This is a genomic window from Bifidobacterium tsurumiense (assembly GCF_000741765.1).
Taxonomy (GTDB): Bacteria; Actinomycetota; Actinomycetes; order Actinomycetales; family Bifidobacteriaceae; genus Bifidobacterium; species Bifidobacterium tsurumiense.
The window spans coordinates 57,672-173,014 of sequence record NZ_JGZU01000004.1 but is presented as its reverse complement, the minus strand read 5'-3'; the positions used below and the strand labels follow the sequence as shown (position 1 = coordinate 173,014).

Annotated in this window: 70 protein-coding genes, 1 tRNA gene, 3 rRNA genes and 6 pseudogenes (1 of these 80 only partly in view); 48 read left to right on the top strand and 32 right to left on the bottom strand. The window is 50.7% G+C overall.

The annotated features are described in order from the left end of the window. The 9 genes and pseudogenes from BITS_RS09670 to miaB all read right to left on the bottom strand — a co-directional run. Window positions 1-349 carry the 5' portion of a regulatory protein RecX gene (locus BITS_RS09670; RefSeq protein WP_238556531.1) on the bottom strand. 647 nt of this gene lie to the left of the window's left edge, so only the first 349 of its 996 coding nucleotides appear in the window; it begins with the start codon at window positions 347-349; its stop codon lies off the left edge, out of view. 9 nt (window positions 350-358) lie between these two features. Next, entirely contained in the window at window positions 359-1,498 is a 1,140-nt protein-coding gene (gene recA / locus BITS_RS02875) for a recombinase RecA (protein ID WP_026642567.1), read from the bottom strand. A 308-nt stretch (window positions 1,499-1,806) separates the two neighbouring features. Next, window positions 1,807-2,040 carry a DUF3046 domain-containing protein gene (locus BITS_RS02870; protein WP_026642566.1) on the bottom strand — a complete coding sequence of 78 codons (234 nt, stop codon included), beginning with the start codon at window positions 2,038-2,040 and terminating at the stop codon, window positions 1,807-1,809. A gap of 138 nt (window positions 2,041-2,178) precedes the next feature. Next, window positions 2,179-2,691, bottom strand: a complete 513-nt coding sequence (locus tag BITS_RS02865) for a helix-turn-helix domain-containing protein (protein WP_026642565.1) — start codon at window positions 2,689-2,691, stop codon at window positions 2,179-2,181. Window positions 2,692-2,760: 69 nt separating this feature from the next. After that, window positions 2,761-3,294 carry a CinA family protein gene (locus BITS_RS02860; protein ID WP_026642564.1) on the bottom strand — a complete coding sequence of 178 codons (534 nt, stop codon included), beginning with the start codon at window positions 3,292-3,294 and terminating at the stop codon, window positions 2,761-2,763. A 415-nt stretch (window positions 3,295-3,709) separates the two neighbouring features. After that, window positions 3,710-4,381 (bottom strand): annotated as a pseudogene (gene pgsA / locus BITS_RS09450) (CDP-diacylglycerol--glycerol-3-phosphate 3-phosphatidyltransferase); the annotation flags it as partial. 38 nt (window positions 4,382-4,419) lie between these two features. Then, window positions 4,420-7,158 carry an FtsK/SpoIIIE family DNA translocase gene (locus BITS_RS02850; protein ID WP_026642562.1) on the bottom strand — a complete coding sequence of 913 codons (2,739 nt, stop codon included), beginning with the start codon at window positions 7,156-7,158 and terminating at the stop codon, window positions 4,420-4,422. 105 nt (window positions 7,159-7,263) lie between these two features. After that, window positions 7,264-8,262, bottom strand: coding sequence for a tRNA (adenosine(37)-N6)-dimethylallyltransferase MiaA (miaA, locus tag BITS_RS02845; RefSeq protein WP_026642561.1), 999 nt, complete (start codon window positions 8,260-8,262; stop codon window positions 7,264-7,266). Further along, window positions 8,246-9,718: a tRNA (N6-isopentenyl adenosine(37)-C2)-methylthiotransferase MiaB gene (miaB, locus tag BITS_RS02840; protein WP_026642560.1), complete on the bottom strand. Its 1,473-nt coding sequence runs from the start codon at window positions 9,716-9,718 to the stop codon at window positions 8,246-8,248. The genes miaA and miaB overlap by 17 nt, the downstream gene beginning before the upstream one ends. 347 nt (window positions 9,719-10,065) lie before the next feature. Between miaB and BITS_RS02835 the strand changes: the two genes are divergently transcribed. The 3 genes from BITS_RS02835 to BITS_RS09065 all read left to right on the top strand — a co-directional run bounded on the left by BITS_RS02835 (window position 10,066) and on the right by BITS_RS09065 (window position 12,542). Beyond that, window positions 10,066-11,250 (top strand): IS256 family transposase, encoded by a 1,185-nt coding sequence (locus BITS_RS02835; RefSeq protein WP_026642425.1) that lies wholly within the window; start codon window positions 10,066-10,068, stop codon window positions 11,248-11,250. Window positions 11,251-11,959: 709 nt separating this feature from the next. After that, a complete protein-coding gene (locus BITS_RS02830; RefSeq protein ID WP_026642638.1) occupies window positions 11,960-12,310 on the top strand; it encodes a hypothetical protein in 351 nt (116 codons plus the stop codon). A gap of 85 nt (window positions 12,311-12,395) precedes the next feature. Next, the gene (locus tag BITS_RS09065; RefSeq protein ID WP_154568862.1) at window positions 12,396-12,542 is read left to right on the top strand and encodes a hypothetical protein; all 147 of its coding nucleotides are present in this window, start codon (window positions 12,396-12,398) and stop codon (window positions 12,540-12,542) included. Window positions 12,543-12,705: 163 nt separating this feature from the next. Here BITS_RS09065 and BITS_RS02825 read toward each other — a convergent pair whose 3' ends face one another. Beyond that, window positions 12,706-13,074, bottom strand: a complete 369-nt coding sequence (locus BITS_RS02825; protein WP_026642639.1) for a hypothetical protein — start codon at window positions 13,072-13,074, stop codon at window positions 12,706-12,708. Between the two features lie 203 nt (window positions 13,075-13,277). Between BITS_RS02825 and BITS_RS02820 the strand changes: the two genes are divergently transcribed. Then, window positions 13,278-14,192, top strand: a complete 915-nt coding sequence (locus BITS_RS02820) for an ROK family protein (protein WP_238556530.1) — start codon at window positions 13,278-13,280, stop codon at window positions 14,190-14,192. 239 nt (window positions 14,193-14,431) lie between these two features. Here the strand turns inward: BITS_RS02820 and BITS_RS02815 are convergent, their stop codons facing one another. The 5 genes from BITS_RS02815 to BITS_RS02795 all read right to left on the bottom strand — a co-directional run bounded on the left by BITS_RS02815 (window position 14,432) and on the right by BITS_RS02795 (window position 21,310). Beyond that, window positions 14,432-15,037 carry an AlbA family DNA-binding domain-containing protein gene (locus BITS_RS02815; RefSeq protein ID WP_026642641.1) on the bottom strand — a complete coding sequence of 202 codons (606 nt, stop codon included), beginning with the start codon at window positions 15,035-15,037 and terminating at the stop codon, window positions 14,432-14,434. Between the two features lie 66 nt (window positions 15,038-15,103). After that, a complete protein-coding gene (locus tag BITS_RS02810) occupies window positions 15,104-15,901 on the bottom strand; it encodes a TetR/AcrR family transcriptional regulator (RefSeq protein ID WP_026642642.1) in 798 nt (265 codons plus the stop codon). Window positions 15,902-15,983: 82 nt separating this feature from the next. Further along, window positions 15,984-16,805, bottom strand: coding sequence for an alpha/beta hydrolase (locus BITS_RS02805; RefSeq protein WP_026642643.1), 822 nt, complete (start codon window positions 16,803-16,805; stop codon window positions 15,984-15,986). Window positions 16,806-16,986: 181 nt separating this feature from the next. Continuing rightward, the gene (locus BITS_RS02800; protein ID WP_026642644.1) at window positions 16,987-19,503 is read right to left on the bottom strand and encodes a glycoside hydrolase family 94 protein; all 2,517 of its coding nucleotides are present in this window, start codon (window positions 19,501-19,503) and stop codon (window positions 16,987-16,989) included. 253 nt (window positions 19,504-19,756) lie between these two features. After that, complete coding sequence (locus tag BITS_RS02795; RefSeq protein WP_026642645.1) at window positions 19,757-21,310, bottom strand: dolichyl-phosphate-mannose--protein mannosyltransferase; 1,554 nt, start codon at window positions 21,308-21,310, stop codon at window positions 19,757-19,759. A gap of 428 nt (window positions 21,311-21,738) precedes the next feature. Between BITS_RS02795 and rsmI the strand changes: the two genes are divergently transcribed. Beyond that, window positions 21,739-22,674 carry a 16S rRNA (cytidine(1402)-2'-O)-methyltransferase gene (gene rsmI / locus BITS_RS02790; RefSeq protein ID WP_044259307.1) on the top strand — a complete coding sequence of 312 codons (936 nt, stop codon included), beginning with the start codon at window positions 21,739-21,741 and terminating at the stop codon, window positions 22,672-22,674. A gap of 321 nt (window positions 22,675-22,995) precedes the next feature. On the opposite strand, the gene BITS_RS09795 is transcribed toward rsmI, so the two are convergent. Together BITS_RS09795 and BITS_RS02780 are read right to left on the bottom strand one after the other, a co-directional pair. Then, window positions 22,996-23,418 (bottom strand): variant leucine-rich repeat-containing protein, encoded by a 423-nt coding sequence (locus BITS_RS09795; RefSeq protein WP_239646735.1) that lies wholly within the window; start codon window positions 23,416-23,418, stop codon window positions 22,996-22,998. 223 nt (window positions 23,419-23,641) lie between these two features. Continuing rightward, window positions 23,642-24,151: a hypothetical protein gene (locus BITS_RS02780; RefSeq protein WP_044259304.1), complete on the bottom strand. Its 510-nt coding sequence runs from the start codon at window positions 24,149-24,151 to the stop codon at window positions 23,642-23,644. On the opposite strand from BITS_RS02780, the gene BITS_RS09595 reads away from it, so the two are divergent. The 3 genes from BITS_RS09595 (at window position 24,150) to metG (ending at window position 26,548) form a co-directional block, all read left to right on the top strand. Beyond that, window positions 24,150-24,281, top strand: coding sequence for a hypothetical protein (locus tag BITS_RS09595; protein WP_268234398.1), 132 nt, complete (start codon window positions 24,150-24,152; stop codon window positions 24,279-24,281). The two genes, BITS_RS02780 and BITS_RS09595, sit on opposite strands and share 2 nt — an antisense overlap. A 74-nt stretch (window positions 24,282-24,355) precedes the next feature. Next, on the top strand, window positions 24,356-24,514 hold the full coding sequence (locus BITS_RS02775; protein ID WP_155804637.1) for a hypothetical protein: 159 nt from the start codon (window positions 24,356-24,358) through the stop codon (window positions 24,512-24,514). Window positions 24,515-24,688: 174 nt separating this feature from the next. Beyond that, complete coding sequence (gene metG / locus BITS_RS02770; RefSeq protein WP_026642649.1) at window positions 24,689-26,548, top strand: methionine--tRNA ligase; 1,860 nt, start codon at window positions 24,689-24,691, stop codon at window positions 26,546-26,548. A gap of 219 nt (window positions 26,549-26,767) precedes the next feature. On the opposite strand, the gene BITS_RS02765 is transcribed toward metG, so the two are convergent. Beyond that, the gene (locus tag BITS_RS02765) at window positions 26,768-27,019 is read right to left on the bottom strand and encodes a HigA family addiction module antitoxin (protein ID WP_044259302.1); all 252 of its coding nucleotides are present in this window, start codon (window positions 27,017-27,019) and stop codon (window positions 26,768-26,770) included. A gap of 96 nt (window positions 27,020-27,115) precedes the next feature. Here BITS_RS02765 and BITS_RS02760 point away from each other — a divergent pair, with 96 nt between their 5' ends. Beyond that, window positions 27,116-29,269 (top strand): glycoside hydrolase family 31 protein, encoded by a 2,154-nt coding sequence (locus tag BITS_RS02760; RefSeq protein WP_229774950.1) that lies wholly within the window; start codon window positions 27,116-27,118, stop codon window positions 29,267-29,269. Between the two features lie 804 nt (window positions 29,270-30,073). Here BITS_RS02760 and BITS_RS02755 read toward each other — a convergent pair. Next, complete coding sequence (locus BITS_RS02755; RefSeq protein WP_407712210.1) at window positions 30,074-31,069, bottom strand: alpha/beta hydrolase; 996 nt, start codon at window positions 31,067-31,069, stop codon at window positions 30,074-30,076. A 543-nt stretch (window positions 31,070-31,612) separates the two neighbouring features. Between BITS_RS02755 and BITS_RS02750 the strand changes: the two genes are divergently transcribed. The 4 genes from BITS_RS02750 (at window position 31,613) to BITS_RS02735 (ending at window position 37,702) form a co-directional block, all read left to right on the top strand. Then, window positions 31,613-32,590: an aldo/keto reductase family protein gene (locus BITS_RS02750; RefSeq protein ID WP_026642653.1), complete on the top strand. Its 978-nt coding sequence runs from the start codon at window positions 31,613-31,615 to the stop codon at window positions 32,588-32,590. Window positions 32,591-33,090: 500 nt separating this feature from the next. Continuing rightward, on the top strand, window positions 33,091-34,938 hold the full coding sequence (locus tag BITS_RS02745; protein WP_026642654.1) for an ABC transporter ATP-binding protein: 1,848 nt from the start codon (window positions 33,091-33,093) through the stop codon (window positions 34,936-34,938). Window positions 34,939-35,044: 106 nt separating this feature from the next. Then, entirely contained in the window at window positions 35,045-36,826 is a 1,782-nt protein-coding gene (locus tag BITS_RS02740; protein ID WP_026642655.1) for an ABC transporter ATP-binding protein, read from the top strand. A gap of 168 nt (window positions 36,827-36,994) precedes the next feature. Then, on the top strand, window positions 36,995-37,702 hold the full coding sequence (locus BITS_RS02735; protein WP_026642656.1) for a YesL family protein: 708 nt from the start codon (window positions 36,995-36,997) through the stop codon (window positions 37,700-37,702). A 141-nt stretch (window positions 37,703-37,843) separates the two neighbouring features. Here BITS_RS02735 and BITS_RS02730 read toward each other — a convergent pair whose 3' ends face one another. Next, window positions 37,844-38,911, bottom strand: coding sequence for a LacI family DNA-binding transcriptional regulator (locus BITS_RS02730; protein ID WP_026642657.1), 1,068 nt, complete (start codon window positions 38,909-38,911; stop codon window positions 37,844-37,846). A 335-nt stretch (window positions 38,912-39,246) separates the two neighbouring features. Here BITS_RS02730 and BITS_RS02725 point away from each other — a divergent pair, with 335 nt between their 5' ends. The 9 genes and pseudogenes from BITS_RS02725 (at window position 39,247) to BITS_RS02685 (ending at window position 51,790) form a co-directional block, all read left to right on the top strand. Further along, entirely contained in the window at window positions 39,247-40,866 is a 1,620-nt protein-coding gene (locus BITS_RS02725) for an extracellular solute-binding protein (protein WP_156097478.1), read from the top strand. Between the two features lie 83 nt (window positions 40,867-40,949). After that, window positions 40,950-41,921, top strand: a complete 972-nt coding sequence (locus BITS_RS02720) for an ABC transporter permease (protein ID WP_152571266.1) — start codon at window positions 40,950-40,952, stop codon at window positions 41,919-41,921. Between the two features lie 37 nt (window positions 41,922-41,958). Further along, entirely contained in the window at window positions 41,959-42,912 is a 954-nt protein-coding gene (locus BITS_RS02715; RefSeq protein WP_026642660.1) for a carbohydrate ABC transporter permease, read from the top strand. A 196-nt stretch (window positions 42,913-43,108) separates the two neighbouring features. Continuing rightward, window positions 43,109-44,230, top strand: a complete 1,122-nt coding sequence (locus tag BITS_RS02710; protein ID WP_044259300.1) for a family 43 glycosylhydrolase — start codon at window positions 43,109-43,111, stop codon at window positions 44,228-44,230. Between the two features lie 218 nt (window positions 44,231-44,448). Further along, window positions 44,449-45,816, top strand: coding sequence for a glycoside hydrolase family 27 protein (locus BITS_RS02705; protein WP_026642663.1), 1,368 nt, complete (start codon window positions 44,449-44,451; stop codon window positions 45,814-45,816). A 286-nt stretch (window positions 45,817-46,102) separates the two neighbouring features. Continuing rightward, the gene (locus tag BITS_RS02700) at window positions 46,103-47,056 is read left to right on the top strand and encodes a TatD family hydrolase (protein ID WP_026642664.1); all 954 of its coding nucleotides are present in this window, start codon (window positions 46,103-46,105) and stop codon (window positions 47,054-47,056) included. Between the two features lie 434 nt (window positions 47,057-47,490). Further along, window positions 47,491-49,648, top strand: a pseudogene (locus BITS_RS02695) (KUP/HAK/KT family potassium transporter); the annotation flags it as partial. A 533-nt stretch (window positions 49,649-50,181) separates the two neighbouring features. Then, window positions 50,182-51,032: pseudogene (locus BITS_RS02690) on the top strand (class II glutamine amidotransferase). A gap of 81 nt (window positions 51,033-51,113) precedes the next feature. Then, window positions 51,114-51,790: pseudogene (locus BITS_RS02685) on the top strand (HD domain-containing protein). Between the two features lie 159 nt (window positions 51,791-51,949). Here BITS_RS02685 and BITS_RS02680 read toward each other — a convergent pair. Together BITS_RS02680 and BITS_RS02675 are read right to left on the bottom strand one after the other, a co-directional pair. Then, window positions 51,950-53,239 carry an ATP-binding cassette domain-containing protein gene (locus tag BITS_RS02680; protein WP_026642667.1) on the bottom strand — a complete coding sequence of 430 codons (1,290 nt, stop codon included), beginning with the start codon at window positions 53,237-53,239 and terminating at the stop codon, window positions 51,950-51,952. A 1-nt stretch (window position 53,240) separates the two neighbouring features. Continuing rightward, complete coding sequence (locus BITS_RS02675) at window positions 53,241-54,725, bottom strand: ABC transporter permease (protein ID WP_044259296.1); 1,485 nt, start codon at window positions 54,723-54,725, stop codon at window positions 53,241-53,243. 268 nt (window positions 54,726-54,993) lie between these two features. On the opposite strand from BITS_RS02675, the gene BITS_RS08665 reads away from it, so the two are divergent. From BITS_RS08665 to rrf, 5 genes are all read left to right on the top strand, one after another. Then, a complete protein-coding gene (locus tag BITS_RS08665; protein ID WP_156097477.1) occupies window positions 54,994-57,273 on the top strand; it encodes a DUF6541 family protein in 2,280 nt (759 codons plus the stop codon). Between the two features lie 596 nt (window positions 57,274-57,869). Continuing rightward, window positions 57,870-59,400, top strand: a 16S ribosomal RNA gene (locus tag BITS_RS02665). A 38-nt stretch (window positions 59,401-59,438) separates the two neighbouring features. Continuing rightward, window positions 59,439-59,669: a hypothetical protein gene (locus BITS_RS09060; protein WP_152571273.1), complete on the top strand. Its 231-nt coding sequence runs from the start codon at window positions 59,439-59,441 to the stop codon at window positions 59,667-59,669. A gap of 201 nt (window positions 59,670-59,870) precedes the next feature. After that, window positions 59,871-62,941: ribosomal RNA gene (locus BITS_RS02655) — 23S ribosomal RNA — on the top strand. Between the two features lie 177 nt (window positions 62,942-63,118). Next, window positions 63,119-63,235, top strand: a 5S ribosomal RNA gene (rrf, locus tag BITS_RS02650). The 16S, 23S and 5S rRNA genes sit together here, the layout of an rRNA operon. Window positions 63,236-64,077: 842 nt before the next feature. Here the strand turns inward: rrf and brnQ are convergent. The 3 genes from brnQ to BITS_RS02630 all read right to left on the bottom strand — a co-directional run bounded on the left by brnQ (window position 64,078) and on the right by BITS_RS02630 (window position 69,752). After that, window positions 64,078-65,415: a branched-chain amino acid transport system II carrier protein gene (gene brnQ, locus BITS_RS02640; RefSeq protein WP_274518350.1), complete on the bottom strand. Its 1,338-nt coding sequence runs from the start codon at window positions 65,413-65,415 to the stop codon at window positions 64,078-64,080. A gap of 502 nt (window positions 65,416-65,917) precedes the next feature. Beyond that, window positions 65,918-69,247 (bottom strand): DUF3427 domain-containing protein, encoded by a 3,330-nt coding sequence (locus BITS_RS02635; protein WP_081693541.1) that lies wholly within the window; start codon window positions 69,245-69,247, stop codon window positions 65,918-65,920. A gap of 70 nt (window positions 69,248-69,317) precedes the next feature. Continuing rightward, window positions 69,318-69,752 (bottom strand): (deoxy)nucleoside triphosphate pyrophosphohydrolase, encoded by a 435-nt coding sequence (locus BITS_RS02630; RefSeq protein WP_152571235.1) that lies wholly within the window; start codon window positions 69,750-69,752, stop codon window positions 69,318-69,320. Window positions 69,753-70,264: 512 nt separating this feature from the next. Between BITS_RS02630 and BITS_RS02625 the strand changes: the two genes are divergently transcribed. From BITS_RS02625 to BITS_RS02590, 9 genes and pseudogenes are all read left to right on the top strand, one after another. Next, window positions 70,265-71,269 (top strand): LacI family DNA-binding transcriptional regulator, encoded by a 1,005-nt coding sequence (locus tag BITS_RS02625; RefSeq protein WP_026642257.1) that lies wholly within the window; start codon window positions 70,265-70,267, stop codon window positions 71,267-71,269. Window positions 71,270-71,427: 158 nt separating this feature from the next. Beyond that, on the top strand, window positions 71,428-72,933 hold the full coding sequence (locus tag BITS_RS02620) for a sugar ABC transporter ATP-binding protein (RefSeq protein WP_026642258.1): 1,506 nt from the start codon (window positions 71,428-71,430) through the stop codon (window positions 72,931-72,933). Between the two features lie 18 nt (window positions 72,934-72,951). Continuing rightward, a complete protein-coding gene (locus tag BITS_RS02615; RefSeq protein WP_026642259.1) occupies window positions 72,952-73,941 on the top strand; it encodes an ABC transporter permease in 990 nt (329 codons plus the stop codon). A 178-nt stretch (window positions 73,942-74,119) separates the two neighbouring features. After that, window positions 74,120-75,067, top strand: a complete 948-nt coding sequence (locus BITS_RS02610) for a D-ribose ABC transporter substrate-binding protein (protein ID WP_026642260.1) — start codon at window positions 74,120-74,122, stop codon at window positions 75,065-75,067. A 98-nt stretch (window positions 75,068-75,165) separates the two neighbouring features. Continuing rightward, window positions 75,166-75,561, top strand: a complete 396-nt coding sequence (gene rbsD, locus BITS_RS02605) for a D-ribose pyranase (RefSeq protein WP_026642261.1) — start codon at window positions 75,166-75,168, stop codon at window positions 75,559-75,561. Between the two features lie 436 nt (window positions 75,562-75,997). Then, on the top strand, window positions 75,998-78,598 hold the full coding sequence (locus BITS_RS08660) for an HlyD family secretion protein (RefSeq protein ID WP_152571236.1): 2,601 nt from the start codon (window positions 75,998-76,000) through the stop codon (window positions 78,596-78,598). A 164-nt stretch (window positions 78,599-78,762) separates the two neighbouring features. Then, window positions 78,763-78,837, top strand: a pseudogene (locus BITS_RS09665) (zinc-ribbon domain-containing protein); the annotation flags it as partial. 153 nt (window positions 78,838-78,990) lie between these two features. Beyond that, window positions 78,991-79,743, top strand: a complete 753-nt coding sequence (locus BITS_RS02595; protein ID WP_044259293.1) for a hypothetical protein — start codon at window positions 78,991-78,993, stop codon at window positions 79,741-79,743. A 459-nt stretch (window positions 79,744-80,202) separates the two neighbouring features. Then, entirely contained in the window at window positions 80,203-81,222 is a 1,020-nt protein-coding gene (locus tag BITS_RS02590) for a LacI family DNA-binding transcriptional regulator (RefSeq protein ID WP_026642264.1), read from the top strand. A 485-nt stretch (window positions 81,223-81,707) separates the two neighbouring features. On the opposite strand, the gene lacZ is transcribed toward BITS_RS02590, so the two are convergent. Next, window positions 81,708-84,797: a beta-galactosidase, LacZ type gene (gene lacZ, locus BITS_RS02585; protein WP_026642265.1), complete on the bottom strand. Its 3,090-nt coding sequence runs from the start codon at window positions 84,795-84,797 to the stop codon at window positions 81,708-81,710. Between the two features lie 313 nt (window positions 84,798-85,110). Between lacZ and BITS_RS02580 the strand changes: the two genes are divergently transcribed. Together BITS_RS02580 and BITS_RS02575 are read left to right on the top strand one after the other, a co-directional pair. Further along, window positions 85,111-86,748, top strand: coding sequence for a glycoside-pentoside-hexuronide (GPH):cation symporter (locus tag BITS_RS02580; RefSeq protein ID WP_081693542.1), 1,638 nt, complete (start codon window positions 85,111-85,113; stop codon window positions 86,746-86,748). 511 nt (window positions 86,749-87,259) lie between these two features. Then, window positions 87,260-88,654: a hypothetical protein gene (locus tag BITS_RS02575; RefSeq protein WP_026642266.1), complete on the top strand. Its 1,395-nt coding sequence runs from the start codon at window positions 87,260-87,262 to the stop codon at window positions 88,652-88,654. A gap of 384 nt (window positions 88,655-89,038) precedes the next feature. Here BITS_RS02575 and BITS_RS09445 read toward each other — a convergent pair. The 4 genes and pseudogenes from BITS_RS09445 to BITS_RS02560 all read right to left on the bottom strand — a co-directional run. Further along, window positions 89,039-89,236, bottom strand: a pseudogene (locus BITS_RS09445) (IS256 family transposase); the annotation flags it as partial. Window positions 89,237-89,578: 342 nt separating this feature from the next. After that, window positions 89,579-91,318: a DUF262 domain-containing protein gene (locus BITS_RS02570; protein WP_026642267.1), complete on the bottom strand. Its 1,740-nt coding sequence runs from the start codon at window positions 91,316-91,318 to the stop codon at window positions 89,579-89,581. A gap of 250 nt (window positions 91,319-91,568) precedes the next feature. Continuing rightward, window positions 91,569-91,653, bottom strand: a tRNA-Ser gene (locus BITS_RS02565). A 329-nt stretch (window positions 91,654-91,982) separates the two neighbouring features. Further along, a complete protein-coding gene (locus tag BITS_RS02560) occupies window positions 91,983-94,295 on the bottom strand; it encodes an LTA synthase family protein (RefSeq protein ID WP_026642268.1) in 2,313 nt (770 codons plus the stop codon). Window positions 94,296-94,618: 323 nt separating this feature from the next. Between BITS_RS02560 and BITS_RS02555 the strand changes: the two genes are divergently transcribed. After that, complete coding sequence (locus BITS_RS02555) at window positions 94,619-97,294, top strand: RICIN domain-containing protein (RefSeq protein WP_026642269.1); 2,676 nt, start codon at window positions 94,619-94,621, stop codon at window positions 97,292-97,294. A 117-nt stretch (window positions 97,295-97,411) separates the two neighbouring features. On the opposite strand, the gene BITS_RS02550 is transcribed toward BITS_RS02555, so the two are convergent. Beyond that, window positions 97,412-98,362, bottom strand: coding sequence for a glycosyltransferase family 2 protein (locus BITS_RS02550; protein WP_026642270.1), 951 nt, complete (start codon window positions 98,360-98,362; stop codon window positions 97,412-97,414). 152 nt (window positions 98,363-98,514) lie between these two features. Between BITS_RS02550 and BITS_RS02545 the strand changes: the two genes are divergently transcribed. From BITS_RS02545 to BITS_RS02535, 3 genes are all read left to right on the top strand, one after another. Further along, on the top strand, window positions 98,515-100,032 hold the full coding sequence (locus BITS_RS02545; RefSeq protein WP_160249607.1) for a DUF2142 domain-containing protein: 1,518 nt from the start codon (window positions 98,515-98,517) through the stop codon (window positions 100,030-100,032). Between the two features lie 109 nt (window positions 100,033-100,141). After that, entirely contained in the window at window positions 100,142-102,343 is a 2,202-nt protein-coding gene (locus BITS_RS02540) for a DUF7657 domain-containing protein (RefSeq protein WP_051264357.1), read from the top strand. 199 nt (window positions 102,344-102,542) lie between these two features. Beyond that, window positions 102,543-104,483: a rhamnan synthesis F family protein gene (locus tag BITS_RS02535; protein ID WP_026642272.1), complete on the top strand. Its 1,941-nt coding sequence runs from the start codon at window positions 102,543-102,545 to the stop codon at window positions 104,481-104,483. Window positions 104,484-104,527: 44 nt separating this feature from the next. Here BITS_RS02535 and BITS_RS02530 read toward each other — a convergent pair whose 3' ends face one another. Next, window positions 104,528-107,878, bottom strand: a complete 3,351-nt coding sequence (locus tag BITS_RS02530; protein ID WP_238556529.1) for a DUF4422 domain-containing protein — start codon at window positions 107,876-107,878, stop codon at window positions 104,528-104,530. A gap of 124 nt (window positions 107,879-108,002) precedes the next feature. On the opposite strand from BITS_RS02530, the gene rfbB reads away from it, so the two are divergent. From rfbB to BITS_RS02500, 6 genes are all read left to right on the top strand, one after another. Then, the gene (gene rfbB, locus BITS_RS02525; protein ID WP_034533999.1) at window positions 108,003-109,022 is read left to right on the top strand and encodes a dTDP-glucose 4,6-dehydratase; all 1,020 of its coding nucleotides are present in this window, start codon (window positions 108,003-108,005) and stop codon (window positions 109,020-109,022) included. 107 nt (window positions 109,023-109,129) lie between these two features. Next, window positions 109,130-110,581 (top strand): sugar nucleotide-binding protein, encoded by a 1,452-nt coding sequence (locus tag BITS_RS02520; protein ID WP_026642275.1) that lies wholly within the window; start codon window positions 109,130-109,132, stop codon window positions 110,579-110,581. Window positions 110,582-110,729: 148 nt separating this feature from the next. After that, on the top strand, window positions 110,730-111,632 hold the full coding sequence (gene rfbA, locus BITS_RS02515; RefSeq protein WP_026642276.1) for a glucose-1-phosphate thymidylyltransferase RfbA: 903 nt from the start codon (window positions 110,730-110,732) through the stop codon (window positions 111,630-111,632). Between the two features lie 3 nt (window positions 111,633-111,635). Further along, window positions 111,636-112,988, top strand: a complete 1,353-nt coding sequence (locus BITS_RS02510) for a glycosyltransferase family 2 protein (RefSeq protein WP_026642277.1) — start codon at window positions 111,636-111,638, stop codon at window positions 112,986-112,988. A 170-nt stretch (window positions 112,989-113,158) separates the two neighbouring features. Beyond that, window positions 113,159-113,989 carry an ABC transporter permease gene (locus BITS_RS02505; protein ID WP_026642278.1) on the top strand — a complete coding sequence of 277 codons (831 nt, stop codon included), beginning with the start codon at window positions 113,159-113,161 and terminating at the stop codon, window positions 113,987-113,989. 6 nt (window positions 113,990-113,995) lie between these two features. Continuing rightward, entirely contained in the window at window positions 113,996-115,252 is a 1,257-nt protein-coding gene (locus BITS_RS02500) for an ABC transporter ATP-binding protein (RefSeq protein ID WP_026642279.1), read from the top strand. Window positions 115,253-115,343 lie beyond the last annotated feature (91 nt).

Genomic DNA, 115,343 nt, shown 5'->3' with positions numbered 1-115,343 from the left:
TCCGCTGATGCTGTTTACGCTTTCCGAATCCCGTGCCTCGTTTTCCACCCCAACGCGAGGTGGATGCTCGCTCATTCCATTGCTTGCGCCGCGTTTCCCCTTCGTGGTCGACGCTGCCAAACGAGCCAAAAGACAGCGAATGCACTCCCGATTCGTCTCTGTGCATAGCATCGGTGTCAAAACCCTCAGGAATGCCGGTACTGTGACCTTCGATACCGGGTTCTGGGTCTTCTGAGCCATGAGACGGGTCCACTCGTGCGATGCTGGCATTATGGGAATCCGCATCATCGTCACGAGTGATCTCAATCCTAGGCTTGTTGTGCTGGAGAAATTCCTCCGCTTGAATCATGCTTCAAGCCTATTTCGCATCCGCTTTTGCCCGCTCCGAAGCCGACTTTGACGAAGAGTCTGCTACCTCGTCTTGATCAACTCCTTCGGCAAACTGGTCCTCAGTGTCCATGAAACCGAGAGCTCCCTTGACCTTATTACTGATTTCATCAGTTATGGCAGGATTGTCCTTCAAGAATTGACGCACATTCTCACGTCCCTGGCCGAGCTGATCGCCTTCGTAGGTGAACCATGAGCCGGACTTCTTGACAACATTGCATTGCAATGCCATGTCCAGTACGGAGCCTTCCTTGGAGATGCCCTCACCATACAGCACGTCAAATTCAGCGATCTTGAATGGCGGAGCCATTTTGTTTTTCACCACTTTGACCTTGGTCCTGTTGCCCACAGCCTCATCGCCGTTCTTGATGGTCTGCGTACGGCGGATATCCATACGCACTGAAGCGTAGAACTTCAAAGCCTTTCCGCCGGTTGTGGTTTCAGGATTACCGAAGAACACGCCGATCTTCTCACGCAACTGGTTGATGAAAATGGCAGTGGTTCCGGCTTGGGCCAATGCACCAGTCATCTTGCGCAGGGCTTGGCTCATCAATCGAGCCTGCAAACCGACGTGGCTATCACCCATTTCGCCTTCGATTTCGGCCTTTGGAACCAAGGCCGCAACAGAATCGATGACGATAACGTCCAAAGCCCCTGAGCGAATCAGCATATCGGCGATTTCCAAAGCCTGTTCGCCATTGTCGGGCTGGGAGACGATCAAGGAATCCGTGTCAACACCCAGATGCCGTGCATACACAGGATCCAAGGCGTGTTCGGCATCGATGAATGCAGCCACTCCACCATTACGCTGTGCATTCGCAACCACATGAAGGGCCAAAGTAGTTTTTCCAGAGGATTCCGGACCATAGATTTCCACGATTCGTCCTCGTGGAAGACCACCTATTCCCAGTGCCATATCCAATGCGAGGGAACCAGTTGGAATAACTTCTACATCCTGCTCGGGCTTGTCTCCCAATCGCATTGCAGAACCTTTGCCGAAGCTTTTCTCCACTTGGGCAAGCGCTGACTCCAGTGCAGCCTGCCTGCGAGGATCGACACCGTTCTCTGCGTTGGCCTGAGCTGCAGCCTTCGTGGTCTTCTGCTGTGCCATGTGTTCTCCTTGTATTACCTATATCGTCACCTTCACCGTAGCCCTATGCGCACCATTCCAGCCATATTTCTTGGCCTTGTGGTCGGAGGCTCACGCCGCACGCCATCAGCCGTTGGCATTCTGCATGAACACGCCATTTCAAAGCGTAACGATTTCATCTGAACTTGACTATACATCAATATGCGAACATTTGTTCGAATCTGTCGTGCAGCGTTGCAAGGTCGAATTGAACCGCATCGACACGAACCGGCGCCTTGGGCACAACGTCTAATTTCAATGACCCGCAAACCTCCGAATACCGAACCCTCTCATTTCGCCGGCATAGGAGGAGCATTATGATCCTTGCCCCATCGTTTGGAATCTGGAATGTCCATTTGATCACACAGCACATTCCACACCACTCGAGGTTCGATGCCCTGTGCCAGGGCTTCGACAACATTCAACCCGCCCAACGCGGTCAAACCCTGATCTCTTGACAGGCTACGGCCGTAACTACGACCGAATACTTCTTCAAGCAATTGCCAAAACTCGCGTTCACGCATGGCGCCTCAGTCTACCTTTCACGCGGGAACCCGCCACTGCATGCCCACCACAAAACCTTCCACACACATAAGAAAACCCGCCACCAACAAGGGTGGCGGGTTCTTCATCCACGGCTTCGACGTTGCCGCAAATGGGTATCAGATTTCCGCTGACTCAAGATAATCGGCGACCATACGCAGCATCTGAGCCGTGCTCAAGCCCAAAGATTGGGCAATTGAGCTGAGCAATTCAGAGCTTGCTTCCTTCTGTCCGCGCTCAACCTCGGACAGGTAGCCGAGCGAGACTCCTGCTTTCTCGCTCACTTCCCGCAATGTTTTGTGATCACGGGTGCGTAGGTCACGCAGTACGTGCCCAATGGCTTCACGCAAGGAAACATCCTTGCCTTCGCCTGCCACTTCCTGCCGTCGCACGGAGGCCCTTGGCCTACTGAGCTCGGCATCTTCTTCCTGCCACATGCGATGCAGGGCTGACTGGCGCTCATCCTTAGCCTTCTTGGCGGCGCGAGCCTTGAGTATCTGCTGCTGGGCAAACATTACCGCACGCCGTTGCGCTGGCGTCAAATCGCGCGTACGCGCTGCGCCGGTCCGTACGCCACGGGTCACTACCGAGGTCAATTCCTTCTGCTCGTCAGTGCGGGTCGTCGTTTCCATGTGCACCATCCCCTTTCGGCTTCGTGTCGTTGCATTGGTCACGTTATAGACAACCCGTATTCGCGCAATTTATTCCTGATTACCTACTGTGAAGTAGCTCACGTTTTGCAGAGCATGCCATACGGCCAACGCCCTCACCATCTCTCGGGAGCCTTGCAAATGCAAGACAAATGCTTCGTTGACCCCCATTCCAGCACTCGAAAGTCGCTTGGGAATATGCAATCCCACATAGACTAATCCGGCAGGCTTATCCCCATCCGGGCCGGGGCCGGCAACCCCCGTTGTGGATATTCCAATAACCGAATTCCCATATTCAGGCTGCGCATACAATTGCGCACATCCAAGAGCCATGGAACGAGCGACTTCAGGATGCACTGCACCCTGGCTTTTCAGCAAATCCGCATCAACACCCAATACCGACGCTTTCGCCTTGATATCGTAGGTCACCGCAGAACCCAGGAAAACTGCCGATGCTCCGGGAATACGAACGAACGAATCAGCCAGCAGCCCGCCGGTAAGCGATTCCGCAGTGGCTATGCGCACGCCGTGCCGCTCACACCACGACAGTACCTGCGCAGCGGTCACATCGCATGAGGCTTGCACTTCGTTGATATTGCGCAAGAGCGCGCTGGGATCTGCATGGCTTTCCCTAGCGCGCTCTTGATATTCCGCATTCATTATGCCGTCAGTTGTTTGCTGACTCATGGGATTCGGCATTCTCTGCGGCTTTCCTTCGTCCCAACGCGAATAAGTCTTCCGGCTCTTCGTCATCTGCGTTGTCACCAATGTTTGCGGCATCAAGGCTTTCAGGAATGTCGCCCATCTGCTCGCTATCCACGACCTCGCTTGGCGATTCGTCATCGCCGGTGCTTTCGGCTCCCAGATCTTCTTCCGCGTGACTTTCGACATCGAGCTCATCCACTGGCTGAGGTTCAACGAAGAACTGCTCTCCTTCAGCGACGTTCTCATCATGCTTGAGCTCCACGGCTTCCTTCACTGAATTCTCTTCAGCCGTGCCCTTCTTGCCAAATGCACCGGATGCCATCGCCGTGGTGACATAGAGGAATCCGGAATACAGGCACAGCACCAAAGCGATGTAAATCAATGCGTATGCGATGGTGAAGTATGTCACCAATCCCCAGGAATCCTGGGTCGATGGCGCAGCCGCATCATCAATGCCCCATATATCCAAAGCCCATACAGGCAGCAGCAACATTGCAAGGCCAACGCTTTGCGTCAAGGTCTTGTACTTGCCGGTCTTGGATGCCGCGATAACATTGCCGCCCTTGTCGATTACGAAGAATCGCATCACAGTAATGCCGATCTCACGAATCAGGAACAATGCGGTCACCCACCATGACAGCTCCGAGAATATGGATGCCACAATCAGGGTCGAGCAAATCAACAGCTTATCGGCGATGGGATCCATAAGTTTGCCAAGTTCAGTGACCTGGTTGTATTTACGGGCCATCCAGCCATCAAGCTTATCCGCGCTGGCCGCAATGATGAAAAGCACTGCCGCAGCCCAACGCAGATTGATATTATTGCCGCCCCAAGCGCCGCCCATGGCGTACAGCACGACGAAAACCACCATGAGTACGATACGCGCATAGGTCACCAGATTCGGCGCACTATTCCATCCATCCAGCAGGGATGAAGATTTTTGTTCGTTTTGCATAAGCTTCACCATACCTCGCTATGCCGATAGCGTCTTCATATTTAACATGGTCAATCTGCCGTATTTTCTGCCGCTTCCTGCCCTGAGGAAGCATGCAGAGACTTGGTCTCGCCGCGAATGAAAGCCAACACTTGTGGCAAATCCTGAGGCTGCACCAGTACTTCACGAGCCTTGGAACCTTCAGAAGGACCGACGACTCCACGGGATTCCAGCAAATCCATCAGACGGCCGGCCTTGGCAAAGCCGACGCGAAGCTTGCGCTGCAGCATAGAAGTCGACCCGAACTGGGAACCCACAACCAATTCGGCAGCCTGAAGCAAGGCATCCATATCGTTTCCGATATCCTCGTCCGGCTCGACCTCACGTTGCTCTGCCTCCTTGGCCATCTGCTCAATATCTTCGCGGTACTTGGGTTTGCGCTGAGTGCGCACATATTCCACCGCTTTGCGAATTTCCGATTCGTTGACCCACGCGCCCTGAACACGCATCGGCTTGGCCTGTCCCATCGGCAGGAACAGCGCGTCGCCCTGTCCTATCAAGGTTTCAGCACCGACCGTATCGAGAATGACTCGCGAATCCGTTGCAGAAGAAGTCGCGAATGCCAAACGTGAAGGGATATTAGCCTTAATCAAACCGGTCACCACGTCAACCGATGGCCTTTGGGTGGCCAGTACCAAATGGACACCTGCTGCTCGTGCCAGCTGGGTTATGCGTTGAATCGAGCTTTCCACGTCATTCTTCGCAACCATCATCAGATCCGCCATCTCGTCGACGACAACCAGCAGATAGGGATATGGGGCTACCTTGCGTTTGGAACCTTCGGGTGCATGGACTTTGCCGGCTCGGACGGCTTCATTGAAATCATTGACATGCCTGAATCCGAAGAACTGCAGGTCGTCATATCTGGCGTCCATTTCCTTGACCACCCATTCCAATGCCTGTGCGGCTTTCTTGGGATCGGTGATAATCGGAGTCAGCAGATGCGGAATGCCCGCATATGCAGACAATTCCACACGTTTGGGATCGACCATGATCATGCGCACCTGTTCAGGAGTGGCTCGCATGATGATCGAAGTAAGCATGGAATTGACGAAACTGGATTTACCGGAGCCAGTCGCACCGGCAACCAGCAGATGCGGCATCTTGGTCAGATCCGCAGTGACAAAATGCCCCTCCACATCCTTGCCGACGCCGGTAATCATGGGACTTGTGGCCTTGCGTGCTTCTTCGGAACGCAGCACATCTCCCAAATGCACAATTTCCCTATCGACATTAGGTATTTCGATGCCGATTGCCGACTTGCCCGGTATTGGAGAAAGAATACGCACATCCGAACTGGCCACTGCATAGGCGATATTTCGCTGCAGATTGGTGACCTTTTCCACCTTGACACCAGGACCGAGCTCGACTTCATATTGAGTGACCGATGGTCCTCTCAGGAATCCAATGACCTTGGCATCCACATTGAATTGCTGGAATGTGGAGGTCAGTGCACGTATGACATTGTCGTTGGCAGGTGTCCTTGCAGCATGCGGTTGTCCCTTGGCCAACAAGTTCAGATCCGGCAATTGATATGGCTTATCGGCGTCATCGCCATAGCCGCTTGAATCTTCAGAATCTTGGTTATGAGCACCCTCTGAATCATGCCCAGCGCCCTCATCGCCTGCATCGTGCACTCGACCGGCGGCATCGAATTTCGCCCAAGGATCGTCACCGGAGTCCGCAACGGTATCATAACCATTCGCTGCACTAGATGTCGGCAAGGCCGTTGTGGCATGCTGGTCCATTTCGGGCACCGCCATGGTACGTTCCCCATCAGTGCCTGAAATGGGCGGCAACGCACTGGTCTGATCCACGGTTGTCTGATTGACCTCACCATGCTGGCTTGCCGCTTTGACGAATGGATCGTCACCCTCGTATTTATCCAGAGATCTGTCCTCAGATGATGATTTGCCTCGAGAAAACAGTCGCGACAGAAATGCGAATGGCGAAGGCTTGGCTTGGGCGTCACCCTCATCACTGCCGTCATGAGCTGGAACGCCCTGTGCGAAGGCAAGGGTGCCATCCCCTACCGAAACCTCATTGGGGAACTGGTCTTGGCCATCATCCGGAGCATTTCCTCGCACCTCACCGGTGAGCTGGGCAAAACGCTCGGGTATTTCCGAAACATGGGTTCTGGTGATCATCAACAGCGCAAAGGCTGCAACGACAATAAATACGATTATGGCGAATGGACTTGAAAGGCCCCATGCAAGAGGAGAACCCAAGAAATATCCAAAAAGCCCACCGGCACCCTGAACGCGTTCGAAATCAAACCGCCGCATATCGGATAGCATTGCCACATCAATGATCGAACAAATCGACCACATAAGCAGCACCCAACCGCTGACCACACGCGGATTATCGGATCCGACACCCGCATTGCGCATCAATCGAATGGCCACATACACCAGCAATACGGGCAAAACAACACTCATGACGCCAAACAATCCAGCGCCCAATGCGTGCAACAGCAGCCCTAACGCCCCTTGAACGCGGAACCATTCAGAAGCGCAAAACAGCACGGCCAACACGAGTAGCAAGAAACACAGGCCATCGCGCCTGTACATCGGGTCGTACTCCCCCACACCACTCACAGAGCGCACCAATTGACCCAAACCACGTGGGATGGCCAATACGATCTTTTTCCACATAGGCTCTGCTGGTGTGGCGTCATTACTGCTCCGATGTGCAGACCCCGAACCGGAACGACGCGACGAAGTATTTCCTGAAGATGCTGAACGTGCCATAACCCAACCGATTCTACCTAGTGGCGTTCCCATCAACGCTCACGCAATGCTGAATCTCAACCTTTTCACACAAAATGATGAGTCATGACTCACAACCGGCTCAAGCTAGTGGATATCTCCGAGATGATGCTGGACATACTCATCAGCCTTGGCATCAATGGCATCATATTCACCAGCATCTGCCGCATCGATGACACCCATCGCATTGGATACCAGATCAGGATTCAGCGCCTGCAGCCAGTGGATACGTGGATCTCGCCCGAACCACCCCATTTGCTTGCGTGCAAGGCGCTTCGTTTTCTGGGCAATCTCTGCAAACGCCTCATCTTCGTCATGCAAACCGTCCAACATATCGATGATCTGCTGATATCCCAACGCACGCGCAGCCGTTGCACCAAGTTTGCTGCGTATCCGACGCACTTCATCCACGAATCCCTGTTCTCGCATTGCGGCAGTTCGTTTGTCGATGAGCTGATCGAGCTCTTCCCGTGGCAGATCCAACCCGATCTGCACACTGGGAATCACATAACGATATCTCGGCAAACTTGCCGAATATGGTTGGCCGGTAAGTTCAATGACCTCGAGAGCACGGATTGTGCGTCGTGGATTGCGTGGATCCATGCGCGCAGCAGCCACTGGGTCTTTCTCACGCAACTCATCGAATAACGCTCCGGCACCCTCCTGCCGTTCACGCTCTTCCAACCGCGAGCGCACTTCGGGATCCGTCCCGGGAAAACTGATGTCGTCGATTGCCGCCCGGGCATACAAACCTGAACCGCCGACCAAGATGGGGCGAATGCCCTGAGCAAGCAAATCGTGAATGCATGCACGGGCCATGTCCTGGAAGCGAGCCACGCTCATTGTTTCTTCGGGTTCGATGATATCGATGAGGTGGTGAGGCACTTCCTCACGCTCGGCAGGAGTGGCTTTGGCGGTTCCAATATCCATGCCACGATACATCTGATACGCATCGGCATTGATTATGTGTGCCTCCACACCACGTCGCGCGAATTCTTTGGCCACGGCAATACCCAGTCCTGTTTTGCCGGAAGCCGTCGGACCAACGATGGATATGACTTTGCTGTGTTCAACGCCTAATGACATAAGTCTGTCCCATCTTGAGATCGGGATCCGCAATCAGATTATGCTTGCCGGCATGAGTGACCGTAGCAGTGACAAAATCGCCAATCTGCGGCATTTCCTGCCCTTCGGGAACGCCGACATGCACCAATACTCCGGTGCGCTCACGCCCTGTGACACGATGTGTATCCGCGTCTTTGCGACCTTGCGTTCCGGTAATCATGACCTCCACATCACGTCCTTCGAAACGTCGCATTTCTTCATCCGTGATCCTCTCCTGCAATTCAACCAAACGTTCGAATCGGCGCTGAACGACGTCTTTTGGCAACTGCTCCATTGATGCAGCCGGTGTTCCTGGGCGTGGAGAGTATTCAAAGGTGAATGCAGAGGAGAATCGGGCTTCCTCGACCACTCGCATGGTCTGTTCGAAATCCTCTTCTGTTTCGCCGGGGAAACCAACGATGATATCGGTGGATATTTGCGCATCAGGCATGGCTTCGCGCACCTTGTGCAAGATATCCATGAAGCGCGATGAACGGTAGGACCTGCGCATTGCCCTGAGAATTCGGTCCGAACCCGATTGCAAGGGCATATGCAATTGATGCATCACATTGGGTGTCTCGGCCATCGCTTCGATAACGTCATCGGTAAACGCTGCAGGGTGCGGGGATGTGAAGCGCACACGCTCCAGCCCATCGATATTGCCGCATGCTCGCAGCAGCTTGGAGAAGGCATACCGATCCCCCATGGAATATCCATAGGAATTCACATTCTGTCCAAGCAATGTGACTTCTTTGGCACCATCGTCAACACAACGCTTGATTTCAGCGAGGATATCCCCCGGACGCCTGTCCTTCTCCTTGCCGCGCGTGGTTGGCACAATGCAGAAAGTGCATGTGTTATTGCATCCCACCGATATAGAAACCCAAGAAGAAACCTTGGAAGCACGGGCAGTTGGCAATTCACTGGGGAAATATGCCAGATCATCGACCACTTTGACTTGCGAAGTGCCTGCGATACGCGCCTGATCCAGAAGACGGGGAAGCGTGCCGATATTCTTGGTACCAAATACGGCATCAACCCAGGGCGCCTTATTTGCTATGCGCTCGCGGTCAAGCTGTGCCATGCATCCGCCCACGGCTATTTGCATATTGGGACGCTGCCTCTTGAGTTTGGCCCACAAACCTATGGTTCCGTACATACGCTCGGCGGCATTTTCCCGAACCGCACAGGTATTGAGCACAATGAGATCGACATCTTTGTCGATCACCTGATGCTCGCTCGCGGGCACGTACCCCTCTTCTTCCAGCACTCCTGCGATGCGTTCGGAGTCATGCACATTCATCTGGCAACCCAGAGTATGCACATAGAACACGCCCCGCCCACGCGAACTTGGTGCAAGGCTTCCGTCAGGGAGTACTGCAGCGTTTTCGCCGCGTCGTGAGGCACGCTCCGCCTCGGTCATCATCGCTTCATCCATAAGCCACGAGTGTATCGGTGAGCCTTGCCATACTCACCGCGCTGTGTTGTGCGTGGGCTCATATGCTTCTTCGCGCTTTCAATCTTCCAGAAATACATATTTTCAACTCACGGCAGTACTCATGCGACACCGCTCCCTAACCGTCAAAACACTACATGATTGATATTCGGGGATACAATGGAAGGGAGAGTTAAGCCGCATAAACCGTCAATGAAGACGATTTCGCGATAACGTCCGAAATCTTGCGCACTTTGTGATTTGAGTTCCTGAATGTGAACATGGCCCGCGTCGTGTACGATTTTCAGTCGCCAAACATTGAAAACCGCGATTGGAAAGAGGCACGGGCCATGTCCAAGGAAATGATACAGTTCGATGACGTCATGTTCGAGTCCAGACTCGACGCGATGGTGCGCGAGAAGGTCGAGCAGATCGTCAACGCGATGCTCGACGCGGAGGCCGACGAGATAGCCAATGCCGTCAGATACGAGAGAAACGACGCAAGGAAGGCGTACCGGGCGGGCCATTACGAACGCAAGCTGACGGCCAGGGCGGGCAGGCTCGAATTGAAGGTGCCCAAGCTCAAGGGCGCGATCTTCCAGTCCGCTGTGATCGAACGCTACCGGCGCCGCGAGCAGAGCGTCGAGGAATCCCTGATCGACATGTACCTGGCCGGGGTCTCCACCCGCCGCGTGGACGACATCAGCCAATTGCTGTGGGGAGAGCGGATGCCCTCCCAGACCCTGTCCGACAGGCTCAAGCGCGTGTACGCGGGAATCGAGACCTGGCGCAACAGGCCTTTGGAAGCGGAGTACCCGTACGTGTTCATGGACGGCGTATGGCACAAGCGCTCATGGGGAGGCTCGGTGGAAAACGTGAGCGTCCTGGTGGCCATAGGCGTCAACGCCGAGGGCCACCGCGAGGTGATCGGCGTGGCCGAGGGCATGAAGGAGGATGCCGCCAGCTGGCGGCAGTTCGTCAGGGGCATGATCGAACGCGGGTTGAAAGGCGTGCGCCTGGTGGTCGGCGACCGGTGCGCCGGACTCGTCTCCACCGTCAACGAGATGCTCCCGAAGGCGGGATACCAGCGTTGCACGGTGCATTTCATGCGCAACGTGCTCTCCAAGGTGCCGCCCAGCCATCGCAAATGGGCGTCGGCGGCCCTCAAGGCCGTGTTCGCCATGGAAAGCCGGCATGCCGCCCTGGACAAGGCCGAAACCGTCGCGTCCGAGATGGAGTCAAGGAAACTCAGGGCCGCGGCCGGCTGTCTGAGGGAAGGCATCGGCGAGACCACGACCTACCTGCTGGACGGATTCCCCGCCGAGCACCGCAGGAGGATCCGGACGAACAACATGATCGAACGGCTCAACAGGGAAATCAGGCGACGCACCCGGGTCGTAGGCAGCTTTCCCGACTCCAACAGCGCACTCATGCTCATATGCGCGCGCATACGCTACGTCACGGCAAACGATTGGAGCGCCATACGCTACCTTGACATGTCCCGACTCGATGACAACCTCAAGGAAGCGAACTGAACACCGCACCAAAAACGGGCGAAACTAAATTTGCGCAACAAATCGGGCACTACCAGAAGCACAGCAAAAAACCAAGTCTTCGCATTGCAAATGGTGCCAATGAAGCCTGAGCCATACATCACTGCGATTGCAAAGGCGAAAGCGATACATAAAAGGCACCACCACAATGCGATGGTTTTCCATTGGGCGTTATGCATGGTACTCACAGCTGATTACGGCAACTCCAAGCTGCCACGCCGAGTTCTGCAGCAAATCTTGCGGGCTTGGTCCTTGTAATCTTCAACAACCTATTTCCCCGCATTTGGGACCTTCTTCCCGGGATTCCTATTTTTATATTCATTAGATCCCGACCGCGATAATAGTGCGTTTGAAATTGTTCAGGTAATTGCGTTAGGCATTCCTGGCGATTCTGTGGTATCAGGCCAGGATTTAGACGATGTCAGAACCATCGCTATGCCTGATACATAATGTAGACCGGTTGCGAGAAACAAGCTATCTATAGAAGAGTCAGAGGTTGGTCTAGTCCTGTTTTCTCATTTTCGTAGTACTTGGCTGAGTGAATCTCATTTACACAGGTTGTAAATGACAAATAACGTCAATTTGAAATTGTGTTGTTCTTGCCGGTCTAGAACGCGATTTGTTCGATCAAAATTGAGGTGGGATGGAGCCGTCAAGTCGCCGATATGGGGAAGAAGGTAAGGCGCAGACAATGGAAAAGAAGTGGGAACCAATTCCAATCAAGAAATTGATCATAGGGCATATGACATCTGCTGCACTGGAGTGCATCATGTATGTGCCATTGGTTTGGGTCGCTGGATGTTTTGTATTGCATTATCCAATTGCTTCATCGACGCTTGCCGTATCAGCTGTGGCTGGTGCTTTGGCAGGTGGAGCATTAAATGCATTCGTCTCCCAAGCGTTTTGTATGCATGAGAGACGAGACGACTCAACGAACCCGCTTAAACCCATATTGCAGGCCATCGTAATGGCAATGGTGTCGTCATTTGCCGCATTCGTAGTAACTGAGGATTCTGCTACCAGTCTGTTGGTGGGGCTGTGATGGGAATTTCGAATCTGGCATTTGGGCTGTATATGATGCCCAAGCGAGAAGAAGATATTATGACCCGAGAAAAATCGCTGAGAATATGGAGAAGACGAGCAAACTCACTCAAGAAATATTCGGTGACGATATTGCGCGATTCAAGGCACAACAACAAGGCAAAGTTGATGATGTGAATCGAGAACATGGCATTGATCTGATTCATCAGCACAAGAACTCGTCCCATTCCTGATCAAAACAGCAGAGACCCGTCACTTAGTAACTTCTTGAGTGACGACTCTCTTCATCTGAGAAGCTATTGTCTATCGCTGTATTCCGCAGCAATGGACTGGCGTGCCTTCGCCATATCCTTGCTGTTCTGCAAATCGACTTGGTATACAGTGTCATAACCCAAGTCATTCACTTCCTTCTGGGCGACAGCCCACGTCGAATCGAATTCGGCGTGGGCTGCTAGAGAATACTACCTGCCAGCAGGCGTTGACGATAGTGGTTTTGATTTGCCCTCGCGCGGCTGAGACCACGGAATCCTCATCTGGAGTGGTATAAGTCGCGCCGGGGATGATGGCCAGCTTGTTATTGGCTTTCAGATACTCCATGGTTGTGCGCTGGCCGCCCATATGCTCCTGCCAATCCTGATCCAGTGCGGTGGTTCGTTTGTCCAATTCGGAATCCCGCATCTGATAGTTGTAAGGAGCTCCTGTATTCGGGTCGATATCGCGATTGAGCACGGTATTGACATTGAGCTGAGACGCGACGTCCGACATATGCGTCGAAAAGTGCCAGATATGTCAGTGTTTTGCGTACTTTCGCGGTTATCGGCTTGTTGTTTGAAATGCTTATTAAAATGTTAATAAATAGCGCTAAAGAATAGCGATGATGCGGTTTTCGGGGGCACTCCTTGCAAATTCATGTGAGGTGATGCGTACCGATATGCTACACCGTTGCACTTGTTGTTTACGATAGACGAATGGTTAGAAGGTTGGTGCTCGATATGGCTTCTCCAATGCGAATCTTGGCATTCGAGGTGGGTGCCTATTTTGTGCGTTATACGGTGTTTACCGGCGATAAGCCTGGAATCCCGAGCACCATCGCAACACCGACGGATAGTGCGGAGAGTTTCTATGAGGCCATCGCCCAGGTTGTTAAACGTCGATCCAAACCCATTGATGGCATAGCCTTCAGCATCCCGGGCTTCATCGATACCTCAAAACGGCGAACAATTACCGCAGGGTCGTTGGGGATGTTATTCAACCATGACATTGCTCAGGAATTATCGCAATATGTGCCAGGCATCCCGGTTTGGCTCGAGAATGATGCCAATTGCGTAGCCATGGCAGAAAAACTCAATGGCAATGCTCAAAATCTCAATGATTTTGCAGTGATAACCGTTGGAACGGGAATCGGCGGTGCACTGTTCTTGGATGGCCATATACGCCGCGGACGTGATTGGCGTGCTGGAGAACTGGGCATGATGATCACTGATTTTAGCAAAGGCGGGTTACTGCCATTGCATGACTATGCGTCAATAGGCAGCTTGGTTGAACGATATGCAGCGGAATTTGATGTTCCGCTGGCTGATGTGACAGCCGCTTCGCTTTTCCGACGTCTTGATGAACCTGAAGTGCGCAAAATTGTTGAAGATTGGGTTGATTACCTCGCCGTTGGCGTATTCAATACTGTTGCCGTTATTGATCCTGAATGTGTTTTGATCGGCGGGGCGATAAGCCGCGAATCCAATCTTGTTCCGATGTTGAATGCAGCCTTGGAAAAGAACAAGAATTGGAAGGATTTCCGCACGACAATAAAGCGTTGCAGGCATTCAAGCAATGCAGGCCTTTTCGGTGCATATTATGCTTTTATGACCGAAGTGGCTGGCAAATAACGAAAGTCGGCATGGCACATTGTATAACGGTATGCCTCTGACGTTGCTGTTGACATACATTGCGGCCATGCCATCTCTGAGTGAGTGTGAGCTGCCATACGCTCAATTGAGGCAAAGCTTCTGACCGTACGGTAATTTCGCATGGAATGTAGTAGCTTCAAATATCAAGTACCTAGTTGGCTTGGTGCTGGTCGCAGATGGTACGGATGATATTCGATTCCATGGCCGAGACCCTCAATTTATTGGTGTGCAAGCTCATAATACTGTTTTGGATCATGTGTCGAGGAGCCGCGCCACAACATCACGCCCTTGCCAACGAGATCCTGCAAAGTTAGTCCTGCAATATGTTTGCTGCGGCCGATATGGGAAGCCAAAGTCGAACGAGTGACCTTGCCTTCCTTACGTGACAACATAACCGCCATGACTTCGTATTCGGTAAGCGAAGTGCTTTTGTCTGAGACGCGCAAAAAAACCTTGCTGTCACCCTTTCTGCGCACTATGTGCGGCCGTGAAGGATAAACGCTGAGCAGGAGCACAAAATCAATGGCCGATGCCGCATTGTTGACAATAAAACGCTCCGAAGTGACTTGCGGCGCGGGATCGCAATGTTCTTGGGCACAACGCTCGAACTCTTCGGGAGTGCGCGCGCCGGCATAGTGGAAACCTGTAATTTGCCCATCATCTTCGATTCCAATAGCAAGGCGGCCGCCACCTGCATTGGCCATCGCGGTTATGGTTTTTGCGAGATCATGCGGATTGATACGAGCGCTTTTGCGGTCGAAATATTGGCCTTCAGGCGTGAAGCGCAGTGCTTCGACGCCATTGGTCTCGCAGCGGCTGGGCAAAGTGACCTCCCATCATGGGGTCATTACAGCTTCCAAGCATAGCGTAGTGAGCGATACGGCGCTTTTTCAGTCCTCTTCTCGGGCATTCAAAGTGAGAGGCAGGAGGCATGCATCGTTATCTACTTGCTCGGACGGGTCACGCAAACCGCTCCATAGCTCATCGGGGAATAGCTCATCGGAGCAGTGCAACCATTCTTCCAATAGATTGAATGACTTATCTCCCAACCACCGGTACTGCAAACCATCCATTGCTGACATGGCAAGCGTATACAAATGGTAGAAACGCTTTTCATCGTAGGAAGCGGGAAGCGCCCAGTTCATAGAACGCACCATTTCCCAATTGCGTTGGTGGCGGCTCACAAAGAAGGAATGCGCTGGGTGGTCGGGGAGCAAAGCCTCCCCATTGAGCACTGAAAACAGTTGGACCATTTCCGGTCGTTGCAAGTTGTAGAGCAGAATATTCAGGCAGTAACGCGGATAGAAACTCACCCTGTGTCCGTCGACATCAGTGGCGGTTGCGGTTCGGGCGTTGTATTCATCGGCATCAGGAGTGTCGTAGTAATCCGTCAGAGCCATGTTCAGCAGATCATCCTTGGATGAAATGTAGTGATAGAGCGCCGCTTCGGTAATGCCGATCTCATCAGCGATATTTTGTAATGACATGCCCCAATATCCCTTGGTGGCAATGGTTTTTACCGCAGCCTGAACGATTTGCAGACGTCGCTCTTCCTGGCTCATGCGCTTGCGTTTCTCGAAGGTCTTTCCGGATGCGGCATTGCGTGCGGAATTCTCGTCCGTGGTTCGTGAGGCTTTGGGCCAGCTGTCCTGCTCTTCGGTAAAGCGCTGCCATGCGGGGATTGTCATTGGTATTCCTTGTGATGTGGTGAGTGCATGCGTGCGGCGAATATGGTGGTTGGTCACATTCACTGCACACATGCGAAGGAGATTATGCAAATGTCCGTTTGATCCAGTCCTTGGCCAAATTCATCCAGGATTGGACTGTGGGGACGACGTTGTCTTCAGTGCCGCCCCATGCTGTTTCTTGTGTCCCTAAAGACAGGCCGTGGCCGCCTTCCGGGAAGAGATGCGCCTCGACGCTGACGCCTGCCTTCTTGCATGCGCTCACCAGCATCAATGTGTTTTCCACGGGGACGCAATCGTCGGGCATGGTATGCCATACGAAAACCGGCGGCGTCTTGCTGTCGACATGCTCTTCGATGGAGAGCTTATGCAGGGCGTCCTCATTGGAGGCCGCATCTGCGAGCAGGTGGTCGAAACTGCCGCGATGCGCGAGCGGGCCGGAGGTTATGACAGGATATGCCAGCATAAGGCCATTTGGTCGGACTGCATCCGGATCAAAACCGTTGGCTCGGATGTCTTCATCTCCGGCAGAGGTGGCCAGGTTTGCAGCGAGATGGCCGCCTGCTGAGAAACCGCATACAACAATGGCCTCTGGGTCGACATGCCATTCCTCGGCGTTGTCTCGAATAAGGCTCATTGCCACAGCAGCTTCGATCAGAGCCGTGGGATATGTGCTCGGCCACACCGAGTATCTGAGCACGAATGCTTGATATCCTGCCGCAAGGAATTGCAAGGCAATGGGTTCGGCTTCGCGGTCCGAGGTCATTTCATATCCGCCGCCGGGCACCACCAACACAGCAGGGCGACGTCGTTGCAGGTCGATTTCAGAGCTATTGTCGATAATATATCCGACGAATCGGGCTTCGGCGCCATCGATGCCGGTTATATTTCTTTCGATGTATTGCAAGGATTCTCCTTCGCGTCACAAGATGGTTTGGATCGTTGAGTACCAGTGTTCTCTTCAGCCTTGACTTGAATCTGCTGAACTGTGGTTCCGCTCCGATCTGCGTGAAGAATACATACGAAAGGTTTGTATCCCTCGTATGAATCCTTCACGCAGTAGATTGGGGCGGAACCTGCCAAGGCTTTTAGAAGGTGACTTCCACGGCAACCTTGTTGTCATTGTCGCTGCGATCGGCTTCGGACACCATTGCAGATGGAACGACATGTCCTTCCAGGCGCTGGCCGTTGACCGTTAGCGTGCGTTCGCCGGTTCGCTTCATCGCGATGTGATAGGTCGCACCGCGATATTCGCGGGTGACGGTGAGATCGTTGAAGTCTTGCGGCAGATGCGGCTCGACGGACAATCCCTCCAAAGTCGGGTGAACGCCCAGCAAATACTGGCTGACATTGACGAAAGTCCATGCTGCAGTGCCGGTGAGCCAGGAGTTCTTGCCTTCGCCGGGCGTTGCCGATTCGGGGCCGGCAACCATTTGGCAATAGACATACGGTTCGACCCGTCGAATATCGGACTTGTCTTCCACATATGCCGGGCAGTTGCGGCGATATACGGCAAAAGCCTCGTCATCATTGCCGACAAGCGCGTTGGCAATGGAAATCCAAGGGTTGTTATGGCAGAAAATACCGCCGTTTTCCTTATATCCTCGCGGATATGTGGAAATCTCTCCTAATTCGATTTTGTAAGTGGAATAGGCGGGTGCCAGGATTGCGGTGCCCCATTCGCCGGTGAGTTTTTCCTTGACCGAAGAAAGCGCCTGCTGTGCCTTGCCGCTTTCCACGCCGATTCCGGCCATGACGCACATGCCCTGAGGCTCGATGTAGATCTGGCCTTCGTCGTTCTCGTGGGAGCCCACGGGATGAGAGTAGGCGTCGAAGGCTCGGATGAACCATTCGCCATCCCATCCGGCGGATTCGGTGACTTGCTTCATCTCTTCGACAGCAGAGCGAATTGCTGCAACCTCTTCGGAGATCGCCTCGGCGTCCATTCCGGCCTGTGTGCCATAACGCTCCACAATATCGGCATATTGCGAGCCATACAGCACGAACATGCCTGCAATGAAGACGCTTTCCGCGATGCCGGTATCGTTGTTTTCCACCGTTTGGAAGCTTTCGCCGGGAGTGCTGGAGAAACAATTGAGGTTCAGGCAGTCATTCCAGTCTGCTCGGCCGATAAGCGGCAGTCCGTGAGGGCCGCGGTGGTTGAGGATGAAATTGACGCTACGACGCAGGTGCTCAAGCAGTGGCTGCTCGGAACCGTCTTCGTTATTGAACGGCGTCGCCTCGCTTAGGATGCTGGCATCATCTGTTTCTGCAAGGTATGCGTACACAGAAGCCACAAGCCACAGCGGATCGTCATTGAATCCTCCGCCGATATCGGCATTGCCGCGTTTGGTGAGCGGTTGATACTGATGCCATGCCGAACCGTCGTCCAGCTGCGTGGATGCGATGTCGAGGATGCGCTGGCGTGCGCGTTCTGGGATGAGATGCACGAATCCGAGCAGATCCTGGTTGGAATCGCGGAAGCCCATGCCGCGGCCGGTGCCGGATTCGTAATACGATGCCGAGCGTGACATGTTGAAGGTGACCATGCACTGGTACTGATGCCAGATATTCACCATGCGATCAAGGCGTTCATCGCCGGATTCGACGCTGTAGGTATGCAACAAGCCATTCCAGTGCTCAGCTAACTGATCCAAGGCTTGCTGCACCTTCTCGGCGGTGTCGAAGCGGGCATATAGCTCATGCGCAGGTTTCTTATTGATGATGCCTGAATGTGCGTCTGACTCCCACTTCTGATCATCGGGGACTTCGATATAACCCAAGGTGAATACCAAAGTCTTCGATTCCTGTGGTTCTAGTTCGAGACGCACTCGATTGGCTGCGATTGGTGACCAACCGTGGGCGATGGAGTCGGAGAGTTTGCCGGCGGCGATTGCCTGAGGAGTGTCCCATCCGTTGAAACGCCCGAGGAATGCGTCTCGGCTTGTGTCGAATCCGATGGTCGGGGCATTGAGCGAGAAGAAGGCGTAGTGGTTGCGGCGTTCCTTGAACTCGGTTTTGTGATAGAGCACGGTTCGCTCGTCGTCGCGTTCCACCTCGACTTCGCCGGTTGATAGGTTGCGCTGGAAATTGGTGGAGTCGTCCACTGCGTTCCACAGGCACCACTCCACAACGCCGGTGACATCCAGAGTGACCGCCTTATCGGTGGTATTGGTGATCGTAAGACTGTTGATTTCGGCGTTGGCACCGACTGGGACGAACATGGTCAATTCACTACTGATGCCATGTTTTGAGGCTTCAAAAACGGTGTATCCCAGTCCGTGGCGGCAGCGGTATTCGTCCAAAGCCGTTTTGGTGGGCAGGAAAGTGGGGGACCATGTTTCGATCGGGGTTGCCGAATCGCTGGAATCGCTCATCAGGCTGAGATAGTAGGAACGAGAACCTTCGTCTCCGGGCACGTCGTTGTAACGATAGCGAGTGAGACGGCGCAGCTTGGCATCGCGATAGAAAGAGTATCCGCCTCCGGTGTTGGAAACCAGCGAGAAGAAATCCTCACTTCCCAGGTAATTGATCCAGGGCAATGGCGTGGCCGGTGTTTCGATGACGTATTCGCGTGCGGCATCGTCAAAGTGGCCGTACTTCATGGGCATATCCTTTCTGTGCTTCCTTGCGTCGGAGTGGCTCTGTCCAGGCTTTCTTTGCCTGTGCCGTGCAGCATCCGTGTTGCGTATTCCATACAATATCACTTATTTATAACTCTATAAATAAGAAAACAAGGTGTGTTGTGAAACGGCTTCCATATTGCGTAGGATCGCGGCCACACAGGCATCAAAACAGTGATGGCCCCACCTTTGGTGAGGCCATCAGCTCGTTGCGAACCGGCGTAGGTTCATAGGGCTATATCCATGATTGGAACCACATATGCGAAAGCCAGAACTCATAAGGAACCGGCATGGCTGTCCAAATGGGATAGAAGAACGCTGATATCACAAGAATTGCGCCAAGGGGGATGCCTATGGAGAATTGCCATATCCGTTTGCTTGCATGATGCCGGAGCCAATCAGCCATGGCGCATATGGCAAGAATAATCCAAGGGAGAATAACTATTGAGTAGAAGGTGAATGTAGTGCGATGCATATATTGCGCCCATGGCAGCCATCCTCCAAGGAATCCGGCCCATACCGCCCACATCCGCCAGTCGTATTTGCGAAGGATTGCAAGAACGAGCAAGGCGAGAGCGCATGCTGAGCCGATCCACCAAATCAACGGATTGCCCAATGACGTGACGGCTGCGACGCATTGCGACTGCGGTTGGAGCGAGCATAAGCCGGGGTGGCCGCTGACTCGTTCCCAATAGAAACTTGTCGGCCTTATTTGCAGAGGCCAGGTCAGGGGATTGGCCATGTAATTATGCGGAGTGTCCAGCGTCGTGTGGAATTTCCACATTTGGATGTGATATTGCACGAACGACCGCAACGTATCAGGCAACCATGTGACGCCTTCTCCGGGATGGTTGGCCGCCCAATCATGCATATATGAGTCGCTGTGCAAGAACCAACCGGTCCAACTCGCCACATAGGTCAGTGCCAAAAGGGGCAGCATATACAGCGCGGTGAGTGGGGCGTCACGAAGCAAGCCGGTATGCAGCCATCGTGCATATCCGACACGACGGCGCTCCCATGCGTCCCAAACAACGCTCAAGACACAAAACACCGCGAAGAAATAGATCCCCGACCACTTCACTCCGGTGGCAAGACCCAGCAGTATCGCAGCGGCGAATCGCCACCAAGAGAATGCCAAGCGAGGGCCTTTCGCCACAAGAAGCAGAGGATGATCGCGGTCAAAGCGCGAAGTCGAAGGAATCCATCGGGCAGAACGGGCCGAGGCATCGATTGCATATTGCTCACGTAATCGTTCCCGCGCCCAATCGCGATGTATCAACAACATGCTGAACGCTCCGAGAGCAAATACCATGATGAAGTTATCCAAAAGACCGGTGCGGCTCATGGTTATGCCAACGCCGTCAACGGACATCAATACGCCTGCAAGCACTGCGATGGGCAGATTGTGGAATAAACGCAATGCCACTCGCATCAGGATGGCTATGGCAATAATGCCGGCAATTGCCACGCTTATGCGCCATGCGGCAATATTGGTGGCTCCTCCGAAGAACTTCAGGCCTAGCGAGATAAGCCATTTGCCGATAGGCGGATGAACCACGTATTCGGCAGTAGGCAGCCACTGGTCGGTGTTTCCTGAGGCGAAGAGCTTGTCAATCGTGGAGGTGGTGTCGCTCAGTGTGATCGTTTTCGGCCAGTCACGGGCTTCGCCGGTCATGAGCATCGTCCAGGCATCTTTGACGTAATACGTTTCGTCAAATACCACTGCCCGAGGTTCGCTCAGTCGCCATATGCGCAGCAATCCGCCAAAGCCGGCAACGAATATCGTCAGGAGCCACGAGAGCAAGCTGTAAGCGGAACCACGTCCGAAAGGTGCGTGTTTGAGTACTGCAGTGCCCCCTGTTGCGGCGCTGGTTGATGATGGCTGGTGAGTCTTGTTGACGTGGCTACGATTCGTTGAACTGTGCTCTGCCGAATCAGCATGTGAATGAAGGCGCGTACTCGGCGCGGTCGCCTTGGAATGGGCGGTATGCGAACTGATATCCATGCGAGTATTCATCACCTATCACACTAGGTGATGCTGAGAATATCGAATATCGTGGCCTTCGGAATGGTATGTGTGATAGCTCCCGCTTTCTCATGCGGTGTTGAGCGTTCTGAGGAGTTGTCGCCACTGTGCGTGTATTCGAGATGGATGCGCTGTACTGTTGGACATCACATGACGTGGGCGGATGCTGTTGGACTTGAGGTGGTGTAGACGTGGCAAGTGTAGACGTGGCAATGAGTACGGAATCGGGAATTGCGGTGAATATTCCTTCAGGAACAGTGGTGTTGGCGGCAACCCCCATAGGAAATACTGCGGATGCGTCTTCCAGATTGATTGCCCTGCTGGAACGGGCCGATATCGTTGCCGCTGAAGATACGCGGCGTTTATTTGATCTGGCGAATCGACTGGGCGTTCACGTTTCCGGCAAGGTCGTGGCGTATCACGACCATAATGAGCGCGATAAGTCAGATGGCTTGTTGGATGCCGTGGAAACCGGTGCCACGGTTCTGGTGGTGTCCGATGCGGGAATGCCGACGATCAACGATCCCGGTTTGGCCATTGTGCGTCGTGCGATCGAGCGGGGGTTGCCGGTGACATGCGCTCCCGGTCCCAGTGCCGTTCTGGATGCGTTGGCATTGTCGGGATTGCCTACTGACAGGTTCTGCTACGAAGGATTCCTGCCGCGTAAGCACAGCGAAAGACTGCAACATTTGCGTGCTCTGCGAGGTGAGCGCCGCACCATAGTGTGGTACGAGGCTCCGCACAGAATCGCCGAAGCCATGGATGATATCGAACAGGTATTCGGTGCGACAAGAAAAATGGCGTTATGTCGAGAACTGACCAAGGATTATGAAGAGGTTCGCCGCGGAACGGTTGGTGAAATCAGACAATCCGTGGTGGATACGCCTCCCAGAGGAGAAATAGTGCTCGTTGTGGATGGGGCAAGTCGCGAAGAGGCTGAGCAGGCCGCCCCCGAATCTTTGGGGGTAGAGGAGTTGGCTGCTTTGGCAATTGAACGATCTGCCCACGATGGTGTGCGTATCAAGGATGCCATCGCCCAGGTGGTTCAGGAACATCCACGGGCCGATGGGTCTCTGGTTCATCGCAAAGAGGTGTATTCCGCGGTTCTGGCTGCGAAGGAGGAGTAGCCTGGCTCGTGGCGTGTTGGCTGCTGCCTGTTGGTAATTGGTTACTGTTTGCTGGCAGCTTATGTTGTCTGTTGGTAGTTGCCTGTCGATAGATGGTTGTTGTCAGCTGGCAGTTATTGTTGTCTGATAGCAGTGAGTCGTTGTCTTCCAGAGGCGAGGTATTGGCGGGTATTCGTTGCTTAATTCTGCTGTGACTGTTGTGACTGTTGTGACCAGGCTGAGACTATTGGCATATGGCTGCCTTGACCGAGCTATTGGCGAATGATTGCCTTGGTCCAGCTAAGATCGCCGTCTGCTGTCTGGCTATGTGCGATTGTTTAATCACCGCTTTGCATTGATTCGTTCGAAAGAGGCGAATAACACGTCAAATGCTTCTTTGACCCCCGGTCCTCCCGCCTGTGATACGTATTCCAACAAGGCCGCATCCGCCCGGGGATTTGCGATAAGCCAGCGCCTGAGTTGTGGGGCATGCTTGGCGATATGCCATAGGATTTTGGTGTCGGTCTGCGGATCGCAGGCGAGTAATGGAGTCAAGGCCAGTGGCGGGGCAGGCGGTCCGTTCAATGGGACGCGAGGTCGAAAGCGATGTGCGCCCGCCGGTGTGACATTGCAGCGCTGCTGAGTTTCTGTGTGGGAGGTTTGAGACTCGATATCGGCCAATCGCTTGCTGTCAAGGCGTGCCTCTCGGTGGGGCTGTGTTTTCGATGCGAACTTTTGCAAAGCTGATATCAATTCACTCAACACAGTGTTTCCATCTTTCGGATTTGCATGTGGCCTAAACCTAGCGGCGAATAGTCATGCAATCATTGCTGCATCGTCATTTGCCGCGTTGCCATTTGGGCGGCAGGAACACAAACAGTCAAAGCGATAGCCACAGCGATGCTTCATTATTGCTCTGGGTCATTGATGACTTGAGTTGCATGATGTTGCCCTATGTTGCCCCATATTGCTCGATATTGTGCGGTGCCTAATACCATTGCTGAACGGTGGCAAAGAACTGTCTTGCCTGCGGTGAATTACGGCAATATTTATTGTCATCGATAATTCCAAGGCATGCGGTTGGCGTGAAACCATATTCTTCCATCAGTGCGCGAACTGTTTCGGTGGCATATTCATGCATAAGGTCGGTCTCGTTCAATAAGGCGATATCACAGGCTGTACGCACAGGGGTGGTGATCCGAAGATCGCCTATTGACGTGATCTGTGTATTGGGAAGAATCCTGTTGAAAACCTTGATGCGTCTGCCATGCACAGGCGTGCGGAAATGCGAAGAAGACAGGATGTCTAGAGTCCGAGGGAATTCTCCCCCGAGCCACACCCATGCTGCAGTCATTGCACAGGCAGCAGTCCCGAACGGCATCATGGAAGAGGCGATTGTGCCTCGGCCATACAAGGTGGAAGCTGATTCGCTCAAGTATGCACTTGAATCGTCCAATGCTTGCAAAGCGCCGACGTCATTGAGATGGCGCATGCTCATGGGTCCTGGCAGTTCTGAGGCGAGCAAGATGGCGGTTGACGAAGTCGGTCTGGTGTTATTCGGTCTGCGGGATCTGTCAGAACGCCCTGGAGGGCGTTGGCCTGACGGTGGTCCTTTGCGTGACATGTAAGCGGGACGATTGTGAGCCTGTGCATCTTTGCGGCGGGCAATAGTGAGGTATTCATGTCACTGAGCATATGCACTGTGAAACAGGGGGCAATGTGCAATGGGAAATCAGTGGATATGTGGATAGGCATCGCGGGATGCGCATCGATTGTGGATGGCTTGGTGGATATGCATGGCCACGCGAGGGCGGCGGGAGCCTATCCAAAAGGGACGGGAGAAGTCAGCGATGACGGTTGATATGAAGCGAAAGCTTTATGGGGATGTGTGATTCGGCGATGTTTGGATGTAATCGAACATCGGTTCAACGAAACGAATTGGTCAGTCGAATTCGGTAGCGCGGCGGTGGTAACGGCCTGTGAGTAGGAGTTGCGGCACCTTGTCTGTCCGCGCTGAGCCTGATAATCAGGAATCATGACACATATTTTGGTGAATGTCGCTTGGCCGTATGCGAATGGTCCTCGTCATATCGGTCACGTTGCAGGATTCGGCGTGCCGTCCGATGTGTACGCTCGATATGAGCGCATGAAGGGCAATGACGTGCTGATGGTTTCCGGCACGGATGAGCATGGTACCCCCATTCTGGTGGAAGCGGATAAGGAAGGCATAAGCGCGCAGGAGCTTGCCAACCGATACAACCGCGTTATCGCCCAGGACTTGTGTGATCTGGGGTTGAGCTACGATCTGTTCACCCGCACCACGACAGGCAATCACGAACACGTGGTGCAGGAAATGTTCAAGCAGTGCCTGGCAAATGGATATATCTACAAGGGAACGCAAAAAGTCGCGATTTCCCCATCCACTGGCCGCACTTTGCCGGACCGTTATATTGAAGGCACGTGCCCCATTTGCGGTTTCGACGGCGCTCGCGGAGACCAGTGCGACAACTGCGGCAACGAATTGGACCCTGATGAGCTGATCAATCCAGTGTCCAAAATCAATGGCGAAACTCCGCGTTTCGAAGAAACGGAGCATTATTTCCTCGATCTGCCGGCTCTCGCTCATGCAAACTTGACATGGCTGAAGTCTCGTGAAGGATGGCGTACCAATGTCATCAACTTCTCCATAGGACTGTTCAAAGAAGTCAAGCCTCGTGCAATCACGCGAGACATCGATTGGGGTATCCCCGTTCCGGTAGAAGGATGGATCGATAACCCCAATAAGAAGTTGTACGTCTGGTTCGATGCGGTCATCGGGTATTTGTCGGCTTCTATCGAATGGGCTCGTCGCCAGGGAGATCCCGAAGCATGGCGCGCATGGTGGAATGATCCGCAAACTCCGGGTTACTACTTCATGGGCAAGGACAATATCACCTTCCATTCGCAGATCTGGCCTTCGGAAATGCTGGCGTATAACGGAGCGGGTTCCAAGGGTGGAGAAGTCGGCAAGCTCGGTCCTTTGAATATGCCTGAACAGGTGGTCTCTTCGGAGTTCATGACGATGGAAGGCAAGAAGTTCAGTTCTTCTCGCGGCATCGTGATTTATGTCAAGGATATTCTTGCTCGGTATCCTGTGGATGCCGTCAGATATTACATTTCTGTCGCGGGACCGGAAAATTCCGACGCAGACTTCACATGGTCGGAATTTGTTCGTCACAACAACGAAGAGCTCGCGGCCAGCTGGGGCAACCTGGTCAATCGTGTGGCTAATCTCATCAATAAGAATTTCGGGGCTATTCCTGAACTCGATGAGGATTCGATGACCAATGTGGACCGTGCGCTTTTGGAACAGTCGTCTGCTGCATTCGACGTCGTCGGTGGATTGTTGGAACGCCATCACCAAAAGAACGCCCTGTCAGAGGCAATGCGTTTGGTTGGCGATATCAACAAATACATCTCCGCAACTGAACCTTGGAAGATCAAGGACGACGAAAGTCGCCTCGGCACGGTTCTCCATGTCGCCGCGCAAGCGGTGTCCGATGCCAATCACCTGCTTGCACCATTCCTGCCTCATGCTTCTCAAAAGGTCTGGGAAGCTTTGGGCGGAACTGGCGTGTTCTCTCCTCTGCCTCGCATCGAAGAGGTTGAAGATCTGGATAAGCCAGGATTCCATTATCCGATCATCACGGGTGATTACCGTTTAGGAGAGACTGTGCATCCTTGGGAAAGCGAGCCTTTGACGGCCGGAACGCCTGTCCCCAAGCCAAGCCCGATTTTCGCGAAGATTCCGCAGGAAGCTGTGGAAGAGGAACTTGCTCGTTTCAATGAAGAATTGAATGCGCGTAAGGAAGCTGAAGCGAAGCGTTTGGAAGAGGAGCAGGCCAAGCTGGGCTGAAACAATTAGTCTGAGGACACTGATCAAGGGACCTTGATCCAAGGACTCGGATTCGATGGCGCTCTGCCGGATATTGCGGCGGGCGCCATTTTGTATGCCTATGTGGGTGCGGCGTCCCGTTGGCGCTATTCAGCAGTACGCCACTGTGGTTTCTGGATGAGGAATCGATGGAACTATTGCGATTCTTGAGAAGTCGATTGCTGCGGAATGCAAGGCGTTTTATACGCAATGGGTGAGATCCGGAACATCTTTCAAGGATGAGCTGTCGAAAGACAGCAGCTCATAATCGTGTTGCAGATTCAACCAGAACTCGGCCGAGGTGCCGAATGCTTTCGCAAGGAGATATGCGGTTTTAACGGTGATAGCGCGTTCCCCGCGTACGATTTGCCCAACTGCTGTCGGAGTTAACCCGGTGACTGTGACTGGGGTGTCGTTTTGGAATATGGTGCCATCGGGGATGATAGTGATCAATCACAGTCGAATATTCGATGATTTTCGACGCGCAGTCAGTTGAATACCGAAATGTCGAAGAGCATGTGGGTGAGGCATGCGCTCAAGGAACTCATAATGGAACTGCATATGGCGGCACTGGAGCCGCCAAAACAGTACTGCATGGCAATGATATACAGCAGAATTGGAGTTCCGGCGATGAACATAGCCCTGAAGGAATACAACGAATACGATGGCTTCGAAGTAGGCGCAACCTACGTCGAATGGTCGGGTGATGGCGAATATGTGCGCGTTGATGCGTGGGGAAAGAACAGTGTGCGTGTGCGCGCTCGCTTGATGAGTCAGCCTTTGGATACTGAGTGGGCGCTGTTGGCCGCTCCCGTGAGCCCAGAGGATGTGCAAATAACCGTCAACGGGCACGAAGCCGTACTGAAAAACGGTGATATTTCCGCGGTTTTGTCGGCGTATGGCGCTTGTGATGAGCGTATGCGTCTGAGCTTTATCAATTCATCCACTGGTGAGGTGCTGTGCCGGGAAATTGATGAGGGAGGTGCCCTGCGTCTTCGCGCACGCGCTCATCACCCATTGGAAAGCGGCGCATATGCCCCCGTGGTCACTTTCGAAGCCAATGAGGGCGAGCATATCTATGGCATGGGCGAGTATCAGCAGCCGGTGCTTGATCTCAAAGGCTCCACACTTGAGCTTGCGCATAGAAATTCGCAAGTGTCAGTGCCTTTTATGCTGTCAAGTCGGGGATATGGTTTCCTGTGGCATAACCCTGCCGTGGGCTCGGTGACCTTTGGCGAGAACCAGACGCGCTGGGAAGCCAAAGTATCTGACCAGATCGACTACTGGATCACTGCCGGTAGTACTCCGGCGCAAATTGAACGCCAATACGCGGATGCGACTGGGCACAGCCCAGTTATGCCGGAATGGGGATTGGGGTTCTGGCAGTGCAAGCTACGGTATTGGAATCAGGAACAGCTGCTTGAAGTGGCGCGTGAATTCAAACGACGAGAGATTCCTCTGGACGTCATTGTGGTTGACTTTTTCCATTGGCCATTGATGGGTGATTTCCGTTTTGACGAGGAATTCTGGCCCGATCCCAAGGCCATGGCGGACGAACTGCATGCCATGGGAGTGAAACTTATGGTTTCCGTATGGCCTCAGATCGATTTGCAGTCAGAGAATTATGATGAGATGCACAAGAAGAACTATCTCGCCAAAACCCGTCAAGGCAAGGATGTGGGCATGTGGTGGCCGCGCGATAACCAATTCTTCGATGCGACCAATCCGCAGGCTCGTGAATTCGTCTGGGGCTTGGCAAAGCGCAATTATGTTGATTTGGGCGTGGATGCATTCTGGCTCGATGAGGCTGAGCCCGAATGGGGTGGCGATTATGATTACGCCCATTACCTCTATTGGCTTGGACCTGTCGGCAAGGTCGGTAATGTGTATCCTCAGCTCTACAACAAGACCTTCTATGATGGTCAGCTTGAGGCTGGCAAGGAAGGTGATATCGTCAACCTGACCCGTGCTGCCTGGGCTGGTTCCCAGCGTTATGGGTCTTTGGTGTGGTCTGGCGATGTGCAGTCGACATTTGCTGATTTGCGGGCCCAGATAACCTGCGCGATTCATATGGGTGTCGCAGGAATTCCTTGGTTCACCACGGATATGGGTGGATTCGCCGGCGGAGATCCGAAGAGCGAGCAATTCAAGGAGCTTTATATCCGCTGGTGCCAGTTCTCATGTTTCAGCCCTGTCATGCGCAATCATGGTGATAGGTTGCCCGCGGTGCGCGTGCCGGGCGAGCCCACAGTTGATCGCGTAGGTAATCCAATCGACCATATTCACACCGGTGCGGATAACGAACCTTGGAGTTATGGCGAGGATGTCGAGCGTATTATGCTCAAATACATTGCGATTCGAGAGGATCTCAGACCGTATCTTCGTGCATTGTTTGAAGATGCCCACACAGATGGACAGCCGGTTGTTCGTGGTCTGTTCTATGAGTTCCCGGATGATGAACAGGCTGCCAATGTTGCGGATGAATATCTCTTGGGCCCAGATTTGTTGGTGGCTCCGGTCGCGGAATATGGTATGCGCGAGCGTGAAGTGTATCTGCCCGGCGGCAGTGACACGACTTGGGTGGACGTACACACAGGTGAGCAGTTCGCGGGTGGTCAGTATGTTTTGGCTCAGGCTCCGCTTGAAAGCATTCCGGTGTTTGCTCGAAATGGCGCGGACCATGGTTTGATGGGCAGACTGTAAGGCGGATCAAACCCGCATACGCGGATCGCAACTGTGTATGCGGGTTGGAAGTAGATAGTGCATGGGCGGGTGCGCAGAGAAAGAATGCCCTGCCGACTGCCTGTGCCTAATAACGACGGCGTCGCACCTCTCGTCAGGTTTGTATCTTCGACTGCTTTCGGTAGTGGCGGTGTCTATCGGTTTTATGCGCGGTGGGTTTGCGCAGCGGCTTGGTGTGAGGCCGCGGGAGGGGGCTGGATATGCGAGGGCGGTTTGAAACGGCATCTTGAAACGGTATAGTGAAGCGCCGTAGTGAAGCGACATCCAATATTGAGCAACCGTTCAAGTTGCCTGAGAAGTGTATTCGTCCTCTGCGCAGAAGGATTCAGAAGTCGGATTCAGGTGTGAAAAATATGACTTACATCACGTTTTCGGCAGTCAAAATGCACTGTTGCTGGCAGAAGATGGTTAACGATGTAAAGCGGCAGTAGGGATACACATTTTCGTTACATTCTTCTCAGGTTTTTTTGAGTGTCACACATCTTTTTTCCAAGAATCGAAAGTGTATAGTGTTACCTGTCAAAGGCCAATGGCCAATGGCGAGGTTCTCTGAACCCCATAACTGAAACCCTTCTTCTCTCTTCTCTCTCACCCGGCGGCATTCTTGCAGCCGGGTTTTCTCTTTCTTGCCGCGCCTCCGTCTTTCGATGGTGGATGCGGTTGATCTTGGGCCTGATAGGTCAATGATCTGTGGAAATGCGGCGGCTCCGCTTCTCTTCCTGAGATGCGGATCCGCTGTGATGACTGATTATTCACTCGACGTGATTAACGGATTCTTTCGTATGAGAAGTCTCGAATTGCCGCAAGCGCGTCCTGGCTTTCTTCAAGCCATGTCATGCAGACGGGGAATACATGCCCCAGGCTTTGTGTGCGTGTGGTTTTCACATCATGCAACTCGAAGTCTGCGCCCTGCCTTGACAATGCCGCGGCCAACTCAAGCGTTTCCGCTTCGATGAAATCATCGCTGCTTGTAATCAGGAACAGGGGTGGCAAATTGACAGAACGCGCCAGCGAGGCCGAACTCAAGAAGGGGATTGCATCTTCCAAATCCGCAAAGAATTCCTTGCCGAGATTGTTTTCAAGATGTCTATCGGATGCCTCGTCGTCGGCATTACCTTCTGCTGGCGGTTCCAAAGCCGAACGCCCGGTCAGGTTATACACGCCACTGATCAGCGCGCCACCGGCAAAGCCGATTCCCGAAGCCTGGTCAATGCCGAACGCCTTGGCTGCGGTGTCGCTATTTTCAATGGCTAAGGTAAGTGCGGCAAGAGCTGCGCCGGCAGAATCGCCGGTTATGAATACCGCATCGGGATTGACGGGGAACTTGGCGATGTGGTCGCGAATCCATACGAGCGCTGCCTGGATGTCGGCAAGTTGTCCTCGCAGGTTGGTTTGCGGAGCGGGACGGTAGTTCAAGGAAAAGACCGCAAAGCCTTGTTCGGCAAGATGCGTGTTGAAATTCCGATTCAGTTCCTTGTATCCGTAGGTGAATCCGCCGCCGTGGATATCAATGTACACCGGCGTGGTGTGCCCTCCCCGTACCACGGCATCATGGGGTAGATAGAGGTCAAGCAAATGGCCGCGCACTTCGTCCGCCGACATTCCTCCATCGGGGAGATAGGCAATATCTTCGGTGATGTCGATATTGTCCGGATCATGCCAGAATTCGACACGGGGAAGATCTGACGAAGCCATGGCATATCGAAGAGACAGCAAGCCCATGGCGCGTTCCTGGCTTAAGCCCTCAAGATCTGCGGTCATTTCAGACCAGTACTCAGCGCGTTCGAGTACTGAATCGTCAAAGCCTGGATAGGATTTGCGCACTGCGCGATGTTTTGCGTCTTGCTTGGCGGTCAAATCGTCATTGATTTCGTGATTGCGCTTTGCATGTGATTTGGCGTGCGCCTTGCCGTGCGCTTTGCTTTGTGATTTGGAATTGGATTTGCCGTTGGACTTGGCCATGCGTTTCTCCTTTGAATCGGGTGCTCACACCATATTATGTCGCATCCGGGAGGCTGCAAGAAGTGGTATTGCGCTGATGTCTTGTGCCGGATGTTCCAGTTGTGGCAGATGGGGGCGAAAAAGACAATGAACACGCAAACAAGTACAAGGTTGCACTTGTTGGTATTCCTACTATTATGTGACTTGTCTAACCGGGAATCCAAGAGGTTGAGCCAGGCGGAAGCGGTCGCAAAGGTGTGACTGATTTACCGTTGCATTGCCAAGCAGGAGAGCGGCTTGCGTAAGGACCGGTGCAGACGCGGAACGAGATCGGCAGGAACGCAAAGGTGAGGTTGAGAGCAAATGCAATATCGTAATATCGGAACATCGGGTTTGAAAGTCAGTGAGATCGCACTGGGCAGCTGGATGACCCAGCTCAGCGACACAGAAGCGGTTAGCGATGCGCGCTCGATTGCATGCAAGGCATTCGAAGCAGGAGTGAATTTCTTTGATTGCGCTGATGCCTATTCGGGCGGCGATGCAGAACGGTTTTTGGGTGACTTCATCAAGGATCTGCCAAGAGAAGATGTGGTGATATCCAGCAAAGTATTCTTTGCCACAGGTCGCAGCGTCAACGGTCAGGGACTGAGCCGCAAACATATTTTCAACAATTGCGAGCAGTCATTGCGCAATCTTGGAACCGATTACATCGATTTGTATTATTGCCACCGCTTCGATGAGTCCACTCCTATGGAAGAGACCCTGCAAGCGTTGAGCGACTTGGTCGATCAGGGAAAGATCCTGTATTACGGCGTTTCAGAAGAGTGGAGTGCCGCCCGGATTGAAAGGGCGGAACGTATTATCTCCGAGCGTGGGCTGCATCCGCTTTCTGTGGTTCAGCCGCAATACCACATGCTTGATCGGTATATTGAGCATGAAATCGTCGAAAGCTGTGAACGATATGGCATAGGCATTACGCCTTTCTCGCCGCTGGCACAAGGGTTGCTCACAGGAAAGTATCGCAAGGGCGAACCTCTTCCGGCTGGTTCGCGTGCGACTTGGCAGGCGGACAAGCAGATCAATGCGCTGTTGACCGATGAGAATCTTGACAAGGTATCTCGGTTGGCGCAGATCGCGCAAGATCTGGGGCTGAGCATGCCTGTGTTGGCGTTGGCTTGGATTTTGAGGCTGCCAGTGGTGAGCTCGGTTATTGTCGGTGCAAGCAGTCCGCGTCAGTTGGAGTCGAATATGGCGGCTTCAGGAGTGGTGATTCCTGATGACGCGTTGCATAAAATCGACGAAATACTTGGTTTTGTGCGATTTGAACGCCATATTGGGTAATTCATCCATGTCGATTTGGCGTATGCAATCCGGTCGTCTCATATTTGCGATTGAAAAACGACTTGGTGGCTGCGAGCTGATGCGGTGGACAGCCCATCCGACGAAATGCGGGTGGGTTGGCTGCACTAAGAATTCGGAAGCGCAGTTCCTGTGCTTCCGGAATGAATCGGAAACGGTTGCAGAAGACTGAGTTGAATGGACATGAGCAGGCATATTCCGGTATTTGCAGAGCTAATTTCATACCATATTTGCGTGAAAAGCCATGATATTTTCGCCATGTGATGACCGAATGGTAACTAAACCGCGAAATAGCAAGGCAACACGCACATTTCGCCAAGCTTGCACCTGTGGCTGGTTCGCTAGAATGAACCGCGTTTGCGAATGCGATACGGCGGTTACAGTTGACCGCGGCGGTGTCGGGCGTGAATCGTGGCGGCAGCGGATAGCCGCAAGTGAACACAACAGCAAACAACAGCATAAGGATGCGAGGATTCCCTCACATGTATGTCAATCCAGAGAAGAATCAGAATGCAGGCAATTTCAGATGGATCCTGCCGTATTGCAAGCCAGACCTGCCGCGTGTGGCGGCTTCGTTAGTGCTGTTCGCGATCAATAACACGATGGCAATGATTATGCCGATTCTTGCCGGAATGATTGTTGACCAGGTGATTATGCAAGGGCATACCGATCGTTTGACCAGACTATGCGTGGCAATGATCGTATTCACCGTCGTCCGCGTCAGCACGCGCTACGGTTACCAGATGTGGATGGAGCGCTTTGGACAGAACTCCATTTATCGTTTGGTCAGCGATGAGTATGAACGTCTGCATGAATTGGACTTCACCTATTTCAATCACACGCGAACCGGCGACATTATGAGCCGTATGACTTCGGATACTGATGCCATACGACACTTCCTCAGCTGGGTGACCTATCAGATCGCTGACTGCGTGGTGATGTTCGTCGGAGCGCTCTGCGTGATGTTCACGATTGATTGGCGCCTGGCGTTGGCGCTGTCCTGCGTGACCCCGCCGTTGTTCCTCCTGACCAAGCAATTGGCTCAGAAGGCCCATCCGCTGTTCTTCGCCATTCGTAACTCCTTGGCAAGCCTGAACTCCATGGTGGAGGAGAATATCGAAGGCAATCGAGTGGTCAAGGCTTTTGTGCGCGAACCATATGAGACCGAGAAGTTCGATGAGCACAACGGCGACTATATGCAGCGCAATATGGACTTGGCCTACAACACACGCAGATATATGCCGTGGCTGGATGGTCTTGGATTCTCCTTGCAGCTCATCACCTTGGGATTGGGTGGTTATCTCGTTATTCGCGGGAATATGACACTGGGCAATCTGGTGACGTTCAACAGCTTCTTGTGGATGATTGATATGCCGGTGCGTCAATCCGGCTGGCTTATCAACGATTGGCAGCGCTTCAACGCCAGCTGCGTCAAGATTCGCAAGCTACTTACGGCACAGTCCCGAATCGTGGAGCGTCCGGATGCTGAGGAATCGGTGAAGCAGGCGGTTGCCATCCAAACCCAGATCGGCGTGAACCGTCCTTCGGCGCCGGATCGCATCGCTGGCGAGATCCGTTTCGACCATGTCAGTTTCGCATTCCCAGATGATCCTGAGACGCCGATTCTGAAGGATATTGACTTCTACGTCCCCGCGGGCGCGAAGCTCGGTATCCTAGGCGAGACGGGTTCAGGCAAGTCCACATTGGTGAATCTGATCGCCCGATTCTATGACCCAACCGTAGGCCATGTGCTTATCGATGGGATTGATGCCAATAGCTGGCCTCTGGCAACATTGCGCAGCCAGGTGAATGTTGTGGCCCAGGATACTTTCCTGTTCTCCGACACCATCGGTGGCAATATTGGCTTCGGTGCGGCAGGAAACCAGGACGAGCAATATATTCGCAAGGTTGCCCAGATCGCAGGCGCAGACGGATTCATTCGCTCCATGCCGGAAGGATATGACACCGTTGTGGGCGAGCGAGGTGTCGGGCTTTCAGGCGGACAGAAGCAGCGATTGAGCCTGGCTCGTGCTTTGGCAGACAATCCATCGATCCTGATCATGGATGACACCACGTCGGCCGTGGATATGGAAACCGAAGCGGAGATTCAGAAGCATCTGCGTGAACTCGATGGCAATAAGACCATAGTCACCATTGCTCACCGCATTTCATCGATCAAGGATTCGGATTTGATTCTTGTGCTGGAACGCGGTCGCATTGTGGAGCGCGGCACGCATGACGAATTGGTGGCAGCTCATGGGCGGTATTGGGAAATCTATCGCAAGCAGCTCGGCGCCCAATCCGGTCAGGCTCAAGGCTTCGAACGGTGAACGCCGCTTTGTTGAGCAGCGCGAGCGGGAGCAGTCCCCGTTCGGTGCCTGCCGCAAGCAATCAGAACAGACGTATTTGAAGATAGGACAATGGTGAAGGAAGAACATGGCACAGCGCAATACCTACCGTGAAGACGAGGAGCTGGAGGAGCAAATCAATCTGCGCGATATCATGCGCGTAGGCTCCTATCTCAAGCCATATACCAAGAACGTCATACGAATTCTGGCCGTGGTGGTTGCCATGAGCTGCATCGGGGTCAGTGTGCCGTATTTGACGAAAGTCGTTATCGACCGCATTATTCCCCAGCATGATGTGAGGGGCCTGGTCATCATAACCGTAGGCCTGGCAGTACTCATCGTGCTGTATGAATTGGGATTGCGGTATCGTACGGTGGCCATAACCCGGGTCGGCCAGCTCATGCTCAAAGACATGCGTCGCCATATCTTTACACATATCCAAACGCTGTCATTCAGCTATTTTGATTCAAGGCCGCATGGCAAGATCCTCATCCGTGTGGTGAATTACGTCAATACCCTGTCGGATACGCTCTCATCCGGTCTGATCAATGTGATCTCCGACGTATTCACATTCATTATCACTTTGGTGGTGATGTTTGCGGTCGATTGGAAGCTGACGTTGTGGAGCTTGCTGCTGTTCCCGGTGCTGATTATCTGGGTGCGAGTGCTGCAATTCTTCCAGCGCAAGGCATATCAAAAGCTGTCGAATAAGCAGAGCAATCTGAATGCATACATCCATGAGTCGATCGCCGGTGTGAAGACGACCCAGACATTTGCACAGGAAAAGACTCAGTTCGACACCTTCCAGGAGCAACAGGGCGAGGTGCGCCGCGCATGGATGCATGCTGTGCATATTCAGTTCCTGCTGTGGCCTGGAGTTGCAGTCATATCCACCATGACGATCGCCTTCATCTATTATGTGGGCATCATGGGCTTCGGTGGCGTGAATGTCACCACCGGTGTGCTGATCGCTTTCGTTGGGTATGCCAATAATTTCTGGAACCCGGTTATCAATATCGGCAACTTCTACAATCAGCTCATTACGTGCTCCGCATATCTGGAACGTATTTTTGAAACGCTCGATGTCAAGCCGGAAATCGTGGATTCCGCAGATGCCGTGGATCTTCCTCAGATCCGGGGTCGCGTGGACTTCAACGATGTGGTGTTCCGTTATGAGCCGGATGGACGCAATATCTTGAATCTGCTGGATTTGCATGTGGAACCCGGGTCGACAGTGGCTTTGGTGGGGCCGACCGGTGCAGGCAAGACCACGGTGATCAACCTGCTTTCAAGGTTCTATGACGTTTCCGAAGGTTCAGTGACCATCGACGACTATGACGTGCGCAATGTGACTCTGGAATCCTTGCGCAAGCAGATGGGTGTGATGTTGCAGGATACCTTCATCTTCAGCGGCAATGTGCGAGAAAATATCCGCTACGGCAAGTTGGATGCCACCGATGAAGAGATCGAGGCCGCGGCCAAGGCTGTGCACGCTCATGAATTCATCATGGAACTTGCCGATGGCTATGACACCGTTGTGGAAGAGCGAGGCTCGACGCTCTCGGCGGGTCAACGTCAGCTCATCGCCTTCGCGCGAGTGCTTCTGGCGGATCCTCGCATCCTCATCCTCGATGAGGCGACGAGCAATATCGATACCCGCACAGAAGAGGATTTGCAGGCTGGATTGGCTCGACTGCTGGTCGGTCGCACGAGCTTCATCATTGCTCACCGTCTGTCCACAATCGAGAAGGCGGATATGATTTGCTACATCGATCATGGTCAGATCGTGGAGCATGGCAGCCATGAGGAATTGCTCGAGGCCAAGGGCGCCTATTACCGCCTGTATGAATCGCAATACGCCATGATCTGATTACTCTTTAAGGGAGTTTGGGCCGGCATTTGATGCGGGGGTTCTTTGTGGGCCCCCGCATCGTTGTTTTTGTGGTGATACTGCATCGGGTTTGTCGTTGTATCGGTTGATATGACTTGACTTTGTGAATGAATGAGTAGAATGGTTCAGGACGCCAAGGAGGTCGCTGTGAAACGCATTGCCGTTGGGTATGAGTATCTATGCCGAATTGTCATGATGATTGCCGTGGCGCATATTGCATGGCTTGCACATACACTTTTGGGCTTGGTCGTATACGGTCTTTTCCCATCCACGGCTGCACTGTACGGCACCTATCGTTCATGGCTCCTCGATGTGGAGGATCGCTCCTGGACAGTCAAGCGCACATGGATCACCTTCCATAGGATATGGGTGGAGGAAAGGAATAGTGCGAATCTCTTCGGCTGGCCGCAAGCCTTGATCTGGGTGCTATTGATTTGGGAATACTGGCTCGTGCAACACAATGACATGGGCGTTATCGGCATTGGTGTTTCCGGTGCCCTTTTGGTGCTCAACATCTTCTATGGTTTATTCGTGTTATTGAGTTGGGCGGTGCGCGCGAATTTCGATGAAAAGCCGATGTGGGTGGTTCGTACCTCGCTCAGCATGGTTGTTGCGCGACCGCTGTGCAGCCTTATGGTGGTGTGCCTGTTCATGCTTACGTTATGGGCTTATTACACCTGGCCCGGTCTTGCGGTTGCTTTTGGTTTCGCAGTACCTGTATTCGCAACCATGATGGCGGTGTATTCGTGGGGACGCATGCCAGGTATGGATGTGCATGTGTTGGAGCCGAAGGATGCTGAGAGTTCAGCTGAACACAGTGGTAAGCGAACGGTGAGTGAGGCTGGGCAAAAATAGTTCTGTACTTCTCGGCTCAAAGAAGGTTACACGCTGTCATGCAGTACACTGTGTGGCGAGATAAGGGCTGATTACTCAGCGCAACAGTTGCGGATGAGGATTTATGATCTCTGAATGATGGCACGTTTTTCGCAGTATTTGCTAACGAGTGGTGAAACCAGTGCTTGCAGTTCGCCCTAATGTTGATTCACGAGCGAGAAGTCGTGAGCCTACTATGACGTGTTGAGGAATCATAGGCGAACTGCTCTCACGTAGCTCCAGCTGACGTCGCATCATGGAAACAGCGGAATGTGCCATCCCCGCGAAGTCAATAGCCATGGTGGTCAATGTTGGAGTGGTGAATCCACCGGCATTGACCCCATCAAATCCGGTGACTGCAACATCATCCGGTACATTAACTCCTGTTTCTGCGAGCCCGCGCATAATACCAAATGCAAGTTGATCATTCATGCAACACAATGCATCAAATGGCATCCCTTGGCGTACAAGTTCGTGTGCGGTGGTTATCCCGCTTTCCACGCTCCAATCGGCATTAATGGCGGAACCTTCTGAACTGCCGTACAGCTGTTCTAAAGCAGCCAAAGCATAAGCATATCGACGCTTTCGCAAGGTGAGACCCAAGTAGCGGGGACCATTCTTCGCGGCGAGTTCGTTCACTCCCACGATACCGATTCTTTTTCTACCGCATTGTTGCAGATGATGAATCAGTGCGTACATGCCGCCTTGGCTTGTTGTGTTTATGGAGTCGTAGCATTCCTCTTCAGGGGCACTCATGTCATCAAACAGCAGAACAGGTCGGTCTCCTGCTGCACCTTGTATGGTTGTTGCTGTATTGCTGGTCGAACAGATGAATAAACCGTCGCACAGCGATGACGATTGCTGTTTTACCAATTCAAGCTCTTTGCCGCTGTCGTATTGTGAAATTTGGATTATTAATCGACATCCATCGATAAACAGGGCGTCGGCAAGGCTATTTGCCAATTTGGCATAGAAATCATTCTCGAGATCGGGGATTATGAGGGTGAAAATATTGGTATGACCTGATCGTAATGCTCTTGCTGACAGATTGATGTGGTAGTTAAGCTTCGATGCAGCATCAATAACCTTGTGTGTTGTGTCAGGCTTTACGATGTTCAGTCCTCGCAATGCTGCTGAGGCCGTCGACGGTGACACCCCTGCTGCTTTGGCGACTTCCTTCAGTGTAGCCATGCCTCCTCCTTCCCTATCGCATCCCTCATGCCATGTCTGAATCGATGCTACCTGAGTGTTGTTCGTGTGTTAAGGCATAACCAGATACAGCTCATAAATGATTGCGCACTCATGTTGGAAAGTCTTTACGAAACATTATCGTAACGATACGAATTATTGCTGTCAAATATTGGGTATTTGATATGAAAATAAAGTCGTTGTATAATCGAATCGTTGCATTTTCGAAGAAGAAATGCCGACGATGTAGCGGCGATGCAACATAGGCATAAATGGCAACGTAACCATTTTGATGCGAAAGTATCGATATGCCAGGGTGTAGCCGGAAAGGGTGAGACATGAAGACATATACACATATCGCAGCAAAAGCTATCGCAGCTACTGCTGCAGTCGCAATGTTGACCGGATTAACTGCTTGTGGCGGCGGTGAAGCAACCACAGATGCAGATGGTAAGCCAATCGTCAAGATATTGGTGGTAAAAAACTCCAATCAAACCAAGATTGCCGATATGACTTGGACCAAAGAACTAGAGAATGATTGTGATTGTTCTATTCAATGGCATGAAGTCTCTGATGATGCATGGAGCCAACAAAAGAATGCGTCATTAGCAGCAGGTGAAATAGATGATCTGAACATTCGAGCGTTCAATCCGGATGATGCCACGCGTAACCCGTCGGCGTTTGAAGTATTAGGCGATGACCTGGATAAGTTGCCTAATGTGAAGGAGTTCTTCGCACAACAACCTGATGCCGAAAAATTCGTGACGGTTGATGGCAAAGTCACAGTGCTTCCTTCAAGTCGTACCAAGGGATTCTTGGCATCGGGGCAACATATGATGATCAATAAGACTTGGTTGGATAAGTTAGGCCTGCAGGTTCCTACAACTTGGAACGAATTACGTACTGTCATGGAAGCGTTCAAGACCGAGGATCCGAATGGCAACGGCCAGGCTGATGAAATCGCCTTCAATCCACGCGAGCTGGTGACGTCAAAGATCGGCGATTGGTGGAGCCCCTTCCTCATGCTGAATGCAACCGGAATAGTCACGCACTTTAATTCAGGCCCGTCCCAGCAGGTATTTATGTTGAAGATGGCAAAGTCGGAAACTGGATGGAAAGCGACCAGTTCCGCCAGGTTATTGAGTTTTATCATGAAATGGTCCAGAACGGATGGGGCTCCTTCTGATTGGGTAACTGTGAAGGATGATAAATACAATGCGCGCAATCAATCTGATGGTAAGACTGCGCAAGTCGGTATCGTATTTGGGTGGGATGAGTCTGCGTTTGGAGCTTATGGTTCTGAATTAGCGAGCCAGTATGTTTCAATGCCAGTGCCTTCGGCCGATGGTGTTTCGGCCAGTGACACTGTTTGGGACGGTTCACTTGAGGCAAACCGTTATGAGGATTACCACATGGCAATGTCGGCAAACACTGCGAATAAGGATGCGGCGCTCAAGGTAATCAATCTTTTGTATTCGGAGAAGTATTCGATCCAACAGCTATATGGTTCACTTACTGATGGCTATGTTGAGCAAACAGGAGATCATTCCTACAAAGTCACAGATAAGTTCCACGAAGCGCAGGATGAGGCAAAGGTGCCGGCCTTGGAAGATCGACTTGCAGGCTGGATTTCCGATGACGTTGAGGTTGAAGGAGACCGAGGCATGGATCATGTCGCTGCTGCCGACGCTCCGTACAAAGAGCAGTATTCCAACTACGATCATGAAAAAGACATGATGCCAATCTATGTGCGCCTGGGGGAGGAAGACCAGAACACAGTGGCAAATAATAACACCGCTTTGTTTAACTACGCCATTCCAGTTGTATCGAAATGGTTGTCGCAAGGCGGGGCAGAGGATGATGCTGCTTGGCAGGAATTCCAGTCAAACTTGAAGCAGTACAACATTGAGCAGAATACTGAAATTTGGCAGAAAGCCTACGACTCATACGTCAAGTGAGTGAAGGCAATCCGGTGGCATGTGGCCGGATGGGTTTCTATCCGGCCACATGCCAGTCATAGGAGACTATCAAGGAGACAGCGGTGTTGACGAAAGCAATGTCCGCGGTGGATGAACACGGTGTGATTGACAATAATGCAGCCAGAAAACTCTTGCCGTGGTACAAGAAATTAATCTGGCATTGTAAACACTTTTGGCAGCATTGGTTGCTCGTTCTACCCGCAATGGTGTTCGTGGCCCTGTTTGCATATGTGCCAATGTATGGAATACAGTTGGCGTTCCGTGATTTTGTTCCCTCAAAAGGTCTCACAGGCGGCAAATGGGTAGGATTCAAGTACTTCAAACAGTTCTTTACTTCACCAATGTTTGCATCCACCATGTTAAACACTTTCAAGATCAGTCTTGGAACGCTAATTCTTGGGTTCATTGCGCCTATCATTTTGGCCCTGCTGATCAACCAGATTGGTTCAACCAAAGTGAAGGGATTTGTGCAGACCATCACATACATGCCGCATTTTATTTCGACTGTGGTTGTGGTGGCCATGCTGAACATTTTCCTGACACCTGATACGGGTTTGATTGGAAAACTGTTCGGCACTGGAACCAGCATGCTGGATGATCCGAATGCCATTGCCCCAATTTATTGGATTTCTGAAATGTGGCAGCACTGCGGATGGAATGCCATTATTTATCTTGCCGCATTGTCATCTGTGGATTTGAGCCTATATGAGGCTGCGAAAATGGACGGTGCTGGACGTCTGCAGTTGATCAGATACGTGGATTTGCCCACCATCATGCCAACTTGCGTCATCCTGCTTATTATGAATATGGGATCAGTGTTGAATGTCGGCTTCGAAAAAGTATGGCTTATGCAGAACGCTATGAATCTCCCAGGATCAGAGGTTATCTCCACATATACGTTCAAGATAGGTATTCAGTCATTCCAATTCAGCTACGGTACTGCCATTGGATTATTCAACACAGTAATAAATTTCGCTTTCCTTATCATTGCCAACTGGATCTCCAAGCGCGTTTCAGAGACCAGCATTTTCTAGTTGATTCGTGAGACTTAAGGAGATAAAAATGACTCAAATAAGTGGAAAAGTTGCTTCAAGTGATAGATTCAAATCGCCATTTTCCCGCGGTCAAAGTCGTCAGAAGCAACAGAAGAGCCTAAGTGATCGCTTTGTTGACGTCATGATTGTTATTGCGATCATCGCCGTGGTGGTTGTGGTGCTGTACCCTTTGTGGTTCATCATAATTGCATCTTTTTCTGACCAGACGAAGGTTTCTTCTGGGCAAGTTACAATATGGCCGCAAGGTTTTACTTTGGCTGGCTACCTGCGAGTGTTCCAAGACACAAGAATTTGGACGGGATATCGAAATACCATTATCTACACCGTATTGGGCACGGCATTGAATTTGGTGGTAACCCTGCCGGCAGCTTTTGCGTTAAGCCGGGTGGAGTTCAAGCCGCGTCGTCTTTTGTTATTCCTGTTCACCTTCACCATGTATTTTGCTGGCGGCCTCATTCCAAATTATTTGCTGTTCAAGCAATTGGGGTTACTTAACAGCATGTGGGTGTTTATTCTTCCTGGCGCGGTAAGTGTTTGGAACCTTATCATCGCCAGATCCTTCTTCGAAACATCAATTCCTGAAGACTTGCATGATGCCGCCCAGATTGATGGGTTGAGTCTGATTGGGTATTTCATGCGAGTAGTGATTCCGTTGTCGAGCGCAATCATCGCAGTGATCGGCTTGTACTACTTCGTCGGTCACTGGAATGACTACTTTACTGGATTGATTTACATTCGTGATGACAGCATGCAGCCACTGCAAAACGTGCTTCAGTCAATTTTGTTGGCTAATCAGACCAACCAAATGGGTTCGGGTAATGGCGGACAGAATGTGATGCAGCAGCAACAGATAGCGGATCAAATCAAATACGGCGTAATCCTTGTTTCTACCCTCCCGCTTCTAGTGATATATCCATTCTTGCAGAAATATTTCAATAAGGGAGTGATGATCGGAGCGGTTAAGGGCTGAGATGTCGTTTCGCAAGTCGTACGCAATCGGTTTCCGATGTGTCTTGATTATTAGTGAAAACCGATTGCGAGCTTGCGGCAGTTAAATAATGAACCTGATGAATTTCTCGTGTTTCGGAATGTGGGTCGTGGATTCTGTTTGGAATGTGTAGCGCTAGCTGAACTGGATTCCGAAACACTTTATTGAGGAGTCTTTTATGTCGATACAACCTTCATATCCGATTTCATGCGGGAGCTTCCCATTGACCATGGATGAATTCAGCCTTCATGACCCTTGTGTATTGGCTGACAAACGAACTGGAATGTACTACTTATACAACGCGAATTACGGCCAATATGCGAGTTCGGATTTTGGGAATGGCCGTTGCGTTGTCATGTATTCGAGTCCAGATCTTGTACATTTTAGTGAACCAGTAAATGTTTTTGACGGTAACACCGTTGCTGATACAGCGTGGTATGACAACAGCGATAGTCCATGGGCGCCGGAAGTGCATGAATGGCGAGGGAAATATTGGATGTTCGTCACTATGCATGCGAAAAGACATGATGGCGCGCGTCCAGCAAATGGTCCAGCATGGTATCGTGACAGAAATCTTGATGCAAGACGAGGCATGGTAGTCGCGGTATCTGAGATGCCACAAGGTCCATTTCACGTAATGCATGAGAATATGCCTGTAACACCTGTGGACTCGATGGCTCTTGATGGGACTTTGGCTGTCGACGCGTCAGGAAAGCCATGGATGGTGTTCGCGCATGAGTGGGTGCAGATTTTTGATGGATCGATGGAAGCCATTCAATTGGATCCTGAAGATTTGTCCGTTGCAGTTTCCGATCCTTGCCATCTATGGTTTGCTAGCGAAGGGGGCTGGCATATTGCTGATGGTGATGCGCCAGTAGGGGGATGGAGAGGTAATTTCGCCACAGATATCGCGAAGCATGTGCTGTCTCCAGAGATTTCGGGGTATGTAACTGATGGTCCATGGGTGATGAGTACGCCATCCGGGGCATTGGTATGTCTTTGGACTTCATACAGTAAAGGTGAATACATATTGACACAGGCTATAAGTGAAACTGGTGCGATGACCGGTCCTTGGAAACAGCTTGCTCCAATCAATTACGATGATGCTGGGCATGCCATGGTATTCCAAACATTTGAGGGTGATTTACTCTTGATAATGCATACAAATATGACTCGGAAGGATAGTCAGGGCAGGCCATTAGTTTCACATGGCATTGTTTATGAAGTTTCTCTTGGTGAAGACGGATTTACTTTGGGAAGACATAGATCGGATATCGATGGCCTCAAAGAAGCATCGTGAAAAGAGATCAAACAAAGTAATCGCACCATGAGGCTGCATTGCTTATAGGGTACGACTTATCTTCCTTTCTGGTGCAGATAGCAGAAGGCGTATTGATCTTTTCTAGAATTCTGCACCGATGCAGTACAACGTAATATTGTTACAATATCAATGTAATTACCGCTACAATTGACTACTTGCATGCAAAGGAGCAGATAATGCAGGCATGGCGACCGCCAATGGGCTGGAACAGCTGGGATTCGTATGGAACGACCGTCACCGAGCAAGAAGTGCTGAACAATGCTCGATTCATGGCCGAGCATTTGCTCAAAGCTGGATGGGACACCTTGGTGATTGATATCGATTGGTATGATCCCACTGCACGCTCCCATGGATACAATGCGGATGCGCCGCTCATCCTTGACGAATACGGCCGTCAGCTTCCAGATCCGGAACGATTCCCAAGTGCCGCAAACGGCCAAGGGTTCACTGCATTGGCCAACAAGATTCACGAAATGGGACTGAAACTCGGCCTGCATGTGATGCGAGGCATCCCTCGGTTGGCGGTCGAACGAAATCTTCCTGTGCTTGGAACAGGATTTCATGCGCAAGACATCGCAGACCTACAGCACGTATGTGTTTGGAATCCAGACAATTACGGTCTGAATCAGACTCATCCAGGAGCCCAAGCGTGGTATGATGCCCAGCTTGATCTCTTTGCGTCATGGGGAGTGGATTTCCTCAAGGTCGACGATATGCAAACGCCATTCCACTCCGAAGAAATAGCGGCTTATCACCGTGCCATCGAAAAAGCGGAACGTCAATACGGACACACAATCGATTTGTCGCTTTCCCCCGGGGGATGGGTGTCGACGCAATATGTCGACTTCCTTCGCGAGAACGCCCAGATGTGGCGTATCTCCGATGACCTTTGGGATCGGTGGGAAGACATCTATCAGCAGTTTGCCCGCATGGCCCGTTGGGCTCCGCTGCAAACCACAGGGCATTGGGCTGATGCCGATATGCTTCCCTTGGGGCATATCGGGCTGCGTGCAGAACGCGGAGATGACAGGCAATCGAAGCTCACACTCGATGAAAGCAAATCCCTATTGGCCTTGTGGTGCATGGGTCGATCTCCCCTTATGGTGGGCGGCGATCTGCCAACGAGCCAGGACGAAACCATCGCACTGCTTGCCAATCCCGCTCTTCGCGAGGTCACCGCAGGATCCTCTGAAAATGGTGAAATAGTCCGCGAACGCATATTCGGCACATGGGGTGACGAATCCACATATCGCGGCGAACTGATTGTGTGGAAGGCCAAAGCGGTCGATTGGGCGGATGGAACCCAGACGGCGCATCCCGGCGGTTGGTATGCTGCCCTGTTCTGGACAGGTGAGGATGCGTATGAACTGGGAAATACCATCGAATTGCAAAGCGTCGTAGGAATCGAAGCTGCCTCGAAAAGCAAGTGGACGCTGAGCGATATGTTCTCCTCGATGCCTGGAAAGCCAACGGATGCAAGGCTTGAAGGCGAAGGCTCAGACTGTGTTATTCGGGGAACCATTCCACCACATGGCGTCATATGGGTTGCCTTGGATCCGCAATAACCTCAAGCAGATAAAACGAAACACATATCACAACTCCGAGGGAGCAATGCATAGCACGTCTTCCCTCGGAGTTTTCAGTTCTTCCCGAAATAGGTATGGAAACTCTCGGGCAAAGTCGCAGTTTCCCTTACGGATTGACTGATTGATCTCCATCCATCAGAGACAATAGATCGTACACGGCAACTGACAAAGCTGTGAACAGGGGATATTCACAGTAGACAAGGTCACTCCGCGTTATGTGAATTCCACTGACTCTTATGCAAATGCGGCACGTAGACTAGCGAGTATGAGTAAACATCGTGACCGTAGTTGGGCTCCGGCTCCTGAACCACTTGCTGCCGATGCACACGTAATCGACAATCACACGCATGTTGCATCGGTTGTGCCGTTTTCACGCGCAATGAGTCATGAGGCGGCACAAAAAGGCCAGCCCGAAGTGCCGGTGTACAGCGTAGACGAAATTCTGGAGCAGGCGGCGCAAGTTGGTGTGGAAGGCATAATCGATGTGGGATGCGAATTACCGCATTTGCGCACTGCTGTGGACATGGCACTGGCACACCCCGGTCAGGTGCATGCCGCACTGGCCATTCACCCCAATGAGTCCGTGCTGCACGGGCATCGAGGCGTTCCGGGGCCGGACGGATTGCCTGTGCGATACCAACCGCACCATGACGTACCTTTTGAAGAAGCGCTTGCAGAAGTTCACCGCCTCGCAACAACCTACGCCGACCAGGTAGTCGCAATAGGCGAAACCGGCATGGATCTGTTCCGAACAGGAGACGGGGCCGAAGAAGCGCAGCGTGAGGCATTCAGAGCCCATATTGCACTGTCCAAAGAACTCAATCTGCCCATGCAAATCCACGATCGTGACGCCCACCAACCCGTAATCACAACCTTGCTGGCCGATGGCAGTCCTGATCGCACGGTGTTCCATAGCTATTCAGGGGATGCCGAAATGGCTCAGATAGCCAAGGAACACGGGTGGTATCTGAGCTTCTCAGGCACAGTGAGCTACAAGGGGAATGACGGTATTCGCCAATCTGCACGAATCGTTGGCATCGACCACATCATGGTGGAAACCGATGCCCCCTATCTCACGCCTGTGCCATACCGCGGACGTACCAATGCGCCATATATGATTCCATACACCCTGCGTGCGCTCGCGGGCGCGCTGGATATGCCTATTGATGATGTTGCGCGGGCCACTCGGCGTAATACGCAACGCGTATACGGCATTTAAGAACCTCCCAGCCTCGTAAGGCTCGGTGAAGTCGCGGCCGTCCAAGTTGTCCTTGCCCAGTAATTTACTGTCTAATCCGTGACGCTAATTCTTGTCGTGCTGCCAGTTGGTGGGCGATGAGGCCAGACGGGCAAAGTCCGGCATCAAATCCACCACTGTGACGAGAAGTAGCAAGCAGACGGCACTATGCCGCCACTGGCATGTCAGTCATGTCGTCCTCCTAACCGGGAGGCATTTGCCGCATAAGGCAAGTGAGACTAGACTGACCGCGTAGTCTATGACGAAAATGCCACGAAATGGGTTTCTTCGGGACGCATTCACAGGCGAGGAAAGCCCTCGCTGATGGAGGACATGGTATGGCGGAGTCAGAGAAGAGCGGTTCCTTACGGCCGCGTACACAAGGAAAGAACGCTGAGGGGCTCAGCGATAAGGAGATGAAACAAGCGCTGCTGAAGGCGGGGACCTTCACCAAGGCGCCAAAGGTTTCACGCAGAACACTCACTCAAGAAGAACGCGAAGAGCTCGCCAAACAACAGCGAGCCGAGGATCGTGAAGCCAAAAAACTCGCTCAATCCACAGCACGAGGCCCTTTGGGCCGTTGGTGGGCGAGATTGCAATCCGGGCCGGACAAGGTCACGCTCGGTATGGCGATTGTCGCACTCGGCGTGGTGTATGGCGATATCGGCACTTCGCCTTTGTACACCGCTCAGACATTCCTTTCAGGTCAAGGTGGTCTGGCCAACACCGACCGTGCTGCGGTCTTGGGCATGCTGTCCCTGGTGTTCTGGTCGATTACGCTGATTACCACGATTAAATATGTGTTCATCGCCATGCGCATCGACAATAACGGCGAAGGTGGCATCTTTGCTTTGTATTCGCTTATCCGCCGCTACGGTGCTTGGTTGACCATCCCCGCAATGCTGGGCGGCGCGGCCTTTTTGGCTGATTCTGTGCTGACCCCTGCGGTTTCCATCTCTTCTGCAGTTGAAGGTCTGAAGACAATCCCGCTCTTTGAATCGGTGTTCCGTGAGAACGACAATCTCACCCTGATGATCACCGTTGTCATCATCGTAGTGCTGTTTTCCGTTCAGTCGCGCGGCACTGAACGAATCGGCAAGGTCTTCGGCACTGTGGTTATGGTGTGGTTCGGATTCCTTGCGGCAGTGGGCATTGCCAATCTCGGCAATGACTGGAGCGTTTTTGCGGCGTTGAATCCCGCCTACGGCATTCGCTTCCTGTTCAGCTCGCATAACGCCGCAGGTTTGGCGCTTATGGGAACGGTATTCCTGTCGACCACGGGTGCTGAGGCGTTGTATTCCGATATGGGCCATGTTGGTCGCGGCAATATCTATTTCACCTGGCCTTTCATCAAAGTCGCGCTGATATTCAACTATTTCGGTCAGGGTGCTTGGATGCTCGCCAACCGTGACAATGAATCATTGAAGAACATCGATTCGCTGAATCCCTTCTTCCAGATGATGAGTCCGAATGTTCGTTATGTGGCCGTGGTGCTTTCGGTGACGGCTGGCGTCATTGCTTCGCAGGCGCTGATCACAGGTGCTTTCACCATGGTCTCGGAGGCGACTGGCCTCAATTGGATGCCGCATCTGCAGGTCCGATATCCTGCGCGTACTCGAGGACAGCTGTACATTCCTGTCATCAATGCCGTGCTGTGTGTGACCACACTTGTTGTGCTGGGTATTTTCCGAGATTCTGAGCATATCTCGGCGGCCTACGGCTTGGCGCTTACCATTACGATGATCACGACCACGATTCTGCTGGCCGTGCATATCTGGCATCATCGCGGCAAGCTGCAAGCGGTTGTTTTCACGGTCGTTTTCTTGGCGATCCAGATCCTGTTCTTCATTGCGTCCATGGCGAAATTCCTGCATGGTGGCTGGTTCACCATGTTGCTCACTTTGGCGATTTTGCTCATCATGCTCACATGGAATGATGGCACCAAGATTGAACGATCTCAGCGCCGTCATATGGAGCCTGAGGATTTCCTGCCCGCTTTGAACAAACTGCATGATGATTTCCGCATCCCATATTTCGCGGACAATATCGTGTATCTGACTTCCGATACGGAAATGAAACGGTTGGATACGGATATCTTCTTCTCCATATTCGCCGATCATCCGAAGCGCGCACGTGCCTGGTGGGCGGTTTCGGTACAGACTACCGACGAACCATATACCCGCGAGTATTGCGTGGAAAACTTTGGAACGACCTATCTGTTCCGTGTGCGCATTCGTCTCGGTTTCAAGGTTTCGCAATCCATTCCTGCGTATTTGCATCAGATCATGCATGATTTGTCCCATACGGGCGAATTGCCTCAGCAGAAATCGGTGTATCCCAAGGTGGATGCCGATCCGGACATCGGACCGATCAGATATGTGCTGATCCACAAGGCGCTTATGCCTGAGTCGAATATTTCGACTCGTGGCGCTTTGTCGTTGCAAATGAAGTATGCGATTCGCCATGCCGCAGGATCTCCTGTGAAATGGTTTGGATTGGCCCCCTTCAATCCACTTGTTGAAGTGCAGCCGCTGTTTATCTCGACACAGCGTCCGCCTCGGTTGAAGCGCAAGAAGATCAGGTCGCGCTCTGTCGAATCCGGTGACAAGCAGAGATCGCAATCTCAAAAACAGCAGGCTCAGCAACGCAAAGAGCAGGCAAAATCCCGCAAGGAGGCCGAACTGCAGGATGGCGTGGTTACTGAGGTAATCAAGTCCACTGAAATGAAATCGGCTGCTGAGAAGGCGAAAGCTGCTGAATCCAGGCGAAAGAATAGCTCATCATCGACAAATGACGATAGCGAGTCGAAAAAGGAGTAGACGGCGGGAGCACAGAAGCAAAAGCGTGACGGATTATTCGGCTGTGTTGTGTAGCCAAATAACGAGTAATGCCACGTAGTATGCGGCACAGGGCAGCTTCTCCGCAATGAACACAGAAACCGAGGTATCATCCGGCAATGGTGAGGCCTCGGTTTCTTTATTGGTGTCGATAAGGAGTCACGAAAGCATTGAAATAGCGCACAATCCCGGTATCCAATAGCCAAGTTATAAGCAATATCAATAACCTCAACCGCCAGTCGTGGCTGGAATCCATTACAGTGACTACCTATGTGCAGATTGCTGGGCTTCGCCACTCCAGGCCAAGGAGTGAGCCTTACTGATGTTTTGGGTGAGGAACGGGTAGCCGAATACCGCAGCATGAGCAGAATCCATAATGATGGTTGGGGTGCGGCGCTGCTCACCTGCCTGATGACCCTCCGTATCAGCGGGATGGCGGCGAACCGTCACCTGAAACCGGCACGCAGTTATACAAAGCCACGATTGCTGCTTATCACGACGCAACATATGAGATTTTGGCCCAAGAACCCTCACGCGGCGGATTGTGGCATTTGCGATTGGCAAGTTCTCATCAGCCTTTGGTGATGGAAAATCAGCAGCCGTTTTTCGCCAATGGCCTGAGCTTCATTCATAACGGCGATATTTCCGATGACGAGGGGCGAAACGTGGTGAATAACCGTGATTTCCCCGTTGATCACAGCGTCTTCCTGTCCACTGGCGGACGTACCGATTCGGCGATATTCTTCTCTGTCATTCTTGAATATGTCGGTTTTGGTTTTGCTTTGGATGAAGCCGTTGCTCAGGCGATCCGCCAGTTGCGCCAAAGCTACCCGAAATCAAGCTACAACTGCATGGTTCAGAGCGAGGACCAGCTCATTGCCGTATGTGCTGCCGGCAGAGTCGAAACACCCGAGCGCATCATCGAAATCTACGATGAATATGGCTGCGCAGGCAAGGCTCACGACTACAGGCATATGCGTTACACAGTCGATGAGGACAGTGGGGCAGTAGTGGTGGCAAGCTCAGGCTTTGATCAGCAGGGTTGGCAGACGCTGGAAAATAATCAGATGCTGGTGGTGTCCAATAGGAGTGGAGCATATCGGCTTCGTTCCATTGCCTAAACGACGCCGCACTGTATCGAGCTTGAAAGAATATGACGACACCATCCGCAAGTGTTGCCGGCTCGCGTGATAATGCACAATATGACTGGATACATTCCCACTTTGGAACAAGCGGATGAACTGCACCAACGTATTGCGCCTTCGCAGGCGGCATATGATTTGATCCACGGACATTGCACCGTGGTCTCCATAATAACCAGACAGCTCGTGCAGCAACAGAATGCCCTATTTGAAGGCGTGACAACCGGAGCCGTTATCGGGGGAGTGAAGCCCGAACGTCGTCTGGATGAAGAACTCGCCGTAGTGGGTGCGATGTTGCACGATATCGGCACCTATCGCGTGCTCTTACAGGATGGTTCTGACGGCGAGAAGCTCACATTCGATGGCCCTCGATACATTCTCCACGGTCTTTTGGGTTATGAATATCTGCTCGAACAAGGCGTAGACGAGCAGGTTGCCCAATTTGCGCGCAACCATACGGGGGTTGGTTGAGTCGAGAGCAGGTGGTGAACCAGGGGCTGCCATTGCCTGCGGATGACTATTCGCCGAGAACCCCAGAGCAAGAAGTGGTTATGGTCGCCGACAAATACAACAGCAAATCCATTCCCCCGAGATTCCTCACAGCCGAAGCATATGCTCGCAAAGCGGCTCGTTTTGGCGAGGAAAATCGCCAACGTTGGGAAGAGTTGGTGCAGCAATATGGGAATATCGATGTGCCTGCATTGGCGGCGGAGTTCCATATGGACATTGAATACTAATGGCTCGTTTGGGAGTGATTTGATATTGGAATTTGTTTGATTTGGTATCAATCAGTTGTTGGGCATTCGGGTGAATGTGAATTTCAACAACACAAATGGGCCATGCCGCATCCCTTTGCAGCATGGCCCACATCGTTTGGTTTGCTTACCTGCAGTCACTCACTCCAACACATATGTGTGATCATATGCTGGTGAATCATTGCCCCAATCGGTAACCAGAATTACGCAATGCTTGCCATCGGCATATGGCTGCCGGAAATGCCAAGGTCCGCCATGGGCGATAGTTGTGAGGAGTGTCAGCACCCGATCGCTGTCCTCTTGGCCGAGTCCGTCAGCAATGCCGTCTGCAAGCAATATCTCCGGCTCACAGGCGATTGCCCGGGCAATCGCAGCGATACGACGCTCGACTTCTGGAACCTCGCTTATCGGTGCGCTGCCGCCTTGGTATCCGACCTGCTCAAGGAGCATCTGTGCAATATCGTCCTTGGGACGCAGGAAATTGCGGCCTGAGGCGTCCATGGCATATCTGATATTTGCTGCCGCGTTCAAATCCAGACGCAATGCGTACTGCTGCGGAATGATGCCAATACGATATGAACGAGTCTGGGCACCATCCAATCCGGCGAGATTGGTGCTTTTCAATGTGACAGTACCCATGGTGGGGATTGTCAAACCCGATGCCACGGACATGAATGCGGCACGCTGTTCGGCGTCCTCATCAATTTGCACTGCATACAAGGACCCGTTGAAGAAACGCAGATCGAGACGGTCAAGCACATTGCGTCCGGTCTTGCGGTTGGTCAGCGTCACATCGTTGAAAGCGAAGGTGGGATTTGCCCGCAGGAATATGTTGTCATCGTTTCGGGATAGCTTACGGTCTAACTGCGATGCGATGGCGGTAACCGGTTCGCCGACTTTTGTGCCAGTTGCATTCGTTGACGCGGATGGCTCTGAGCCTCGTGTGCCATCATCTGCAAGCTCAGCTGTGCCCTGGCCTGTCGCTTCTTGGGCCGTATGCTCGTTGTCATTCCCTGCATTGGTGGAATTGCTGGAATCATTGGAAGAAACATCTTCGCCGAGATCACTGGAAGAAGTATCTTTGCTGGATGCTGAATCAGAACCACTGCCGGTTGCCTCGGCATCAGTCGCCGCACTGCTGTCTGCATCGATATTGTCTTCAATGCCAAGAGCGGAGGCTGCTGATATTTCAGCAGACGCATCGGATTCGTCATCGATGGCGATATCATCGATGACCGGCTCCTGAACAGACTCGGAATCGATTTCGTCATCGTTTTCTCCATCATCAGCATCGTCGAACACAATACTGAATTGGAAATCCTCATCTGGTGCGTTGGCGTTATCATCTGTTACCGAAGCATCGCCCTGTGTATTTTCGGTGGTGTCCTCTGTGATGTCGTCCGGTGTATTCATGGCGTCATCCTTGGTCATTTCACGCCTCCTCACTGTCATGGGCAACGGTTGCATCAGTGCTTTCAACGTTGCTGTCGCTGTTTTCTGTATCGACTGTGGTGCCGGAGTCCTCAGCGCTTGTATCTACAGAGGTTGATGCCGAGTCACCGGTTGTCGCGTCATCATCGGTGTTTTCAAGCAATGCGGATGCATATTCGCGAGGTGCAAAGAGTGTCGTTGTACGGAAGGCTGCAGCGCGACCAACCACAATGCAGCTCAATACCACATAGGTTGCCAATGCATACCAGAACACATGCAGCAGCAAGCCAAATGACACAGGAGCATCATGGTTCACCAACGCCTTTGCAAGCGGGTTGGTGGCAAATCCTGCAACAAGCATTCCGAGAAGGAAGCCGAGGAAGGTCGGAATCAGCACTTCCAGCATGAACTGACGTCCCATGCGGCCACGAGTCACGCCGACGGTCAATGCGGTTCCCAGTTCTGAAGTGCGATGCCGCATGCTCACAATCACCAAGGCGAGCAGAGCAAGTCCTCCGAGCACCAGCACCACGATGCGTGCGATTCTCATTCCATTGGCAAGAGACTCAAGCGGGGCGATCGAGGCCTTGTAATCGGTCAGCGTGGAAGAAACAATCTCATAGGTATCAGGCAGTTTCGCATCCTCGACCGCCTTGACGAAGGTGTCATAGTCTGCGGCGCTGTTGAGTGTGAACTGGATATCCAAATCCGGGATGGACCAACCTGTGCCGTCGGAAGTGTCGAGATTGCTGCCGGCAAAAGCGGTGTAGGTCATGTAAATCGCGTTGTCTCGATTATCCTTGGCCAGCTTGGCGTCTGAACCTTCGCCACTTGCAGCTGTGTCGTTGTAAGTGTAAATACCTTGGATTTTGAAAGTGTATGTTGTATCAGCATTGGTGGGATTGGCAACGGTTATGGAATCACCGACTTTGAGGTTATTCGCATCGGCTATGGCTTTGGATATCAATACCTCGTCAGTTGCGGTATTCGAGCTGTCATAGTTGAGAGCCTTGCCGTCCACAATGGTGATTGCGCCGGCAGGATTGGAATCTTGGGCGCCTTGAGTGTAGAAGCCAGTGAGTGTGAATTCGCCGCCTGTTTTGTCGGCGGACTGATCGGCAGTACCGGCAATTGCCTTGAATTTGTCGGTCTGTCGGGCAGGCATGGATATCGTGAGCGTATACGAGAACTGCAAATTCGCTTGCTGTGCCGCGGTTGCGTAGTTCGTGTAGTCAGTCCAAGTCAGGTAGTTCTTGGTCCAATCGGGGTCTGCTCCATCGCGTTTGGCTTCGGTCGCCGCCGTTCTATGGAGGGCAACCACTGGCTTGAGCGCTTGATATTCACTGCCGGAGGCGTTGTCGGCAGCCTCCACAACCGCAGTGGAGAACACCGTGGTGGTCGTGATGATTAGGGTAACTATACAAGTGAGCGTAGTGCGCCACGGATGGCGCTTCAGCGTTGACCACGCGTTCTTGACAACGAACATGCGGTGCCTCTCCGGTTTCTCTAGTTATGCGCGGCAGCATCGGCGAACCGCGTCGTTATTTGCGTTTGCATTATACCGTTGGCCGGGATGCAATCTAGCGAGGCGATCGCGGAAGCGAAGACATCCCGTAGGCCACACTATGGTGTGCGTACGTGTACGTTATCTTGCGTGATACTGATATCGGCCTTGCAGAATGCTGAAAACAACCTGAGAATCATGGATGCTCGCTGGATGCCATCCTTGGTATTGGTTGTGCTCTGAGGTTAGGATGACAGTGGTGAAGGTATTGAATGTTGTGAAGCGATGGTCACTTCCAGCCTGCATGATTCTCGGCGTGCTGGTGGCTTTCGGTATCGTGCTGGCATGGTTCCCGGGTGGCAGTGAGATTTGGAATCTGCCCTTACAAGAGGTGGATGCCCCCGCACACTACTATTTCATTCGCAAAATTCTCAGTGAGGGCATCGGCGCAGCGACGCACCTGTGGCCGAACGACGCTTATTATCCGCCTCTATTCCACCTTATGGCAGCAGGGCTTATCAAGCTTGCTGCGTTATTCGGCGTCACGATGAATATCTACACCGCAGTGAATGTGGTGTGGCTGTTTGGCGCTGGTCATTCTTTGGGCCGCAGGGTGCAACTTCTTGCATGGTATTGGACGCGTGGAGTGGATGCGCGTCTTACTCGAATCGTACCCCGTCGGCATATGAACTGCGGGTATTCACCAACGCGGACCAATTCCCCGGCAGGTTTGTCAACCAACGACGTTGCGTCTCGGTCAGCGATGCGCCATAGTGGCGAAGCTGCGGATTCGGGCATAGAGGAAAGCGCCCAAGCCGATCAATCTCAAGTCATTTGGCGACCATTTGCCTGCGCGATGGCTGTTATTGTGCCGATTCTTTCAGTGTCCTCTGCAAGTCACCCATTTTTCATGCTGGCGAATGGTCCTCTTCTGGCATATGGTTTGGCCACATCGTTACTGCCATTTTGGCTATTCGTGACATTGAAACTATTCGACGCGATATCCCAGCGCAACCATATTCTTCCTTGGCTTGTAGCTACGCTCATTCTTGGTGGGCTGTGCATATTCGCCCATCCGCGCATCGTATTCACGTGGCTTTTGTTGATGGCGCCCTTCGTGCTGACCAGATTGCCGTGGAGACTGATCGTCGGGTTGGGGATAACTGTTCTGGCAGGCGCCGTTGCATTCTATTTCTTCATGACTGCCACATATAAGTCAAGCCGTTATCTCAACCCAGCAAGCTGGTTCCATACTTTCGTCGCAAATCGTTCCGTTCCCGAAGCAATATGGGTATTTGTGAGCAGCAATATATCCGGAATCGCGGGCGGATTCATGGCTTTGATGACGGTTGTCGCGGCGAGTATCGGGATCTTCGTCATATTGAAGCCACGGCGATTCGGGGTTGCGCGTCGAGATGCCATCTCCTTGATCTGTGCTTGGGCATTGGTCGGTTTGGTATACGTTTGTTCAACAGCAATCACCGGTTGGTTCGCCAATATTGTGACCGCTGCTTGGTATCGATCAGAACCTCGACCAATGACCATGATTCCTTTGGGTGTTCTGCCTTTACTGGTGTTCGCAGTATCTGCGATCGCAGGGTTTGATGGGCGTGCGAACGGGGATGTTCCGTCTTCGGTTGCAGCACAGGCAGAAGCTGTTGGGGAAGATGAAGTTGCAGATGCTTCTGAGGCAGTAGGCAATGTGAGTGAGACATTCGGTACTGCGAATGAGGCAGCCGATACTGCGAAAGCCCTTGACGATTGTGCCGTTGCGTCACAGAGCGAATGTGCAGTTGCATCTATTCAAGGCGAGAATGCGGATGTTCCTCATTCTGAGCTGCATGGCGATGAAGCAAATATTATCGGGCAGGAAGCGGAAGCGGACGTCACGAATGCGGCATCAGAGGCGGGTCATATTGCTGCATATTCTTTGCATGGTTTGCCTCTCCAGGCATGGGTAGCGTTGGTATTGGTGGCCGCCTTAGCGATTGCCTGCCAGTTTGGCAATACCGCTCGAGAAGATTTAAGCGCGACCGTGCACAGCCGAGTGCTGCTGCATAACGAACAACCAGATGAGCAATTGACGGCAGCAAAATATGAGGTTTTGCAGGATGTGAGCAATGTCGTTGGTTCTCAATCAGTGGTGATCTCTGATCCTTTGAATGGCTCGATGTATGGCATGGCTGCTTTCGGCACGAATATGCTGTATCCGATTTATAATCCGATGGCCGAGGGGAATGGTGCCATTTTCGGCCAGGTGGAGCAGGCATTTGATTCAGGCAATGATGAAGAAGTGCTGAACACCGTATGCCCGATAGGCAATACGACACCGGAATACTTCCTCAGCATGGGTCCGCAGGCGCCGAGTTTGCAGATGTTCACCTTCCGCGAGCAATATGATCCCTTCCATCGCACTGATCTCATTGACCAATACATCGCGGATGGCACCTTGACGATGGTTCGCGATTACAGCTATCTGGGTGATTTCGCGCAAGGGTGGGCGTTGTATCGATTCGGTTGCGCTCAATAGGAATTCTCTGATTCTTGCTTTGTTGTATCGGAAGTGCGCTGATGTTCCGATAAGCGAAGTGCTGACTGTTAAATCTCATCCGCGTATACAAAATATTTCACTAATATTCGGTCGAGACATTAAGCAATTGCTTTCTCTGGCGCGCAGATGACTATTTTGCTGTTTGAGTTGCATTAATCTGCGTTTGCCGCGTTGTTGCCTTTGTTTTCTGGGCTTTTGGTGGTGTTCCCGTGTGTGCGACACGCCGGTGGGTTGTGTTGGGTGGGGGTGGTGGTGTAGGTTGTTCTCTTGCTGCCGCTGAGCGGGTGGCCGGACGGGGTCCGGTTGTTTCGCTCTTGTGTGTGGTGGTGGTTTGAGAACTCAAGAGCGTGTTGTACTACTTTTACGCGGATGGCTTCGCATTTTGGTGCGTTGTCCGTCCGGTCAATGTTTTTGATTGCCAGTCCGATGCCCGCCGCGTGGGTTTGCGCCCGCGTGGTCCCCGAGGGGGGTTCATGGGGTGTCGGGGTTTTTGTGCGTCATCCCTTTCCTTATAAGGGGTGGCTCGTTTTTTTCTTATTTTGAGAGCCGATGATATGGCTTTCCACTTGAGGTTTTTTGTGGAGGGTTCGATTCTGGCTCAGGATGAACGCTGGCGGCGTGCTTAACACATGCAAGTCGAACGGGATCCAGGCAGCTTGCTGTCTGGTGAGAGTGGCGAACGGGTGAGTAATGCGTGACCAACCTGCCCCATGCTCCGGAATAGCTCCTGGAAACGGGTGGTAATGCCGGATGCTCCGCGCTCCCGCATGGGAGGGTGGGAAAGTTTTCAATGGCATGGGATGGGGTCGCGTCCTATCAGCTTGACGGTGGGGTGATGGCCTACCGTGGCTTCGACGGGTAGCCGGCCTGAGAGGGCGACCGGCCACATTGGGACTGAGATACGGCCCAGACTCCTACGGGAGGCAGCAGTGGGGAATATTGCACAATGGGCGCAAGCCTGATGCAGCGACGCCGCGTGCGGGATGGAGGCCTTCGGGTTGTAAACCGCTTTTGTTCATGAGCAAGCCCTTCGGGGTGAGTGTAGTGTTCGAATAAGCACCGGCTAACTACGTGCCAGCAGCCGCGGTAATACGTAGGGTGCAAGCGTTATCCGGAATTATTGGGCGTAAAGGGCTCGTAGGCGGTTCGTCGCGTCCGGTGTGAAAGTCCATCGCTTAACGGTGGATCTGCGCCGGGTACGGGCGGGCTGGAGTGCGGCAGGGGAGACTGGAATTCCCGGTGTAACGGTGGAATGTGTAGATATCGGGAAGAACACCAATGGCGAAGGCAGGTCTCTGGGCCGTCACTGACGCTGAGGAGCGAAAGCGTGGGGAGCGAACAGGATTAGATACCCTGGTAGTCCACGCCGTAAACGGTGGACGCTGGATGTGGGGCCCTTTCCACGGGTTCCGTGTCGGAGCTAACGCGTTAAGCGTCCCGCCTGGGGAGTACGGCCGCAAGGCTAAAACTCAAAGAAATTGACGGGGGCCCGCACAAGCGGCGGAGCATGCGGATTAATTCGATGCAACGCGAAGAACCTTACCTGGGCTTGACATGTGGAGGATCGCCGCGGAGACGCGGTTTCCCTTCGGGGCCTCTTCACAGGTGGTGCATGGTCGTCGTCAGCTCGTGTCGTGAGATGTTGGGTTAAGTCCCGCAACGAGCGCAACCCTCGCCCCGTGTTGCCAGCGCGTTATGGTGGGAACTCACGGGGGACCGCCGGGGTCAACCCGGAGGAAGGCGGGGATGACGTCAGATCATCATGCCCCTTACGTCCAGGGCTTCACGCATGCTACAATGGCCGGTACAGCGGGATGCGACATGGTGACATGGAGCGGATCCCTGAAAACCGGTCTCAGTTCGGATCGGAGCCTGCAACCCGGCTCCGTGAAGGCGGAGTCGCTAGTAATCGCGGATCAGCAACGCCGCGGTGAATGCGTTCCCGGGCCTTGTACACACCGCCCGTCAAGTCATGAAAGTGGGCAGCACCCGAAGCCGGTGGCCTAACCCGTTCGCGGGGTGGAGCCGTCTAAGGTGAGGCTCGTGATTGGGACTAAGTCGTAACAAGGTAGCCGTACCGGAAGGTGCGGCTGGATCACCTCCTTTCTACGGAGAATTCTTTTGGCGCCCGTGTGGCGCCGTTCATGGGGATGGATCGTTTCCCTGGCTTTGGCGCCTGGGTTCCGTCCCTTGCTGGTGTGGAAGAGATCGGAGGCGTTGCGGCCCTTTCGGGTCGGTATGAGTGGTATGGCGTGCTTTTGGGTTCCCGGACCGCCACCCCAGGCTTGGTTGCCTGGTGCGGGTCCGTCGTCCCCGCGGGCGTGGGTCTTCCTTTGTGTGGTTGGCTTTCGTTCGTGTGGTGGCCGGTGGTTTGAGAACTGGATAGTGGACGCGAGCGATCCTCCGTTCGGGGGGTTTGCTTGCTGTGATTTCGCAGGACGCATCAGTTTGTTCTGGTGCGGTTCTGTTTTCGATTCCGAGAGATATTGTTTCTTTTGGTTTCGTTCGATCGTGTTTTGTAGTGATCTTTAGTGTTTTGATGTGTCGTCGGGTGATTCGTTGTGATGGCTTTGCGGGTGTTTGCCTGCAAGGGCGTATGGTGGATGCCTTGGCAGACAGGACCGATGAAGGACGTGGTGGGCCGCGATAGGCCTCGGGGAGCCGCCGAGCGGGCTTTGATCCGAGGGTGTCCGAATGGGGAAACCCGCCGCCTGTTGTGGGGCGGCACCGCAGTTGTTGCGGGGGGTACGCAGGGAAGTGAAACATCTCAGTACCTGCAGGAAAGGATATTCCGTGAGTAGTGGCGAGCGAAAGCGGATGATGGCCAAACCTTGCGCGTGTGATAGCCGCCGGGCGTTGCGCGTGGGGTGTTGTGGGGTGTCGTGTCCGGTTCCCGGTGGGGCCGGCGGCAGTGATAAAGTCGTGTGTTAGGCGAACGGGATTGGATTCCCGGCCGTAGAGGGTGATGGCCCCGTAGCCGTATGCGCATGGCCTGTCGATTGGCAATCCCCAAGTAGCGCGGGCCTCGTGGAATCCCGTGTGAATCCGCCCAGACCGTTGGGTAAGCCTGAATATTCCTGTCTGACCGATAGTGAACTAGTACCGTGAGGGAAAGGTGAAAAGCACCCCGGGAGGGGAGTGAAACAGTCCCTGAAACCGTGCGCCTACGATCCGTCGGAGCCTCCCTGGTGGGGTGACGGCGTGCCTATCGAAAAATGAGTCTGCGAGTCAGTGGCATGTGGCGAGGTTAACCCGGGTGGGGGAGCCGTAGCGAAAGCGAGTCTTAAAAGGCGTTTGAGTCGCGTGTCCTGGACCCGAAGCGGGATGATCTAGCCCTGAGCAGGTTGAAGCGTGGGTAAGACCGCGTGGAGGACCGAACCCACCTGGGTTGAAAACCGGGGGGATGACTTGGGGTTAGGGGTGAAAGGCCAATCAAATTCCGTGATAGCTGGTTCTCTCCGAAATGCATTTAGGTGCAGCGTCGCGTCATTGCCTGCAGGGGGTAGAGCTACCGGATGCTTGCGGGCCCGTACCGGGTACCAATAGCAGCCGAACTCCGAATACCTGTCAGGTGTATCGCGGCAGTGAGTCGGCGGGGGATAAGCTCCGTCGTCGAAAGGGAAACAGCCCAGACCGTCGTCTAAGGTCCCGAAGCGTGTGCTAAGTGGGAAAGGATGTGGAGTCGCATAGACAGCCAGGAGGTTGGCTTAGAAGCAGCCATCCTTGAAAGAGTGCGTAACAGCTCACTGGTCTAGTGGTTCCGCGCCGACAATGTAGCGGGGCTCAAGCACACCACCGAAGACGCGGCGGCAGCGTTTGTTGCTGGGTAGGAGAGCGTTCCGCATGGGTCGAAGCGGCGGCGTGAGCCGGCCGTGGACTTTGCGGAAGTGAGAATGCAGACATGAGTAGCGAGAGACGGGTGGGAATCCCGTCCGCTGGATGACCAAGGGTTCCGGGGCCACGTTCGTCGTCCCCGGGTGAGTCGGGTCCTAAGGCGAGGCCGACAGGCGTAGTCGAATGGATGAACGGGTTGATATTCCCGTACCGGCATGAGGCCGACCGGGCCGACGCGGGGATGCTAACCTCCGCGCCTTCCTTCCTCCTTCCTTCGGGTTGGTGGGGGGCTGGCGTGTTGGGATCCTCCCTGCAGGTAGGCGAGCGCAGGAGTGACGCAGATGGGTAGCCGGCCGCGGAGGTGGTTTTCCGTGGCCAAGCGCGCAGCCCGTCCCCCAGGCAAATCCGGGGGGCGTGGGGGTGAGGCGTTATGGGCGTCCCCGTTGGGGGGCGTTCCGGTGATCCCGGCTGCCGAGAAAAGCTTCGGCGTGAGGCTTGGTGCCGCCCGTACCCCAAACCGACACTGGTGGTCTGGTAGAGTATACCGAAGCGATCGAGCGAATCCTGGTCAAGGAACTCGGCAAATTGCTCCCGTGCCTTCGGCATAAGGGAGACCCCCGATGGTGAACGTCCTCGCGGCGGGAGCTTTTGGGGGTGGCACAGGCCAGGGGGTAGCGACTGTTTACCAAAAACACAGGTGCATGCCAAGACGTAAGTCGCCGTATATGCACTGACGCCTGCCCGGTGCCGGAAGGTTAAGAGGATCCGTCAGCCTTTGTGGTGAAGCGGTGAATTCAAGCCCCGGTAAACGGCGGTGGTAACTATAACCATCCTAAGGTAGCGAAATTCCTTGTCGGGTAAGTTCCGACCTGCACGAATGGCGTAACGACTTCCCCGCTGTCTCGACCAGGAGCTCGGCGAAATTGCAGTACGAGTAAAGATGCTCGTTAAGCGCAGAAGGACGAAAAGACCCCGGGACCTTTACTATACCTTGGTATTGTCGTTAGGTGTGGATTGTGTAGCATAGGCGGGAGACGTTGATGCCGTGGCGCCAGCCATGGTTGAGTCGCAAGGTGAAATACCGCTCTGTCCATATTTGGCGTCTAACCTCGACGAGTGAGCCTCGTCAGGGACAGTGCCTGGCGGGTAGTTTAACTGGGGCGGTTGCCTCCCAAAGAGTAACGGAGGCGCTCAAAGGTCCGCTCAGCCCGGTTGGCAATCGGGTGTCGAGTGCAATCGCACAAGCGGGCTTGACTGTGAGACCGACGGGTCGAGCAGGGACGAAAGTCGGAGATAGTGATCCGGTGCCGGCGCACGGGCGCGGCATCGCTCAACGGATAAAAGGTACCCCGGGGATAACAGGCTGATCATTCCCAAGAGTCCATATCGACGGGATGGTTTGGCACCTCGATGTCGGCTCGTCGCATCCTGGGGCTGGAGCAGGTCCCAAGGGTTCGGCTGTTCGCCGATTAAAGCGGCACGCGAGCTGGGTTCAGAACGTCGTGAGACAGTTTGGTCTCTATCCTCTGCGCTCGTAGGAATCCTGAGGAGGCCTGCCCATAGTACGAGAGGACCTGGGTGGACGAACCTCTGGTATGCCGGTCGTCACGCCAGTGGCGCGGCCGGTTGGCTACGTTCGGGAGGGATAACCGCTGAAAGCATCTAAGCGGGAAGCCCGCTCCAAGATAAGGATTCCATACGCGCCTTCGGGCGTGTTGAAGGCCCCATGTAGAACACGTGGTTGATAGGCCGGGCGTGGAAGCCCCGCGAGGGGTGGAGCTGACCGGTACTAACGGCCGAACGGCAAACATCATCTTTTTACTGCGCATTGCTTTTCACATTCGGATCATACGGCCCGTACGACACGGAGCACGACGATCCACTAACGAACACATGTCACGGCTTGATTCGCGTCCACCGTCCGGTTCCCAAACAACCGGCACCCCCGCTGGGAAGGGTTCGATCCTCCCGGCCGGGATAACATAAGATTTGCGGCGGCCATGGCCCAGGAAAGACGCCCGGAACCATTCCGAACCCGGAAGCTAAGGCCTGGCACGGCGATGGTACTGCACGCGAGAGCGTGTGGGAGAGTAGCACACCGCCGCATCACACTTCACAAAGGGACCCCCGACGGCACAACAGCCACCGGAGGTCCCTTTTCGCGTGCCCGGACGCCGTTGCGGTACCGGACGGGCCACGCCATACCCGAATGAGCATGGAAGCAACCCCACCGAAAACCCACGAAACCCAACCCAAAACCACCACCAACCAGAAAACGGCCAACCAGAACAAACCCACGGACCAAAGGGAACGATGGCAAGAGTATGCAACCGAAGGCGAGCATGCCAAAGTATCGTTCACGAATACCGGTTCCAGTCGAAACCGATTCCCATCAAAAGATAGCAAGAACATGCAAACGAAACACTCTACCTCACATGCGCGTAGAATTTTCGCACTCTATTGATGACCATCTCATGAATACAAGACTGCTCCCCACGTCAGCGTGATCCGAAGACCAGTTCTTCCAATTCGAAAAACAGCCGGACATCCTGCATTTGCTTTTGAAGAGAGCACAATACAATGGATGGCGCACAGATGCCTGTAGTTAACGAATGATCGGAACTTGTTGCTGGATACAGGGAAGTCCGTATTGCATACGACAGGGGAGAACTTCTTGGGATACGCACAGTGTCATAATGTCATATGACGCTGTTTTCCCCATAACAGGCACAGACGCCCGGTGTTCTTCCTCAAATATGCATGAAACCCTGTAAGCAAATCAGGATGCCAAAAGAATCCAGAGATACCGAAGGCGACTCTGAATAAATTCGTTTAAAGAAAGCAACTATAAAAATGGTCTCCTTGATGCGTCTTGGCGAAGTATCAAGAAGACCTGAATCATTTCAGCGGACATATTGCTTGTAGTCGCGGTGCCCAGTTTCCTAAGGGTTATACCTCGGCAACCGTATCGGTATGAGACTGCCTGCGAATCAGACTATCGGCAATGCCAATGATGAGCCCCAAAGCGGCTGGCAAGAGCCAGCTTAGTTGTGCAGAAGCAAAGGGCAAAGTTTTCAACGCTGCATTCAACCAAGGCAGCATACCGCCAAAGGTCATGACCAGGCTGTTAACGCATTCGCATATGCTCACCACACCAACGCATAATACCGTCCAGAAATACATTCGGGGGAACTTCGATGAGAATACGCGGTGTAAAAGTGACAGGGCAACCAACACAATGGAAATGGGATACAGCGCCGACAACACGGGAATCGAGACCTTAATGATCACAGCCAAACCTGCATTGGATACCACGAAACTGAATACGGTAAATATGATGCTCCAAGCCCGATATGTGATTCTGTGGCCGGCAACAACAGGGAATTGGTTTTGGAAGTAGGAGCCACAGGTTGATATCAAACCTGTGCATACATTGAAGCATGCAATAACAAATATCAGGCCTAGAAACAGCGTTCCTAAGGGCCCAAATGCACTCGTCGTCAGGTTGGTGAGCACCGCGGCACCGGTATCGCGGCCAGCGTCTATGGGAGCAAGTGAACTGGAAACGGCTCCAACAAAGGCGAGGCTGGCATATATGACCACCAAAAGGATGCCAGCTCCCAAGCCGGCCTTCGCGGTTTCCTGGCGGTTTCTGGACTCGTCTGTGACCCCCATGATTCGCAAATTAGCCGATATTACGATGCCGAAATACAATGCCGCCAATAGATCCATGGTCTGGTATCCATCGAGGAACCCACGGGATATGAGTCCATGTGCGTAGTTTCCGGAAGGTGCTGGAAGTGCAGGGTGCTTCATGACAACTGCTGAGACGAATAGCACAGCGATTAACACGATAAGAATTGGGCCCATGAACCTGCCTATGGTTTTGGACAGGCCTTCAGGATGTTGAGCAACCAAGAATGAGAAGGTAAAGAAGACGAGCGAATAGGCCAATTGCAATACCCAGCGAGGGGTATCGCCAGCAAAAGGAATGATCGCAGTTTCAAATGATGTGGTTGCAGTGCGTGGTATGGCGAAAAAGGGCCCGATCGTAAGAATGATAATGGTTCCGAGCACTATTGAGAAGCGCTTCGATACTCGTTTGGCGAGTTGTTCAAACCCTCCGGCCATAGAAACTGCGATTACGCCGAGTATGGGCAAACCAACCGCTGAGACAATGAAACCTACTGTCGCCAACGGCGTGGATGCGCCAGCCTGCGCACCAACGAAAGGCGGGAAAATGAGATTGCCCGCTCCGAAGAACATCGAGAAGAACGTGAACACTATGAGCACTCGACTGCGTGGTGACAGGTGCGGTGTGCCGGTGGTTTGATTCTGTAGGTGTTTTGGTTATGTTGGGTGTGCTTTCTTGTGAGCTGACACTGGACACGGACTGTGCAGCAACGCTCTCATCAATTACCTGTTCAGGACGAGTCACATTCTCTCCGCTCTGGTTGGCAGCGATCAGCCGGCATACAAATTCATTCAATGTAGCCGATCGCATCATTCTTTTTCCTGATGTCACCATAACGTAATGCCGGAATCTTGCGATGATTAGATGATTAGCTAAGACGTGGAGCGGATAGTTGAGCATGCGGCGCATGGTACATAGTCGCAAGCCAGGTCATGAGCTGTTGAGTGATGCCCAGAAAATGGTGTTATGCCAATCTGTTGCAGATCACGGTCATGGTGAAACCAACTTGACCGGTAGCAAATTACTTACACCTCGCATACGAGCAGTCTGCAACACTATCGTTTATTAGCCGAATTGCGGCTTTGTGCTGCGTAATCAACTCGTGCTCAGACCTGTCAGATGCCGATATAATTCGGTGTCCAGCGGTTTTGCGAGCCGCAGAGTTGTGGTGGTTACATTGACTGTTCGCGTGCCATCTGCATCCATTTTGGTGGTGAGTGTCAGATCATTGAAGGAAGCCACGTGGCCCACGTAGTAATATCGTGCTTCTTTAGACTCTTCTTTGCGCATGACGAAGAGCGGAATGAAGTGATTGTCCGCCCAGTCTTCTGAGCCTAGGCCATTTTTCATCCATATGAACTCAGGTGAATCCGGTGTACGGCCATTTTTACTGAAATAGAACATATCTTGCGGGCCGAGGAATCGATCTTCGTATTGGCTCGTCGCATATTTGACAAAAATCGGCATTGTGCCGGTCTCGCGATGGCAGAAATATCCGCCTACGCTGCTGCCGTTGACTTCCCTTTGCCAACCAAGCAGACGCTCAACATCAAACAAACTGTATTTCTGTTCATATAAGAATCCGCGGTCGAGCTTTCTTTGCTGCTCCTGCGATCTCTTAAACAAATCACGGCAATAGCGAAGACCGCATCGGAGGGTATCTGCAAAGAAGATACGGAATGTCCGGTTATTCATAAGGATACTTGCAAAGTCTTTGCTGAGGCGAATGCGGCGCTCGCCTGATTCATTTATGACTTCGATGAGCGGAGTCGCGCCAAACCTTGTATGATCGGCTGCCATGAAATATGAAAAGTCGAGAACATGTAGGGCAGACTCGATTTGATTTTGAGCAAGGAATGCATCCGGGAAACGTAAGGATATCTCTTGCTTCAGCGTCTCCACAAAGACGGGAGTAGACGGTGTCCACGAAGTTGCCGAAGTATCTGCAATATTCTCCTCAGCGAAGTTGCACAGCATATCCAAAGCAACCAGTTCATGTGGTCTAAGCCCCGGAAGTAGTAACTCAGTAGCCATTTTCAGAATTCCGGTCTCTGTTCCAGTTACTGGTTCTAATTGGTCGAAGAAATTCTCATCCTCGCTCGATTTGCCAGAACCCAAACTGCGCTCGCGAGAACTCACGAAACTCAGATATTCGCCTTTCTTGGATGCAAATGTAACCGGCAGCGAGGGATCATGTGCATATACATCAGTAAGCATGGGGATGCGCCCCAATTGGAACCGCAGTTGTCGATATTGCTCACTGAGTTTCTTCATTTCCGACCAATCTGCCTGGTCAAGAGATTTCAACACACGGTCTTTGGCAATCTCGTCGAAACTTATTGAAGAGAGACCGATTGATCGCCTTTGCAGATTTTTGCGCGCTATGTCTCTGTCTCCTGTATTGCCGTATAACGCTATTGGAATTAGGTAATTGCTGGAATAATTGCCGATAAAATCAATGACTATAACGCTTTCCTTATGTGGGAATTTGCGCAGTCCTCGACCCAACTGCTGGGTGAATATGATGCTTGACTGAGTACTCCGCAGCATTATGATTTGATTTACGGCAGGAATATCAATACCTTCATTGAACAGATCAACGGTGAAAATATAATCCAACTCACCTTGTTCCAGTCTGTCAATCGCATCTGCACGGTCCTTGATCGGGGTGTCTCCGGTCACGGCCTCAGTACGGTACTTACGATTTTCGGCTTGTTGATTGACCTGTTCATTGAATAATCTCGAGAGTTCACGGGCTTCTTCGCGCGTGCTGCAGAATACCAGGCCGGTGATCTGCTGATGGTATGGGCTGTATTGTTGGAGTTTGTCAATGATATAACGCACCCGCTCGCGTGTGGCGAGCTGTTGAATCTCGTATTTGAGCTGACTGGAATCACGCGCTGACATATCTTGTGAGATATTGATCAGGCTCTGGTCGGACGAGTCGGCATCGGATGAGCCTAGATATTCCGTCACACCATAGTAATGGAATGGGCAGAGCATGTCGGCTTCCAATGCTTTCTGCAAACGGATTTCATAAGCGATGTTATGCCCGAATAATCCGAAAATATTAATGCCATCAGTGCGTTCAGGCGTTGCTGTCATGCCAAGCATGAACTTGGCATCCTTGAAATGATCGATGACTCGCTGGTAACTTGCTGCACCTGAATGATGCACCTCATCGACGAGAATGTAATCGAATTCGTCGGGTTTGAATGAGTTCAACACCTCGGGTTGGCTCAGCGTTTGTATCGTGGCAAACACATAGCGACGATCCGATTGCTTGGAAGTGCCAGAGAAGAGGCCCAATTGATCGGAGCCGCATCCAAGCACGGTCTGGTATGATTCCATCGCTTTGGTGAGTATTTGCTGTTGCTGTGCGATGTATAGCATGCGCTTTGGTTTGAATTGTCGGACGTCAAATGCGGAGAGATACGTTTTTCCTGTGCCGGTTGCCGAAATGATGATGGCACGATGTTCGCCTTTGCTTCGCAATGACGCCAGATTCATCAGTGCTTCTTGCTGCATTTGATTGGGAACGATTTCCTGAGACTTGATCTCGCGCAGGATCGCTTTGCGAGGTGGCGCATACTTTTTGAAATCCTCTTCGTATTGCCTGATCCAATCTTCTGTAAGAGGCTTGGAATTGGCGACTTGTGAATCCAATTCCTCGCGGAACTGGCTCACGAGTTCTCCGCTTTCCAGAGATGAAATGCGCAGATTCCACTCACGTTGCCTATTCAATGCATATCCGGTGAGATTGGAACTGCCGACATACAGATTGTAATAATGGCTGCCGTTTTCCATATGGCGCGAGAATATGTACCCTTTGGGGTGGAATGGCTGACCTTGAGCGGCTTTCGACTGCGACACGGTTTCATGGGCTGACTCCTCCCAAATGCGAACATCGACATGTGCGACGTCCTTGAGTCGAAGCAGCTCCCAGAAAGTCGCTGGAGTATTGAAGAAGTTCTTAGTGGAAGTGATCAACCGGCTCGGATGGGATCCTGTGTGAGATGTGAGGATGGAGAGCTTGGTGTCTGCATCGGGAGAAGCACTGTCTGATTGGCAGGGGTGCAGCAGTGATTGTGATCTGAAATCTTCGAATAATGTTTTTATAGCCTCAGAGGACACGAATGCAACTGAAATATCAAAGTGATTGCTGTTTGCCAATTCCTCACTGATTGCTTCGCCCATGGTGCTGCCTGGACGGTTCGCAATGAGTCGTGGTCCATAAGTGCCTGAGGCGTCGATTCGTTGTTGGACGAGACCGGAAGTGATATCTTCCAAAATAGACAGGCTTCCGTCAGGGAGTTGCTCGTTTGCAGCAACTATAGGGCTGGCCTCGGTGATATCTGTGAAGTGGCCGTCAGAAGATCCGTTATCAATGTGCCCAGAATTTGCGGTGGTGCTGATATTTTCCATGATGATGTCGCGCCTGCTGTTGTGGGGGATTGAGATCGAAGAGTTGGATCAATGGGAATGTTCGGAAGATTTAGGGAAGTGTTTTTGCGGATATGATGCCGGCCGCTTCGACATCAGCCGGCGCCCAGTTCAATGAGGGCATTTCGGTTGGCGGCATCCAGCGGATTGCATGATGTTCAGTCAGATGCGGGGTGCCGTTGATGAGATGACAGATGAATGTTGTGAGCTCCACGGTGCCGAAATCGTATTGATAGGTGCTCGTGCAAACCTCTTCTGCAACTTCGACTTCACATCGCAGTTCTTCTTCGATTTCACGGTGTAAAGCCTGTCTCGGGGTTTCATGAGCTTCGATCTTGCCGCCGGGGAATTCCCATAAGCCGGCGAGTGACTTGTCAGGGCCTCGCTGTGCGCACAACACACGGCCGTTTTGGACGATGGCTGCGCCGACAACTCTGATTATTGCAGCGTGACCGGCTGTATTTTTCATATCCAGATCCGTTTGCATTATGCGCTGGCACCTCCGTGATGTTCTTAGGCAAAGGCTGGGTCCAGGATACAACGGTTGCATAGAGCTTGGTTTGCATTGGAATAGAGGTGCCGCATACTTGAGGTGTTCATCGGGCTTTTTGTTGTAGTGCGTCACAGCATTATGTTGTCGAATGATCAGTCAGATTATGTAGAGCAACTCGGGCCCTGTGATGCACAATCAGGATGCAAAGATTTGCAAATTCTGATTTCCATGGTATAGTTGCGGTAACGTTTCCGCACAATGAAGTAAAGGAGATTAGGGAATACGGAAAACGTTCCCGCATGATTCTTTCGCTCAGAAGTCCCATGATCCACTTGGAGTCCATGCAGTAGGCGGTGTAGCTTACGAAAGCGAAACTTCTCGGCAGGGTTGTCGTGCATTGCATGTTCGGGAAGACGATAACGACTCATCACCTTGGATGGGATAATTTGTAACGGAAGCAGCCTGAGGTGTTGTCACGTGGATTTCCATTGACGAAAGGAGGTGTCATGGCATACGTAACCATAAAAGACGTTGCAAAGCGTGCAGGTATTTCCGTGTCTACGGTTTCTTGTGCGCTCAACGGCAAGGATCGAATTTCGAACGAGACCAAACGGCTTGTCGAACAGGCGGTGCAAGAACTGCATTACATCCCTGATTCCAGGGCCAGGGCGATGCGCTCGCTTTCCACGAAAACAGTGGGCCTACTGGTTCCCGATATCCGCAACGGATATTTCGCCGATCTTGCGTATGCGGTGCAGGATGAGCTATCGCAGGCCGGATATTGCACATATATTGGAACCTCCTCTGAAAACGTCAGGCAACAGGATGCTTTCATTATGGATATGTTGTCCCAACATATTGATGGTGCGATCATCGTTCCTCAAGGGCAGATGTCAGATGCATTGCGGAGGCTCCTTAAACGGCAACTGCCTGTGGTTTTTGTAGACCGCAGCATTGAAGGAGTTGACGCTGAAACGGTGCCTTTGGTGGTTTCAGATCCGATTCCGGGAATGAGGGACGCCTTGAGAGACATGAAGGATCTTGGGCATCGCAAAGTCGGTTATATTTCCGGGCCGGTATTGGGTTCACCAACATTGCAAGAACGCGAGCTGGCGTTCAGACAGTGTGCGACGCAGCTATTCGGCGAAGAGAATATCTTTGTCGAATCATCTGGATTCGGGCAATCATCCTGTGAGCTGGTGATTCAAAGGATGCTGTCCGTTGGTGTTACTGCTTTGGTCTTTGGCTATTCGCCCGATACCGTCCAGGCCATCTCGGTTATGGATGGTGTTGACGGCATTCTGAATCAAGGTATGTCGTTTGTGTCTTTTGACGATATTGAATTATTCCGCCTGATCAAACCCCAGGTGTCGGTGATATCTCAACAAGTACAGAAGCTTGGTGGGCTGGGTGCGCAAATATTTCTTGATATGTTACGTGGTGAAAAGCCGGAATCCCAGCGTGTGGATACGGTGTACATGCAAAGGGGGACGGTGCAGCTAATCGGGTGATGCTTCGGCCAATGGTGGCGTGCCGCTCGCTGAAGGGTCAGTGCAGATCCCAGGTTTACGGCTCGTAACTTTCTTCAATTCATCCTTATTGAAATGGCCTTAAGAACAGTATTCGTGCTTGCGGTAACGTTGCCGCAACTGTTGGAAAAGAGAATGGAATGACGCAGCTGTCTCTTGTTGGTGTTTCCAAAATATTTGGCAATACCAAAGTAGTGAATAATGTTTCCGTCACAGTAGAGCCTGGGAAGGTTCATGTGCTGCTCGGAGAGAATGGCGCCGGTAAATCCACGGTCATCAAAATGATGAGCGGTATCTATCAGCCTGATGAAGGTCATATCGAGATTGATGGGAAAACCGTTCGCATCCTTGGGGTAGAGGATGCGCGAAAGTTCGGAATTGCGGTTATTCATCAGGAACTCAATCTGGTGCCTCAGCTTTCCATTATGGAAAATCTGTTTCTCGGCATGCTCCCCGCACAGGGTGGCTTTGTGAATTACAGGGCCATGGAAAAGAAGGCCAAAGAAGCCCTGAAGCTGATTGGCCTGAATGAAGACGTCCACACGCCTATGGGAGAATTGGGCGTTGCTCGCCAGCAGATGGTTGAAATAGCCAAGGCGTTGATGCAGAACGCTTCGATACTTATCCTCGACGAGCCGACCGCAGCCCTCACCCGCAAGGAATGCAATCAGCTGTTCGCCATCATGGATGAGTTGAAGGCCAAGGGTGTGGGCATGGTGTTCATTTCGCATCACCTTGATGAGATTTCTCGCGTTGGTGATGTGGTGACCGTTTTGCGAGACGGACAATATATCGACACGGTCGATGCTTCCGCCAGCGAAGACGAACTGGTCAAACTCATGGTCGGTCGAGATATTACCAATCAATTCCCGCATGAGCATCGCGAGCCTGGCGAGGTATTGCTTGATGTCAAAGACCTGAACCGCGAAGGGGAGCTTAATAATATTTCCTTGCAGGTTCGCGCAGGCGAAGTGATCGGCTTGGCAGGGCTCGTTGGAGCTGGTCGCACAGAAGTAATCCGTGCAATCTTCGGTGCGGACTCATATGATTCCGGTACGGTTACGGTGTGCGGGAAGCAGTTGCCAAAGCATGCGATAGGCAAGTCCATTGAAGCTGGATTGGGATTGGTTCCTGAAGACCGCCGAACCCAAGGGCTTGTGCTGGATGCGTCTGTTGCTGAGAATCTCGGTCTGGCGACCATGATTCCAACTTCAAAATATGGTTTCGCTGATCTTCATGGCCAGAGCAAGCGGGAGATTGATACGGCGAAGAAACTGCGTATTCGCATGGCGAATGTGAACCAAACAGCAGGATCGCTGTCTGGAGGAAACCAGCAGAAGATCGTATTCGGCAAGTGGTCCATGGCCAACGTTCGCGTACTGCTCTTGGACGAGCCGACTCGAGGCGTCGACGTTGGAGCGCGAGTTGAAATATACGAGCTTATCAATGAAATCACTGCCAATGGCGGTGCCGTGCTTATGGCATCTTCTGATTTGCCGGAGGTGCTCGGTATGTCAGACAAGGTGCTGGTGATGAGTGAAGGTCGAATTACCGGCTGTCTGCCGGCCAATGAGGCCACTCAGGAATCGGTAATGGCCTTGGCGGTGTCCCATATGGACGATGACAACAACGCTGAACGGAACTGAAATTCAAAGGAGAATACAATGACTGCTCAATCTGTAAAACTTGGATACGATACAGGAGAAACAACGGTTGCGGATAGGATCAAGCTGTTTGCCTCACGCAATGGAGCACTTATCGGGCTGATCATTCTATGCATCGCATTGTCGTTTGTGGCGCCTGCATTCCTCAGTGCTCCCAATCTGCTGAATGTTGGCATCCAAGCTGCGACTGTTGCCATTTTGGCATTTGGCCAGACCTTTGTGATCGTTGCGGCTGGTATTGATTTGTCGGTTGGTGCAACAGCGGCCGTTTCCAGCATGTTGGTGGCATACACCGGCGCGAATATGGGATTGCCAGCATGGTTGACCATAATTGTCGGCCTGTTGGCGGGTGCGGCATTCGGCGCTTGCTCCGGTATGATGAATGCATTCCTGAGATTGCCTTCATTTATTGCAACGTTGGCCATGATGTCGGTGGCGCGAGGACTCACTTTGGTGATTTCTGACGGACGCCCGATTTCCACCTCCGGAATGGTGAACTTCTTCGGAGGTACGCTTGCCGGCATCCCCGTGCCGATCATCATGATGGTCATCATGGGCATTGTGGCGTCTATTATCCTCAACTTCACCACGATCGGCCGTTCCATGTATGCCGTTGGCGGCAATATGGAGGCTTCAAGGCTTTCGGGTATTTCCGTTCACAAGACGCAGATCATGGTCTTTGTGCTTTCGGGTATTTTTGCGGCAGTGGCCGGATTGGTTATCGCAGGACGCCTTCATTCGGCACAGCCCCAGGCAGCTGACGGCTATGAGATGGATGCCATTGCATCCGTGGTGATTGGCGGTGCATCGCTCTCCGGCGGTAAAGGCAAGATTTCCGGCACATTCATCGGCGCAATCCTGCTCGCCGTCATTCGCAATGGCCTCAATATCATGAATGTTTCCTCCTTCTGGCAGAAGGTGGTCATTGGTTTGGTCATTGCCTTCGCGGTGAGCTTCGATACTTTGCGTCGCAAGGTTGATACGCACTGATAGCAAATGCGCTGATGAGAGTGGACTCAGTATTTCGGCACTGATATTTCAATGAACGCATCGCTTATATTGCGTCAGCATGCGGTGCCGTAACTGGGTCACTGCCAGTCACGCAGACATTCAATACGCAAACTCTTAAGACAAATAGCAATTTAAAGAAGAAAGAAAGCTGAATATCATGTTGAAGATCAATGCCAAGAAGGCTTTTCGTGCCGCAATGGCCATCGTATGCGCTTCCACTCTTGTGGCAGGCGTCAGTGCTTGTGGCGCATCGAGCGCGGCGAGCGGTTCCGACAAGGTAGCCTTGTTGGTTTCAACTCTGAACAATCCATTCTTTGTGGATCTGCGAGATGGCGCGCAGGAGGAAGCAGATAAGCTCGGCGTCGAGCTGTTGGTCTCTGATGCGCAGAATGACTCAGCAACCCAGCAGAATCAGGCGCAAAACGCACAGGCTCAGGGAGTGAAAGCGGTAATCATCAATCCAGTTGATTCGGATGCTGCTTCGCCTGCTGTTGCCCCATTGCTGTCAGCAAGCCTCCCGGTAATTTCCGTGGATAGGTCGGTGACCGGTGAAGACGTGACTTCGCATATCGCTTCTGACAACGTTGCAGGTGGCGCTCAGGCTGCAGATGAGTTGGCGAAAGAGCTCGGCGAAAAGGGAGATGTCATCATATTGCAAGGCATTCCAGGGGCAGCGTCGACTCGAGACCGTGGCGACGGATTCAAGAATGAGATCAAGAAGTATTCCGGTATCAAGATTGCTGCTGAACAGACGGCAAACTTCGATCGTTCAGAAGCGCTTGATGTGACGAGCAACTTGATGCAGGCCAATCCCAATGTTGTCGGCATCTACGCAGAAAACGATGAAATGGCATTAGGCGCAGTGCAGGCATTAGGCTCCAAGGCAGGAACGGATGTCAAGGTGTTCGGATTCGACGGAACCGCAGACGGTCTGAAAGCCATTGCCGATGGAACGATGACAGGAACGATCGCGCAGCAGCCGAAAGAGCTTGGCAAGCAGGCAGTTCAAGCCGCAGTGAAGGCCATCAAGGGTGAATCTGTTGAGAAGACGCAGTCGGTGGATGTGAAGACCGTAACCAAGGAGAATGTCGCTGATTTTCAGTGAATAGCTCGGTGCGCTCGCTGCATCAACAGTGCTGATGAAATGGGCGTGCGGAATCTCATTGATGTTCGCACGCCTTTGATAGAAAGATATATGCTCATATGCTTATCAATGGAATTCTCAATGCTCAACTGTCGGCCGCACTGGCGAAGCTGCGGCATAAGGATGAATTCGTTATTTCTGATTGCGGATTGCCTGTTCAGGCTGGTATTGAAGTGATCGACCTGGCTGTGGTATTTGGTGTGCCGAGATTCGAAGAGGTGCTCATGGCACTGAAGCCTCAACTCGTGCTTGAAACGGGTTTGATGGCGCAAGAGGCGCAAGGGCAACAAGCGGAACACTGGGTGCAAGAATACTTCGATGTGCCGCTGTCATACGTGCCTCACGATGGGCCAGAGGGGTTCAAGGATCGGGTGAAGAATGCAAAGTTCGTAATCAGAACGGGTGAGACTACTTCGTATGCGAATGTGATATTCCGCTGTGGAGTGCCGTTCTAGGTTTGGCAGAGCAGAATCGTAGATCATAGGAGGCTGGCAACGATGACGATCGTCGTTGCCAGTTTTTGTCGTTCAGAACCCTTTGATTGAGTATGCCAATCGGTGTAAGCGTAACGATATTCCTTGGGTCTTGTTATTGACTGCGAAGTGTGTGGTAACAAACTGTTTTGGAATGATCAACCATAACTGCTTATATGTATTAGTTCGAAATCTGGCGAATGAATAATATGCAGAATAACATGAGAATTGCCGATATGACATGGCTATGACGGGTGACAATGTGTTCACCTCGAATTCATACTCAGATCAACTCCCAGCAGGAATCGCGAGGAATTGGTGCAGTTGAGGTCAGGCAACTAGGCTAGGAAGCGAAGCCTGTTGGGAGGGCTTTGTTGGCAATATGCCAAGTATTTCTGTTTAGGAGAAGGACAGGATAATGACATCTAGAAGAGTTTCTCATCATTCGCATCAACAATCAAAGCCTGATATTCGCAAAGCAGCGACTATGACGGCAGCCGGTATTGCGGCTTTCGCAACGTTGACGGCGCCAAATATTGCAATGGCAAATGAGTCTGGGACTCAAGAGTCACAGTCGAATTCGTCCACGCAACTCATCACCAAAGAGCAAGCTATGCAGAATCTACAAGCTGTAGCTCAAGTAGCACCAAGTGATGAACGAATTGCCGAAGCGAAATCACAAGCTGATAGCGATGCAAAAGCTCAAGCCGAGGCACAGGATGCAGCAGACCAAGCGCAAGAGAATAAAGATACTGCCCAGAAAGAGGTGAATCAAGCCCAGCAGGACAAAGCGTCCACCGCCCAAGGCCTGCAAGATGCTCAAGCCGGGGTTGATGCTGCCAAGACCAGTCAAGATGCCGCACAAGCGGACAAGGATGCTGCACAGCAAGCCTATGACGAAGCTACTGAGAAGGCTGGTACTGCAGATCAAATTGCACAAGCACAGACGAAGGCAAACGAAGCCCAGGGCAATGTCAATGATCAACAAGCCGAAGCTGGCAAAGCAACTGCCGTGGAAAAACAGGTGGAGAGTGATAAGGCCACAGCTGATCAGGCAGTGACTGATGCGCAATCTCAAGCCAACAAGGCTGCTGCAGACAAGAAGCTCCAAGAAGATATCAAGGCTGAGGCTGATAAGAAGGTCGCTGAAGCGCAGCAAAAGTACGACGAAGCAAAAGTTCAAGGAGATGCTGCCAAGGAACAAGCAGCTCAAGAATTGGCGGACGCGAAGACTGCCCAAGTAACAGCACAAGCTGACTATGCAACGAAGGAGCAAGCGGTTCAGGCTGGGCAGAAGTCCATAGATGAAGCTAAAGCCGCACTGGATGAAGCCAAAGCTGGTTCTGGTGTAGATGTTGATGCCATGAACAAAGGAATTGGCGGATTCTTCGAATCGCTTATCAATGATCCAACGTTGAATGATGCTCAGAAGCAACAGGCGCAGCTAGCTTATGATGTGCTTGTCAACAATTCCTTGAATGTTCCATGGTATGACTCAGAAGTTTCCGGATGGCTGAACAAGGGAGAATATGGAGAAGATTCTGCACCATCGATTGCTGGGCTAAAGAACGGCCTGACTTATATCGACGCAGTGAACGGTCTGCGTACTGCCAATAACTTGAATACGCTTGACATCAATCTTTATGCCATGGCGATTGCCATTTTAAACAGTCAGCATGGCGGTCACTCTGAGATAGGTGCCGATGCTGAAAACTGGGCGGGGCTAATCACTCATGCATATAATGGTACCGCTGACCCAGACGAGTGGGAGTCCGCGTATGCTGCTGGACAGCTTTACGGCAAGGATTGGCCATTTATCGGGTGGTATACCCAAGAGAAACACATTTTTGAGGAGATGCTGAAAGAACACCCTGGTATGGACGGGATGGATGCTTTTCAAATATTCCAAACTTACCCCGATGTGTATAAGAAAGCTGGACATTACCTCAATTTCATCATGCCTTCCCTGAAATCCATGGGATTTGGAATAGGCGAAGATGGTGCCGTTTGGGATGGCAGCACTTCAGCTACGGGCACATTGACGCAAGAGCAATTCAGAAATTTGGTGAACGCTTATGTTGCTATGGTCGAAGGGGCGCCTGACCCCGCCACGGTAGCGCAAGCGCGAAAGGTATACGACGATGCTGTTGCCAACCAGACTCAATTGCAAGCCGAAGCGGACGCAGCACAAAAAGCATTGGATGACGCTCAATCCAAGCTTGATGCGGCACAGAAAAAATATGATGCAGCAAACGATCAAACGACCATTGAGAAGCTTAAACAAGAACTTGATGACGCGAAGGCAAATGCTGATACCGCTGCGCAGAATGTCAAGTCTGCGGATGATGCAGTTGCTGATGCTGCCCAGAAGCTCCAAGCTGCGCAGCAAGCACAAGTTGATGCTGCGGCAAAGCTGGTACTTGCACAGGATGCCAGCAAGGAAGCCAATGCAACTCTTGACCGGCTTCAAAAAGAGTTGAAGTCGGCTCAAGATGAGCTGGCTGCCATTCCTGTGGCCGATCCAGTGCTTAAAGCCAAGCTTGATGATGCAGTCAGCAAGCTGGCTGCGGCACAGGATGCATATGCAAGGGCCTTGGCTGCTTTGGACGCTGCACAGAATGCTGACACATCCGCTGCTGAGAAGTTGCAAGCGAAGTTGGCGGCATTGCAAGATGCCAATGCCAAGTTTGCTGATGCTGAAGCCGCTCTTGCTACAGCCTCTGCTGCGGCTACTCATAGCAAAGCTGTGTACGATGCGCTTATTCGTCTGAAGATCGAGATTGATGCGGCAAATCAACCAGAGAAGACCGCGGATGGCGGCAATGACGGCCCTGCTTCCGAAAACACCGCCAGTGTTGACAAGGCAGAGGCTCCGGTTTCTGTACAGGCGGCATCCAAGGCTGCAAAGAAAGTCGAACTCGCAACCACTGGCGCTGCTGTCGACGGTATTGTGATGGTTATGGTTTCCCTGACCGCTCTGGGGTTGGGAACCAGTCTTTTGAAGAAGCGTCCTAAGTAGCAGACGAATCGGTTGATATTCACAAATAGGCTCACCACCGAGCATGAACTTTGAGGGTGAGCCTATTCAACTATTGGGCAGGACGGGATAGGGACTTTCCTTCATTTTGTAAGGTGCATTGAAGAATATAGACTTTTGTTATTAGAGAGAGGGGGCTTGAAAACATGGCTAATAACTTCTGCCAATATTGCGGCAATCAATTAACGACCAATGCCCAATACTGTACGCAATGTGGGAAACCTGTCGGCTCTTATGCTGACGAAAGCACTCAGCCTATACCGCTTTCCCAAGGGCAAAGTGTATTCCAGGGGCAGCAAGATCCTCAACGGTTGGAAGAACGGAATGGAATAGCATCTCCGTCATTCCAGCCAACGACTGACGGTGAGGAGGTTATGGCTGCACACAAGCATTCCCGACATGGCATTGGGACATTGTTCCGCAGGCTAACCGCGATCCAGAGGATGCTGGTATTTTCACTGATTGTCATTCTTAGCGTTGCATTGATAGGCGGTGGAGTAGTTGCGGCTGCCGTATTGACTTCGCATAGGCAAAATAGCGTCTCCGCAAGTCAACCGAGTCCTGGAGATTCTTCTACTGACGGTGCAATCGATAATTCAAGGTCCCCAACTAGCTCCCCGAGTACACAATCGCCCACAAGTAGTCCCACTTCTACTCCTACGAGCACTCCCTCTGAAAGCAATACTCCGGATGTAGAGAACACACAAGGAACCACGGGCAGCACAGAAGATGGGCATTATGTCAATGTCCGATTTGCCTATTCGATTGACGTGCCCGCCGGTTCCACGTGGCTTCCTGAGGCGGGGAATAGTGACGGACGTCAGTTCACGAATGATGCTATTGGCATGAGCATCGCGGTATGGGGCTCTTACAACATCAATAATGATGATATTGACTCCGTGTTTAATTTCAACGATCCCAAGTTAGCCTATTCCTCCAAAACAAATGATGGTTTTGTGGCAAGCTGGATTGAGGATGGAATGATTGTTTACCGCCATGAACTTTACTCGCCAGATGTCTTGCGGGTGGTGGAGTTTCGTTATCCAGAAAGTCAACGAGCTGCCGGCGATGCAATCGTGGAGAAATTCTCTCCGACGTTGAAGGCGACCATCTCATATGGACAGTGATAAAAGATAGTGACTGTTTTCTGAATGATGCATCTTGATTCTCATCAAACTAGACAAGTCTTTGCTGTTGTGATTGCGTAGAGATGTGCCATATCTGGTTTCAGGCGTTTGCCTGCATGATAGTGTGCCTGTGGTGTTTCATATATAAACCATGGAATTAACCTATGTACCTAGGAAATTTACTTAGGAACCTAGGAAATAAACTATTGAACCTAGGAAGTTACTTAGGAACCTTGTCCTCGCAACTTCCTGGGTTCAAGATAATCGAATACAATCTCGAGGTTATTATTTTTTTAGCAGTGTTGGGCGTCATCTGTAGTTCAGTGCACAATGCTTAATGCTCTTTCTTCTTTAGCAGAGTGCCATAATTACATCCGTGCACAAGTGTTGTGTGCCATTCCGTGCTAAACTAACAAGTAAACATGTTTAGTTGTCGGATCCTCGAGGAGGCAGATCCACATGGCTACGATTAGGGAGATCGCGAAGAAGGCGGGTTTCTCCCAGGCGACGGTTTCCAGGGTGCTCAATGATGACCCCACCTTTACCGTGAAAGAGACCACACGAAAGAAGATTTTGGATGCCAGCCTTGAGATGGGATATGGCACAATGTCGCATCTCCAACGTGTTGTCATTCCGCAGAATATTGCTCTGCTGAACGACACGTTTTCAGACAAAGGGTTGCAAGACGCATATTTCAATGAATTGAGAACCTCGCTTTATCAACGGGCCAATGCGGAACGCATGAATTTGAGCGAATACTATGATGCTGATGCTCGCATAGCGGACGCGGACAAATATTCGGGATTCATCGCCATCGGTCCGCAACCATTGACGCCTGACGCGCTTCGCCGATTGCATGAAGTGCTCCCGTATGGTGTGTTTATCGACATTAATCCTGCGCCGAATTTGTTTGATTCAGTGCAGCCGGATCTTGAGCAGATGATTATGGATGCTATGGATACCCTCGTTTCGTCTGGCAATCGTCGGATCGGCTTCATTGGTGGATCTGGAAGCATCATGGGTAAGTGTGAATACCCTGAGGACACGCGCGCTTTCGCATTTCGCAATTGGGCCACGCGCTATGGGCTTGAAACAGAAGGCCTGATATTCGAAGAGGGTCCATTCACTGTCGAGAATGGGCGCGCGCTGGGGGAGGAGCTCATTTCCGCGCACGCAGGCAATCTCCCCGATGGACTGATTGTTGCTGCTGACTCGCTTGCCGTCGGTGTGCTGCAAGCTTGCGCGGCATCCGGAGTTCTGGTTCCTCGTGATATGCGCGTGGTGAGCATCAATAATCAAGAGATTGCAAAATATACGTCGCCGGCTTTGTCTTCATATGACATCAACAAGGATGAATTGGTGAGAGCGGCGATGGTCACGTTGGCGGAGGCTATTTCTACCAGACGCACCATCAATCATCATCTGCGCATTTCAACCGAGTTGGTAGTGAGGGATAGTTTTATTCCAGCCGATAAATGAAGGTATCGGTATTCTGTGAATCGATAAGCAAAGGCCTGTGTTGTCGATCAATGAGCAGACATATATCACTATCAGCGGGTGAGAGGGATGGTGGATAGCGTTGACCGGTGTATGGAGGTTGGATGCCGTCCGAAGCAAAAGTAGATCGGTCAACAATCACTAGTGAACTGAGTACGATTAGCACACACTGGTGGACGGATGTCGGTCAGCACTTAGTGGACGGATGTCGGTCAACACTCGTCTGTGAACAGAAGTCGGTCACCACGCGCCCGTGCGCGCGAGAGCAATCGCAAGGATTCGTGACGGAAAGGCATGATTGCATTCGTCGCAACGCGATACCTGCAAAACTTGTCTAGCCGACCTTTATCGGCTCACAAATTTGCCCACCATAAAATAATGCCTTCTTCCCTTTATATGCGATATATGACCTATATATCGCGTCACATCGGGAAGAAGGCATTACTACGCTTCAGCGCGTATTCACATCAGAACAACTCGAGATCAATATTGAGATCGAGCGGCTTATCGGCAGGAATGTGATACTGAGGATGCACCGGTGACATCCATGAATCATCTCCACCCACGCCCATCTGCGCAGCGAGCACACGAAGGAACATATACTTCGGTTCCGGCAGCTCATCCTGATGCAGGGCTTCCTCAAGCATAAGACTGGACCAAGGCTGCAGACTCATCGCGAATGGCGCGCCGCCATCGGCCCGGCTGACGCGCATTCCATGCCCGAAATCATCGGTAATCTCTGCCCAGCGAACATCTTCATGGTTGCCGGTCTCCTGAGGCATGAGATACGGTGCATGGTCTTCGAATGCATTGGTATTCCACACGCCAAGCTTGGCATGCTTGCGATCTTGGTAGGTCTCCTTCGGGCCGACTCCATAGAACCGCAAATTCGAATATTGAACCGGCAAGGCCCATTCGATGCCGAATACAGGAATCGTCGGTAGATCGCCCTGTTCTCCCGGATACTCGATATGCAAGTTCAAGAGCCCGTTTGCATATGCGGTGTAGGTTATTTCCACCTTGGTGCGCTGCGGTATTGCGAGTTCATAAGTGTATGCAACGCGGAGCGTATTTTCATCGATTTGCTTGACATCGCCTGCAACGCAGCGAGCATATTTGCCGGCTCCCATCCACATGGCACGTTCGAAGCCGTGCCCTGCGCCACGGTCGTTATCGGTCAAAGCCCTGAAGGTTGTGAGCGATGGCCTGCGCACAACAAATTCATGACCTGCTAGGGTGTAGGAAACCAACCCGCCCTGTGCCTTGGAAAGCAATATTTCTCGACCTGCTCCTTGGACTCCTGCATTCCAGCGTCCGAGCGTAATGCAGCCATTCGCGGTCGTGACTGTAGGCGCGACTTCGGGGCTCGTCAAACGCGCTTCACCAGCGACAACAGCCTGTCCGAAGCTCAGCTCAAACCCACTCGGAGCCCAATCGGTGGCATGGGCGAGTCGCTGCGATACCTCAAGCACCAACTCGGTGCTGTCGGCGCGGAACAGCTCCACCGGCCAGTCGATATTGAAGGATTTGCTGGAATCCGCCGGCACATCAAAGCGTCTGGTTTCCTGCCATACAGGGTTGCCATCTGCAAGAACGCTTAACTCGAAAACGTAATCGTTCGTAGAGGTAAACAGGTTGTCATTGGTGATGGTCACGGATGATTCGGTCACGCCGATGTGTACATTGGCGTAGAGTTGCTTGACTGCCTGCGCTTTTGGTGACGGAGTGCGGTCGGCAAACAGCAGGCCGTCTCCGGAGAATTCGTAATCCGTCGGGCGATCCCCGAAGTCGCCGCCATAGCACAAGCGAGTGGTGCCATCCGGCAAAGTCTTCTCGATGGCTTGATCAATGAAATCCCAGATGAATCCGCCCTGATACTTCGGATATTGCTCGAGTGCGGTGTATTCATCCATATTGCCAACCGAGTTGCCCATGGCATGCATATATTCGCAGGAAAGATACGGCTTGCGCCCGTCCTTCTGCAAATACTCTTCGATTTCATCTGCATGCGCATACATGCGGGTTTCGATATCGGTCACATCTTCGAATGCGCGGTTATGGACGATGCCTTCATAATGCACAGGCCGGTTCGGATCGATCTCGTGCACATGCCGGTACATTGCGCGGAATACTTCACCGGCATACGACTCGTTGCCGAGTGACCAGATGAGCACGCTCGGGTGGTTGTAATCCCGACGCATCATGCTGTTGACACGGTCGACGCATGCCCCCTCCCATTCAGGCTTGCTGCCTGGCACAGCGGTGTCTTCGGTAGTGATGTCACCCGGGATAGTCCAGCTGCCATGGGTTTCGAGATTGGTTTCGTCGATCAGATAGATGCCGTATTCATCGCAGAGGTCGTACCAGTGTTCCTGATTCGGATAATGCGAAGTGCGGATGGCGTTGATATTGTGGCGCTTGCAGAATATGATGTCATCGACCATATCCTGTTCGGTGATTGCACGACCGCGTTTGGCGTCGAATTCATGACGGTCGACACCTTTGAACATGATGCGTTTGCCGTTGATGGTCATAATGCCGTCTTCGATGCGGAAACGACGGAAGCCGACCTTCTGGACGATGGTTTCGCTGATATTGCCGGCATGATCGATGACCTGCAGCTCCATGGTGTAGAGGTTCGGTTGCTCTGCGCTCCAGGGGGTGATGCCGGGCAAGCTTCCGGTCGAGATTGCGACTTCTTCGCTGGATTGAATTGATGCGTCCCACACCACATTGTTGTCGGAGTCCTTGAGTGTGGCGGTGATGTTGGCGGCTGCTGAGGAGTTGGTGACGTGTGCAATGGCCTCAAGCGATGCCGTGCTGGTTGCGGCGTCCCAATCAGCTTCGATTTGCATGGACTCGACATGGACATGTGGCCGCGCGACGAGTTCAACGGTGCGGAACAGCCCGTGAAGCCGCCAGAAATCCTGGTCCTCAAGCCAAGACGCGCTGGAATATTCAAAGCAGGCAACGACTAAGGTATTCTCGCCATCATGCAGTAACTCGGTGATGTCGAATTCGTTGGGCGTGAACCCGTCCTCGCCATAGCCGACGAATGATCCATTGAGCCACACATAGATTGCAGTCGCCATGCCGTGGAAGACGATGGAAACGGTGCCGTCTGTCTGTTTGATGTCCTCCAAATGCTTAGAAAGCGTGAAGGCTTTTCGATAGAGCGCAACGTGATTGTTCTCCGGGATATTCGGCTCTTCAGGGTTTTCGTGACCATCCCACGGGTATTGCACGTTGACATACTTGTTGTTCAAAAAGCCAGCCATTTGTAGGTGGCCGGGGACCTGAATCCGGTCGAATCCTGAGTCGTTGAAGTCCTCGGCTAGTGCGACTTCGTTGTCGAAATCAAGTTCGGATGCCTGAAGCATCTCGACTTTCCACTCCCCATCGAGGCTTTGGTTTGGCATGATACGTGCATTGTGATGGCTTGGATCCGTCGCATAATACGTATGGTTTGAATGCGCGGGGGTGCGATTGACTGCAAATACCGTTGGGTCAGTGAGCCAGTCTTTGCTCGCTTGTTCAAATCGGTTGCTATTCGCCATGATTGCTACTTTCTGTCATTACTTCGTTGTGAATGAGGAAGGACGTAAAACCTTCTTTACTTGAATAATAAAAGAAATTTTCTAAAACACAAGTCGTTATTAGTGTTGGAAATGCGTTGAAAATACTTTGTATTTGAATGTTACTGGCTGAATTTCAGGCATTGTTCTGGGTTTGAAAATTCACAAAATACGACATTATAGATAGAAATACAACACAAATCCGTTAACAAATTTTACTTTTCTAGATAAACGGCGTATATTCATCAATCGAGATCAACGGATGATCTTGGCTCCGAACTCTTAAGGAGAAAGCATGAGCATCGGAATAACGCAGACAAAGGCATCTGCACATGAGAGGAAACTCGGCCAGCGTATTGCATATGCTTGCGGCAATCTCGGCCAGTCAGCTTTCTACAACGCAATGAGCACCTACTTCGTCACCTATGTGACCAGCTGCCTTTTCGTAAGTTATGACAAGGATTTGGCGGCACGTTTGATTGCGCTTATCACTGGATTGGTGGTCGTTATTCGTATCGCAGAGATCTTCATAGATCCGCTTTTGGGCAATCTCATCGATAACACCAATACCAAGTGGGGACGCTTCCGTCCATGGCAGTTCATTGGCGGATTGGTGTCTTCATTCCTGATCCTGATCGTGTTCTCCGGTATGTTCGGTTTAGTAAACGTGAATACCGCGCTGTTTATAGTGCTCTTCATCATCACTTTCATTGTGTTGGATGTGTTCTATTCGTTGCGTGATATTTCCTATTGGGGCATGATTCCGGCATTGTCGTCTGACTCTCATGAGCGCTCTACCTACACCGCGCTTGGAACGTTCTCCGGATCGATCGGCTACAACGGCATTACGGTCATTGTCATTCCTGTGGTGAGTTACTTCACCTGGGCGGTGACTGGTGCAAATGGTCAGGGACAGTCTGGGTGGACAGCCTTCGGATTCATCGTTGCCCTGTTTGGTTTGATCACGGCTTGGACCGTTGCATTCGGTACCAAGGAAAGCACGAATGCTCTGCGTGCCAAGGCTCAAAAGAACGGTAATCCACTGCAGGCATTCAAGGCATTGTTCCAGAATGATCAGCTGCTCTGGGTGGCTCTTTCCTACCTGCTCTATGCGATCGCAAACGTCATCACCACGGGTGTGATGTATTACCTCTTCGTGTTCGTGCTCGATGCTCCGGCCTCATTCGCCATTACCGGTGTGATTCCGTTGGTCGCAGGTTTCGTCATGGCGCCACTCTTCCCGATTCTGAACCGTTGGATCCCAAGGCGTTATCTCTTCGCAGGTGGCATGGTCTCCATGATTGTGGCTTATGTGATGCTTGCGCTGTTCTCCAACAGCTTGCCTGTAGTCATCGCAGCGTTGATTTTCTTCTACATTCCTGGCCAGTTCATCCAGATGACGGCAATCCTGTCGTTGACGGATTCGATTGAATATGGACAATTGAAGAACGGAAAGCGCAATGAGGCAGTGACGCTGTCCGTGCGCCCGATGCTCGACAAGATCGGCGGAGCAATGTCAAATGGTGTCGTCGGTGCCGTTGCCATTGCCGCAGGTATGACCGGTCATGCAACCGCAAGCGATATGACCGCTTCGAATATCGCAACCTTCAAGACCTTCGCATTCTACATCCCGTTGATTCTCATCATTTTGAGCCTGGTCGTATTCCTGGCCAAGGTCAAGATCGACGAGAAGATGCATGCCGATATCGTCAAAGAGCTTGAGATCAAGCTTGCGACTGATGCAGTGGCTGGCGGGCGCTCGCAGGGTGCGGCGAAGGCTGGAGTGGTGGGCGCTGTGTCTGATCGCTCTCAGCATGAGAATCCTCGGGTCACTGGTGAGACTCGTAGCCGTTTCAATGATTTGCCACTGCCTAAAGATGGGGTTGATGGCGAGATGGAACGTGTGAGAGTTGTTGATACAGATGGACAGTAATCCTTGCAATCGTCAGTATGTTTTGGCTTTGTGCGCAGTATTTTATATCAATGCTCATTAGATGGTCTGACATGCTGTGGTTGGTGTGATACTCAAACGCATGTACAGCGCTCACCATTTTAGAGCACAGAAGATTATTTCTTTTGAGCTATGAGGTTTGTAAATCAACCGATTTACAAACCTCATTTTAAGTGTTAACTGTTGCTAATAATGGGAAATGGCGTGATGTCGGTACTGTTCGCAGCCTTCTAGGAAGTAAACTAGCATTGTGATGCATGCGTGTGTTATGAAAGCCCATTACATGTTGGAGTTTTGTGTATAGAATACGAGTCGATTTGACGCCTTTTAGCAACTTAGAGAGATACCTGAAATAAGTGACTATGTAGGTTTCCATGCAAATGGCATGCGTGTTTTTGCGGTTGGGGCTCGAATTAATTGTTCAATGCATAAGTTAGAAGACATTCGTAATATTGATACTGAAATTGTATGCAATGAGTTGAGGCCATAGTAAATGGAAATTAGCGGAATAAAGTTGGACAACGGTGATTACGAAATTCAATGGCATTTACCGGTTATGACAAATGAAGGGACGCTTGAGGATCGCTCTTTCTCGGGAAGGTTACAGATCGGAGATAGAGCGGAAGTACGAGGTGAGGTAAATATTGTCACATCGGAGGGTGTATTTCCTAATTGGGAGCAATTTACATGGGTTAAAAAAACTGAAGACGGGAGAACCTTGTATAGCTCCACCATCATCCCCTTGCTGGTGGGACGCATTTTCCCTTCCAATAAATTAGTGCTGTTATCTAATGCTGTGTTGCATTTGGGTTTTAATAAAATATACATAAGTGCTCAGAATGGTTTTATCAGTTTAGGGTTAACCTGCGAATTTGATTCGTCGATTAACTCTAAATCCGTTGAAGTGGAATCATTCTGCATAGCTTTAAACGATGTCAGATTCATTGTGGGGGATCGGGCAGTAGATATTTTTGATACTGATGATGTTGACAGCATTATGTTTCAAAGTGAAGATAGGAGCTTATCTGAGAATGGCAATACAGTTGAGCAATTTATGCCTTATTGTGTGAAGCCTCTTCAAACGATATGTTCATTTATTGCAAATCAATTACTGTTAATTGATTTTGCGTGTGTCGTTCTCGAAACAAACAATGAAAGGTTAGGAATCTTTCAAGTCATAGGAGAATCAATCAGAAATTGCCGGTCACTGGCTACCAAAGTTGAGAGACCCGCAGATCAGGTGTATATTGACGGCCTTGTAGTTTCTAAGATGTTGGCAAAGTGGCAGCAGAATTCAGATACGCCGATCATTCGAAATTACGCATCGTTCGTGCTTTCGGAAGCTGAGTTGGCAAATTTCAGGTATTTGCTACTGATTCAAAGCCTAGAATCTTTATATGATGTAGTGGACGAAGGTGCTGATGAACAAAAATCAGAAGGAAAACTAGCAAGAAAGTTAAAGAGCCTGTTTGACCAGGACAAAAATAACGACAAACTGCTTAACAAAAGAGATAGAAAAAAGTTACTGGGCTTGGTCAAGCAACGCGAAGAGTTTTTAAGTCTTCAAGTAAAGCTCAAATCGCTGTTTGCCAAGTATGGATACTCGGATCAAGATTTAGATACGACTGTCTTCGCACAGAATCCGCTGTTTGATAATCAAGCTTTGCAGTCTATAGATGTGTTTGCAGCGTTAGCGCGGATACGTAATAAGATAAGTCATGGTGAATATATTGATTTTGGCCCTAAATTCCCCTCGCTTGTGAATTCAGTGGAAAGTATTTGCAGGGGTATACTCTTCAAGACACTTGGTGCCCCTGATAAATATGTCGATTTGGTAGAAGACTTTCATGGGTGGAAGTATCCTAAGGAAACTATATCTACAAAGTGAAAGGCCAAGGTCGAGGTGCCTATTGTTTGAGTCTGCATTGATCTTGAGTTGAGAATTTGAAACGGGATTGGTCGATAGATGCTAGCAATATCATTCGGTTCCATCGAAGACAGTATAGAGCTTAGTGAGTCGGCGTATGAAGCTTTCTGAGATTTCCCTTGTTGTTTGGCGACATCAGGTAGCTACCACAAGTGATTAGTGAAGGTTTTAAATAATGCGTACACGTTGGCATGTGTCAAAACAATGGTCGGTAATTAAACAATCAGCAAATTGTTAGACTCATATGATTGCCAATATGTTTAATGCTCGTTGGTAGTGCCCGAGAGGTTGGGTTGTGCCCGATTTGTTGTGCAAATTTGCTTTAGCCCGTTTTTGGTGCGGTGTTCAGTCCGGTTCCTTAAGGTTGTCATCGAGTCGGGACATGTTCAGGTAAGCGTATGGTGCTCTAATTGTTGGCGGTGACGTAGCGTATGCGCGTGCATACGGGTATGAGGGTGCTGTTTTTTGTCAGGCAAAGCTGTCGAACACGTGGGTACGTCGTCTGATTTCCCAATTGAGCCGTTCGATCATGTTGTTCATACGATTCGCTGGCGCCCGAATTTACGCATCTTGTAATTCGGGCTTTCTGAGAGAGTACATGGCCCGCGCCGTATATGATTTCAGTGCCAGACAATGAATTAGCGATTGGAAAGAAGGCGCGGAACCATGTACAGGGATAGTGCAGTTCGGCTAGGCCGTGCTCGAGTTCAGTCCTGATGCCGAGACGGACGACGATTTGGCAGAGGCATCGCAGGTCTCCAATCTTGTAGAATACTTCCTCGTCGGGCCATCCAAACAAGTATAGCTAAATCCAAGTGGTTGTTCTCGATGGTTATCGCGGAGTATGCTTGTGTCTCGCGGCGACATGCCAGTTGGCTGGTGAAGCTACGCGACGGCTTCTCGAATCAGTCTTTTGATCGTTTCCCTGCGGGCTTTGATGAATTCCCGGAAATCCTTGAGTTCAAGACTGGTCTTTTCTCCCACGTAGAAGTATCTAGATGCATAAGGCTCGGATGCCCATTCGGCGAGTGACTTGTTGGACTTGTCGATGTTACTAAGCTTTTCGAGGAGTTGGAGATTGGCGATGCTGTTCCAATTTGCTTCGTCCTTCGCGAATCGGAGGTCCTCTTCATTAGTGAAGGTCTCTTCAAGCAACTTCTCGTTGTGGAACACAGACTTTGGATGCAGATGGTCTTGCTCGTAACTGAGCCCGGGATTGGTGGCCCCCTGCAACAGGCGTAACACATACTCTGTGCCCGGCTGCTGGTAACGGTAGTCCAAGATCTGATCGAGGAAATCATCGTCTACGGTGTAGTTTTTGTTGGTGCCTTTGAACTCCATGATGATTTCACGAAATGGGAAGTGCTGGGCGGTGCCATACTGCTCGATCACATCGTGCAGATGCTTGAGAAGTGTATCAGTCTGTCCGCTGAAGATGTTTTTCAGGAAGGAGATCGTGAGCCAGTGGATGATGTCTGTCGCGATTTCTGCTGGGAATGTGGTCTTGGATGCCGAACGGTGCAGCTCGGTTTTCTGGAAAAAGTACATCAGTGGGATTGCAGCGTTCTTGGCGCGAAACAAGTCATCGGAGAAGCCTTGGTTTTTCAGAAACAGGAATGTGTTGGTGATAACTTTGGTGAGCTCGTCCCAGTTTTTCCGCAACTTCTCGACTTGGGACTCCCCAAAGTTGTTCATCTTGAATCTGATGTCGTTAGGATTGTAAATGACGAGGAAGGACTTCAGAATGAAGTCCTTGCTGATGGCAAAGCCTGTGTCATTCCATACGTTTTTGGTCAATGCCTCGGACCTTTCGCGGATCTCCGGCCAGCTTGAGGTGACGATAGCCATGATCAGGTCGGACTTACTCAGTGGCACTCCGCCGCTGTTGGTGCGAGTAAAGATGTCGAGCACTTTATCCTGGTCTTGATCGTTTTGCTGGTAACACTGAATAGATAGGTCATTGCAGATTGCGGTATAGAGGCGGAAAAGCACCTTATTGGCGTGCTTCGGAAGGGCATGTTTGACCGCATAGTCGTGCGTGTCATCATTTTCACCGGGGGCAGCCATGCTTAAGATGCGACTGACCGGGAACCAGAAATTGCCTTCCTTAATAGACTCGTCATTTTCAGATGGAGCTCGGAACTTGAAGTCATAAGCAAGATCATCTTCGTTGGGCGTGGCTTCTTTCATGAGGTTGAGATATAGCCTTCGTTTTGTGAAGTTGATGCTCTTATGCCATGACTTGTTCTTCTTATGAACGGTGTAGCTGCCTTTTAATCCAATATAAAGACTGGTCAGACGTTGCTGACCGTCAATGACGGCATCAAAATCATCTTGACCGGCAGGGTTACATTTTTCATTCATCGTGCCGCCGCTGCGGCTTTCCACATAGTCGCAGATGAAGTTGTAAAAGCGATAGTTCTGCTTGATTTTAAGATCTGTGATGTGCCAAAGCATCAACGTATTGATAGGGTAGTCCTGCATCACACTATCGAACAGTTTTTCGATGCGATCTGTGTCCCATGTGAAATGTCTCTGGATGCCTGGCAATAGATATTTGCGGCTGTAAATATTGTTGATTGCAGTGGCGATGGTGATTGGTTGCTGATACTTATTGTCACTCAACGGAGGTCTCCTTGATTCCGTGTTTGTATCGTTCTTTAATGATATCTGCAAGAATTCAGTGGCTGGGCATTTGTATGACGGCCTTTAGCCTGGGAGCTGGTTTTAGGATTTTGTGAGGAGTATGGAGACTAGTGTCAATCCGTCTAGTACCAACAAATGAATTGCGTCGCAATTGCACCGCGTAAGTCAAGCGGACAAGCGAAAATCCCAGGAGCCGATGGTTTAACGGCTCCTGGGATTTCAATCTGTGCGGAGGATACGAGATTCGAACTCGTGAGGCTGTTACACCAACACGCTTTCCAAGCGTGCGCCATAGACCACTAGGCGAATCCTCCGTGTGACCAATTGTGAGACAAACTCACACAGGCAACAGAGTGAAACTATAGCACAGGGTGGGGAATTGCAAAATCCCAGCGTGGCGAGAAGGTGATCGCTCTATTCAGTGGTTTCGTATTCATGTGTTGTTAGGGTCTACTTGTGGTATCCCGGCTCATGGGTGCATGGCAATTTCGGGTTGTATCGGCACTCTCGGACGCTAAGATTCCCAGAAATATCGATGGGAGAACCAACATCAATGGGATCAGTTGCAGAACAAGTGCTTCACGTGAGGGGTGAGTGCGATCGCCTTACCTCTAAGGTACAGCGGTATTAATTCGCAGTAATCTCACTGCAACTTCATAAAATCTGTATCATCCAAGTAATGCTTCCCCGCGGTCTGGTCATATTGAATCAACTTATAGTCCTCTAAAAGTTCGAGAGTGCCATCAGAAAGCTCTCCGGCGCTCGCAATCGTCCCATCTGCATTCAAATATGTTGGAGAATTCGAGTCGTCGGCGGTAGCGACGTTAGGTATAGCATTCATAGGTACAGAGATTGCAGGAACTGCTTCATGCATTTGTTCCAAAAATGCCAGATATGGAGAAACTCTAGCGCCGAGATGCTCTGTGGTCTGAGCCATGAAATAGTTCGAAGAGGTGAATTGACCAGTCTGAGCCGCTGGCAGTGGCTCAGACGCATAGGTCGCGGCATTTGACCAGATGAAATAATCAGTCTCGTGCAAGGTCAAAGGATCAGGCTCTTCACTGCCGTTGACAGGGTTATAAATACCAGGCAGATGGTCTCCATAGAAAATGACGGTAATTGGTTTATCTATCGAATTCAGTTGGTCAAGGAAATCAGCAGTAAATGTGTCTGTATATTCCACGCCCTTTGCATAAGTCGCGAGCGTGTCATTGTTGTAGCGATCGGATGCTGGCACTTCAGCTTGAGCGAATTCATTATCGTTATACCAATTGGCGTATGGCATGTGGTTTTGCATAGTAATCAGCTGCACAAACTGCGTGCTTGAGCCATCGCGGACAACGTCCAGCGCATTCTGGTATGCGCATTGATCGGATGCATACGTCGAATTGTCGATTGAAGGGCAAGAAATCTGATTCTCGCCATCGGTGGTATAGAACTTACTGAATTGGAATTTCTTATAGTTATTGGCGCGCAAATATGCGGTGTGTGAGTATGGATGTATAGCCACAGAAGCTGAATTATCGCCGGGCGAGTTCCAAAGTTGGTTAAATGTGAATACCTTTTTTTGATTCGGTGTTAATTGCTGATATGCAGTAGCGAGCGAGGGATTGAAGCTCGCCATGCTTAAGCCGGTCAAAGATTGATATTCAAGATTCGCAGTGCCTCCACCATATCCCGTGGATAGAGCGAGTCCTGAAGTGGTGGTGTTTTCAATAGCTCGGATATTCGGCATTGGATCATGGGCGAGCGAGACACCAGGTATGCGTGTGGGATCCGAGAAAGTTTCGGATAGCACCATTATGACCGTATTGTCAGTGAGATTGCGATTTCTCGTTGTGTTGATATCGGCAGCGATGCCACGATATTTTGCGGCAAGTCGTTCCATCGTCTGTTGATTGTATTCGTCCGGTTTATCCATGATGGTGACATGGGAAAGCCTAAGGAAGCTTACGAGTGGCCCGTTGGTTTCTGCGTCCGCTCGGGTGGTCCATAGTATGGGGAAGTCCGATAACTTGGTCGCTACTCGATTAGCCCATGAGCCAACATTCGATAGATTCCAGGCAAATGAAACAATGAGTCCGATGCTTGTGACTATTGCCAGTACTCGGGTTACAGTTCCAATAATCAAGCCTGTAGTGAATCTGGAAGGCTTCCAAGCGCTGGGAATGACGGCTTTCCGACGGTCGAGCACATACAGAACCAAACAAATCACAGAAAGCCAGATCAGGCAATAAATGGTCTGCTGTACGAATGCGGCGCTTTCTGTGGGGATGAATGAGACTACTTCGCCGGCATTCCCACTCATTAAGAAGCTCAAATCCGCAGGAATAATCGGTTCGTTGCGGGCTAGCATTTTGCTTTTATTGGCAACAGCAGCGATTGTCACTAATGTGCCGAAAATTCCTGAGGCCAGCCAAAAACGATTAATGATCAAAATGATTATTGCGTAAATGAGTGCGAGTAGGAGGAAATTCAGAATGAACTGATATTGACGGTGTAGCCATATTTGGCTGACGAAAGAGGTGAGCCGTCCGGCAACGCTATTCGCCGCACGTGTTTGTTCGTCTACAACTGTATCTGGTGGATAATTGGGTTCCTGATACATGCTCCATTGAAGGAATAAAACAGCACCTGATGTAAGTCCCAGAAAGACTATTCCATATACGAGCAAGGAGAATTTGGGCCTTCTGGACCATAGACCGCATAGGGTCTTCCAAATGCGGATTGCCCATGAAGCGAAGCGACTCGAACGAAGTCGAACAGACTTTTGGACGATATTTGCAATTAACCGTTTGAACGGTGAGCGCGAAGCAGAAGCATTTTCAGCGGAATCGCCACTATTCGATTGAGCAGGGGCATGCGAATTATCGGCTTCTCTAGCCGCCAGAGTGATTTGCGTATCAGCTTTTGTTGAAACGCTTTCGTCAAATATGGCGTCACCTTCTGCTGACATTGTTTTCCGACGCTCCTAGATACTTCGTTGTGTGAACAATATACAAACCATCAATTATAGCTTCTAAGTGGCGACAGGATTTTAGATAGTGTTCATCGATTGTTCATGCAATGCGTTTAAGTCTAGCGTGCGGTAGCGAGGGCACACTGGAAGATTTTGTTCGTATTTCGGGAGGAAAGGGTGGCATTCTCGAAAACAAAAGGTGTGTTGAGTAGCATCGTATTTACGGAAAATAAGGAGATCGGTTTATTGGTTGCCTGTAGGTGACGGTGTACAACGTCATGTTGCTAAAGGCAAGGGGCCGACAGAAGGAGTTTCCTCACATGTTTGGTGGAATGAAATCCGTAATCGCACTGGTTACGGCTGCGTTATTGCCTTTTGCAATGAGTACGAGCGACGTAGCTCAAGTTGGCGGTCAGTCAGAAGTGGCTGCTCGATCTGCAGTGAATATCGCTGCAGATAATGACACAACGGCAGATTCGGATAATTCGATGCCTGATAATCCGACAAAAGAACTGCCTGACAAAGTAAGTGATTCGATTTCCGACGATGACACTGTGGTATCTGAAAGCCTTGCGGTAACCGATTCCGGTGAGGTCAAAGATATCGAAACTGGCAATGCGGTCACAGATCCTGATCTTGTCGGAACTCAGGAAAAGCAGGCAGATCCTCTGGCAAAAACTGATGGCGAATCTTTTGTCCCAGTTCAGGCGAGTGACGTGAAAGATGCTGTGGCCGCGCAACAGGGCGATCAACGGCAGAGCTCTTCTTCGAATGGCGCGCAGAAAGATTCTGCTTCGACAGACACGCAGTCAGACGAGTCTCAGCAACGAGGCGCGGATACCGGGACTGTGAAGCAATCAGATTTCCGTTCACTCCAAACTTCTGGCAGCGTGCAGGCCACGGCCCTGCAAAACAACCAATATGGCGCTTATTGGGGAACCTATAATGGTACGCAGGCATTCTTTGAATCGGGCGGCAACTTATTTGCGCAGCAAGCCAAAGGCGTTGTGGATGTTTCTCAGTGGCAAGGCGACATCGATTGGCAGGCAGCCAAAAATGCCGGTGTTGAAGGAGCGATTATCCGAATCAGCTTTGGTTGGGGTAATGGATTTGATACCAAGGCTTTGCGCAATATACAAGAATGCAAGCGTTTGGGCATTCCTTTTGGTGTGTATAGCTATTCATATGCATATGACAGCAATACTGCGGCGGCAGAGGGTGCTGACATCGTATCACTACTTCGCCAGGCAGGGGTGAGCCCGCAAGATATGGCTTATCCGGTGTTCTATGACTTGGAAAAGTGGACTTGGACTGGGCACTCAACGCCAACAAATCCGAGTGTGTATGAGGGTATAGTAAACGCCTGGTATGCCAAGCTACAGGCAGCCGGATACAACAATCTCAGCGTATATTCGTATACCAGTTATTTGAATGGTCCACTTAATGCCAGCAGCATCAGGAACCGAACACGCTGGGTGGCTAGTTACGGATCTCGCACAGGTTTTAACATTTCCAGCAATGATAGGGGCTGGCAGTACACTTCTTCAGGTTCGGTTGCTGGTATTTCGGGCAATGTGGATCTAAATGCTTTTGGCAATCTCAACTTTGTGGCATCCATAGATATTAAGAGTTATTCGGCGGTGAATATCCCGAACGGAACATATTTCATCAGCTCGGCAAAACGTGACTCAGTTGGATTGGATGTTCCTGGTGCTTCCACATCAGATGGTGTTCGTATGCAGCTATATGCAGCTAATCGATCTGCCGCCCAACAATACAATTTCGTAAGGCAGTCCGATGGTAGTTACGTTATTACCAATGTTGTCTCGGGCAAAGCGCTCGATGTTGCTGGCGGAGCAGCTGGACTGGGTGCAGTGGTGCAGCAGTACACTCCTAATGGAAGCACTGCTCAACGCTGGTATTTGCGCGATACAGGCAAAGGCGGTCTGTACATCCAGTCTGCTCTTGGAAATTGGGTACTTGACATCCCATCAGGGAATACGAGCAATGGAACTAAGCTGCAACTATGGGAGCCTAATCTATCTAATGCGCAGCAATTCTTATTGAGTTCTAATGTGACAATATCGACTGGTACATCGGTCCGAATTTCCTCGGTTGTGAATGGAAATCAAGTGCTGGATATTCCAGGTGCGTCATCATCGAACGGTGTGCGTTTGCAGATGTACACGTGGAATGGGTCGAATGCGCAGCTCTATACTTTCAAAGAAGTCGGCAATGCAGTATATGAGATTATAAATGTCAACTCTGGTAAGGCGATTGAATCTGCTGGAGCTGCGACAAATAACGGAGCGATTGTGCAGCAGTATGCGCCGAACCACAGTGCTGCGCAACGATGGACGGTACGTTCACGCCAGTCTGGAACATATGAATTCTATAATGAAGTGACCAATAAGGCGTTGGATATTCCCGGAGGTAACGCTTCGAATGGCGTAGGGCTGCAACTCTATTCCGGCAACGGTAGCAAAGCGCAGCAGTGGACACTGACCGCAGGGAAATCCTCACGAGACAGGTTGAATGATCTCGCATCACAACAACGTGGAACAATTTCGGATGGAACGTATCAAATAGTTTCGGCATTGAAATCATCTGCGGTACTTGATGTTGCAGGGGGTTCAAAATTTGATGGCGGCAATGTCCAGTTGTATTCTTCCAATGGTTCCGGCGCCCAATCATGGAAGGTTACCCACGATGCAAACGGATATATTACTTTAACGAATGTTGGTTCTGGCAAGGTGCTTGACATCGCCGGAGGCTCGAAGAGTAACGGAGCCAATGTGCAGCAGTATTCATCCAATGGCAGCTGGGCGCAAAAATGGATTGCCGTGAAAGACGGCAGTCGGGTTAAATTAGTGTCCGGCTTGGATGGGTCCATAGTGTTGGATGTTGCAGGAGCCAATTCGAGTAACGGAGCCAATGTGCAAATCTATGGCAGCAATAACAGCGCTGCTCAACGTTGGACATTTACTAAGCGATGAACGGTTTAGGCAGAGCATAGGTAAAAGCCAGATTGCACTGGATATATTAATTGTGCGGTGAACATGAATTCATGTTCACCGCACAATTAGTCATTGGCGAACTAATTGTCAGATATGCTACTTGATATGCCTTCTTAACCACGCAAACCGGTTGCTTTCAATGATGAACGTCTTCCGGTTGTTTTTGGCAATGACATCCAGAATAATGCCAGTAATAAAGAGAAGAAGTCCGGTAACAACCAGCATTACGGCCCCGATCAGTGTGGGGAATCGGCTCACGAAACCGGTTTGCCAGAACTCGATCATGACGGAAATGCAGAATCCCAATCCGGTTAGGCCAATCAAGACACCAAGTGTTCCAAAAAAGGGAAGTGGCTTATATTCACGAATCATTCGGAAAATAGTGGACATGACACGGATGCCATCGCCGACCGTATCGAGCTTGCTGACCGATCCCTCGGGACGGTCCCTGTATTGAATGGGTAGTTCGTACAGCTTGAGGTTATTATTCAACGAGTGGATGGTCATCTCTGTTTCGACCTCGAAGCCACGCGAAAGCACAGGATAGGTTTTGACGAAATTGAATGAGAACGCACGATATCCAGTCATTATGTCAGTGACATGAGCGCCGAATAATCCATTGATTGAGCCACGAACAACACGGTTGCCGACATTATGGAATGGTCGCTTGTTCTCTTGGAAATAGGTTGAACTAAGCCGGTCTCCAATGACCATATCGTAGCCTTCGAGCACTTTTTCAACCATTTGAGGCGCTGATTCGGCAGGATATGTGTCATCACCATCTGCCATGACATAAACATCTGCGTCAATATCCTCGAACATGGCGCGGATGACATTGCCTTTGCCTTGGCGTGGTTCCTTACGGACGATGGCTCCTTCGGCGGTCGCAATTTCAGCAGTGCGATCTGTGGAGTTATTGTCATATACATACACATCTGCATTCGGAAGTGCCCGCTTGAAATCACGAACCACTTTACCGATGGTGACTTCCTCGTTATAGCAGGGCAGGAGCACTGCAACAGTTGGCTGACTCGACTCGTTCTTCATGGCTCTAACTCTAAGCCACGGTATGAATGTTTTGTTTGCAATTCTGTTGGTTATGAAATATCTGAAACCACAAGACATGTTGTTATCTCGGCGTCGAATCTGTCATAATACATGTGCTGAAATCTAGAAGGCGATATATGACAAGGTATGCCATGAAACAACCTCAATTACAGGCAGTAGCGGTTTTTCTGAGTCGTGCAATTCAACCTGAATGGGTTTTTATTGTTTTGGCATTGATTGGTGGTGTGGCTTCCGCGCTGTTTGTCCCAGCTGGTGCAGGACTTGACGAACCCAGTCATATCGCCAGAGTAGAGCAAATTGTCCATGGCGGGATGCTGCCCCAAAAGCTGCAAAAAAGCACTATTGATTCGGAATGGTCAAGTATTCCAGATTCGGATTTTGATTTATACGGCGGGGAAACTGATGCCGCATTGGTTGAAACCAGTGTTGGTAATATGCGTTCTATGCATACTTCCAAACAGGTGTATGCATACCCAACTTGGAATGATCCTAATATTTCGAGTGATGCTCAGGTTGGGGGTGCAAGGAAAATACCATTTGTGTTTTCAAATTCGGCAATTAATTCACCAGTGGTATATGTGCCTCAGGGGGTTGGGTTTGCGATTGGCAGGTTATTCACATCCAACGCTTACGCATTGATAATAGCTATGCGTATTATGGCGGTATTGTTCTATGCCATATCTCTGTTTGTGTGTATCCGGCTCGCACCATTTGGCAGATGGGTTCTTGCCTCTATCGCGCTTATTCCCAACAATATTTTGACGAATGCCATGGTGAGTGCGGACACAGTAACTTTCGTGGCAGCAACGGCATTGATCGTCTCAGTGTTGCGAGCTGTATCGAGAGAAACGATAACGACCGCTCAATGGGTGGTCATTGCGGGTTCCTCGTTCGTCCTCGCATTGTCAAAAATAACTTATATACCATTTCTTGTTGCATTGGCGGCGCTGCCATTATCTAAAGAAAAAATCGAGCGTAAAGCCATATACGTCCGGGTCATTGGAATCTGGCTGGTCTGCTTTGTTGTTTGGCTTCTTTGGTATATGCAAATACACCATATCAATACGGGAGCCATGTTTAAATCGGGAGTGGATCCTCATGCTCAAATGCAGTTTATAATGTCGCATCCAATTGGGTTTATCAAGATTGCAATATCAAATTTGCTAGGAACAGATTATCTTTCGGTTCATTCAATGGGAATTCTTACGGGACATGGGAGCTTTGCATATGCGGGTTCCATCACGATGATATTGCTTATCATGTCCATATTGTGTGATTCAACAATGGTTGGAAGCTCTGCAAGGAATTCGAGTGTCAAACCATTCGCGTGGCTCTTAGCTATATGCATCCCTGTGATAATCATCTTGATTGAAGTAGCCGTTTATACGCAATTCATGCCGGTCGGTAGCACGGTTACTGATGGCGTACAGGAAAGGTACTTCCTTCCGCTAATTTTCCCCACACTGCTTTTTGGATTAATCTTCACGTTGCCTGAGCCAAGTGATTCGGCATTCTCTGAAGTTCGCCAACAGCGGTCATCGTGGATGACTGTGCTATTTCAGTTCATGGCTTTAGGCGTATTACTGCTCCAATTGGGATGGACGTTATTTGGTATTTCGCCCGTGCAGTGGGGTTTAAGAGGAATGTAATAAGCGGTTCATGCATATCTGAGTGGCCAGATACTGGCAGTCTCCGTGCATGCCGATATATTGTTGACTTTGGCGATGGAATAGGAAGACGCAAAGTAGGAGTGATTTGATGAGTCTTGGTGGAGTGAGTGTGCGATCCGAAGGCGTCAGCAGCCGTCCTTCAACACGTGTGCTGTGGAAGATCCTTATCCTGGCAGTCTTATCGATAACAGCTGCATTAGCGGTAGCGTTGGTGTATCCCGCTATATCAAGTAATAGATACATATTCGATTTCACCTTGACTCAAGGTAACGCCAGCCGCCGTATTGTTGGGATTCGTGCGGTGATACTAGCTGTAATATTCGCAGTACCTATAGCATGGAGCATTTTTGGATTCTCCAAGGTGAACAATTGGTTGCATAGGCAGCGTTATTGGATCGGACTGATATTGGTAGCCGGTGCAGTGGTGCTGAATATTAGTGGTTCATCACTGAATATGTGGCATGTCTTTTTTGGGGGCGATACTTCTGAGAATATAGTTTTCGGAGAGCCCCGATTAATTCGCAGTGATGAATGGGTCGTTAATACCCCTCTGAATTATTCTCAGCGTTACAATAACTATGGTTACTTCAGCGATATTGCAGGTGGACATGGTATGGATATGTTCATCGTAAAAGATACACCGGTGTGGACTTTCGCAGAGATTTTCAGGCCATTCCACTGGGGATATTTGATCTTTGGCAGTTCGCGAGGCTTAGCCTTTTATTGGGCAGCTCGTACAGCTGTATTATTCCTCGCAGCCTATGAGTTTTTATTGATTTTTACCAAGGGGAACAGGGTATGGTCTTGTTTCTCTGCATTGCTCATAACTTTTGCCCCATTGGTCCAATGGTGGTATGCGGTGAACAGTCTTCCAGAAATGCTCATTGCAATGTTTATTTCTCTATGCGCTTTGGAGAAATTTCTCACCACGCACGATAGTAAGAGACGGTTGCTCTGGGTGACTGTTATTTATTGGTGTGCGGGTATGTTCATACTTTCGTTGTATCCGGCTTGGCAGATTCCTGTGGCATTTGTATTGCTTTTCTTAGCAATACATCAAATTGCTCAAAGATGGGGGAGCATAGCTATTACCAAGCGTGATGTAATGAGTATCCTCGTCGTAGGAGTCGTTTTCCTTGCGATACTGGGAACAGTTTTTGTATTGTCCAAGCAAACAATCATCGACACCATGAACACTGTGTATCCAGGGTCGAGGAAATCGCATGGCGGTGGAATGACATGGTCGTCTTTATTTGGCGGCATTGCCACACTCCTCCTACCATTCAAAGAGTATTCAGGAACATCTAATCCAAGTGAAGTTTCTTTGTTCGTCGATCTGTTTCCATTGGGCATTCTGCTCACTATTGCCAATATGGTAAATAAAAAAAGATGGGATTGGTTTGGACTCGCGCTGATAGCACTTGATGTGGTTTTCATTGTGTATAGCCGTATTGGATTCCCTGTTTGGCTTGCACAGATGGCACTTCTTTCATCGGTAACATCAGTACGAGTGACCGTTGGTATTTCAATCATTAATATATTGCTATTGGTTAGGTCTGTTTCGCAATTTGATTGGCATGCGTCAATTCTGACGAGCGCGTCGGCAGTTATCGGTTATATTGCATTGTGCGTGTTCGGAGCTAAGGGTTCGTTCCCAATGGCAGCCGGACAAGGGGAATATGTTACGCCTAAATACATGGTTATTGTAGGGATTACAGCATGTTTATTGGCAATGGCTGTCATGTTCCGGAAGTATTTAGTGCGGATACTTTGTATCGTTCTGTCGCTTACGTTTATAGTGATTTCAGGAGCATCTGTAAATCCTGTGCAATATTCTGATAAAGCGTTGACACAAACTCAAGCAATGAGAACCTTGGTTGATATTAATAATCAAGACCCTGGAATGTGGATGACAGAACATAATCTTATTTCGCAATCGCTCGCAGCTAACGGTTTGCAAACCTTTAATACTGTCAACGTCACGCCAAATTGGAGTGCTTGGGAATACATGGATCCCAAAGGGGAGTACAAACACATCTATAACCGCTACGCATTTGTACTGGTGGATCTTGTTGCAACGTCACAGTCAGTCGAAGCACCATTTGAGAAAGGGGATGCTGACGACCAGCTCAAAGTGACAATGACTCTGGAGCAAGCGAACCATCTTCACATTAAATACTACGTGACAGGCGCGGATCTAGATGGAATGAGTGATGGTTCAAGAAAGCTTGAGCGGATTGCGCGTGCAGGAGACCTTTTGTATGTATACAAAATGGTGGATATAAATTGAGCGAAATGAAGAGGTGTTTTCTAGTTCTGCAGATTCGATGTTGTAGAACTCGACACCTATGAGGTGCCAATACAATAGTGGAGGATTTGCGAATGCTCTCTCTTTGGATGATTAGGTGCAGCCTCAATTACGACGGTTGTCATGAATTGTATTCATTGCAATGCAGTATCATCGCATTGTTCAAACGATTGGAGACGGTATGCCTACACTAAACAACTCGGATGCTCGACGTTTGGGAATCTATTGTTTTTATGATCGAAATGGGCATGCCGCTCGCTTTATTGACTTTTTCCTTCGAGCGCTTAAACAATATTTCACTGATTTAATAATCATTGTCAACGGCAAAATAGATAACCAGTCTCGAGCAATGTTCAAACAATATGCTGATTCGATCTTGGTGCGAGAAAATACAGGTCTGGATGTTGCTGCTTTTCGTCAGGCTATGGTGTCTGTCGGCTGGGAAAAACTCGGTACATATGATGAAGTTATTTGCTTGAATGACACCATCATGGGGCCGGTGAAAGAAGACTCTTTCGAGCGTATGTTTACCACGATGTCTGCAAAAGATGTAGATTTTTGGGGCATAACCGCGTATGCGGATGATGTAACCGAGGATGAGCAGATTCCGGCCCATATACAGTCTTATTGGCATGCGTATCGACGAAATCTGGTGGCTTCACGAGTATTCCAAAAGTATTGGGAGCAAATGCCTGTATGGGAATCCTACGCTGATGTCACGCGTAATCATGAAATGACTTTCACCAAGTATTTGGCTGATCATGGTTTTACCTGGGATACGTATATTGACTATAAAAAGTATTCTGGCCTTAGCCCATATCCGATGTTGTATATGCCAATGCAACTACTTAGAGATGATGATTGTCCAGTCTTCAAAAGACGGTCTTTTTTCGTCGATTACAGTGCGTATATTCAACAAACCGCTGGTCAACCCGGTCTAGATTTGTATGACTATATCGATCAGCACACAGACTATGATGTAGATTTGATTTGGGATGCGATATTAAAGAACTTTAATATCGCCGACATTCATAAAGCTCTCCATCTAAATAGGGTTTTGCCTGTAGGCAGTGAGACGCCGAGATCCGGGAACTCCGTAAGATCGGCATTTATTTATCATATATATTTCATTGATTTACTTGATGAAACATGCAGTTATATCAGTAATATTCCTGATGAAACCGATGTCTATGTGACGACTACACCGGATAAAATAAACAAAATCCAAAACAAGATGGACTCGCTTGGTTTACGTAGAACGGTCAATTTCATCCCCGTGGAAAATAGGGGGCGAGATGTATCCGCGCTGCTTGTTGCAGCGAGAGATGTGGTACTAAGCGGGAAATATGATGTCGTCGGTTTTGCACACGATAAAAAGTCAAGCCAAAACCAGAAGAATGGACACCACGGTACTGAGAGTCAGGGTTTCGCATATAAGTTATTGGAAAATACACTCGGCAGTAAGCAATATGCAGAGAATATTTTGACTCTGTTCGCTAATGAACCTCGATTGGGTCAGGTTGCACCCCCGCCGCCATTCCATGCATTGTATTTTGCGCACACGTTGCCACTCGATTGGGGTGCGAACTTTGAGAGCACCAAGGCGTTTTTGAAAGATATGGATATCGAAGTTCCTGTCGAATCAAATAAACCAACACTATCTGCAATTGGTTCGTGTTATTGGTTTAGGGTTGCGGCGTTGAGGCCTTTGTTTGAGAGGCAGTGGAAATATGAAGATTTTCCTTCGGAAGAGACAATGAAGGAAGACGGAACAATTTCGCATGCGATAGAACGTGCCAATGGATATATTTGCCAGTCTCAGGGGTACTATCCTGCTTGGGTGCTTTCGGACCGTTACGCCCGGATAGAACTCACCTCGTTAGTGTACGACATCTCGGTTTTGCTGGGATCCAGCTCCCGGGTTCGTAAGGGTGAATCAATCCTTGAAAATGCGTATAGTTTGCACCAAGGAACTTCGCGATTCACGGGATTGAGGAAGGTATACAGAAGATTGCTGAAGGCTGTTCAATCATTGCCTAAGCCACTGGGTAGTGGTATCTCAGGTATCCTTCGTGGAGGGGTGGAAGTTTTACGAAAGTTGAAACGCTCGATCAGCAGATAGTATTTGTGGTGCAAACCAATTATGGTTTGCACCACAAATACTATCTATGCCCATATGCCATGCCAAGGAGTGCTACGGATTTTCTGATAGATATTTCCGAACTCCAAATTTGGGTTTTCAAATGGCGCATATTGTGAAAAGGCAGATGGCCAACGTTTCTGGAATTCACCCTTTTCTTTCATGAACCTATCATTTGCTGGCCGGATCAGTTCCGATCCACGTGAAACCGATTCGAAGTGGTACAACTCTGCGGTAGGACAATACACGACTCTCAGTCCTTGCCTAATAACCTTTAAACAGAGGTCGATATCGTTATAGTTCACCGCAAGTTCTTCTTCCATTCCGCCAATAGAATCAAAAGTTCCGCGATGGATCATCATGCAAGCACCAGTCACGGCTCCCATATCACGAGCCACTAACGAAAACTCGAAATTGGCTGTGCTATATCTTGGAGTGGAGTAACGGAGATGGCCTGGACCGTCTGGTCCAAATCCAACTCCGGCATGTTGGATAGTGTTGTCGGGGAACAGTAGTTTGGCGCCTGTTATTCCGACATCTTTCCGCATGTGCGGGCCGAGTAATTCCTCAATCCATTCCGGCGTGATAACTTTTGTATCGTTATTCAGCAGAAGCAGGTACTCTCCATTTGCTTGCGCAGCACCGAAATTGATTATGCGGGAGAAATTGAATGACTCCATACCTTGACCTTGTAGCGTCGCTACCTTAATATGCGGGTCGATTTTCATCGCATCCTCGTAATAATCAAAGGTGAATTCGTCTTCACTGTTATTTTCGACGATTATTACCTCATAGTTTGAGTATGTGGTCTTTTCGCGAATTGATGTCAAGCATTGGTGCAATACCGGAAGAGCATCTTTATTAGGGATGATTATCGATACAAGCGGGTTCTCTTTAATTTCATAATCGATGGCAAATCTTCTAGGAGCTATCGTTGATTCTTTAACCGTTGCTTCGACACCAGTGCGTTCTAAATGCGATTCGATAGACAACCGGCTGCTGTCCAGCGTATAATTTTTCTGGTTCGCGTTCTGTGCAGTGGACTGACTATGAACTCGCCAGTGGTACAACACATGAGGTTCATGATGAACGTAGCGAGCAAGTTCACCAATGCGGAAGGTCATATGCCAATCTTGGGAGCCATCATATTCTTTGCCAGGCAATTCAAGAGTGTCCAGCACAGACTTTCGCACAGTTAAGAAGTGACAGACATAGTTCATGCCCAATAGTAGGTCCGGGTTCCATTCGGTTTTGAAGAACGGTTCTCGATATTTACCATTGTCGAATTTATCCTCATCGCAATACAACATATCCGTTTCAGCATGGTTGTTGATTGCGCATGCATAGCGGAACAGGGCATCAGGTTCCAAGAAATCGTCATGATCAAGGAAGCATACGAAGTCGCCTTTTGCAGCCTTAATTCCGGCATTGGTATTAAGTGTTATACCCTCGTTGCGTGCAATGGAAATTCGCCGAACACGGTGATCTGCTTTACAGAGTGAATCTATCTGTTGGCTCAATTGTTGATCTTCTGGCGAAGCATCAACTAGCAATAATTCCCAATTTGAATATGTCTGCTTTCGCACCGAATTTGCCATATCTCTGAAGAAAGCAATCGGAGTTTTATATAGAGGGACAATTATGGAGAATTTTGGCCTGATGTTGAAAGATGCTTTCCTCTGGAGAGTGAGTTCTCCCCAAGAAGTTCTGTGTTGGGTCCGGAACCATTGGTCATATCCTGGATCCGCGGAAGCTGGTTGCACTAACTGTGACCATTGCGTCCTCAGTTGATTCGCAATTATAGGGTTGACATTAAAGAAACCGTCTTGTCTAGGTGAGTCAGGGAATTGTGCCCATACAGTAAATGCATTGAGCTGTGGGACCTGCAGGGAGAATGCCACTCTGCGCACAAGAGTTCCTGGAATGTCAGTTGATTCCATCGTTTCATCGCCTAAACAAATCCATTGACGAACATCTATTTTCACACCGTCATTGTTTATGGCAAAGATATCAATGTATTCGGAATTGTTCGAGGGAGTCGAGACCATGAATAGTGCGTGCCCATGGATAATATCAGTTCCATCGCCGTTATCAATGAGAGACTCGATGACGATTTTGGTATCATCGGGCAACATCTCATCATCGCAATTCCGGATTTCGTTCGTAATCGGGTTCTTCCGTAAGGTATTCGCATACGATTTCAGGCGTGCACCATTATCTGTTACTGGAAGTTCGGTGACCAATTGTTTGTTTGTACGGTTATCGACGGCGCTAACAGTAAGCACTTGATCCTGGCCGATTATGGGAAGGACGACGACTTTGCCAAGTTTCGTGCCAACTACTTTCGCAGGTATGCTATGACCACTTGCATTTTTCGAGGTGACAGAAATAGATGAAGGTTGAGTTCCTGAGATATTCAGACGTCCATATATTTTGCCGCTGCCTCGCGTCACAGGTTTGAGCGTAATTCCTGCAGTCTTGGGATCTGTTTTCTTTCCGTTGTTTTGAACGTTAATTGCTGCTGGTTCAACTTCTGCTGTATTGCGGAAATACACTCGTTGAAGATCTTTGCCTCTATAGCCTTGGTCATACAGGTAGGTGAGATAAATGCCGCAGATTCTTTCGCCAAGATATCCAGAAACTCTCCGATCTATCGGAGCGTAATGGGTTATATCGCGTAAATGTTCATGCCTGTCTAGGATATCGAAGAGGAATGCAGAATATTTTTTGAATATGTCTCTCTTCATGACGAACATATTGCACGCGTAGACTTTAGTCTGATTGACATATTTTTGCGCACTCGGCCATATCTCTGGATAACGAGTGCGAATCAGTGAGAGCACTGTGTCAAAATCTTCGATATGATGGCCGGCTGCATGCTTATATTGTTCATAAACAGTAGTCTTTTCAAGTGCTTCAATGGGCTCGGGGGCGATGAAATCATTTGATTCGATTATTCGTCGCATCAAAGCTTCGTTGAAGGCAATCTCTTCAAGGATTCTGTCGGAATTATCATCGAATACCACATCGCCGAAGATAAATGGCTCTTGATGAGTAGGCAAGGTCTTTTCTGAGAAATTGAAGTAACGTCTGTAATGAAGAAATCCGTAGTAATCTGCGTCCACGTTCATGTATGCCCAATATTGCGCTGTAAGTTCGCAGTAGGATCGATTCTGGTCGGAAATGTTCTTTCCTTGATCGTCACGCTGAAATGCACTGGAGTGTGTGGTGGTCAAGGCGCTGCCAACCTGTACGGGCACGAGTAGGTCGTTATCTGGAATATGAGTGTCAAGTTTGTGGCACGAGACAAATAGATTTATCTTCGCAGGCATTCGATTATCCACTTTCGTAATAGCCAACCTATACAGGTTTTCCATGGTACAGATTTTGGGGAATATAGCTATCGGTAAACAGAGTTTTTACACAATATACGTGTGAAAGAACTGGCAAGTGTTGTGTTTTGATATCATTGCGTATTCGTGTCAATGTACGATAAGGGACATGACTGAGAACTTTTCTCCTAAGAACATCATCGTGACCGGTGGTTGCGGTTTCATCGGTTCGAACTTCGTGCATTATGTAGTGAACAATCATCCTGAAACGCATGTGACCGTGCTCGATGCCTTGACATATGCGGGCAATCTTGAAAACATCGCAGGTCTGCCGGAGGATCAGGTTGACTTTGTGCATGGCAATATCTGTGATGCCGAATTGCTGGATAAGTTGGTTCCAGGGCATGACGCTATTGTGCATTATGCTGCTGAGTCTCATAATGACAACTCAATTGCTGATCCGGAACCATTTCTGAAGACCAATGTCGAAGGTACCTTCCGTTTGCTGGAGGCGACTCGCAAGTACGGCATCCGCTACCACCACATCAGCACTGATGAGGTGTACGGAGATTTGGCATTGGACGATCCGGCAAAGTTCACCGAATCCACTCCTTACCACCCATCGAGCCCGTACTCTTCCACCAAGGCAGCGTCTGATTTGCTGGTTCGCGCTTGGACCCGAACCTACGGATTGAACACCACCATTTCAAACTGCAGCAACAACTATGGTCCTTACCAGCATGTGGAAAAGTTCATACCACGTCAGATCACGAATATCCTCGAGGGAATTCGTCCGAAGCTGTATGGCGAGGGATTGAATGTGCGTGATTGGATTCATACCGATGACCACAGCAGTGCAGTATGGACCATCCTTACCAAGGGTGTCAAAGGCGAAACATACCTCATTGGAGCCAATGGTGAGAAGAACAATATCACGGTGTTACGCATGATTCTTGAAATGATGGGCAAGGATCCTGATGATTTTGATCAGGTCAAGGATCGTCCTGGTCACGACCGCCGATATGCAATAGATTCCACTAAGTTGCAAACTGAGCTTGGGTGGCGCCCGCAGTTCACTGATTTCGAGGCCGGCATGAAGCGGACCATTGAGTGGTATACAGAAAACAAGTCTTGGTGGGAGGCCACCAAGGAAGCCACTGAGAAGCGTTATAAGGCTCAAGGCCAGTGAGTAGTTGGGTCTAGGGTTTGGCAAGTTTCCGAATCCTAGACCTTTTCTACGTTACAGACTTCAGTCGTAATAGGTAAGGCATCACTCAAACTACTGAGGAGTGAATTATGGATTTTTCCAAAGAATTGGCAGTAACCGAGACTAATATTCCGGGGTTGCTGGTATTTGATTTGCCAGTTCATGGCGATAACAGAGGCTGGTTCAAGGAGAACTGGCAGCGCGCGAAGATGACTGCTCTTGGCCTGCCGGACTTCGGACCGGTGCAAAACAATATCAGTTTTAATGCCAAGAAAGGCGTGACCAGAGGAATACACGCCGAACCATGGGACAAGTATATTTCCGTGGCAACAGGAGAAATCTTTGGTGCATGGGTTGATTTACGGCCCGGTGAATCCTTCGGCCAGGTATTCACTACCAAACTCGATCCTTCCAAGGCAATTTATGTTCCACGTGGTGTGGGCAATAGTTTCCAGGCCTTGCAAGACGGTACCGCATACACATATCTGGTGAATGCGCACTGGTCTTTGGAACAGAAGAAGACTTACACATTCGTCAATCTGGCAGATCCTGAACTTGGTATCGAATGGCCTATTCCTCTCGAGAAATCCGAACGTTCTGAGGCAGATTTGCATCATCCGATGCTTCGCGATGCCAAGCCGATGAGTCCGCGACGTACTTTGGTTACCGGCAGCAATGGTCAATTGGGACAAGCCGTCCAACGGTATGTGGAGAAGCATGGGCTCCTTGGATTCGAGTTCCACGATATTGACACCTTCGATTTCTCGGATCCACAGCAATATGACCAGTTCGACTGGAGTTTGTACGGGACTATCATCAACGCCGGCGCCTTCACGGCTGTGGACAAGGCAGAGACGGCAGAAGGTCGGCCGATCGCATGGAAAGCCAATGCCCAAGGGCCTGCTTTGCTTGCCAAGGTGGCTGCTGAACACAACATCACACTGGTGCATGTGAGTTCTGATTATGTCTTTGATGGTACTCAGCAAGAGCACACCGAGGAAGAAGCCTTTGCGCCGCTTGGCGTATACGGCCAGACCAAGGCGGCCGGAGACATTGCAGTAAGCAATGCGCCGAGGCATTATATTGTGAGGTCTAGCTGGGTTATCGGTGATGGCAAGAACTTCGTCAAGACGATGATGGCTTTGTCGAACAAGGTCGCTGATCCCGAAGACGGTCTCAATGAAATCACCGTGGTTGATGATCAGTTCGGTCGCTTGACCTTTACTGCTGATATGACTGAGGCTATTTTCCATCTGCTCGACTCGGATTCACCGTATGGCACCTATAACCTCACTGGTTCCGGTAAGGTGCAAAGCTGGGCAGACATTGCTTCTGCAGTGTTTGAACAAACCAACGGCAACGGATCAGCAGTTCGTCCAATTAGCACAGCAGAGTACTTCGCGAATGCAAAGTCTCCAGTAAGTCCTCGTCCGACCAACAGCGCCCTCGATTTGCATAAGATCGAGGCGACAGGATTTGAAGTGCCGGATTGGCAAGTGGAATTGCGCCAATATGTTGAGCAGCAATTGAGCGCACGTTAGTAGCACCTTAAGCTCAGCTTGTAATAATGCAGCACACATTGCGATGAAACCGTGCAGATAGTTCTGCGCGGTTTCTCGGTCAAGTGCTTCAGCGGCTAAGCTGGACATGTTTATAGATGTGTATGGTGAAGAAAGCAGGTAATACACTATGAAAGGCATCATCCTCGCGGGTGGTTCTGGTACCAGGCTCTACCCCTTGACTACGGTGACGTCGAAGCAGCTGCTGCCGGTGTATGACAAGCCCATGATCTATTACCCGCTGAGTGTTTTGATGATGGCCGGCATAAGGGATATTCTCATCATTTCCACTCCTCATGATTTGCCAAACTTTGAGCGATTGCTTGGTGACGGCAGCCAGTATGGGGTGAATTTCTCTTATAAAGTTCAGCCGAGCCCTGATGGGCTTGCCCAAGCATTCATCCTTGGTGAAGAATTCATTGACGGAGAGCCGTGTGCCTTGGTGTTGGGGGACAATATCTTCTATGGCAATGGTCTTGGCCGTACTTTGCGCAAAGCAGTTTCGGTCAAACATGGTGCCACTGTATTCGGTTACTACGTTGATGATCCAGAGCGTTATGGCGTTGTGGAATTCGACGAAAATAAGAAGGCTATCAGCATCGTAGAAAAGCCTGAACATCCCGCATCGAATTATGCAGTAACTGGTCTGTATTTCTATGACGAACGAGTGACTGAGTTCGCGAAGCAGGTGAAGCCATCAGCACGCGGCGAACTAGAGATCACCGACTTAAATAAGCTGTATTTGGAAGATGGCAGCTTGAATGTGCAGACATTGGGCCGTGGATATGCTTGGTTGGATACGGGCACTATGGATTCCTTGTATGAGGCAGGAGAGTTTGTGCGCACTGTTCAGCGTGCTCAGGGACTTCCAATCGCCGTTGCTGAGGAAATAGCATTCGAGAATGGGTGGATCAGCAGAGAGCAGCTGATGGAAGCTGCTGTAATGTACGGAAAAAGCCCATATGGTAAGCATCTGAAGGACGTTGCTGATAATAAGATCATCGTAAAACCCAATTCCGAAGACTGGAATTAATGAATGACCATACAAGTGGAAAACGGATCTGTGCTGCTTTCTTTCGTTGTTATTGCTTATAACGTTGAGCATTACATAGAGCAGTGCCTTGAGAGCATCAAGGCGCAGACCAAGGATGATTTTGAAGTCATTGTCGTTAATGATGCTAGCACCGATAGCACTGCATCTATTATTGAGTCATGTGCGAGAGACGATAATAGATTCCATGTGATCGATAAATCCTTGAACGGTGGAGCACATTTGGCACGGCGTACAGGGGTTCTCTCTTCGCACGGTAAATATGTGGTGTTTGTTGACGGCGACGATGAGGTTGAACCGACTCTATGCGAGATTATGACGTCATATGCTCGTGGCAAAGACCCGGATATATTGCGTTTCGGTCGCAGTCTCATGGCCGTGGGAGACGATAATCAACGTACGGCATATGCAGAAGAAAAGGCTCTGAACACTACCTTTGGTGGAGTGAAATCGGGTGATGTGATTCGTTCCGTGTTCTCTGAAGATTTCCCTGCTCGCAATACCTGGTCTGTGATTGATTGCCTATTCAAAGGTGATTTCATTCGTGAAGCATTCAACGGCATGACAGATAAGCGTCTTGGAAGAATGCAGGATGCGTACGAATTCTTTGTTTTGAGTTCACGCGCGATGAGTATGCTTACCGTACCTGAATATCGCGGCCTTCGATATCGGTTTGGAGCAGGTGTGTCAGGCAACGGAATCGAGTCATTTGACCGCTTTGATAATGGTCAGCAGGGAATGCATGCGACATTACGTGCTGTTGAACAGTATGCATTACAGTTTGGCCATTCCGAAGTACAACAATATTCGAATTGGTTTAAATATGTCATGCTGGGAATAGTCGGTCGCGAGTGGTGTATGCGGCTCTCGGTAGACGACCAAGCTGAGGGATTTCGGGTACTTCGGAGTACGTGGGGTGATAAGAACACTGCTTTCATTATCCTTGAACCATTGTTGCCGCGTGTTCAATCTTTTTTGGACCAGCAAGTCCAGCCTGCAGATTCCGATGATTTGTATCGGTGGATGTCACTTTATGATGAGCTGGTTTTGGAAGATATCAATGACGACGTGATCGCTGACAAAGTTACCGACTTCAAAAACAAGAGAATCGAGCTTGAAGGATTCATTCGTCATCAAAAAGAGCTGGAAATAGCAGAACAACATAAGAAAGAAGTTGAGCGAAAAAGGCTAGATGAAGAGCAACGTGAAGCGCAAAGAGTGCTGAAGAAGGATACTTGTGCACGCAAGTTGGTCGACAGACTTCTCCCTGAAGACTCTAAGCGAAGGAAGATGTTGCGCTCAATAAGTCGGAGACTCATTCGCTTTGTTCGCCATTGAGAAACATAGGCCAGTGATAGGTCATGCTCAGGAGATGCATGGGTCATGTCTGGCAATGTATCTCAGTTTCGATGGCAATCTGCTCAAAGCTCTTGACTGCGATGAATCCCTCGCTTGTTCTGATTTGGATGAATAATGCGGGTTAACGGTACTGATAGGATGTGTGACTTATGGCGCAGGTAGTAAAAAGTCTCCGGGATAGATATCGATATGCGATTGTCGTGTTCAAGGAGCTCGTTAAAACTGACTTTCAGCTCAGATACCAAGGATCGTTTCTTGGCATACTGTGGTCAGTGTTGAAGCCTCTTATGCTGTTTGCCGTTATGTATGTCGTGTTTGTGAGATTCTTGAAGTTCTCTGATGGAACACCGACATTCCCGATTTCGTTGCTTTGCGGCACATGTCTTTGGAGTTTCTTCTCAGAATCTACGAGTATGGGAATGATGTCGATAGTAAATCGTGGCGATTTGCTCCGAAAAATTCATTTCCCTAAGTACATCATCGTCGCATCCACAACCATGGGTTCAATGATTTCGCTGGGTATCAATTTGCTCGTGGTTATTGTTTTCGGTTTCTTTGCACACGCACAATTTACTTGGCGTGTGTTGCTGGTTCCGTTCAGCATCCTTCAGCTGTATGCAATTGGATTAGGGTTAGCCCTAGTCCTGGCCACCTTATACGTATATTTCCGTGATGTCGCGCATATTTGGGAAGTCGTAATGCAGGCGCTCTTCTACGCGACACCTATTATTTATCCGATTTCAATGGTGTCGGAACGTGGATATGGTTGGGCAGCTGACTTACTTATGCTGAATCCTGTTGCACAGACGATTATGGATATTCGCCATAATTTGCTGGCGCCTCAATACACGCCAACAGTATGGACGATGATACAGAATCCTTTTATTCGGCTCATTCCATATGCGCTGTCTGTGTTCATTTTGTGGTTGGGAGTGCATGTGTTCCGAAAGCGCCAGAGTGCTTTTGCGGAGGTACTGTAGTAAATCATGGCTGAGGTGGATATGAATCAAGAGGTTGAGCAGAGCCCAGTAGTTCTTTCTGTACAGCATGTTGCAAAATCGTTCCGGCTCCCAACTGAGCAGGCTTCTGGACTTAAGCAGGCTTTCCTGAATTGGGCTAGGGGAATCAAGGGATACACCGAGCAACAGGTACTTCGCGATATCACATTTGATGTGCATCAAGGCGATTTCTTCGGCATTGTGGGCCGAAACGGTTCAGGAAAATCGACACTGCTGAAAATCATTTCACAGATTTATGTTCCTGAACATGGATCGGTTCAAGTGAACGGAAAACTGGTCCCATTTATCGAACTGGGTGTCGGTTTCAATCCGGAGCTTACCGGCCGAGAAAACGTGTATCTTAACGGAGCATTGCTTGGATTTAGCCGTGAAGAAATTGACGGCATGTATGACGATATCGTTGCCTTTGCGGAGCTTGAGGAGTTCATGGACCAGAAGCTGAAGAATTACTCTTCTGGTATGCAAGTTCGACTTGCTTTTTCTGTGGCCATCAAAGCACAGGGAGATATTTTGGTGCTTGACGAGGTGCTTGCAGTTGGTGATGAGGCATTCCAGCGGAAGTGCGACAATTTCTTCTCTGAAGTGAAGAAGGATCCGACCAAAACCGTTATATTGGTTACCCACTCCATGGATTCGGTCAAAAAATATTGTAATAAAGCAATTTTAATAAAAGACGGCGAAATAATCGAAAGCGGCGACAAAGATACTGTTGCAGATAGGTACACCTTGGAGAACGTCGCAGTTAAGCCGTCTGATGCGAAACAGCCTTCTGATGATGAGAATGACGAAGTGGAGAAGTACCCCGCTGGATTGAACGAGCGTGTACCATTCTTGAAAGTGTGGCCGATTTCAGAGCAGTTGAGTGATGGAGAGCAACCTTTCCGCTTTGAAGTAGAGTACGAGTTCCATGAAGAATGCCCGTTCTATTTGGCTATCTCATTGATTGATCGCAAGCGTGGGGGAGTAGTATGCGACTCTGGGTCTGTGCGTATGTTCAAGACAGGAAGACAGCGTGTACGATTCAATATCCCCGTCGCAAGTTTCAATAACAGCGATTTTAAATTGTTAGTGTCTCTGAGGGTTGATGGTGCAACTCCTGAAGGGCCTACCGATATGGTTGCATTCACGAATGAAGAGAATTCATGTTCTTTTGCTATCCGTAATGCAAAAAACAAGGATTATGCGTTAATTAGTGAGCGCGTATTGGATTTTGTGCAGGAATAATAAGTTCGTAGCGCGTCAAACAAGATGCGATGAATAATGCCGCATGTTGTTCGTTTTACGCAGCCATTAAGGCAGTGCAAAACGAACAACA

Excerpts from the sequence above, each read along its gene's own strand:
- recA (WP_026642567.1), bottom strand. The coding sequence starts at position 1,498 with ATGGCACAGCAGAAGACCACGAAGGCTGCAGCTCAGGCCAACGCAGAG.
- BITS_RS02870 (WP_026642566.1), bottom strand. The coding sequence starts at position 2,040 with ATGCGTGAACGCGAGTTTTGGCAATTGCTTGAAGAAGTATTCGGTCGT.
- BITS_RS02865 (WP_026642565.1), bottom strand. The coding sequence starts at position 2,691 with ATGGAAACGACGACCCGCACTGACGAGCAGAAGGAATTGACCTCGGTA.
- BITS_RS02850 (WP_026642562.1), bottom strand. The coding sequence starts at position 7,158 with ATGGCACGTTCAGCATCTTCAGGAAATACTTCGTCGCGTCGTTCCGGT.
- miaA (WP_026642561.1), bottom strand. The coding sequence starts at position 8,262 with ATGTCATTAGGCGTTGAACACAGCAAAGTCATATCCATCGTTGGTCCG.
- miaB (WP_026642560.1), bottom strand. The coding sequence starts at position 9,718 with ATGGATGAAGCGATGATGACCGAGGCGGAGCGTGCCTCACGACGCGGC.
- BITS_RS02835 (WP_026642425.1), top strand. The coding sequence starts at position 10,066 with ATGTCCAAGGAAATGATACAGTTCGATGACGTCATGTTCGAGTCCAGA.
- BITS_RS02830 (WP_026642638.1), top strand. The coding sequence starts at position 11,960 with ATGGAAAAGAAGTGGGAACCAATTCCAATCAAGAAATTGATCATAGGG.
- BITS_RS09065 (WP_154568862.1), top strand. The coding sequence starts at position 12,396 with ATGGAGAAGACGAGCAAACTCACTCAAGAAATATTCGGTGACGATATT.
- BITS_RS02825 (WP_026642639.1), bottom strand. The coding sequence starts at position 13,074 with ATGTCGGACGTCGCGTCTCAGCTCAATGTCAATACCGTGCTCAATCGC.
- BITS_RS02820 (WP_238556530.1), top strand. The coding sequence starts at position 13,278 with ATGGTTAGAAGGTTGGTGCTCGATATGGCTTCTCCAATGCGAATCTTG.
- BITS_RS02810 (WP_026642642.1), bottom strand. The coding sequence starts at position 15,901 with ATGACAATCCCCGCATGGCAGCGCTTTACCGAAGAGCAGGACAGCTGG.
- BITS_RS02800 (WP_026642644.1), bottom strand. The coding sequence starts at position 19,503 with ATGAAGTACGGCCACTTTGACGATGCCGCACGCGAATACGTCATCGAA.
- BITS_RS09595 (WP_268234398.1), top strand. The coding sequence starts at position 24,150 with ATGGGTCCTGGCAGTTCTGAGGCGAGCAAGATGGCGGTTGACGAAGTC.
- BITS_RS02780 (WP_044259304.1), bottom strand. The coding sequence starts at position 24,151 with ATGAGCATGCGCCATCTCAATGACGTCGGCGCTTTGCAAGCATTGGAC.
- metG (WP_026642649.1), top strand. The coding sequence starts at position 24,689 with ATGACACATATTTTGGTGAATGTCGCTTGGCCGTATGCGAATGGTCCT.
- BITS_RS02760 (WP_229774950.1), top strand. The coding sequence starts at position 27,116 with ATGGAACTGCATATGGCGGCACTGGAGCCGCCAAAACAGTACTGCATG.
- BITS_RS02755 (WP_407712210.1), bottom strand. The coding sequence starts at position 31,069 with ATGACCGCAGATCTTGAGGGCTTAAGCCAGGAACGCGCCATGGGCTTG.
- BITS_RS02750 (WP_026642653.1), top strand. The coding sequence starts at position 31,613 with ATGCAATATCGTAATATCGGAACATCGGGTTTGAAAGTCAGTGAGATC.
- BITS_RS02745 (WP_026642654.1), top strand. The coding sequence starts at position 33,091 with ATGTATGTCAATCCAGAGAAGAATCAGAATGCAGGCAATTTCAGATGG.
- BITS_RS02740 (WP_026642655.1), top strand. The coding sequence starts at position 35,045 with ATGGCACAGCGCAATACCTACCGTGAAGACGAGGAGCTGGAGGAGCAA.
- BITS_RS02730 (WP_026642657.1), bottom strand. The coding sequence starts at position 38,911 with ATGGCTACACTGAAGGAAGTCGCCAAAGCAGCAGGGGTGTCACCGTCG.
- BITS_RS02725 (WP_156097478.1), top strand. The coding sequence starts at position 39,247 with ATGAAGACATATACACATATCGCAGCAAAAGCTATCGCAGCTACTGCT.
- BITS_RS02710 (WP_044259300.1), top strand. The coding sequence starts at position 43,109 with ATGTCGATACAACCTTCATATCCGATTTCATGCGGGAGCTTCCCATTG.
- BITS_RS02705 (WP_026642663.1), top strand. The coding sequence starts at position 44,449 with ATGGGCTGGAACAGCTGGGATTCGTATGGAACGACCGTCACCGAGCAA.
- BITS_RS02700 (WP_026642664.1), top strand. The coding sequence starts at position 46,103 with ATGAGTAAACATCGTGACCGTAGTTGGGCTCCGGCTCCTGAACCACTT.
- BITS_RS02680 (WP_026642667.1), bottom strand. The coding sequence starts at position 53,239 with ATGACCAAGGATGACGCCATGAATACACCGGACGACATCACAGAGGAC.
- BITS_RS02675 (WP_044259296.1), bottom strand. The coding sequence starts at position 54,725 with ATGTTCGTTGTCAAGAACGCGTGGTCAACGCTGAAGCGCCATCCGTGG.
- BITS_RS08665 (WP_156097477.1), top strand. The coding sequence starts at position 54,994 with ATGACAGTGGTGAAGGTATTGAATGTTGTGAAGCGATGGTCACTTCCA.
- BITS_RS09060 (WP_152571273.1), top strand. The coding sequence starts at position 59,439 with ATGGGGATGGATCGTTTCCCTGGCTTTGGCGCCTGGGTTCCGTCCCTT.
- BITS_RS02635 (WP_081693541.1), bottom strand. The coding sequence starts at position 69,247 with ATGGAAAATATCAGCACCACCGCAAATTCTGGGCACATTGATAACGGA.
- BITS_RS02630 (WP_152571235.1), bottom strand. The coding sequence starts at position 69,752 with ATGCAAACGGATCTGGATATGAAAAATACAGCCGGTCACGCTGCAATA.
- BITS_RS02625 (WP_026642257.1), top strand. The coding sequence starts at position 70,265 with ATGGCATACGTAACCATAAAAGACGTTGCAAAGCGTGCAGGTATTTCC.
- BITS_RS02620 (WP_026642258.1), top strand. The coding sequence starts at position 71,428 with ATGACGCAGCTGTCTCTTGTTGGTGTTTCCAAAATATTTGGCAATACC.
- BITS_RS02615 (WP_026642259.1), top strand. The coding sequence starts at position 72,952 with ATGACTGCTCAATCTGTAAAACTTGGATACGATACAGGAGAAACAACG.
- BITS_RS02610 (WP_026642260.1), top strand. The coding sequence starts at position 74,120 with ATGTTGAAGATCAATGCCAAGAAGGCTTTTCGTGCCGCAATGGCCATC.
- rbsD (WP_026642261.1), top strand. The coding sequence starts at position 75,166 with ATGCTTATCAATGGAATTCTCAATGCTCAACTGTCGGCCGCACTGGCG.
- BITS_RS08660 (WP_152571236.1), top strand. The coding sequence starts at position 75,998 with ATGACATCTAGAAGAGTTTCTCATCATTCGCATCAACAATCAAAGCCT.
- BITS_RS02595 (WP_044259293.1), top strand. The coding sequence starts at position 78,991 with ATGGCTGCACACAAGCATTCCCGACATGGCATTGGGACATTGTTCCGC.
- BITS_RS02590 (WP_026642264.1), top strand. The coding sequence starts at position 80,203 with ATGGCTACGATTAGGGAGATCGCGAAGAAGGCGGGTTTCTCCCAGGCG.
- lacZ (WP_026642265.1), bottom strand. The coding sequence starts at position 84,797 with ATGGCGAATAGCAACCGATTTGAACAAGCGAGCAAAGACTGGCTCACT.
- BITS_RS02580 (WP_081693542.1), top strand. The coding sequence starts at position 85,111 with ATGAGCATCGGAATAACGCAGACAAAGGCATCTGCACATGAGAGGAAA.
- BITS_RS02575 (WP_026642266.1), top strand. The coding sequence starts at position 87,260 with ATGGAAATTAGCGGAATAAAGTTGGACAACGGTGATTACGAAATTCAA.
- BITS_RS02560 (WP_026642268.1), bottom strand. The coding sequence starts at position 94,295 with ATGTCAGCAGAAGGTGACGCCATATTTGACGAAAGCGTTTCAACAAAA.
- BITS_RS02555 (WP_026642269.1), top strand. The coding sequence starts at position 94,619 with ATGTTTGGTGGAATGAAATCCGTAATCGCACTGGTTACGGCTGCGTTA.
- BITS_RS02550 (WP_026642270.1), bottom strand. The coding sequence starts at position 98,362 with ATGAAGAACGAGTCGAGTCAGCCAACTGTTGCAGTGCTCCTGCCCTGC.
- BITS_RS02545 (WP_160249607.1), top strand. The coding sequence starts at position 98,515 with ATGAAACAACCTCAATTACAGGCAGTAGCGGTTTTTCTGAGTCGTGCA.
- BITS_RS02540 (WP_051264357.1), top strand. The coding sequence starts at position 100,142 with ATGAGTCTTGGTGGAGTGAGTGTGCGATCCGAAGGCGTCAGCAGCCGT.
- BITS_RS02535 (WP_026642272.1), top strand. The coding sequence starts at position 102,543 with ATGCCTACACTAAACAACTCGGATGCTCGACGTTTGGGAATCTATTGT.
- BITS_RS02530 (WP_238556529.1), bottom strand. The coding sequence starts at position 107,878 with ATGGAAAACCTGTATAGGTTGGCTATTACGAAAGTGGATAATCGAATG.
- rfbB (WP_034533999.1), top strand. The coding sequence starts at position 108,003 with ATGACTGAGAACTTTTCTCCTAAGAACATCATCGTGACCGGTGGTTGC.
- BITS_RS02520 (WP_026642275.1), top strand. The coding sequence starts at position 109,130 with ATGGATTTTTCCAAAGAATTGGCAGTAACCGAGACTAATATTCCGGGG.
- rfbA (WP_026642276.1), top strand. The coding sequence starts at position 110,730 with ATGAAAGGCATCATCCTCGCGGGTGGTTCTGGTACCAGGCTCTACCCC.
- BITS_RS02510 (WP_026642277.1), top strand. The coding sequence starts at position 111,636 with ATGACCATACAAGTGGAAAACGGATCTGTGCTGCTTTCTTTCGTTGTT.
- BITS_RS02505 (WP_026642278.1), top strand. The coding sequence starts at position 113,159 with ATGGCGCAGGTAGTAAAAAGTCTCCGGGATAGATATCGATATGCGATT.
- BITS_RS02500 (WP_026642279.1), top strand. The coding sequence starts at position 113,996 with ATGGCTGAGGTGGATATGAATCAAGAGGTTGAGCAGAGCCCAGTAGTT.